This window comes from Streptomyces sp. NBC_01450 (assembly GCF_036227505.1).
In the GTDB taxonomy this organism is placed as follows: Bacteria; Actinomycetota; Actinomycetes; order Streptomycetales; family Streptomycetaceae; genus Streptomyces.
Genome location: NZ_CP109480.1, coordinates 3,147,354 through 3,262,696 on the forward strand (window position 1 = coordinate 3,147,354; position 115,343 = coordinate 3,262,696).

A 115,343-nucleotide genomic window follows, 5' to 3' on the forward strand; every position below is an offset into this window, starting at 1 on the left:
TCCAGCAGGCGGTGGGCGGCGGCCAGACCGGCGATCCCGCCCCCGATGACGACGACCTGTCCCGTACCCGTACGACTGTCCTGTGCGCGCATGACTCCACCTTCTCAGACCCCGCTGACAGGCCTGCCGGGCCCCAGTGCCGTCGTCGGGTACGGCGGTGTCCCGCGCGAGTCCCGACCGTGACCGCATCGGGACCGGATCCCGCCAACGTCGCGCCCGGTCCCGGCGTCGAAGGAGGGTCAGCAGTCACCAGCCACGGGGGTACGCCCACATGTACACACGACGTTCCGCTCGAACCGGCCCGGCCCTCGCCGGGATACTCCTCGCCGCCGCCCTCGCGGTGACCGGCTGTGGCGCCGCCGGCGGTGGCTCCGACTCCACCGCAGACAAGGCGGCCGCGCCGGGCGCCGGGAACGCCCGCTCGGGCGCCGCGGCCGACGCCGCCTCGGGCGCGGGCGGCGCCAGGTCCACCACCCCGTCCAAGGCCACCGGCACGTCCGTCCCGGCCGGCAGCCACATCATCCGCACCGCCTCGCTGACCCTGCGGGTCAAGGACGTGCCCAAGGCGCTGGACGAGGCCCGCACCGCGGCTGTCGACGCGGGCGGCTACGTCGGCAACGAGACGACCACCCGGGACGGCGGGGGCCGCGAGCGCACCCGAGCCGTACTGCGTGTGCCCACCGACCGGTACGACGCGGTGCTCTCCTCCCTGGAGGGCACCGGGAAGGTAGTCGAGCGGACGGCCAAGGCGCAGGACGTCACCGACCAGGTCGTCGACGTGGAGAGCCGCGTCAAGTCGCAGCGCGTCAGCGTGGCGCGGGTCCGTGAGCTGATGGACCGGGCCACCAAGCTCAGCGATGTGGTCGCCCTGGAAGGGGAGTTGAGCACCCGCGAGTCCGACTTGGACGCCCTGCTCGCCCAGCAGGCGTCCCTGAAGGACCGCACCGACCTGGCCACCATCACGCTCTCCCTCTCCGAGACGCCGCTCAAGGACGCCGGGAAGAAGTCCGACTCCACGGGCTTCGTGGACGCGCTGACGGGCGGCTGGGACGCGTTCGTCACGATGCTGCGCTGGATCGCGGTGGTGTTCGGCGCGGTGCTCCCGTTCCTGCTGAGCGCGGGGCTCCTCGTGGCGCTGTGGCTGCGCCTCGCCCGCACGGGGCGGCCGCGCCGGCCCGCGGCCGAGACGGCTCCCGCGAGCGCGGGTTCGCTGCCGGTGGCGCCGCCGGTGCGCGAAGAGGGTGGCGAAGAGGACTGAAATGCCGGGCCCCCGTAGCGTGTTCGCATGAGCATGAGCCGTACGGAGCGACTGGTCGTGATCGGGGGTGACGCGGCGGGCATGTCCGCCGCGTCACAGGCACGCCGGATGCGCGGGCCCGACGAGCTGGAGATCGTGGCGTTCGAACGCGGCCACTTCAGCTCCTACTCGGCCTGCGGCATCCCGTACTGGGTGGGCGGCGACGTCCCCGAGCGGGACCGGCTGATCGCGCGGAGCCCGGCGGAACACCGGGAGCGCGCGATCGACCTGCGGATGCGCACCGAGGTCACCGAAATCGACCTGGCGGGCAGTCGCGTCCGCTCGCTCGACCTCGAGACCGGGGCCGAGGAGTGGACCTCGTACGACAAACTCGTGATCGCGACCGGCGCCCGCCCGATCCGCCCCGACCTGCCGGGCGTCGACGCTCCGGGTGTGCACGGTGTGCAGACCCTGGACGACGGCCAGGCCCTCCTGGACACACTGGCCTCGACCGAGGGCCGGCGCGCGGTGGTCGTCGGCGCGGGCTACATCGGCGTGGAGATGGCCGAGGCGCTCATCAACCGCGGGTACGAGGTGACCGTCGTCAACCGCGGCAAGGAGCCGATGTCCACGCTCGATCCCGACATGGGCCGCCTGGTCCACACGGCCATGGAGAACCTGGGTATCACCATGGTCAACGACGCCGAGATCACCGAGCTTCGCACCGGGGAGGACGGGCGGGTGCGCGCGGTGGCCACTGAGGACGCCGAGTACCCGGCGGACGTGGTCGTGCTCGGCATCGGCGTACGCCCCGAGACCACGCTCGCACGGGCCGCGGGACTCCCCCTCGGCGACCACGGCGGGCTGCTCACGGACCTGGCGATGCGGGTGCGCGGGTACGAGAACGTCTGGGCCGGCGGCGACTGTGTCGAGGTGCTCGACCTGCTCTCGGGACGCGAACGGCACATCGCGCTGGGCACGCACGCCAACAAGCACGGGCAGGTCATCGGCACCAACGTGGGCGGCGGGTACGGGACCTTCCCCGGTGTCGTCGGCACGGCCGTGAGCAAGGTCTGCGACCTGGAGATCGCCCGCACCGGGCTGCGCGAGAAGGACGCGCACCGGGCGGGCCTGCGGTTCGAGACCGTCACCATCGAGTCGACCGCCCGTGCGGGCTACTACCCGGACGCGGACCTCATGACGGTGAAGATGCTCGCCGAACGCCGCACGGGGCGGCTGCTCGGCGTGCAGATCGTCGGCGGGGAAGGCGCGGCGAAGCGGGTCGACATCGCCGCGGTGGCGCTGACCGCGGGCATGACGGTGGAACAGATGACATCCCTGGACCTGGGATACGCGCCCCCGTTCTCACCGGTGTGGGACCCCATCCTGGTGGCGGCACGCAAGGCGGTGACGGCGGTACGCAAGAACTCCGGTTGAGTGAAGCGCCCCGTCAGGGGCGCGAGGCTGTGACATATGCGGCTCCGCCGCGTGGGCGCGACCAGCCACAACGCACCCGCAGTCGACCCTCAACCGCTACGCGCCTAGGCGGACTCGTGCCCCGTGTTCCCGTTGATGCGGTCTATCGCCTGCCGCGCCTGCTCGGCCGGCGGCCGCGCCGGCAACGAGGACACCGACGCCGAGGCGGTGACGGCCGCGGGCTGCGTGGTGGGCGGCTTGGCATGGGCGGCCGACCGCGCGGAGCGCAACCGGTGGCTGACGGCCTCGTCCAGGGTCACCGGCCGCTGCATCCGCGCCGCGAGCCGTCCGGCCTCCTGGCCGAGCGCGGCGACGTCCTCCCAGGGGAGGTGCAGCACCAGGGCGATTTCCGCCTCGCCGTCGGGCAGGGCATGCATCGGAGGAGTAACTCGGTCGTTCATCGCCTGTGTCCTCACGTCTTCCTCGCGTCGCGTCTTCGTCGCGGCGCGGGCGGTTGAGGAGACATACGGACACGGCGGCGGGGGCGTTCACGGATTCACCCGGCGTATCCCGGGCACTAGTTCCTCGTGGTCATCCCCGTCCATGACGTGAACCCGGTGCGCCGCACGCCCTATATGACGTATGCACTGATCGCCGTCAATGTCCTGGTGTTCCTCTACACGCCCGGCCTCGCCGGATCCGTGGCGGGTGACAGCGGGCTCTCCCAACTGTGCCATCTGCACGCGTTCCTGGAGCACTACGCCGCGGTACCACAGGAGTTGATCCACCACCATGTGACCCGCCTCGTACCGACCGGCGAGGTCGGCGTCGGGGCGGGGGGACCCGGGTGTCTGGTGGGCCCGCCGACGTACGACAAGTCGCCGCCGCTCTCGGTCCTCACCGCGATGTTCCTGCACGGCAGCTGGCTGCACCTGCTCGGCAACATGCTCTTCCTGCTGATCTTCGGCAACAACATCGAGGACCGCCTCGGACATGTGCGGTTCGCGGTGTTCTACGTGGCGTGCGGTTACGCGGCGGCGTACGGCTTCGCGTACCTCAACGCCGACTCGGCCGACCCGCTGATCGGCGCCTCCGGAGCGATCGCCGGAGTCCTCGGCGCCTATCTGGTGCTCTATCCGAGGGCCAGGGTCTGGGTGCTCGTCCCGTTCCTGGTCTTCCTGCCGCTGCGGCTGCCCGCGTGGCTGGTGCTGGGCTTCTGGTTCGCGCTGCAGGCGGTGTACTCCTCCGGCGGCGGCGTCTCCACCGCCGGAACCGTGGCGTACGAGGCCCACGTGGTCGGCTTCCTCGTGGGGATGCTGCTGGCCTGGCCGCTGCGCCCGGGCACCCCGCCACCGCCGGAACCGCGCAGCCTGCTGTTCGGCAGACAGGCGCGGCACAGCTGGTGAGGCGTGCGGTGAGGAGGCATGCGGTGCCGAGCCGTGCGGCGTCCCCCGTACGAGGTCAGCGCGCGGTCTGCTGGTGGACGTACGCCACGAGGCGGGTCAGCGCGTCCGGGTCGGTGCTCGGCGGGACGCCGTGGCCGAGGTTGAAGACATGGCCCTCGAGACCGGCGGCGGCGTCCAGCACCTCGCGGGTCTTGGCCTCGACGGCCTCGGTGGTGGAGAAGAGGACGGCGGGGTCGAGGTTGCCCTGAAGCGCCTTGCCGGGACCGACACGGCGCGCGGCCTCGTCGAGCGGGACGCGCCAGTCGACGCCGACGACGTCCGCGCCCGCCTCGCCCATGAGGCCGAGCAGTTCGCCGGTGCCGACGCCGAAGTGGATGCGCGGCACGCCGTACCCGGCCACGGACTCGAAGACCTTGGCGGACGCGGGCATCACCGAGCGCCGGTAGTCGGCGGGCGCCAGGGCGCCGACCCAGGAGTCGAAGAGCTGGACGGCGCTCGCGCCCGCCTCGATCTGCACCTTCAGGAAGGCGGAGGTGATCTCGGCGAGACGGTCGAGCAGGTCGGCCCACAGCTGCGGGTCGCCGTACATGAGCGCCTTGGTGTGCTCGTGGTTCTTGGACGGGCCGCCCTCCACGAGGTAACTCGCGAGGGTGAAAGGCGCGCCCGCGAAGCCGATGAGCGGGGTCTCGCCGAGCTCGGCCGTCAGGAGCTTGATCGCCTCGGTGACGTACCAGACGTCCTCGGGGGTCAGATCGCGCAGCTGGGCCAGGTCGGCGCGGGTGCGGATCGGGTTCGCGACGACCGGGCCGACGCCCGGCTTGATGTCGAGGTCGATGCCGATGGCCTTCAGCGGGACGACGATGTCGCTGAAGTAGATCGCCGCGTCCACGTTGTGCCGGCGTACGGGCTGGAGCGTGATCTCGGCGACCAGCTCGGGCCGCATGCAGGAGTCCAGCATGGCGATGCCCTCGCGCACCTTCAGGTACTCGGGCAGCGAGCGCCCGGCCTGCCGCATGAACCACACCGGCGTGTGCGGCACGGGCTCGCGCCTGCACGCCTTCAGGAAGGCGGACTCGTACGTGGCTGTCGGCGGCTGGCCCGTGGCGGGGCGGTCATTGGCACTCACGACGGAAAGTCTCGCACGCCCCACAGCCCCACAAACGCCGGGCTCCGGCGCCCGGACCGGGCCCCTCCCGTCTGCGCGTTTCGCGCACCGCGATCCGGACAGTGGTCCGGCGCACGGGTGTCTCTCCCTGCGCGCGGGCTCCGTTCCCCTTAATCTTCCCCGCATGGCTGCGGCTCAGGGACGACTGTCGGACGGCGCTGGCGAAATGGACGATGCCAAGGAGGGGGACGGTGATGCGAGGGAGACGGGTCCGCCGCCCTTCCGGGCTGCCGTCGACGCACTGAGGGCCGCGCGGCTGCGGCCCGAGATCGAGATCGACCCGACGCGGCCACCGCAGCGCCTGGCCCCGTACGCGTATGCGCTGGAGGCCGCGGTCGTCGCCGACGACGAGGACCTGGCGGACGGCCGGCTCATCCTGCTGCACGACCCGGCGGGGCACGACGCCTGGCAGGGCTCGTTCCGGCTGGTGACGCTGGTCCGTGCGGAGCTGGAGCCGGAGATGGCGGCCGACCCGCTGCTCCCGGACGTCTCCTGGTCGTGGCTGACCGGCGCGCTGCAGGCCCGCGGCCTGTCGTACGGCGAACCGAGCGGCACCGTCACCCGGGCGAGCTCGCACTACTTCGGGGGGCTGTCCGAGCGCCCCTCCGCGTCGCAGATCGAGATCCGTGCCTCCTGGACGCCTCGCGAGGGCCTGGGCGGCGTACCGGACACGGCCGCGCACCTCGCCGCCTGGTGCGATCTGCTCTGCCAGATCGCGGGCCTGCCCCCGGCGGGGCCGGGCGACGCCTCGGTGGTGACCCTCCCGCAGCGTCGGGGGCCGCAGTCCCGCTGAACACCCGGATTCCGTCTTCTCCGTCCTCCGGGGCGCCCGTGTCAGGTCGAACGGGCGCCCTTTCCGATCGCGTGGAACGCCGCGCCCTTTACCGAGTTCCTTGCCGAGGCTTTGTCGATACGGCCACTTTCAGCCGTGTCGCGACATGGAATGACTCGGTTCGATCTTCGGATGATCGATCGCGTGTCCGAATTGCACGGATTGTTACTCACCAAATCGTGATCATTCTCTAAAGGCGGACGGGTTTGATGCCGAAGACGTCTGTGACCTTGAAAGCACGGTTCGCCCCGGCACCATCCCCACAGCCGGTCCCGTCCCGCACCCCCAGGAGGCCTGGTGTCCGTTCTCCTCGAGCAGCCCGCAAGCCTGGTCGCCTACCGCCCGAACAAGCCGACCGCCATGGTGGTCGTGGCCGACCCACGGGTCCGATCCACCGTCACCCGCCACCTCTGGGCGCTCGGAGTACGCGACGTCATCGAGGCGTCGTCCGTCGCGGAGGCCCGTCCCCGAATCGGCAACCCGCGCGACATCTGTGTCGCCGACGTCCACCTGCCCGACGGCAGCGGGCTCACCCTGCTGTCCGAGACCCGAGCCGCGGGCTGGCCCAACGGCCTCGCCCTCTCCGCGGCCGACGACATCGGCGCCGTGCGCAACGCCCTCGCGGGCGGCGTCAAGGGCTATGTCGTCACCGGCACCCGTACGAACGTCGGGCTCCCCACCCGACCCGGTGTCGCGCCCATCGGCTCGGCCGCCGCCCGTATGCACCGCCGCCCCCCGGGTGCCCCGAGCCACCCGGGCGGCTACCGCGAGCTCTCCGGCCGCGAGGTCGAGGTGCTCCGGCTCGTCGCCGAGGGCCAGTCGAACAAGGCCATCGGCGTCTCGATGGGCCTGTCCGCGCTGACCGTCAAGAGCCACCTCGCCCGCATCGCCCGCAAGCTCGGCACGGGCGACCGCGCCGGGATGGTGGCGGTCGCCCTGCGGACGGGGATCATCCACTGAAACGGGGGCACACCCCTCCACCGGACCGGATCTTTCACCGACCTGACTGGTTTACGACCCCCCTGCACCCGTCGACGGAACGTTCCGTCGGCGGGTGTAGTCCATACACGGATACCCTTGACAGGTGACCGACGCCCAAGAGACCGCAGAAGACAGCTCACTGCGAACCACCGGAGGCGGCCCTCCGGACGACGTCGAATCGGCGCCGATCCCTTTGCTTGAGCCCCGAGAGGGCATTCCGCCCGTCGTCGCCGACGAGACCTCGCTCGCCGAGGTGATCGCGGCCTTCGCCGCCGGCTCCGGCCCCGTGGCCGTGGACGCCGAACGCGCGTCCGGATACCGATACGGCCAGCGCGCCTATCTGGTGCAACTGCGCCGCGAGGGCGCGGGTACGGCGCTGATCGACCCCATCGCCTGTCCCGACCTCTCCGGGCTCGGCGAGGCCATCTCCGGCGTCGAATGGGTGCTGCACGCCGCCACCCAGGACCTGCCGTGTCTGCGCGAGATAGGCATGGTGCCGACGCGGCTCTTCGACACCGAGCTGGCCGGCCGCCTGGCCGGGTTCCCCCGGGTGGGCCTGGGCGCGATGGTCGAGAGCGTGCTCGGCTTCGTACTGGAGAAGGGGCACTCCGCGGTCGACTGGTCCACGCGTCCGCTCCCGGAGCCGTGGCTGCGCTACGCCGCGCTCGACGTGGAACTGCTCGTCGACCTGCGCGACGCCCTGGAGAAGGAGCTCGACCGGCAGGGCAAGCTGGAGTGGGCCCGGCAGGAGTTCGACGCGATCGCGCAGGCCGAGCCCGCGCCGCCGCGCAAGGACCCCTGGCGTCGCACGTCCGGGATGCACAAGGTGCGCCGCCGTCGGCAGATGGCGGTCGTACAGGACCTGTGGGAGACCCGGGACCGGATCGCCCAGCGCCGTGACATCTCGCCGGGCAAGGTGCTGGGGGACGCGGCCATCGTGGAGGCCGCGCTCTCCCTTCCGGCCAACGTGCACGCGCTGGCCGCGCTGAACGGGTTCGGGCACCGGATGGGGCGGCGCCAGCTGGAGCAGTGGCAGGCCGCGGTGGATCGCGCGAGGGCGCTGCCGGAAGCCGAGCTGCCGCAGCCGGGGCAGCCCGTCACCGGACCTCCCCCGCCGCGCGCCTGGGCCGACAAGGACCCGGCCGCCGCAGCCCGGCTGTCCGCGGCGCGCGCGGCCGTGTCGGCGCTGGCCGAGCAGCTCAACATGCCGCAGGAGAATCTGATCACCCCGGACACGGTGCGGCGGGTGTGCTGGGAGCCGCCGGTCGGCGCCGACACCGAGTCGGTCTCGGCCGCGCTTGCCGGGTACGGGGCGCGGGCGTGGCAGGTGGAGTTGGTCACACCGGTATTGGTGGAGGCGCTGGCGGCGAAGGGGGCCTAGTGCCGCGGCAGGCAACGTTTGCCCGTCAAGGAGCGGCGTCCGGTGCGTGCTCTCGGCGTGCCGGCCGGAAGTCCTCGTACTGGACGTACTTGGGCTTTCGGCCGGTGCGGCGAGTGGGGGCACCGCCCACGCCCTTGAGGCAGTGGGGGAGCGTGCCGGGCGTCGTGACGGGGCGAACGTTGCCTGTCGCGGCACTAGTCGCCGTACGTGGTTCTGTCGTACGGCGACCGCGGGTTGTTCCGGGTTGCTCGCGCGGTTCCCCGCGCCCCTTTCGGGGCCCTTGAAGCGAAAGAGCGACGTCGAGATCACGCCAAGATCCTCGGACGGCTTTCGTGTGACGTTCGCCGCTCCCGCCGTCGGGGGTGGGCAGGGTGGTTACTCGCAAGTAGCATGAGGGGTGAGCGCGCGCTCAGGGCGTGTGCGTCGCGCAGCAGTGCCATCCCGCATCTGGAGGAGAGCCATCGTGCCTCGTACCGTCAGGGACGTCGTCTTCGTCGACGGCGTCCGCACCCCGTTCGGCAAGGCGGGCCCGAAGGGCATCTACCACGAGACCCGCGCCGACGACCTCGTCGTGAAGGCCATCCGGGAGCTGCTGCGCCGCAACCCGGGCCTCGACCCGAAGAAGATCGACGAGGTCGCCATCGCCGCGACCACGCAGATCGGTGACCAGGGTCTGACGCTGGGCCGCACGGCGGGCATCCTCGCCGGTCTCCCCCAGTCGGTCCCCGGCTACTCCATCGACCGCATGTGCGCGGGCGCGCTGACCGCCGTCACCACCACCGCGGGCTCCATCGCCTTCGGTGCGTACGACGCCGTCATCGCCGGTGGTGTCGAGCACATGGGCCGCCACCCGATGGGCGAGGGCGTGGACCCGAACCCGCGGTTCGTCAGCGAGAAGCTGGTCGACGAGTCCGCCCTGTTCATGGGCATGACCGCCGAGAACCTGCACGACCGCTACCCCACGATCACCAAGCAGCGCGCCGACGAGTACGCCGTGCGCTCGCAGGAGAAGGCCGCCAAGGCGTACGCCAACGGCAAGATCCAGCAGGACCTGGTGCCGATCTCGGTGCGCAACACCAACGCGGAGGTCGGTGAGACCGGCTGGGGCCTGGTCACCGCCGACGAGCCGATGCGCCCGGGCACCACGCTGGAGAACCTGGCCGGGCTCAAGACGCCGTTCCGCGTCCACGGCCGGGTCACCGCCGGTAACGCCGCCGGTCTGAACGACGGTGCGACCGCGTCGATCCTCGCCTCCGAGGACTTCGCCCGCGAGAACGGCCTGCCGGTCAAGATGCGCCTGGTCTCGTACGCCTTCGCGGGCGTCGAGCCGGAGGTCATGGGCTACGGCCCGATCCCGGCCACCGAGAAGGCCCTCGCCCAGGCCGGCCTGTCGATCGAGGACATCAACCTCTTCGAGATCAACGAGGCCTTCGCCGTCCAGGTGCTGGCCTTCCTGGAGCACTACGGCATCGCCGACGACGACGCGCGCGTCAACCAGTACGGCGGCGCGATCGCCTACGGCCACCCCCTCGCCTCCTCCGGCGTACGTCTGATGACGCAGCTGGCCCGCCAGTTCGAGGAGCAGCCGGAGGTCCGTTACGGCCTCACCACCATGTGCGTCGGCTTCGGCATGGGCGCCACGGTGATCTGGGAGAACCCGCACCACAAGGACGCCGGAGGCAACAAGTGAGCACCGCTGAACTCCTGAAGGGTGCGGCCGAGCTGTTCCCCGACGAGGTCGTGACGTCGGCCAACGTACGTCACCTCGACCTGCCGTTCGGCGCCGGGCGCTTCGCCCTCATCACGCTGGACAACGGCTTCGACCACACCAAGCCGACCACCTTCGGCCCGGCCTCGCTGGCGAACCTGGCCGCCGCGATCGACCAGGTCGAGAAGGAGGCCGCGGCCGGCGAGATCGTCGGTGTCGGCGTCACCGGCAAGCCGTTCATCTTCGCGGTCGGCGCGGACCTGAAGGGCGTCGAGCTCCTCAAGAACCACGACGACGCGCTCGCCATCGGCAAGGGCGGCCACGAGGTCTTCAAGCGCCTCGCGGGCATCGCGGTGCCGACCTTCGCGTACTACAACGGCGCGGCCATGGGCGGCGGCGTCGAGGTCGGTCTGCACTGCGCGTACCGGACCGTCTCGACGGCGATCGCCGCCTTCTCCCTCCCCGAGGTCTTCCTCGGCCTGGTTCCGGGCTGGGGCGGCTGCACGCTGCTCCCGAACCTGATCGGCGCCGACAAGGCCGTCTCGGTCATCATCGAGAACTCGCTCAACCAGAACAAGCAGCTCAAGGGCAAGCAGGTCTTCGACCTCGGCATCGCCGACGCCATCTTCGAGGGCGCCGACTTCCTGGAGCAGTCGCTGATCTGGACCGCGTCCGTCCTCAAGGGCGACATCACGGTCGAGCGTCCCGAGATCGACCGCGGGGAGGCCTGGGACCAGGCCGTCGCCAAGGGCCGGTTCATCGCCGACAGCAAGGTGCACGGGGCGGCTCCGGCCGCCTACCGCGCCCTCGACATCATCGAGGCGGCCAAGGACGGCGACCTCCAGAAGGGCTACGACGCCGAGGACATCGCCCTCGCCGACCTGATCATGGGCGGCGAACTGCGTTCCGGCATCTACGCCTTCAACCTGGTGCAGAAGCGCGGCAAGCGCCCGGCGGGCGCCCCGGACAAGAGCCTGGCCCGTCCGGTCACCAAGGTGGGCGTCGTGGGCGCGGGCCTGATGGCCTCGCAGCTCGCCCTCCTCTTCCTGCGCCGCCTCGAAGTGCCCGTCGTCCTGACGGACATCGACCAGGAGCGCGTCGACAAGGGTGTGGGCTACGTCCACGCCGAGATCGACAAGCTGCTGTCGAAGTCCCGCATCAACCAGGACAAGGCCAACCGCCTCAAGGCGCTGGTGACCGGTGTGCTGGACAAGGCCGAGGGCTTCTCCGACGCCGACTTCATCATCGAGGCCGTCTTCGAGGAGATCGGCGTCAAGCAGCAGGTGTTCGCGGAGGTCGAGGCGGTCGCCCCGGCGCACGCGATCCTCGCGACGAACACCTCTTCGCTCTCGGTGACGGAGATGGCGTCGAAGCTGAAGAACCCCGAGCGGGTCGTGGGCTTCCACTTCTTCAACCCGGTCGCGATCCTGCCGCTGCTTGAGATCGTGCGCGGTGAGCAGACGGACGACGCCTCGCTCGCCACGGCGTTCGCCGTCGCCAAGAAGCTGAAGAAGACCGCGGTCCTGGTGAAGGACGCCCCGGCGTTCGTCGTCAACCGCATCCTCACCCGCTTCATGGGCGAGATCCAGAACGTCATCGACGAGGGCACGCCGGTCGAGGTCGCGGAGAAGGCGGTCGAGCCCCTGGGCCTGCCGATGTCTCCCCTCGTCCTGCTGGAGCTGGTCGGCCCCGCGATCGGTCTGCATGTCTCGGAGACCCTCAACCGGGCCTTCCCGGACCGCTTCACGGTCTCCCCGAACCTCGCCGCCGTCGTCAAGGCGGGCAAGCGCGGCTTCTACGTGTACGACTCCGGGAAGCCGGAGCTGGACCCCGAGGTCGCGGCGCTGCTGAAGCAGGGCGACGTGGTCCTGACGGAGGAGCAGGTGCGCGCCCGTGTCCTGGACGCGGTCGCCCAGGAGATCGGTCTGATGCTCGACGAGGGTGTCGTCGCCGAGGCCCAGGACATCGACCTCTGCCTGATCACCGGTGCGGGCTGGCCCTTCCACCTGGGCGGGATCACTCCGTACCTGGACCGTGAGGGCGTCTCCGAGCGGGTGACCGGCAAGCGGTTCCTGGAGGTCGGGGTGGCTTCCGTCCCCGCGTAAGCGCTCCGCTGTGTCTGACGGGTGCCCTGTATGCCGACGTGGCGTACAGGGCACCCGGCGTTTCCTCGCCCCCGCCGCCCCTACCCGTCCCATCCCAGGGGCTCCGCCCCTTCGACCCCGAATCGCCTGAACGGCTCGTCCTCAAACGCCGGACGGGCTGAAAGATGCGCGCCAGCGCCCTTGAGGGGCGCGGGGAACTGCGCGACCAGCCCCCACCAGGCCCGCAGCCAAACGAACCGGACGGGCGGGGACGCGGGGCGAAGCCCCCGCCTCAGGGGCGCGGGGAACTGCGCGACCAGCCGCCACCCACCCGCAGCCGAAGAACACCCCCCGGTTTCTGTCACACCGGGTGCCAGGCCTCCAGGGCCAGGCCCGGTTCGTCCTTGCGTCGGGTGAGGAGGAGTTCCTCGCTGCCCGGGGCCAGGGTCGCCGCCACCACCCGCCCGTCCTCGTCCTCGGCGAGAGACACCTCGGCCCCGACGGGAAGCCCGGGACCCGACTCGGTCCACCACGCCCCCGCCGCCTCCTGCTCGGTGGGATACGCGGCGAAGACGATCCGACCGCTCGCCGAGCGCTGCGCGAGCAACGTGCAGTCGTAGCCGTCGAGTTCGCAGCGGATCGCCGAGACGGGGCCGGGACCGGCCGACGCGAGCACGGGGACGGACTTGGTGCCCGGGCGCCACGCGCACACGTCACCCGCCTCGTCGGTGAAGAAGAGAGTGGTGGCGGAGGGGGAGGTGGCGAGGGCACGGAGGGTGCCGGGGCGTACCGATGTCTCCAGGGACTCCTGGAGAACCGGCTGCTTGCCCGCCTCCTCCTGGCGCCAGTGGGCGATCCCGTCGGGCAGGGCCGCGTACAGCTCGACGAGCCCGGACCCCCCCGTCACGGCCGCCAGATCCTCCCGTACGTCACTGCCCTTGAGGTCGCGCCAGGGATCCCAGCCGCCCTTCTCCTTCTGGGCGACCATGCTGACCCCGCCGCCCTTGTTGCGCACGAAGACGTGGGCGCGCCCCTGGGCGTCGACCGCGACGGCCGGTGGACCGGTGCGGTCACCCGTCTTGTTGGGGTGCCCGATCGGGTGCCAGTCGAGCGCGGCGAGCCGCGGCCGGTAGTGCGTGGTGTGGACGAGCCCGGACTCACCGGGCACGGTGGGGCGCCAGGAGACGAGATGGGTGTAGCCGTCGGCGCCCTGGCCGACGGCGAGGACGGGGTGCAGGCGCTGCGCGCCGCCGATGGTGCGCGGTGGGTCCCAGGGGCCGCCGGGCCCGCGCTCCGCCCGGCAGTGGACGGCGGTGCCCGACAGCAGGTACGCACTGAGCCTGCCGTCACGACCGCGTCTGAGCCATTCGCCGTTCACCGGTTCACTTTAATCCGGAGCCCGGCCGTCATCGCCAGGGGCCCAGGGGGCTGCCCGCGGCCGGTGACAGCTGGCGGCGGACGTGCAGGTGCCCGTCGGTGCCGATGACCGCCAGGACGACGGCACCCGCGGCGTCGCGTGCCATCGCGGGGGCGTGGGTGAACATGTCGCCCGACTCACGCCAGTGGGTGCCGGAGATGTCCTTGTCACGGTCGGGCAGCGACACGACGGGGCGGCCGCGGCTGCCCCGGTGGGCCAGGAAGGCTTCCCGGGCGCCGCGTTCGGGTGCCCACAGCGCGGCGACGGCGCCCGTACCGCCGTGGCCGCCGAGCCCGGCACCGGATCCGGGCCACCGGCCGTCGGCGTGTTGACGGTAGGCCATGACCTGCTGGGTGCCGGCCTCCCGGTAGTACAGACAGGTGCGGCCCGCGCCCGAGTCGACGGCGGTGATGCCGCCGGTCGCGGGGCGGCCGGTCTTGAGGGTGTCGTCGAGGGTGAAAGGGCCGCCGGGTTCGGGCTGGTACCAGCGCCATACGGTGTTCTTGCCGGGGACGTAGAGCTCCACCGTGCCGTGCTGGGTGGTCAGTGCCGTGCCCGCGTCCTGGACGAAGGAGCCGCCGAGGTTCTCCCAGGGGGTCCAGGCGCCCGTGGTGTCGCGGCGGCGCAGGCTGATGCCCTGGGCGAAGTCGCGCACGAACACGTGGAGTCGGCCCATGCCGTCGACGGCGGCGGACGGCACGCCCACCTCGCGCTGGCGGCGGCCGTCGCCGTGGGACCAGTCCGGGTTCTCCAGGGTCCGCCAGCCGCTGAAGCCGTTGCCGTCGGGGTCCTGCACGGTGTGCACGACGTCGACGGTGACCCCGCTGCCGACCACCGACTGACGGCGCAGGCCGACGAGTTCGGCGGGGCCGCCGGGCACGCCGGTGACGGCGAGGGTGGGGGCGAGCCAGCCGTCGCCGAGGACGAAGGGGCCCTTCCACTCGCCGCTCGCGGGGGCGGTCTCCGTCCAGAAGGCGAGGCGTCCGGCGAGCACCCCGAAGGCGTTCAGCCGGCCGTCGGGGCCCAGGCGCAGCCAGTCGGTCGTGGGCGAGTAGCGGTAGGCGGCGCTTCTCATGTGTGTGCTGCGGAAGGGGTTCGGCCCCAGCTGGCGGTCCCCGCAGCGCTCGCAGGTGCCGTGGGGGCAGGACTGCGGGGCGTCGAGGCCCGCGTAGGTGGCGAGGTACTCGGCCTTCTCCGAGACCGCCGCCGAGTCGAGGTTGTAGCCCCAGAAGCGGTTGGCGTAGGCGCGGTAGTGCTCGACGACCGGGGTGTGGCCCGCCTCGCGGTGCCGGGTGAGGGCGGCGAGCGCGAAGTGCGCGGTGGCGGTGTGGTCGACGTGGTCGGAGCAGACGTACTCCTCCTTGCCGCCGTCGTGTTCGGGGTCGGGGTCCATGGTCCGTACGACGGTGGGGCGGACGTGGGCCAGCAGCGCGGTGAGCGCGCCGACGACCTGTTCCCGGGTGACGTGCTGGACCTCGCCGACCGTGCAGCCGCGCGCCGGCAGCGTGGCCTGGGTGCGCAGGGCGCCCTCCCACAGCTCGTGGACGCGGGTACGGCCGCGGTCGGTGGGCGCGCCCTGGTGGAGTTGGAGGAAGTACAGGTACACGCCGTCCCGGTCGGCGAGCGTGAACCGCTCCGCGGCGAACCCGGGTACGAGGTCGACGGGTTCGCGCCGCCAGGGGCTGTCACGGTCGCCGGTCGCCATCCGGGCGTACGCGGAACGCAGTCCGCAGCCGCGCTCGGTGCTGTAGCCGGTGAAGTCCGGCGGGAGCGCGGCGTGTTCGGGGTCGTTGGTGTCGGCGTTGATCCCGTCGCCCTCGCCGGCGGTGAGGACGACCGTGGTGACGAGGTCGCCGTCCTGCAGGGATCTGACGAGGTCGGGGTTCATGAAGTACAGGTCGTCGTCCTGGTGGGCGACGATGTGCAGGAGGGAGCGAGTCGTCTGGTTCATCGGTCCACCACATTCATGGCCATGGCTCCGGAGGCGGAGCAGTAGGGCCGTACCCACACCGGGCGTGCCGGGTGGGCGACGGCGTACGGGGAGGGCTCGTCGCCGACGAGCGGGACGGACGGATAGGCGTAGGCGCCCTTGACGTCGGGGAAGTCCTCGAGGAGGTGGCAGACGCGGACCTTGCGGCGGTCGGCGGGGTTCGGCTGGAGCCACCAGTCCCAGTCCTCCCAGCGCGCGAGGCGCAGGTCCACGATCCGGCGGACGGGGACCTCGGCGCGGAACCCCTGGCGGCCCAGGGTCTCGACGGGCACGGTGAGGTTCCTCTCGTACCGGCCCCGGCGGCTGACCACGAAGAGGGCGCCGGGCTCGACCCTGCGCTCGCCGCACAGGACGCCCGCCAGGGTGATGCCGGTGTCGGTCACCTCGACCGAGGTGCACTCGACGTGCTCCTCGCGCAGTACGGTGCGCAGCATCAGCCGGCCGTTGGGCTGGGCGTAGGGGAGGTTCCAGCCGACGGAGCGGGTGGTCGGGCGGGCCATGAGGCGGGCGCGGGCGTCGATGAGTGCCCGGGTGTCGCGCAGGCCCGCCTTCATATGCACGACGGGCGACTTCGGGCTGTGCATGGTCACCTGCCAGCGTCCGTCGCCGAGTTCGTCGAGGGCGGACGGGGTGAGCGCGGCCGTGTAGCGGGTGGCGCCGTTGTCGAGTGTCCTGCGGACGGTGCGCAGCGGCAGGTCGGGGCGGCGGTCGTCGTCGGAGGGCTTGTGGCGCAGGACGAACTGCCAGCGCTGCCGCCCCTCGCCGGGGCCGTCGGCGGCGAACCGCAGCCAGCCCGCGTCGTCCGCCGTGACGTCCACGGTGGCGGCGCCGAGGGAGACCGGTGGCACCGTGACCTGGGCGGTGGCGGCTTCCTTGGGGCCCGCCGGTGCGCGGTAGCCGCGGACGGCGGCGGCCCGGCGGCGGGCGGCGTCCTCGAAGAGGTCGACGTAGCGGGCGGCGACGGCGGCGGGGTCGTAGCGGGCGGCGTTGCGCAGTGCGGCGGCGCCCATGTCGCGGCGGAGTGCCTCGTCGGCCATGAGGCGGCGCAGGCCCTGGGCGATCGCCTCGGTGTCGCCGTTCGGGACGAGGAAGCCGTCCTCGCCGTCGCGGAGGATCTCCCTGGGGCCCACCGGGCAGTCGGTGGAGACGACGGGCAGGCCGCAGCGCATGGCCTCGACGAGGGTCATGCCGAAGGATTCCGCGCTGGAGGTGACCGCCGCGATCGAGCCCTTGGCCCACTCGGACTCGATCGGTGAGAAGCCGCCCATCAGCAGGGCGCGGCCCGCGAGGCCCAGTTCCCGTACGAGGGTGCGCAGTGTGCCGGCCTCGCCGCCGTCGCCGTAGATGCGCAGCTGCCAGTCGGGGAACTCGTCGGCGAGCATGCCGAAGGCGCGGATGAGGAGGTCGTAGCGCTTGATGTGGTGCATGCGGCCGGCGCTGACGACGACCTTGTGCGCGCAGTCGGAGGGCGGTACGGCGGGCTGGGGGACGCTGTTGGGGATGCCCACCACGGGGATGCCGGGGATGGGGGTGTTCTCCAGGAACGACTGGGCGTCGGCCTCGGTGACGGTGGTGACGGCGTCGAGGCGCGGGTAGACGCGGGACATCTCGGCGCGTACGGCGGGCGGGATGGCCAGGTGGGTCATGTGCTCCTGGGCCACGCGCAGCGCGCCGTCGCGGGTGTGGGCCGCGACGAAGAGGTTGAGGCTGGGGCGGGTGCCGACGACGACGTCCGCTTCCGTCTTCTGCAGGTCGCGGATGATGCGCCCGTCGGTGAACCTGCTGTACTGCGCGTAGAACTCCTCCTGGCGCGGCACCACGTCGCTCGGTTCGTCGCTGCCGGCGGCGCCGCGGTCGGCGGAGCCGGGGCGCAGGTCGACGAGGGCGCGCACGGTGATCCGCGGCGAGATCTCGAACTTGGTGGTGGTCGCCCGCCGGAAGACGGAGACGATCTCCACGTCGTGTCGGACGGCGAGCGCCTCGGCGAGGTTGATGACCGTGCGGTTGGTACCCCCGATGCCGTAGATGTTGTTGATGAGGAAGGAGATCTTCACCGGATCTCGGGTTCCTTCCGCTCGAAGGGGCTGGGCACGGGGTAGTACGCGTCGAGGAATCGTCTGAGCATCGCTGTCTGGCGTTCGGTGTCCTGGCCGTCGGAGAGCGTGTCGTTGATGCAGAACGCCTGCCGGTCGCGGCGGGCCAGCAGGATGCCCAGGCGCCGCTGGATCTCGGGTTTCGCCAGGTCGAGGTAGGCGAAGCCGATGGTCGAGGGCACGGCCCGGCCGGTGAAGTAGGCGTAGTAGTGGTAGAGCGAGGACGGGATGGAGATGTCGGTGGCGCTGCGGAAGCGGCTGAGCGAGGTCTGCCGGTGGGCCCCGGCGAACTCGCGCTCGATCTCCTGGAGGACGCTGCGCCGCAGCGCGTAGGGCGCGTGCCTCAGCTTCTGGACGATGGCCGAGCCGAAGTTGTCCAGGATGAGGCGTCGGTTGTTCTTGCCCGCGGCGTCGACCGGGCGGTCGCCCTGGGTGAGGTCCCAGCGGGGCACCTGGGACGGCGAGAAGAACGTACGGGTCATGCCGTTGGAGAGGAAGAAGTCCTGGGGGGTGACGGGGCAGCCCAGGAACATGTCGTCGTTGAAGTAGAGGAAGTGCTCGGACAGGCCCTCGATGTGGTGCAGCCGGCTCTCGATGGCGTGCGAGTTGAAGGTGGGCAGCGCGGTCGGGTCGTCGAAGATCTCGGAGTGGTCGACGACGGTGACGCGCGGGTGGCGGTCGTTGAGCCAGACCGGACGCTGACGGTCCGTCACCACGTAGACGTGGCGCACCCAGGGGGCGTTCTGCTCCAGCGCGCGCAGTGAGTAGCGCAGTTCGTCGCGGCTGATGTAGCGGGCCGCGTTCGCGGACTCGGTGTGGTAGCCGGCGTGTCCGAACGCGGCGCGCCGGTGCTGCCAGGCGGGGTCGTTGCCGTCCACCCAGGTGTAGACGACGTCGATCGGGAAGCGCACGTCCTCGGGGAGCGCGTCGGCGCACGGCCGGATGGTGCGCACCGAGCGGGTGCGGCGGGTGTGCAGGGCGGCGAAGCTCGTGAGCCGGCTGACCGGGATGGTGACCCGGGGCTCGTCGAGGGCGACGTCCTCGGTGACCCGGTTGGGGCGGGGGGCCACCAGGCGCCCTTCGCTCGGCTGCCAGAACTCGATGTCGCAGCCGTACTCCAGGCCGAGGACCAGGGAGCTCGCCGGGTCGCTCCACACCATGCCGACGCGCAGCACCCGCGACGCGTGGGTGACGTGCCGGCCGCGCCGGGAGCCGCACAGTGCGGTGCGGCCCGTCGCCTTGTCGCCGTGGCAGGCGCTCACATAGACGGGTCCGGTGCCGGCGGAGCGGTCCAGGGCCCGGCGGACCCGGTCGCGGTCGGCCTCGGCGACGGCGAGGCTGGAGCGGAAGTCGGAGTTCCCGCGGATCGCGAAGTAGTCGACGCCCGCCTCCTCCAGCAGGGTCGCCACCAGTTCGAGGTTCGCCTCGCGCAGCCCGAGCGGCGACACCGTGGGGCGTACGAGGGCGATCTGCGCGCCCTGGCCGGGGAGCACCGCGAGCCGCTCGCCCTCGCCGAACAGGTGCGGCCAGCGGCGGCGGGCCCGCAGGCCGCGGAAGAACCGGGCCCCCAGGGTGACGGACTGGAGCCGGCGCAGCAGCTGCTTGAGCGCCATGCGCAGCCGCATCGGCACGCGCCGCGCGATCCGGCGTCTGAGGCCCGTGGGGACCAGGGTGCGGTACACCCCGACCGCGGCGGATGCCTCGGGGTTGCCAATGCTCACGAATGCGTGTCCGGGTCTTCGGGTTCCCCGTGCTCGAAGGCGGAGGCGACGGGGAAGTAGCGGCGGAGGAAGTGGTGGACGGCCTCGGTGCCGCCCCTGCGGTGCGCTTCTTCGGAGCCCAGGCCGAAGAGGTGGACCTGCTGGGTGTCCCGGCGGACGAGGAGTCGCTCCAGACGGTTCTCGATCCCGGGCAGGGCCGCGTGCAGCAGCACGGATGCCTCGCCGGAGGGGTCGGCGAGCCCGGCGACGTACCCGAAGTGGTGGACGAGCCCGTCCATGGGGTGGGTGCCGGGGACGGCGGGCAGCCGCTGTCCGTCGGTGAGTTCCGGCAGGGTGGCGCCGGCCGCCGCGAGCCGGGCGAGGGTTTCCCGGCGGTAGGGCTGGGGGCCCGCGGTGTAGCCGTGCGCGGTGACGCGGCCGGTGGCCGTGTAGGCGGCGCGGGTCCAGGGGGCGAAGGACTCCTCGGCGTTCCAGGGGCCGCGCCGCGGGCGGGTCGCGCCGTGCGGGGTGAAGTAGTCGAAGGGGCGGACCGGGCGGCCGATCAGGGCGCCCGGGCGCAGCAGCAGGAAGTTGTCCGCGAGGTCGGGCAGTTGGTGCAGGCCCCGTTCGGCGCCAGGCGCCGCGCGGACGATGTCGAGCCGGTCGTCGGCGCGCAGCCAGTCCGGTACCGGTGCCTCGGCGAGCACGTGGACGACGTCGACCCAGGGCGCGTATTGGTGCAGCGAGCGCAGCGCGGCGCGCAGCAGTTCCTCGCCCCAGGGGGTGGGGTGCTGCCACAGGAGGACCGCGTCGACGGGGAAGGTGATCTCTTCCAGCCGGGGGATGTCGAAGTTCTCCAGCGTGATCGTCGGGTCCATGTCGCCGTCGATGTCGCAGTAGCCGGAGAGCCGGTCGAGTCCGATCTCGATGCCGAGCGCGTCGCTCGGGACGGTGCGCTGGACCCGGTTGGGGCGTGGTCCGACCAGCCGCTCCTGGGGCAGATCGGTGTTGACGCTCCAGAACTCGATCTCGATGCCCTGGTCCTCACCGACCCACAGGTTCTCGGTGGGCTCGGTGCGCAGCCAGGTGAGGCGGATCACCTTGGCCTTGCCGAAGTGTTTCCAGGCCTTCAGATGGCTGGCCGGGACGGTCTCGGTGTCGCTCTTCGCGGGGGACACCGAGACGACGTATCCGGTGTGCTCCTCCATCAGCGCGCGCAGGGCACGGCGTACGGCGCCCTTGTCCCGCTGCTCCACGGCCAGGCAGATCCGGCGGTCGTCGAGCGCGGGCACGGCGAACCACGGGATGTCGGCGGCGTCCAGCGCGAAGGTGACCAGGTCGTGGTCGAGGCGGCGGGCGAGGTCGATCGTCAGGCCGGTGTGGATGTGGCCCACCCGCCCGTCGGGGGCGGTGGTCCGGCGCTCGGAGTGCCCGAACTCCGCCTTGCGCACCTTGCGCAGGGCGCGTCGGTGCAGTCGTGCCTCGCGGCGGCTGAGGGTCCGGGCGAGCCCGCGCTTGACCTTGCGACGGACGCGCAGGGGGACGGTGCCCGCCGCGGCGGAGCGCAGTGGCTGGGGAACGAGTCGCTTGTAGACGTGGGCCGCGGAGCTCATCGACGTCGGGTCGGACACGTCATGAACTCCGTTTCATCGCTCGTGGGGACCGGAAGGGTCGGGGCTGATCTCGTGGGGACTGGGGGTGGGGAAGTAGGCGTTGAGGAATCCGTCCAGCAGTTCCTGCTGGGCCTCGATGTCCTCCGGTGTGGAGAAGGCGTCGTTGAGACAGAACGTGTCCTGGTCCCTGCCGTCGAGCAGTCGTTGCAGCCGGTCGGCCAGATCGGGCACGGCCAGCTGCAGATAGGTGAAGGGCATGGAGCCCGGCTGGCCCCGCCCGGTGAGCGCCGCGTAGTAGAGCGCGAAGGACGAGGTCGGTGAGAGGTCCGTCATCGCCCGGAAGCGGCTCGCGGAGGTCCGCGCCCAGGCCTCGGGGAAGTCCCGTTCGGCCTCTTCCATGGCGCTGCGGCGCAGGGCGTACGGGATGTGTTCCATGGGCTGGGTGATCACCCTGCCGAAACGTTTCTTCAGTAGCGCACGGTTGTTCTTGCAGGCCGCGTCGACCGGGGTGTCGGTCGCGGCGACCGGCCCCTGCGGGATGCGGTTGCGGGAGGGGAAGTAACGCGCGGTGCCGCTCGGGGTGAAGAAGGCGTGCGGCGCCACCGGGCGGCCCATGAACATGTCGTCGTTGAAGTACAGGAAGTGCTCGGCGAGCCCCTCGATGTGGTGGAGCTGGCTCTCGATCGAGTGCGAGTTGAAGGTCGGCAGGTCCGCGGGGTCACGGAAGATCTCGCGATGGCTGGCGATGCGCAGACCCGGCAGATCCTCGCGCAGCCAGTCCGGGACCTGGTCGTCGGTGACGATGTACACGTTGCGGATCCAGGGCGCGAACAGGTGCAGCGAGCGCACCGAGTAGCGCAGTTCGTCACGACTGATGAAGCGCGCGTCGCTCGCCGACTCCGCGTGGTAGACCTCGCCCTTGGCCTGCGCCTTGCGCTGCTTCCAGGCGGGATCGTTGCCGTCCACCCAGGTGTAGACGGCGTCGACGGGGAAGGCGATGTCGTCGGCGCAGTTCACCAGGAACTCGGGCCGGGTGGCGAGCGGCGGCGCGAGGCGGCGCTCGGTCCAGTCCGACACGAACCGGCTGAACAGCCGGGCGGCGCCCATGACGTTCACACCGTCGGCGGCGACGGCCCAGGTGACGCGGTTGGCGCGGGGCGCCACGAGATGGGCGCCCTGCCGCTGCCAGAACTCGATCGCACAGCCGTACTCGTGCCCGAGCAGCAGATGGCGGCCGGGATCGGTGCGCGACCAGCTGACCTGGAGGACGCGCGCGGTGGCGACCTCACGCCAGGCCTTCGGGTCGCGCGAGGAGACGGGGCCGGCCTGGCGGGGCTTGTCGGGATCGGTGACGCTCAGGTGTCCCGGGTACTGGCTCAGGCCGCGGAACAGCACACCGAGCACCCGCTCGCGGTCCTCCTCGGCGACGGCGACGACGGTGCCGTGGTCGGAGGTGCCGCGCACCGCGAAGCACCCGACGCCGGCCGAGGCGAGCAGCGCGGTGAGGGCGGAACGGTTCGCCTCGCGGGCGGACAGCGGGGTCAGGCCGGGCTCGACGTAGACGTCGCCCCGTTCGGGGTCGGCCGCGGTGTGCCCCGGCCGGGCGGAGGCCCGCTCGGCGGTACCGGTGCGAGCCCCCGAGGCACCGCCAAAGTCACCCACCGCCCGATGGACGGCGGGGTCGGAAACGGTCGTCACACCCGCTGCCCCTCATGGGCAGACGCATGCAGCGGCACAGCCACCCTCCTCATTCCTCGCCCTGGCCGAAAACCGACGGCGAGCACACTTACGGTCGCCCGCCCTCGTGCCCCCCGGCTCGAATCCGCGACCGCGTCCACACCGTCAACGCTGACGGTGTCGTTCACACCAAAGTTTTAACCTTCACAGGTCTGGCACATCATCACTAGGTGAATCATCAACTGTCAACAGTGATCACAAATGACAGAAAACACACAGCTGTCCATTGGTGGGGTGAACCTCCGGTAACGCCCTCATGAATCGACCGCCACCGAGCTTGTTCGAAAGTCGGTCTATAGTTCAGCCACATCGCGGCACGTGAGCCGCTTCGGGCCCGGCCTCTCCCCCCACTCGTGCCCTCCCCCGTTCGATTTTCGGCACCGAGCCGGCAGCGAGAGGACACCGCGGAATGACGCACGCCCAGACGGAGACGGAGTCGGGCCCCCGCAAATCGAGGCGCGCACCGTCGAAGCGCGACGGCAAGCCGCCGCGGCGCCGCCGGGTGTGGCGCTGGATCGCCCTGGGCCTCGCGGTCGTCCTGCTCGGGGCGGGCGGAACGGTCTGGTGGATGTACGAAAGCCTCAACTCGAACCTCTCCGACGTCGACATCGACAAGGCGCTCGGGGACGACCGCCCCGAGAAGCAGCCGACCAGTGGCCAGAATCTGCTGGTGCTCGGCTCGGACTCCCGGTCCGGCGCCAACGCCGCCCTCAACACCGGGAACGTGAGCGGCGCACGCTCCGACACCGCGCTGGTGGTGCACATACCCGAGGGCCGCACGCGCGCGACCGCGGTGAGCATCCCCCGCGACACGCTCGTCACCCGGCCCGCCTGCACCACCGCCTCCGGCAAGGAACTGCCCGCGGCGAAGCGCGTGATGTTCAACTCCGTCTACTCACTGGGCGGTCCGAGCTGTGTGGTGAAGACCGTCGAGTCCATCTCGGGCATCCGCATGGACCACTACATGGAGATCGACTTCGCCGGGTTCAAGGACCTCGTGGACGCCCTCGGCGGGGTGACGATCAAGCTCGACGAGGCGATCAAGGACTCCAAGACCGGCCTCGACCTGACCGCGGGCACCCACCACCTCGACGGGACCGACTCCCTCAGACTCGTCCGCACCCGCTACGGCTACGGCGACGGCAGCGACCTCGGCCGTATCGGTCTCCAGCAGAAGTTCATGCTCGCCGTGCTCGCCGAGGTCAAGCGCCAGGACGTGCTGGGCAGCCCGACGAAGCTGTACGACATCGCCAGCTCCGCCACCAAGGCGCTGACCACCGACTCCGCTCTGGGCTCTCTCACCAAGCTCGCCAAGTACGGCGGCAGCCTCAAGGCCATCGACCCCGGCAACATGGAAACGATCATGCTGCCCGTCCAGTACGACACCCAGGACCCCAACCGGGTCGTCGCCGCCCAGCCTCAGGCCGGCCGGCTCTGGAAGGCCCTGCGCGAGGACACGACCATCCCCGAGTCGGCGAAGAAGTCACCCGCGACGGGCGGCACCAAGTCCTGACGGACGTCATGGGGGCCCGCATCGGCCGGTGGCCGACGGGGCTCCCGCCGACCTGAACAGGGCGAACTCCGCGCCCCCGCACCGGTACAGCAGCCCGCCTTGCCGTTCCTCTGCGGGCTCGGTTCCGGGGCCTCCGCCGTCAGACGCGGACGGACGGGGCCATCGTCAGGCCCCCGTCGGCGTTCTGCCGCGCGACGTACAGCGCACCGTCCGCGCCGATCATCCCGAGCACGACACGTCCGTACACGTCGAGGGCCGCCGCCGGTGCGCCCACGCACCGCTCGCCGGTGGGTGACCACCACAGCCCGCCCTGCTCGTTCTCCGTGCCGCAGGCGGCGAGCATGACCTGGCCGTCGAGGTCGCGATGGGCCAGCACCGTGCAGTCGTAGCCGTCGAGGACCGCGCGGAGCGCCACGACGGGTTCCCCGGCCGGCGCGCCGCCCAGCGGGATCACCCAACTCCCCGGCCGGTGCGCGACGATCCCCCCGGTGGCCGGGTCGGTCCAGTAGTACGTCGCCCGGTCGGGCCCGGTCGCCAGCGCGACGGCGCTGCCGGGAGCCACCACGAGCGGGATGTTCGGGGCCTGCCGGAAGTCCCCGCCGGGCTCCTCCTGGACCCAGCGCATGACACAGCCGTCACCCCCGGCCATCGCCTCCACGCGACCGGAGGGATGGGCCACCGCGGCCACCGGCTCCTGTACCCGGCTGCCCTTGAGGTCGGTCCAGGGGCCCCATTTGCCGCCCGGCAGTTCCCGGCGCAGCATCACACCGCCCCCGGCGTTGCGCACGAAGACGTGCACGGTGCCGTCCGCGCTCACCGCCCCGGACGGGACGCCGAGCCGCGCCGCCTTGTCCCGGTCCTTGTGCGGGTTGCCGAGCGAACGCCACTCCGTGACGGGGCGGTCGGTCTGGTACTGGATGGCGTGGACGATGTCGACGGCGGGCGGTCCGTCTCCCTTGCGGACCTCGCGCCGGCCGAGGAAGTGGACGTAGCCGTCGGCCCCCTGGGCCACGGACACCCGTGTCAGATCGGCCGCCGGGAAGACGTCGGGGCCCGTCCACCGCGAGCCGCCCCGCCGCGCCTCGGTCCAGCGCAGCAGCCCCGCGCGGCCGTGGGCGTACGCGCTGAGTCTGCCGTCCTTGCCGAGGACCAGCCAGGGGCCGCCGACGGCGGTGTCCGCCATGTGCCGCCCGGATTCCCCGGGTGCGCCGACGTCGGCCTTCGCTCTGCCCCGGACGGCGGCGCGCCCGGATCTGGTCCGCATGACGTGACCTGCCCCTTCTCATGACGCTCGGCGCGGCTCCCCTGCCGCCTCCGCGTGCGGGCACGCGGGAGGCCGAGCGCGCCCCATCATAGGATGAACGTTTCTTCAAGCTCGCGTGACGGCCGTTCAAACGGATGTCCAAACAGATGTCCGGACCGCTGCTCATGCGACGCTGGCCGGATGACCGACCAGCCTCTGCTCGTGATCATCGACGCCGCCAACGTCGTCGGCTCCGTCCCCGACGGCTGGTGGCGCGACCGCCGGGGTGCCGCCGAGCGGCTGCGGGACCGGCTCGCCCGGGACAAACTGCCCGGGCACGAGGGTCCGGTGGAGCTGGTCCTCGTGGTGGAGGGCGCGGCCAAGGGTGTGGAGTCCGTCCCCGGTGTACGGGTCGTGGAGGCACCCGGCAGCGGCGACGACCGCATCGTCGAGGTGGTGGCCGAGGCGGGTGACCGGCCCGTACTGGTCGTCACGGCGGACCGTGAACTGCGGCGCAGGGTGACCGGGTCGGGCGCGGAGGTGGCGGGCCCGCGGACGGTTCGGGGACCGTCCTGAGCGGGCGCGCGACCGGTGGGCCGCGGTGGGTGAGCGAGCGCCGCGCGCGGCTCCGGGGTCAGTCCGGCGGCCCCGTGCGGGTGTACAGCACCGCCCCGTCCACCGTGCCCGCCTCCTCGTACCCCGCGTCCAGCAGCCGGCGCAGCGAGCGGACCCGGTCGGGGGCGTACGGCTTGCCGCGGGAGTCGTCGACGACGAGGGCCGGGGGATGGGCCGTCAGTTCCGCGCGGAACACCGGCCAGGTGCCCTCGACGGCGTACTTCTCGCCGACCTGGGGACCGTCGCGGCCGCCGCTGTAGTTGGTGAGGAGCCCGGCGGTCAGATAGCGGCTGGCAGGGGTCCGGTGCGCCAGCCAGTACGTCTCCGGGTGTATGCCCCAGACCAGGACGCGGTCCCCTGGATCCGTACGGTGGTCCAGGGCGGCGGCGAGGCGCTGGGCGTGCCCGAGTTCGGGGCGTGGCACGAGCAGACCCCAGGCCAGGAACAGCGTGCAGCAGCAGACCGAGGTGAGGACGGCGGTCACCAGGCGGTCGCGGGGCAGGATCTGCAGCGCGGCCGTCGCCAGCAGGGCGACGGCCGGGATGAGTTGCAGGTAGTAGTGACCGAAGAAGTGGAAGCCGACCAGCACCGCCACCGCCGACGAGCCGAGCCACAGCCAGAGTTCGGCCGCGCCGGTGCGGGCCACGCGCAGCGCCCGCAGGACCGGCGGGATCAGGCCCGCGCAGGCCGCCGCGAGGATCCCCGTGTTGGTCAACCCCCGTGACAGGACATGGAGTTCGGAACCCGTGAAGGAGGCGTAGGAGCCCGAACCGGTGACCGTCCAGAACAGGAACCCCGCCGGGGAGGTGAGCAGCGCCGCGCCGAGGACCGGGACGACCAGACCAACTGCCAGCCGCAGCAGGGCTCTTCGGGGTGCCATCGCCTGTCGCCACAGCATCCAGAGCACCGGCACGAGCACCGCTCCGCCGGTCTGCTTGGTCAGGAGGGAGCAGGCCACGGCGACCCCCGCGGCGACCCAACGACGCCGGTCGGCACACCACATCGCGGCCGTCGTGCAGGGCAGTATGAAGATCTCGAAGGTCGCCGCCTGCGCGTCCTCGGGGTTGAGCCCGATCGAGACCAGCACGTACAGCACCCCGGCCGTGCGCCCGGCCCGATCGCCCCAGCGGCGCCGGGCCAGCGAGGCCAGCAGCACGGCGGTCGACAGCTGGGCCACGATCGCGAGGACGCGTACCGACGTCAGCGAACCGGAGCCGAACACCGCGAACGCCGCCTCGTACAGCCACGGCACGAGCGGCGGCTTGCGGTCCACGACGGTCTCGTACAGCTTTCCCCCGTCCGCCAGTATCCGCGCCTGTACGGCGAGATAGCCCTCGTCGGGGTTCCACAGCGGCCCTACGAAGGAGGGAGCCCGGGTGAGACAGACCAGCGCCCCGAGGACGGGCAGCAGCCGTCTCCAGTAGCCGGGGCCCGACACCCGTGACGCGACTACGGAGCGTGGTGTTTCCAGGAGCCCGGCGAGCATACGGTGCACGCTATCCGGCCCCGCGGTCTCCACCGAAGCGGGACATACGGGGCCGGAGCATCAATACGGGACGATCACCGGGCGCTGGGGCGCGGCGGCGGCATCAGCGGGCGCCGGTCGCCTCCTCGTGCCGTTCGAGACGGCTGTGCGAGCGGCCGTACAGGAAGTAGACGACGAAGCCGATCACCATCCAGACCGCGAACCGCAGCCACGTCTCGGCGGGCAGGTTGAGCATCAGCCAGAGCGAGGCGAGGACGGAGAGGATCGGGACGAGCGGGACGAGCGGGGTGCGGAAGGAACGAGGCAGGTCGGGGCGGGTGTGGCGGAGGATGACGACGCCGATCGCGACGACGACGAAGGCGAAGAGCGTGCCGATGTTGACCAGTTCGGCCAGTTCGCTGAGGCTGGTGAAACCCGCCAGGATCGCGATGATCACGCCGAGCAGGATGGTCGGCCGGTGCGGGGTGCGGAACCTCGGGTGGACCCGGGAGAAGAACCGCGGCAGCAGCCCGTCGCGGCTCATCGCGAAGAAGACTCGGGTCTGGCCGAGCAGCAGGATCATGCAGACCGTGGTCAGACCGACGGCGGCGCCGAAGCTGATGACGCCCGCGTACCAGGGGTGCCCGGTCGCCTTGAAGGCGTCGGCGAGCGGCGCGTCGATGGACAGCCGGTCGTACCTCTGCATGCCCGTGACGACGATCGACACGGCCACGTAGAGCGCGGTGCAGATGAAGAGCGAGCCCAGGATGCCGCGCGGCATGTCCCGCTGCGGGTTCTTGGTCTCCTCGGCGGCCGTCGCCACCACGTCGAAGCCGATGAAGGCGAAGAAGACGACGGAGGCGGCGGTGAAGATGCCCATCACGCCGAAGTTGGTGGGCGTGTAGCCGAACATGAGCTGGACGAGGGGGGCTTGGAGGTTGCTGCCCGCCGTCTGCGCCTGTGCCTTGGGGATGAAGGGCTCGTAGTTGTCGCCCACGATGAAGAAGGCACCCGCGATGATCACGATCAGCACGACGGTGACCTTGATGGCGACGACTACCGAGGTGACACGGGCGGAGAGCTTCACACCGATGACCAGGATGGCGGTGAGCACCAGCACCAGCGCCGCGGCGAGGATGTCGAAGCCGAACCCGGCGGTCCCCTCCCGCCCGCTGAGATAGTCCGGCAGATGCCAGCCCGCGTTGTCCAGGAGCGAGCGCACGTACCCCGACCAGCCGACGGCCACCACCGCCGTACCGAGCGCGAACTCCAGCACCAGGTCCCAGCCGATGATCCAGGCGGGCAGCTCACCGAGCGAGGCGTACGCGAAGGTGTACGCGGATCCCGCCACCGGGACCGTGGACGCGAACTCCGCGTAGCACAGCGCCGCGAGGGCGCAGACGACACCCGCGGCGACGAACGCCAGCGAGACCGCGGGGCCCGCGTTCTCCTTGGCGACCTTGCCGGTGAGGACGAAGATGCCGGTACCGATGATGACACCGACGCCGAAGACGGTGAGATCCAGAGCCGACAGCGACTTCTTGAGTGCGTGCTCCGGCTCCTCAGTGTCCAAGATCGACTGCTCGACCTTCTTCGTCCTGAAGAGGGTGCTGCTCACGGGCCTACCTCCACGCTTGGTGTCCTCGACATGATCGAGGGGGCGTGTACCGCGCATGCCCCGAGGCGGTCGGGTTCACGCAAATGGGCCGGTTTCGCCACCCGTGCGGGGTGCCGGAACCGGCCCAATGGACCTGCGTTCGATCGAGGTACGTCAGTCGCGCGCGGGCTCCACCGAGTCCACCGCCTGCGCGGCGGCCCCCGGGAAGCGGCCGTCGAGCTTGGAGACGAGACCGGTGACCTGGCGGGCGATGTCCGGTGCGGTCAGGCCGATCTCCGCCATGACCTCGGCGCGGGAGGCGTGGTCGAGGAAGCGCGGCGGGATGCCGAAGTCACGCAGCGGGACGTCGACGCCCGCGTCACGCAGGGCCTGCGCGATCGCCGAGCCGACTCCGCCGACACGGGAGTTGTCCTCGACGGTGACGACCACGCGGTGCTGCTCGGCGAGCGGGGCCATGGCCTCGTCGACCGGCTTGACCCAGCGCGGGTCGACGACGGTCGTGGAGATGCCCTGCTGGTCGAGGAGGCCGGCGATCTCCAGGCACATCGGCGCGAGGGCGCCTACGGAGACGAGGAGTACGTCGGGCGCGTCGGTGCCCGGCTCGCGCAGCACGTCCATGCCGCCGATGCGGCCCACCGCGGGCACCGCCGGACCGACCGCGCCCTTGGAGAAGCGGACCACGGTCGGCGCGTCGGTCACGTCGACGGCCTCGCGCAGCTGGGCGCGGACCTGGTCGGCGTCACGCGGCGCGGCGAGCCTGAGACCCGGCACGACCTGAAGGATCGACATGTCCCACATGCCGTTGTGCGAGGCGCCGTCGGTCCCGGTGACGCCCGCACGGTCGAGCACGAAGGTCACACCGCACTTGTGCAGCGCCACGTCCATCAGGACCTGGTCGAAGGCGCGGTTGAGGAAGGTCGCGTAGACGGCGAAGACGGGGTGCAGTCCGCCGGTCGCCAGGCCCGCCGCCGACACGGCGCCGTGCTGCTCCGCGATGCCGACGTCGTACACCCGTTTGGGGAAGGCCTTGGCGAACTTCTCGAGGCCGACCGGCTGGAGCATCGCGGCCGTGATGGCCACGACGTCCTTGCGCTCCTGGCCGAGCCTGACCATCTCCTCGCCGAAGACGGAGGTCCAGTCGGCACCGGAGGAGGCGATCGACAGGCCCGTGTCCGGGTGGATCTTGCCTACGGAGTGGAAGCGGTCCGCCTCGTCCTGCAGGGCGGGCTGGTAGCCGCGGCCCTTCTCGGTGAGGCAGTGCACGATGACCGGGCCGCCGAAGCGCTTGGCGCGGGCGAGCGCCGACTCCAGGGCCTCGATGTCGTGGCCGTCGATCGGGCCGACGTACTTCAGGCCCAGGTCCTCGAACATGCCCTGTGGAGCGATGAAGTCCTTGAGGCCCTTCTTGGCGCCGTGCAGGGTCTCGTAGAGCGGCTTGCCGACGACCGGAGTGCGCTCCAGGAGGTCCTTCCCCCGGGCGAGGAAGCGCTCGTAGCCGTCCGTGGTACGCAGGGTCGCCAGGTGGTTCGCGAGGCCGCCGATGGTGGGGGCGTAGGAACGCTCGTTGTCGTTGACGACGATGACCAGCTGACGGTCCTTGGCCTCCGCGATGTTGTTGAGCGCCTCCCAGGCCATGCCGCCGGTGAGAGCGCCGTCACCGATGACGGCGACCACGTGGTCGCTCTTGCCCAGCACCTCGTTGGCCTTCGCCAGGCCGTCGGCCCAGCCGAGGACCGTGGAGGCGTGCGAGTTCTCGATCACGTCGTGCTCGGACTCGGCCCGCGAGGGGTAGCCGGACAGGCCGCCCTTCATCTTCAGCTTCGAGAAGTCCTGACGGCCGGTGAGCAGCTTGTGGACGTAGGACTGGTGGCCGGTGTCCCACAGCACCCTGTCCTTGGGCGACTCGAAGACACGGTGGAGCGCGATGGTGAGCTCCACGACACCGAGATTCGGGCCGAGGTGGCCGCCGGTCTTGGAGACCTCGTCGACGAGAAAGGTCCTGATCTCCTCGGCCAGCTGGTCCAGCTGCTCCAGGCTGAGCCGGTCCAGATCGCGCGGTCCCCTGATGCGGGTCAGCAGCGGCACCCGTGCCTCCTTGCAGTAGAGCTGTTCGAGCTTTGCCGGGCCTGTCGAGTCTAATGTTCCGCCCGGACATGACTGTGCCCGGCACCGCCATTGGCGCCGGGCACAGGATCAAAGGGGCCTGAGTAGCGCCCCGACGGCTCCGCTACGCGCGGCCGGCCGTCTTCTGCGTCTTGCGGGTGACGGCGTCGATGACGACCGTGGCGAGAAGCACACCACCGGTGATCATGTACTGGATCGGCGACGCGATGCCCTGCAGCGCCAGACCGTACTGGATGGACACGATCACCAGCACACCCAGCAGCGCGTTCCACGTACGCCCACGACCACCGAAGAGGCTGGTACCACCGATGACCGCGGCGGCGATCGCGTTCATCAGGAGGTCACCGGCGCCCGCGCCCTGGTTGGCGGAGGCGATCTTCGAGGCGATGAACAGACCACCGATGGCGGCGAACGTACCGGAGATCGCGAAGACCGAGATCCGGACCATCTCCACGTTGATACCGGCACGCCGGGAGGCCTCGACGCTGCCACCGAGCGCGAAGATCTTCCGGCCGTACGCGGTACGGCGCAGCACGAAGTCCGTGATCAGCAGCACCGCGATGAAGATCACCACGGCCAGCGGCAGGCCCTTGTACTGGTTGTAGGTGATCGCCACGGCGAAGGAGACGATCGCCAGCAGCGCGGTGCGCAGGATGGTCTCGCTCAGCGGCCGGGACGGCACACCCGCGGCCTCGCGGCGCTTGTTGCCGTAGAAGGAGGTGAGGAAGAACACGGCGGTGACGCCGATGGCGAGCGCGTAGGCGGCGGCGACATCGGTGAAGTAGTAGCTGGTCAGCTTGGCGACGAGGCCGTTGCTGTCCAGGTTGATGGTGCCGTTGTCGCCCAGGATCCGGAGCATGAAGCCGTTCCAGAAGAGCAGACCGGCCAGGGTGACGGCGAAGGCCGGCACACCGATGCGAGCGAACACGAAACCGTGGATCGCGCCCGCGACCGTGCCCGTGAGGATGGCCAGCACGAAGGCCAGCCACTCGTTCATGCCGTGCGTGACGTTCAGCACCGCGAACGCGGCGCCCGCCACACCGGAGACCGAACCCACCGACAGGTCGATCTCACCGAGCAGCAGCACGAAGACGATACCGACGGCGATCATGCCCGTGCCGACCATGGCGACGGAGATGTCGGACAGGTTGCCCGCGGTGAGGAAGTTGGAGTTCAGGCTCTGGAAGATGATCCAGATGATGACCAGACCGAGGACGACCGGAATCGAACCCAGGTCACCGGCCTTCATCTTGCGCTTGAACTCCGCGGCGTAGCCCGCGAAACCCTGCTCGCGGACGAGGAGCCGGGGGTCGACCGCGGTGACCGCCGCGGCGGCCGCCTCGGGGTTCTCCACGACGTGGTCCTCGGGGGTCTCAGAGGTCTTGTCGATGCTCACTTCTGAGCCTCCCCATTGCTGCGCGCCGCACGACGGGTCACGGCGTTCTCCGTGGCGCCCGTGATGGCGGAGATGATCTCTTCCTGCGAGGTCGACTTGACCTCGAAGATGCCGTTGTTGCGCCCCAGGCGCAGGACGGCGACCTTGTCGGCCACGGCCTTCACGTCCGCCATGTTGTGGCTGATGAGGATGACCGCGTGGCCGCGCTCGCGCAGTCGCTCGACCAGGTCGAGGACCTGGGCGGTCTGCTCGACACCGAGGGCCGCGGTGGGCTCGTCGAGGATGACGAGCTTGGGCTCGCCGAGCATCGAACGGGCGATCGCCACGGTCTGGCGCTGACCGCCGGAGAGCGAGGCGATCGGGATGCGGACGCTGGGGATCCGGATGGACAGCGTGTCCAGCAGCTCGCGGGAGCGGCGCTCCATCTCGACCTCGTCCAGGATGCCGTGCTTCATCAGCTCCCGGCCCAGGTAGAGGTTGCCGACGACGTCGATGTTGTCGCACAGCGACAGGTCCTGGTACACGGTCGCGATACCGAGGCCCTGGGCGTCTTGCGGCTTGTTGATGCGGACGGTCTTGCCGTCCCACTCGATGGCGCCCTCATCGATGGGGTGCACGCCGGCGATCGTCTTCACCAGCGTGGACTTTCCGGCGCCGTTGTCGCCCACCAGGGCGACCACTTCACCGGCGTGGACCTCAAGCTCTACATCGGTGAGCGCCTGGACGGCACCGAATCGCTTGGAGACCCCGCGCAACGCCAGAACAGGCGTAGCGGACACGTGAACCATCTCCTTCGCCGCCTGACCCGGCGGGAGGTTGTGCAGAAGTTTGTGGAGGGGGGTGTTCCGTCCGGCGCCCCGCCCTAGCTTTGCGGGGCTGATGGATGCGGGGCGCCGGAGGGGCTTCGATGACGCAAGTCCCGTACGGGAATTCAAGAACGAATTCCCGTACATGGATAGGGATTTGCGGCGGCTACTTCAGCTGCTCGGACTACTTGATGCCGAGCGCGTCGCACTTCGCCTTGTAGGCGCCGGTGCAGATGTCGCTGACCGTGTAGAAGCCGTCCTTGAGGACGGTGTCCTTGATGTTGTCCTTGGTCAGCGAGACGACCGGGACGATGACCGAGGGGATCGCCTTGTCGGTCGGGCTGTCGACCTTGTCCTTGGCGATGGTGTCGAGCGACTTGCCCTGGGCGATCGCGACGGCCATCTCGGCGACGGTGTTCGCTTCCTGCGGGTAGGACTTGTAGACGCTCATGAACTGCTCACCGGTGAGGATGCGCTGCACACCCGCGAGCTCGGCGTCCTGGCCGGTGACCGGGACGGAGATGCCGGCCGCCTTGAGGGCGGTGATGATACCGCCGGCCATGCCGTCGTTGGCGGAGTAGACGCCGATGACGTTCTTCTTGCCGAGGGCGGTGATGGCGCCCTCCATGTTGGCGTTGGCGTTCTCCGGCTTCCAGTCCTTGGTGTCGTACTCCTTGCCGATGTTCACCTTGCCGTCGAGGACGGAGTGGGCTCCGGCCTTGAACTGGGCGGCGTTCGGGTCGGTGGACGAACCGTTCATCATCACGATCTTGCCGGACTTGGCCTTGGAGCCGAGCGCGGTGAGGAGCGCCTGGCCCTGGGTCTTGCCGACGGTCGTGTTGTCGAACGAGGTGTAACCGCTGATCGGGCCCTGCGCGAGACGGTCGTAGGCGACGACGGGGATGCCGGCGTCCTTGGCCTTCTGGACCGAGTTCTTGATGGCCGCGGAGTCCACAGCGTCGATGATCAGGACGTCCACCTTGTCGGTGATCATCGTCTCGACCTGCTGCGCCTGCGTGGTGGCGTCCTGCTTGGCGTTGGCGTACTGGAGCGTGCCCTTGCCGTTCGTCAGCTCCTTGACCTTCTTCTCGATCAAGGGCCGGTCGAACTTCTCGTAACGCGCGGTCTGGTTCTCGGGAAGGAGCAGACCGACCTTGATCGCGTCGCCCTTCTTGGCGGAGCTCGAGCTGTCGCTCTTGTCGCCGGACTCCTTGGCACTGCCACAAGCGGCCAGCGAAACGGCCATCGCACCAGCGGCAACGGCAAACGCGGCACGACGCATACGCGTGTTCACTTCAGAAACCTCCCTGACGAGGCCGCGTCGTTGCGGCCGAGGTGGCTGGAAGTCAACTCGGCCACGCGTGCGACGTCAAGAAGTAAATACTTAACGAGATGGCAACGGTGCCATGCGTTCTCTAAGTGAAGGCAGGGGTGACCGCGGCCAGCGATCCGTCCAAAAGGGTCGAATCGCCCATCTCGCTGAGCGCGAGGGCGAGCGCCCCGAGCACCTCCGCACGACCGCCAAGTGCCCCTGGGAGCACCGAGAGTTGACGTGCGGCGCTGGGGATCGCATACCGGCTGACCGACTCCCTGATGGGCCCGAGAACGAGCTCCCCGGCCTCGGCGAGGTCGCCGCCGAGAACCACCCGGCTCGGGTTCAGCAGGTTGCACAGATTGGCGACCCCGCTGCCGATGTGACGGCCGACGTCGGCGATCACCCGACGGCAGCCCGGATCGCCGTCCCGAGCCAGTCTGACGACGCCTTCCATGGTCAGGTCCGTGCCGTGACTGGACTGCAGGAGCGGCAGCACATAGCGCGCCGCCGTAAAGGTCTCCAGGCAGCCCCGATTGCCACAGCGACAGACGGGACCGGATTCATCGAGAGTGATATGGCCGATTTCGCCCGCCGTGCCGCCGGGCCCGCGATAGATCTTGCCGTCGATCACCAGCCCGGCGCCGACACCACTCGCGACCTTGATGTACGCCAGGTCCTTGACCCCGCGCCCACTGCCCCAGACCAGCTCGCCGAGCGCGCCGAGGTTGGCGTCGTTGTCCACGTGCACGGGCACGCCGAGCCGCCCCCGCAGCTCCTCGGCGGGCTTCGCGCCGGTCCAGCCCGGCAGGATCGCGGTGGACCCCAGGGTCCCCGACTCCACGTCGATCGGGCCCGGCACGCCGAGACCCACGCCCGCGATCTTGGACCGGTCCACCCCGGTCGCCGCGATCAGGCGGCTGACCAGCTCTTCCGCCCGGTCGAAGCCCTGCGCGGCGCTCGCGTCCACGTCCAGCGGCTCGGATTCCTCGGCCAGCACCTGGTGGGCGAGGTTCCCTACCGCGACGCGCAAGTGCGTATGGCCGAAGTCGACACCGATGACGATGCCGGCGTCACCGCTCAGGGACACGCTGCGGGCCCTGCGGCCACCCGCCGAAGTGGGGGTGACCTCGACCGTTCCGCCGTCCTTGAGCTCCCGGACGATATTGGAAACGGTCGCGGCGGAGAGGCCCGTCGTCCTCGCGATCTCCGCCTGCGTGAGCGAACCGGCAAGGCGCACCGCACGTACGACGCGCTCCAGATTGGCTCGGTGCAGCGACGACTGCGACCCCGGAGTCTCCACGACGACCTCCCGCGTACGAGGCCGCCACAATGAGGCCCCGCCTATGTCCAACTAGTGAACTCTAAGCTGAGCTGTTTGGGTTACCTCCCGTCAAGAGGTTGAGCTGCATCCGACGCGGACGAGCACACGTGTGCGGTACAGACCGTGGTGTGGATCCTTCTATGACCCAGGTCACACCCGGACTGATTACAACTTGTCACCGTCTCCGCCGCACAAGATCAAGACCTCGCGGGCCGATGGGCCGGGCGTGGGCTCCCGCGGAATCCCCGCGGCCGGATGGAGCCGTTCAGGGGGAGCGGGCCGTACGGGACCGACCGGGCGGGACCGAATGGAGGGAGCCGAATGGCGGGACCGAGTACGCGTGATCCCCTCCGGGTATTCGGAGGGGATCACGTACTCAGGATTGCGTATTCCGGGGAGTTCCCGGTGTCCGGCGGATTGGGCCGTCACCTCACTCGGCCTACTTGAGAGCCCCCGCTGTCAGCCCCTGGACCACCTGTCGCTGGAAGATGATGTACGCGGCCAGCACGGGGAGCATGGCCATCACCAGGCCCGCGAAGAGGCCCGACCAGTCGCCCTTGTAGCCCTGGCTGGTCGCCAGCTCGACAAGGCCCTGGGAAAGGACCTTCTTGTCGGGGTCGGTGTTCAGCACCGTCGGGAGCATGTACTGGTTCCACTGGCCCAGGAAATTGAAGATCCCGACGCTGATCAGGCCCGGTTTGGCCATCGGCAGCATGATCTGGAAGAACGTCCGGGTGTGCGAGGCGCCGTCGACGAACGCCGCCTCGGCGATCGAGGTCGGCAGTGTCCTGAAGAACGAGGTCAGGAAGAAGACCGTGAACGGCAGCGAGTACGCGATGTAGACGAGGATCAGACCCGGCAGCGTGTTCAGCAGACGCATGTTGTTCAGGACGTAGAACAACGGCACCAGGGCCAGCATGATCGGGAAACTCATTCCTCCGACGAAGAGGAAGTAGATGAAGCGGTTGCCCGGAAACTCGAATCGGGCGAGGACGTACGCCGCCATCGAGCCGAGCACGAGCGTACCGGCCAGCGAGAAGCCCACCACGATGAGCGTATTGCCGAAGTAGTCGCTCATATGCGCCTGCGACCAGGCGCGCGACCAGTTGTCGAAGTGCAGTTTGTCCGGCAGCGACCAGGGCGAGCTGAAAATGGAGTCGTCGTCCTTGAAGGACGTCATCACCGCCCACAACAGGGGCAGCACGACCATGATCGCCCAGATGATGAGAATGCCGTGCGAGAAGGCGTTGAGAACGCCGCCCTCACTGCTCTTCGCCTTCTCCGGCGGCGCCTTCTCCTTCGTCACCTGCCGAGGACGGTCCTCGACCGGCTCCAGGGGCGGCGGGGTGTCAGTGGTCTTCATCTAGAACTCCAGCCGCTCGCGCCGGCCCAGCCGCATCACGATCGCCGCGAACAGCAGCGTGACGACGAGGAGCGCGACACCGATCGTGGTGGCGTAGGCGGCGTTCGCGTCACGGAACGCCGATTGGTACACGTACAGCGGAAGGACCGTGGTCGAGTAGTCGGGGCCGCCGGGACCCACGGTCATGATCTGCACGGCGGCGAACGCCTCGGCGCCGAGCGCCAGGATCCCCATGTACACCCAGCCCGACTGCACGGTGTCCCAGAGCAGCGGAAGGGTGATCTTGAAGAAGGTGGTGGCGCGGCTCGCGCCGTCGAGCAGCGCGGCCTCGTAGAAGTCCTTCGGAATCGACGCCATGCCCGCCGAGAAAAGCACGACGAAGAACCCCACCGTGCTCCACAGCAGCACCGCCATCACACACCACAGGGCGAGGTTCGGGTCGCCCAGCCAGTCCGGCTGGACACTGCCGAGGCCGATGGCCTTCAACGTCCCGTTGATGACGCCGTCGTTGGGGTTGTAGGCGAATTGGAAAAGCAGGGAGACGATCGCGATCGACAGCACCTGCGGGAAGAAGTAGGCGATTTTGTAGAAACCCGAACCGCGCACTCCGGTGATGGCGGCGCCTTTCCGGCGCCGCCCACCGACATTGAGCATGAACGCGAAGAACAGCGCGAGGCCCAGCGTCACCAGCGGCAGCAGCAACGCGAACAGCAGACTGTGTTGCAACGACTTCCAGAAGATGTCGTCGTCCAGCATTCTGCTGTAGTTGGCGAAACCGACCATCTTGAAGTCGGGGCTCAGACCGGTCCAGTCCGTGAACGAGTAGTAGATGGCCTGGACGAAGGGCCAGATCACGAAGATCGCGTACAACGCCAAGGGGGCCACCAAGAACCCCACAATGAACCGGTACTTGCCGTGTTGCATGGTTACCGACCCCGATCGTTTCGCGGATGCCGCCGCCGGCGACGCGTGGACACGCGCCGCTACTGGTGCTTGTAGTGCTTGATGGACTGGTCCTTGGCCGCCGCGTCCGCGTAGCCCTGGATCTTCTTGATGGCCTCGGCCGGGGTCAGCCGCCCTGCCATCATCTCGCCGAGACCGGCGACACCGATCTGCTCCTTCTGCAGCTTCACGTACCAGTCCTGCAGCCGCGGGTTGACCACGTTGGTCCCGGCCTTCTCCAGGGCCGCGACACCGGACTTGAGGCCCGGGGTCAGGGTGATCCCGTCGGTGCCTCCGTTGAAGGCGGTCAGCGACTTCACCTGGCTGGTGAAGTTCTTCGAGGAGGCCTCGCTGAGCATGATGCGCAGCTGCTCCATGCCGCCCTCGGCGTTGCTCGCCTTGGCCGGCACGATGAACGGCTCGCCGCCGGAGGCCCAGATGGTGCCGAACGGCATCTTGTCGGAGCTGTCCAGGCCGGTCGGGCCGCTGACGGCCAGGTTGAAGTCCTTCGGGATGACGTTCGCGGACTCGTTCTCCACCCAGGAACCGTTCGGGATGAAGAGCGCCTTGCCCTTGGCCCAGGCGGTCTGCGACTGGATGTGGTCGATGCCCGGCGTGCCCTTGAGGATGTAGCCCTTCTTGTAGAGCTCGTAGTACGCCTCGAAGGCGGACTTGACGGCCGGGTCCTTCCAGGCGTTGGGCTCCAGGTTGTCGATCTTGTCGAGAACCTCGCGGCCACCGATCTTGGCGATGAAGGGGTAGAGCGAGAACGGCAGGTAGTACGGGTACTTGCCCGCGTACGTCCAGCCGGCGATGCCCTTCTTCTTCGCCTTCTCGCACAGCGCGAGCATCGCGTCCCAGTCCTCGGGGTACGTCGCGTCAAGCTTGTCGAGGGCGGTCTGTGAGTACCACACACCGTAGACCGTGTACGCGTAGTACATGATCCACACCGGGTCGCCGTCGAACTGGCCCATCTCGACGATGCCGGGGCGCAGCGTGTCGCGGACCTTCTTCGACGGGTCGTCGATGGACGGCGCGTCGAGGAGCGGGGTCAGGTCGGTGAGCTGCTTCTTGCCGACGAGCACGCCCATGTCCATCTGCTGGGCGCCCGAGTTGTCGATCAGGTCCGGCGGGGTGCCGCCGTTGAACTTGGGCTGCAGTTCGGACTGGATCTTCTGGGTCGCATGGAAGTTGACCTTGACCTTGGGGTACGCCGCCTTGTACTGGGCGTTGGCGTCGGTCGCGTACTTCGTACCGAATCCGCCGTCGAAGATGACGACGGAGAGCGGGGCCGTCTCGTTGACGCCCAGCGGGTTCTTCGTGGTCTTCTTGCCGGCCTTGGCCTTGTCGCCCGAACCGCTGTCGCTGCTCGCACAAGCGGACAAGAAGCTCATCGTCGGTACGGAAATCAGGCCGAGCGCCGCGGACCGCTTGATCAGGTCACGGCGTCCGACACCCTCGGTGTTGCTGTGCTCGGCGGAAGTGGATCCCATGCTCAAGTCCTCGCCTTCTCCAGGACTCAGGCGGTGAACCGGATCCTCCCCGGCACCGCGGTTAGGTCAAGCTGGGGTCGTGCGTGAGGGATTCAGTTGGTCAACGCGGCGATCCCTGCCCGTCACACTGGCCGCCGACGTCCGATTTCCCCCGGGACGTGCCTGTCCGCGGCCGTCGAACGGCTGGGCGGACGCCGACAGGTATAGTCCATTTCCCGTCAGCGGAGCAAGATCGAAAGCGGGTTTACCCGCGGGTCTTTTCCGAGTTGAGACCTCACGGAAATATGGGACGTCCGCGACTTCCCAGGGGGAAGATCAACAGGGTGCCAATCTCCCACCATGGGAGTAATGCGCAGCTCGTCGCACGATATTCATCCCGGACGCCACATCCAACACCCTTGACACCACTGACAACTTGACTCCCTACTGGTCCTTGCGCAGCAAATCTGACAACGTTGTCCAGGGCTAGGTGAGTGAGCCTCAGGGGCGCGCCCGTGTCAGGAGTTGCGAGCGCGCGGAGGCCCGAAGGGTTGAGCGCGGTCGCCCTCCCGACACCGGCCGCAGCACCCCGGAGGTGAGCGAGCCGAAGAAATGGGAGGGTGCTCGCGCATGCAGCACAGAGCTCGGTACAGACGGAGTTCTTCGGCTCTGTTCAGTTGGAGTTCCTCAACGATAATGGGGGTGGTAGCGCTTTCTCTGGTCGTGGCCTCACAGGGCACCGCGATTGCCCTTCCGGCCCAAGCGGCGTCCGCCGACCGCGAGTTCGCCTCCTCGTTCGAATCGGGTGATCCGGCGCCCACCTGGATCAATGCCGTCGACACGGGAGCAGACGGGGCAAAGCGCTCGTCCGGTGTCGACGGTGGTTACAGCACCGGCATCCCCGGCAATGTCACCGACCACGTCACGGACGTCCGCGCGAGCGGCGAGAACACCGGCGCGGGGGAGGTGAAGGAGAACCTCGTCGACGGCGAGTCGAGCACCAAGTGGCTGACCTTCGAGCCCACCGGCTGGGCGGAGTTCGACTTCGACGCCCCGGTCAAGGTGGTCACGTACGCGCTGACGTCGGCCAACGACCATGACGAGCGCGACCCCCAGGACTGGACCCTCCAGGGCTCCACGGACGGCAAGGACTGGAAGACCCTGGACACCCGCTCCGGCGAGTCCTTCGGCGAGCGGTTCCAGACGAAGTCGTACGACATCGCGAGCCCCGTCGAGTACCAGCACTTCCGGCTCGACGTCACCAAGAACAACGGCGGTGACATCCTCCAGCTCGCCGACGCGCAGTTCTCGACGGGCCAGAGCGACGACCCGACCCCCAAGGACATGCTCTCGCTGGTGGACCGGGGCCCGAGCGGCTCCCCCACCGCGAAGGCGGGCGCGGGCTTCACGGGCAAGCGGGCCCTGCGCTACGCCGGTACGCACAAGGGGGACGGCCGGGCGTACTCGTACAACAAGGTCTTCGACGTGAACGTGGGCGTCGGGCGCGACACCGAGTTGTCGTACCGGATCTTCCCCTCGATGGCGGACGGCGACCGGGACTACGACGCCACGAACGTGTCGGTGGACCTGGCGTTCACGGACGGCACCTATCTGAGTGACCTGAACGCGGTCGACCAGCACGGGTTCGCGCTGACCCCGCAGGGCCAGGGCGCGGCCAAGGTGCTCTACGTCAACCAGTGGAACAACGTCGCCGCGCGGATCGGTTCGGTCGCGGCCGGCAAGACCGTCGACCGGATACTCCTCGCCTACGACTCCCCCAAGGGCCCGGCGAAGTTCCGCGGCTGGCTGGACGACGTGGCGCTGAAGACCATGGCGCCCGAGAAGCCCAAGGCGCATCTGGCCGACTACGCGCTGACGACCCGCGGCACCAACTCCAGCGGCGGCTTCTCGCGCGGCAACAACTTCCCGGCGACGGCCCTCCCCCACGGCTTCAACTTCTGGACGCCGGTGACCAACGCGGGCTCGCTGAGCTGGCTGTACGACTACGCGCGCGCGAACAACGCGGACAATCTGCCGACGATCCAGGCGTTCAGCGCGAGCCACGAGCCGAGCCCCTGGATGGGTGACCGGCAGACCTTCCAGGTGATGCCCTCGGCCGCCTCCGGTACCCCCGACACCGACCGCAACGCCCGCGAGCTCGCCTTCCGGCACGAGAACGAGACCGCGCGCCCGTACTACTACGGGGTGACCTTCGAGAACGGTCTCAAGGCGGAGATGGCGCCCACCGACCACGCGGCGGCCCTGCGCTTCACCTATCCGGGTGAGGACGCGAGCGTGCTCTTCGACAACGTGACCGAGCAGGCGGGGCTCACGCTGGACAAGGACAACGGGATCGTCACCGGGTACTCGGACGTCAAGTCCGGGCTGTCGACGGGTGCGACCCGGCTCTTCGTGTACGGGGTGTTCGACGCGCCGGTGACGGACGGCGGCTCGTCCGGCGTCAAGGGGTACCTGAAGTTCAAGCCCGGCGCCGACCACACGGTCACCCTGCGCCTGGCGACCTCCCTCATCAGCGTCGACCAGGCCAAGGACAACCTGCGCCAGGAGATCCCCGACGGCACGTCGTTCGGCACGGTCAAGGAGCGGGCGCGCAAGACGTGGGACAAGCTGTTCGGCAAGGTCGAGGTCGAGGGCGCGACACCGGACCAGCTGACCACGCTGTACTCCAGCATGTACCGGCTGTACCTGTACCCCAACTCCGGATTCGAGAAGGTCGGTTCGAAGTACCAGTACGCCTCGCCGTTCTCCGCGATGCCCGGTCCTGACACCCCCACGCACACGGGGGCGAAGATCGTCGACGGCAAGGTGTACGTCAACAACGGCTTCTGGGACACCTATCGGACGACCTGGCCGGCGTACTCCTTCCTGACGCCCTCTCAGGCGGGTGAGATGGTCGACGGGTTCGTGCAGCAGTACAAGGACGGCGGCTGGACCTCGCGCTGGTCCTCCCCCGGCTACGCGGACCTGATGACCGGCACCTCCTCGGACGTGGCGTTCGCCGACGCGTACGTCAAGGGCGTGGACTTCGACGCGGAGGCGGCCTACGACGCTGCCCTCAAGAACGCGACCGTCGTCCCGCCGGCCTCCGGCGTGGGCCGCAAGGGCATGTCGACCTCCCCCTTCCTCGGCTACACCAGCACCGCCACCGGTGAGGGCCTGTCGTGGGCGATGGAGGGATACGTCAACGACTACGGCATCGCCGAGATGGGCCAGGCGCTCTACAAGAAGACCGGCAAGAAGCGCTACAAGGAGGAGTCCGCGTACTTCCTCAACCGGGCCCAGGACTATGTGAACCTCTTCGACTCCAAGGCCGGGTTCTTCCAGGGCCGCGACGCGCAAGGCAACTGGCGGCTCGACTCCTCCAAGTACGACCCGCGCGTGTGGGGCTACGACTACACCGAGACGAACGGCTGGGGGTACGCCTTCACCGCGCCGCAGGACTCGCGGGGCCTGGCCAACCTGTACGGCGGCCAGAGCGGGCTGGCCCAGAAGCTCGACGCGTACTTCGCCACTCCCGAGACGGCCTCGCCGGACTTCGTGGGCTCCTACGGCGGGGTCATCCATGAGATGACCGAGGCCCGTGACGTTCGGATGGGCATGTACGGGCACTCCAACCAGGTCGCCCACCACGTGAACTACATGTACGACGCGGCGGGCCAGCCCTGGAAGACGCAGAAGAACGTCCGCGAGGTCCTCTCCCGCCTCTACACCGGCAGCGAGATCGGGCAGGGCTACCACGGCGACGAGGACAACGGCGAGCAGTCCGCCTGGTACCTCTTCTCCTCGCTCGGCTTCTACCCGCTGGTGATGGGCAGCGGCGAATACGCCATCGGCTCGCCGCTGTTCACCAAGGCGACCGTGCACCTGGAGAACGGCAAGGACCTGGTCGTCAAGGCCCCGAAGAACAGCGCGAAGAACGTGTACGTGCAGGGCGTGAAGTTCAACGGCCAGCGCTGGACGTCGACTTCGCTCCCCCACTCGCTCCTCTCTCGTGGCGGCGTGCTGGAGTTCGACATGGGCTCCAAGCCGTCGTCGTGGGGTACGGGCAAGAACGCGGCGCCCGTGTCGATCACCCAGGACGACAAGGTGCCCACGCCCCGCGCGGACGTCCTCAAGGGTGACGGCGCGCTCTTCGACAACACCTCGGCGACGGACGCCACGGTCACCTCGGTCGACCTGCCGACGTCCGCCGCGGCCAAGGGAGTTCAGTACACCCTGACCTCGTCCTCGGACCACACCAAGGCGCCGGGCGGCTGGGTCCTGCAGGGCTCCTCCGACGGCACCACGTGGACCGACCTCGACAAGCGCTCCGGGGAGTCCTTCACCTGGGACAAGCAGACCCGGGTGTTCTCGGTCGCGCATCCGGGCTCGTACACGCACTACCGCCTGGTCCTCGACAGCGAGGCGACCCTCGCGGAGGTGGAACTGCTGGGCTGACGCCCTCACATGGACGGGGCGGGCGCGGAGGTCACTCTCCGCGCCCGCCCTGCTGTGTGGCCGTTGTCTCAGTTCACCGCGAGGGTGAACACGTGCAGGTCGGCGTTGTCCGGCAGCTTGACGCTCTTGACGGTCTTGCCGGACGGGGCCTGGAAGGGCTTCGTCGCGAAGACGTACGTGGCCACCGGGTCCTTGTCGGCGCCCGCGACATTCCGGTACGCGGCCTCGGCGACGACCTCGTTGCCGTACTGGACGGTGCCGCCTCCGCCGCCGACGGTCCAGTCGGTGAAGGAGAGATCGACGGAGTCCGTGCTGCCGTCGGTGTACGTGACGGTCGCGCGGGTCTGCTGATTACCGTTGACGGCACTGCCGATGAAGGACAACTCGGCTGCCGGATGGGCCAGTTCGATCGCCTGGGTGGTCGCCGAGGCGTTGTCGGGGCGGCCGGTGGGTGAGTCGGGCCAGGTGTACGTGAGGCCGTCCACGGTGCCCTGGGTGCCGGGAGCCAGGCCGGCGGCGGCGAGGGCCTGACGGGAGTAGCTCCAGCCGCCCCCGTCGTAGTCGGCCTCGTCGTGGTCGCCGGTGTCGTCGGAGACGCCGGTGTTGTTGTAGGCGGCCAGGAGGGAGCCGGGCGCCGCGACGGTCAGGGCCACCGGCTGCTCGTACGAGGTGGCGCCGGACGTCACGGTGACCTTGACGTCGTAGAAGCCCTGCCGGGCGGTGTCACCGGCGGACAGGGTGATCTCCTGGGAGCCGTCGGTCACGGTGCCCTCGGCGGGGGTCGCGGTCACTCCGGCCGGGGCGTCCACCTTGAAGCGGACCTCGGGACCCGTGCCACCGCTCAGCGCGAGAGCCCGGATGTCGAGCTTCGTGCTGCCGCCGGGGGCGAGCGTCGCCGCGGTCGGGCCGACCCCGATCTGATACGGCTGCTCACCCTCCCGGAAGGACGGCGGGGCGTCCGCCGGGTCACTGCCCCAGGTGCGGTTCGGGGTACCGGAGAGGGTGTAGTCGAGCGTGCCGCCGTCGCGGACGAAGGAGGCGGGAAGCCACGGGCGGTCGCTGGTACGGCCGTTGACCTTCAGCGACTGCACGTACGGGGCGTCGGCGGCGGCGCCGTTCGCGCGGATCTCGATGTCGTTGCCGCCTGGCCGGTTGATCTCCACCCGGGTGAACAACGGTGAGGCGAGGACGAGTTCGGCGCGGGAGGGGACCTGCGGATACATGCCGAGCGCCGAGAAGACGAACCAGGACGACATCTCCCCGAGGTCGTCGTTCCCGGGGATGCCACCCGGCTGGGTCGACCACAACCCCGTCATCGCGGCGCGGACGGTCTCCTGCGTCTTGTAGGGCGCGCCCGCGTAGGCGTACAGGTAGGGCACGTTGATCGACGGCTCGTTGTCCAGCTCGGACTTGTCGCCGCCGCTGCCCGTGAAGGCCCAGCTGCCGTCGGAGTTGTGGAAGAAGGTGTCGAGACGGTCGAGCGCCTTGTCCCGGCCGCCCATCGCGGCGAAGAGCCCGGCCGGGTTGTGCTGCACCATCCAGGTGTACTGGGCGGCCGTACCCTCCACGAATCCGTTGCCGGTCGCCGGGGTGAAGCCGGTGACCCAGCTGCCGTCCGCCTTGCGGTTCGCGATGTAGCCGCCGCTCGGGTCGGCCGCGATGTTGAAGTTGTTCTGCCACCACTGGGAGCGCCGGGCGAAGTCGGCGGCCGTCTGCTTCTTCCCCGCCGCCGTGGCGAGTTGGGAGAGCGCGAAGTCCGCGCCGGACATCTCGAGGGTCTCGGCGGCACCGCCCCAGGCGTTGGACACGGACGGCATGTAGTGCTGCTCGAGGTACTTGTCGAGCGAGGGCCGCTGTCCGACGGACAGGACCGGCTTGCCCGAGGAGGAGAGGTCGCCCTCGGTGGGCACGGTCGCCGCCTTGACCAGTGAGTCCAGCGCGCCGCGCAGGTCGAAGTCGGTGCCGCCGAAGGCCCGGATGCCGGCGAGCGCGGTCGGGGACGGGTCGCCGTTCATGACGTGGGTGCCGCTCGCCCCGTGCAGCCAGCGGTCCCAGACGCCGCTGTTCTGCCGGGCGAGTTCGAGCAGCGACTGAGCGATGTCGGATCCGGTGTCCGGGCTGAGCAGGGTCAGCAGCTGGACCTGGGAACGGTAGACGTCCCAGCCGGAGAAGGTGCCGTACTGGGCCCGGTGGCCGCGGCCGACGACATGGACCTTGTCGTCGGGGCCCCGGTATCTGCGGTCGGCGTCACTGATGACGTTCGGGTGCAGGAGGGCGTGGTAGAGCGCGGAGTAGAAGGTGGTGCGGTCGCTGTCGCTGCCGCCGCCGACCCTGATCGCGCCGAGCTGGTCGCGCCAGGCCCGGTGGGCGGCGTCCTGGACCGAGGCGAAGGAGCGGGACGGCGGGTTCTCGGCCGCGAGGTTGGCGGCGGCGCCCGCCTGGCTGACGTACGAGACGCCGACCTTGACGTTCACGGGGTCGGCGCCGGGTTCGAACTCCACATAGCCGCCGGCGCCCTTGCCCGCGGCGGGACGACCGCCGTTCGCGAAGCCGCCGGTGCCGCCGCTCGCCTCCGTGGACCCCGGGCTCAGCTTCTCGTCCTGCCAGGTGCCGGTCGACTTGAAGTCGCGGTCGAAGCGGGCGGTGAAGTAGAGGGTGTAGTAGGCGCGTTGACCCTCCGGGTCGAGGTAGCCGCAGAAGTTACCGGAGGTGACGGACCCGGAGACCGTACGGGTCGCCGGGTCGATCTTCACGGTCGAATCGGTCGACCCGACCTCGGAGCCCGCGCTGCGGATCAGCAGCGAGGCGGGCTTGTCGGCGGGGAAGGTGAAGCGGCCCGAGCCGGTGCGCGCGGTCGCGGCGAGGTCGGCGGTGACACCCGAGGAGAGACCGACCTTGTAGTGGCCCGGTTCGGCCTTCTCGTCGGAGTGCGCGAAGTCGGCCGCGTACACCGCGTCCTTGGTGTCGCTCGCCGGGGAGGACGTGACCTCACCGGCGTACGGGAAGAAGGGGATGTCGCCGCTGCCGCCCGCGCAGCCCGTGCCGGACATGTGGGTGAGGCTGAAGCCCCTGATACGGGTGGCGTCGTACTGGTAACCGCCGGGCGCGGCCGTGCGGGTGGCGTCGCCGCGGGTGTTCTCCGGGCTCCAGGAGAGCATGCCGAAGGGCACGACGGCGCCCGGGAAGACGTTGCCGCCGTTCTTGGTGCCGATGAGCGGGTCGACGTAGGTGGTGGGGTCCCGGACGAGATCCGGTGGTGCGGCGGTGGCGGCCACCGCGGGGGTGACGGCGGGGGTGATCCCGGCGGCCGCCAGGACGACGGCGAGCAGGACGGATGACGGACGGAAACGCATGACGCGGCCCCTCCTCCTTCGGACGGGTCGCGCACCACAGGTCGCACAAGCCGCAGGGACAGTAACGTGCGCCACGGGTACCACGGAAGACCGCATACGGCCCCCCAGACACGCTCGGCGCATACCCCTATGGCGCAACAACCCCCTCAGTGACGCCTCAACGGCCCCCAACTCCCTTGACATCGTTGTCGGTTGAGGCGGTAAAGTCATGCGCACACCAATCGACAACGTTGTCGCACGCCTCGGTTGTCACAAGCCACGCACCATCCCGGGCAACACCCCCTGAACCCGGGCTCGCGGACCGGGTGAGTTCCACCCCACCCACCCGGTCCGCCCAGAGCCGGTCAGCCGACCTGACAGGGAAGCGCGGTGGCGGGATCACCGCCGGATCCCGAGACGACGTACCCGAAGGTCGCGCTCTTCCCGGGATCCAACGCGCCGTTCCAGTCGGCGTTGTGCACCATCACGTCCTGGCCGCTGTAGGTCGCGTTGCCGTTCCAGAGGCTGACGACCGACTGCCCTGCCGGCAGGGTCCAGTCGACCATCCAGCCGAGCATCGGCACGTCTCCGGTGTTGGTGACGGTCACCTCGGACTGGTAGCCGCCACTCCAGCTGTTGGTCGTACGACGGGTGGCGGAGCAGACGCCGGGCGGGGGCTCGGCGGGGTTGCCGGGGTCGTGAATGCCCGTCACTTCGCCGTTGCCGCCGTCGAAGACGACGTCCGAACAGGAGTAGAAGGTCTCCCTCCTTGTCCTGTCCCGAGCCGGGCCGAGTGGGCCGAGCGCTGCCAGACCATTTGAAGTGGTCTCCTGGCTGAAGCCGGGAGAGTCCCACCTACCTTGCGGTGGCGGGCTTGACGCGACGAGCGCGCCTGACGGCTGCCCTCCCGGCAGCCGGGATCGCCACGTGGCCGATCCGATACAGATGCAAGACGTTGCGGGCTGCGTTCCAGTCCGCGTTTGCCCGGAACCCGCAGTCGGGGTTCTTGCACATGAACGTGGCCTGATCCTCCCGGCTGCCGGGCGTGGTGAAGCCGCACGCCGAGCAGCGCAGGGAGGTGCCGGGGGCGGGGACCTTGTGCAGGGTGCCGCCGCGCCGGGCCAGCTTGTAGGTGAGCATCGTGACTGTCCTGCCCCATGCCTCCTGGCTGATGGAGCGGTTCAGGCCGGCCTTTTGCGCGACGTTCTTCCCCGGCTCCTCGACGGTGCCCCGGGCGGACTTGACCATGTTCGTGATAGTGAGCTGTTCAACCACCACGGTGCCGTACTGGTTGGCGATGGCGGTGGTGGTCTTGTGTTGCCAGTCAACGGCTCGGCGCGTGGCTATTGCCCGGAGCTGCTTGATCTGGTCGTAGGTGCTGCGCAGACGGTTGGAGCTGCGCTCGCCCGGTTTGCGGAAACTCCTGCGGTGCGCCGCCCGCTTTTCCAGGCGCAGGAGTTTGGCCTTCTCCTTGGTGTTCAGCCACTTGTCGCGGTCGGCGGTTTTGTCCGGGAGGCGGGCGGGCCGGCCGTGGTCGAAGTGGTTGCCGTCGGAGAGGGCCAGGGGCAGGTTCACCCCGGCGTCGATGCCGACCCGGGGCCCCTGATGGGCCTCGGGCGCGGCTTCGAAGGTCTGGACGCGGAAGGCAATGTGCCAGCCCAGCGCATCCTTCACCAGCCGTGCGCCGGTGATTCGGTTGTCCTTGTCAGCCCGTTTGCCCACCGGCAGGTCCCTGGTCCAGCGGAAGCGGACCCGGCCCACCTTGGGGATGTTGACCACGCCCCAGCGACGGTGCACGCGGATGACGCTCAAGTCCCGGCCCTGCGGGATGTCCACACTCATGACAGAGCGGATGCGAGACTTGAAGTTGGGTGCTTCGGCGCGTCCGTCCCAGTAGTTCCTCCACGCCTGGAAGTACGTCTTGAGTACTGCCTGAGCGGCCTGAGCGGGAAGGACGGCGAGCCAGTCGAGATCCTTGCGGGCCTGGCGGATCGCGGCATCGGCGGCGGCCAGGGAACGCTTGTCCTTCGGCAGCATCGTCCACCAGTCGTGCAGCAGGTTCCACATGGTGCGGGCCGCGTGCGCCTGGTCGTCGATGGCCCGGACCTGCGCAAGGGTCAGTGCAAGCCGGGCGCGATGCGCGAACTGCCGCTTCCCCCATGCACGTTCCGTGGTCACGCCATCACAATATCATTTGTCCCATATCGCCGTGCCATAGGCCAAACCCCGACATGCACACCGGCCGCCACGTCGTCTACAACCTGCATGTCCACTTGGTTTTCGCCGCCAAGTACCGGTGCGGCGTCTTCACCGCCACCATGCTCACCAGGTGCGAGGAGGACGAGGAGGAGGGAACGGCGGCGGGCAGGTCGCGATAATCGGGATCTTGTCACGTTCATGACAGCATCGCGCATGACGAAGAGACCCTTCGCTCGATGTCGCGGGAATGTGAGGTGAGGCGGGAGCGACTCCCGGCGGGTTCCGGTCCGCCACATGGGAGCGCTCCCACCTCGTTCGGAAGTTAGCGCGCACAACCACCTCTGTAAACGCTTCACGTGTAAGCGCTTCACGCACGAGGGCCGCACCCCCTGACAACGGGTGCGGCCCTCGCCATGACGGAGAAACCACTCAGGTACGGATATTCCTATGACTGAGAAACCACCCGAGTCGGTCACGTCACCGATGGTGGGGTGACGTCAGATAGTGCTGTCGAAGAAGCTCCCTCCCGTAGTCGTTGCCGTTGGGCGTGCGGATGATGGAGTGGACGTGCTTCTGGGTCGCGCCGCTGCCCTGCGTGGCCCCGTACGCGCCCGCGAGCGGGCCCGGGGCCTGGCAGTCGACCTCGACCCAGACGACCGGGCTGTGCACCCGGACGTAGAAGGCGGAGTCGTCGGCCGTGCCGCCCGCCCAGGTCACATACGTGTCGTCGAGGTGCCTGCGGACCTCGGCCATCCGCACCTTCGCGACATCGGCCTTCCCACGGCCGACGAAGGCCCCCACGATGCCGAGAAGCTTCTTCCTCTGCGCGCCGTTCAGGACGTCGGCGCGCAGACCGGTGTACGTCTGCACGGCGTTGTCGGAGAAGGCGCCCGCCTTCATCGACTCGTTCGACTTGGTCGAGGACTCGATGGCGACCGCCTGCTGCGCCGGAGTGAGGGAGTTGACGAACGCGAGGCTCGCCACGACCTCCTCGTGACAGACCGTCACGGTCTCGCCGTCGATCTCCATCGAGGTCGGCTCGGAGCCCCAGAAGCAGGGGCTCATGACGACCTGGTCGCCCAGCACGAAGTAGTTGACGACCAGGTGGTGGCCGTCGAACTGGAAGCCCCAGGGCTCGGTGGCCGACGGGGTGCCCATCAGGGTCCAGTGGTACGCGTCCTCGTTGAAGGAGTTGGTGTTGCCGATCGCCTCGCCGGCCGCCTGGTTGATCCTGCGGATCCTCTCGGTGGTCTCCAGGCCGTCCGCGCTGAGCGCCGACTTCAACAGGCCGGTCCCCAGCGCTTTCTGGGCGTCCGACATGTCGGCGAGAGTGACGCCCTGACGCGTGTACGAGTCGATGTTGCTCCACAGGCGCCACTCGGTGGAGCGGACGGTGAACTGCGTCGCGGCCTTCTGGGTGTCGGTGAGCCCGGCGAGGAAGGCGTTCGCCGCGGTGATCACGGGAGCGGTGTCGACTTCGGTGGAGTGGATCGTGTAGAGGTCGTCGATCCGCCTGCCGTCGGTCGTGAGGCCGAAGAAGTCCTCCGTGATGGTCTGGTTGCCGGGGCCGCCCGCACCGCCACCGGGGCCGCCGCTGGGCGCGCCGCTCGGTGCGGCGGTGGGGGTGGCGGAGGCGTCGGCGGTGGGGGTGGCGGTGTCGTCGGCGAGCGCGGTCCAGGCGCCGGCGCCGCCCATGGTGGCGACGGCCGTGGCGCCGCTCGCGAAGAAGACCTTGCGCATGAAGTTGCGCCGGTTCGCGCGGGCGGGGGACTCCGTCCCGGACTGCGGACGCGTCCGCGACCGCGGCTCTGTCGCCGCGTGCTCCCCGGTGTCGAGCTCGGTCATCGTCGCTGGATCCCTTCGTCGCGGGCACGTCCGAGGTGGACGGCCGGGCGCGTACGACTCTGGGCGAGCAACCTGAGGCAAACCTGAAGTGCGGCGGGTGAAGGTCCGGCCAGCGCGGCGGCGGAAGGTCGGGCTCGAGGACAACGAACCGCTCCCTTCCGGGCACCGGGGCGGGCCGCTGTCGCGTCGCCCGCGCTTGGCGCGCACCTCGATCTGACGCCTGCGAACGTATGTCGCCGCCGAAGAAAGTGTCAACAATTCCGTTGACTTTCATGGCGGGTCCACAGGACGCCAGGAAGAGGGCGCTGCGGGTCAGGCCGACGCGGGGGCCGGAGAGGGCGCCGGGGTGGACGCCGGGTCCGGGGTCCTGGCGCCTTCGGCCGGGGGCAGCTCGAGCGTGAACTCCGTACGGCCCGGGGCGCTCTCCACGCGGATGCGACCGCCGTGGGCGACGGTGACCGCCTCGACGATGGCGAGTCCGAGGCCGGAGCCGCCCTCCGTGGGGCCGCCGCGGGCGCGCGAGACATCCCCCCGTGTGAAGCGTTCGAAGACCGACGGGAGCACGTGCTGGGGGATACCGGGGCCGTCGTCGCGGACACGGATCACGCACGCCGCTTCCGTGGCCTCCACCGAGGCGACCACGGTCGTGCCCACGGGTGTGTGCACACGGGCGTTGGCCAACAGGTTGGCCACCACCTGGTGCAGCCGTGCCTCGTCGCCGACGACCAGAGCCGGGGAGTCCAGCAGCAGCGCCAGCTGCCAGTTGTGGGTGTCCCCGGCGGCCCGCGCGTCCCACACCGCCTCGGCGACCAGTGCCGCGAGGTCCACCTCGGCCGCGTGAAGTGGCCGGCCCTCGTCCAGCCGGGCGAGCAGCAGCAGGTCCTCGACCAGGCCGGTCATCCGGGCCGACTCGGCGGAGACCCGGCGCCAGGCGAGGGTCGGTTCGATCCTCTCGGTGCCGCGGTTCATCAGTTCCGCGTATCCGGCGATGGAGGCGAGAGGCGTACGGAGTTCATGGCTGGCGTCGGCGAGGAAGCGGCGCATGCGTTCCTCGCTGCGGCGCATCTCCTCCTCGCCACGCTGGCGTTCGGCGAGCGAGGACTCCACGTGGTCGATCATGCGGTTGAGGGCGGCGCCGACCTGGCCGGCCTCGCTGCCGGGGTCGGTGTCGCGTTCGGGGACGCGGGTCAGGGCGGTGACCTCGCCGTGCCCCAGCGGGGAGCGGGAGACCTCGACGGCGGTGGCGGCGACCCGTCCGAGGGGGCGCAGCTGACGCCGTATGACGACCGCGCAGACGCAACCCGCCGCGGTGAGGCCGACGGCGGCCACCACGCCCTCGACCGCGACCAGACGGCCGATCATGTCCTGTACGTCGCCCATGGGGAGCCCGGTGAGCACGGGGACGCCGTCGCCGCCGAGGGCGGTCACGCGGTAGCTGCCGAGGCCCGGGACGGTGCGGGTGTGCAGGGAGCCGTCGGTGGTGATGCCGTCGAGGGCGGCGCGCTGGGTGGCGCTGAGGGTCTGCTGCCCGCCGTCGTGGGTGACGACCTCGGCGGCGAGGATGTGCCCGTCCTCGCCGAACCGGGCGGCGAGCGTGCCGACGGCCTGTCCCCGCTCGTTGAGGAACCCCAGGTCCGTGTCGTCGCCGCTGCGTCGCTGGAGCCCGCCCTGGCTGCGCTCGGCGGCGTCGGTGACGCGCTGGTCCAAGTTGCCGAGCAGGTAGGAGCGTTGGGCGAAGACGGTGGTGAGGGCCATCGCGGCGCAGACGGCGACGAGGATGGCGCCGATGAAGAGGAGGAGGCGGGTGCGCAGGGACCGGCCCCGCGGGGAACGCGGGCGCGCGGAACCGGCGCGCGGGGTGGTGCGGAGGCTCATCTCCCGTCCTCCACCGGCCGGATCGCGTACCCCACCCCACGCACGGTGTGGATCATCGGCGCCCGCCCTTTGTCGATCTTCCGGCGCAGACTGGAGATGTAGACCTCGACGAGGTTGCCGCCGCCGTCGAAGGAACTGCTCCACACGTGGTCGAGGATCTGGGCCTTGCTCAGCACCTGTCGCGGGTGGCTCAGCAGCAGGCCGAGCAGGTCGAACTCCTTGGCGGTGAGCTGGACCAATGTGCCGTCGCGGCGCACTTCGCGGGTCTCCTCGGTCAGAACGAGATCGCCGAGCACCAGGACGGAGCCGTCGGTCCGGATCGGCTCGGCTCCGGCCCTGCGCAGCAGTCCGCGCAGCCGCAGGACGACCTCCTCCAGGGAGAAGGGCTTGGTCACGTAGTCGTCGGCGCCCGAGGACAGGCCGTCGATGCGGTGCTCCAACGCGTCGCGCGCGGTCAGCATGAGAACGGGCAGTCTCGGATTCTCGTAGCGCAGCCTGCGCAGTACCTGGAGTCCGTCGAGGTCGGGCAGCATCCCGTCGAGGACGACCGCGTGCGGGGCGCAGCCGCGGGCGGCGCGCAGCGCGCTGTGCCCGTCGGCGACCGGGTAGGGCCGCCAGCCCGCCTCGGTGACGGCCACGGACAGCAGCTCGGTGAGTGCGGGTTCGTCGTCGACGATCAGCACGCGAACGCGGTCGCCGGAGACACGTTCGCTTGAGGCACGTGTGCCGCGGACACGTTCGCTTCGGGTGCCAGACATATGACGATCCTGTCCCGGTTCGCTGGGAGAACCCTGTGTTCCGACTTTGCCGCAGCCGTGCGAAAGGTCGAACGCGAGCCGTTGATCGGGGCGAACGCATCGGCGCGGCTCGCCGGGCCACCCGCGAAAACCATCAACTCCCTTGACCGAAGGGGGCATTGGCACGGCCCGGCCACAGGAATCCCTTGAGCCCCTTCGTGCTCGGCCCGCACGCTGGTCCAGACCTCACCAGGTCTCTCAAGGGGAGGAAAGCCCACAGATGCGAAGACTCCACGCCCTCTGGGCCATGGCAGGCGCCGCCGCTCTGCTCGCGGGTGCGGTCGCACCCTCGACAGCGGCCCCGACCCCCGCGCCGGACGCCCCATCGGGCACGGCGCAGGGCAGCACCCGGACCGTCACCCTCATCACCGGAGACACCGTCTCCATCACCCCCGGACCGGACGGAAAGTACGCCGCCGACGTCCGGCCCGGCAAGGGCCGCGAAGGCGTCAACTTCGTGACCACCGAGCAGAAGGGCGAGGTCAGCGTCGTCCCCGAGGACGCGATCCCGCTCGTCCAGGCGGGCCGCCTCGACCCGGCCCTCTTCAACATCAGCCAACTCGTCGAGCAGGGATACGCCGACGAGAAGACCGGCGCCATCCCGCTGATCGCCACCTACGAGAAGGGTGCCGAGACCCCCGAGGGCGCGCGCCGGACGCGCGCCCTGCCCGGTATCGGCGGCGCCGCGCTGAGCGCGCGGAAGTCGACCGCGTCGACCACGTTCTGGGCGGACATCGCCCCGGCCCCCGGCACCTCCCCCACCGCGAAGGCCGCCCGGCAGCTCGGCGACGGCCTCGACAAGCTGTGGCTGGACGCCAAGGTCTCGGCATCCCTCGACGTCAGCGTCCCGCAGATCGGCGCCCCCGACGTGTGGAAGGCCGGTTTCGACGGCAAGGGCGTCAAGATCGCCGTCCTGGACACCGGCGTGGACACCGGACACCCGGACCTGGCGGGCAGGATCGCGGAGTCCGAGAGCTTCGTGCCCGACGAAGGGATACAGGACGGATTCGGCCATGGAACGCACGTGGCCTCCACCCTCGTCGGCTCGGGCGCGGCCTCCGGCGGCCGGTACAAGGGCGTGGCGCCGGGCGCGGAACTGGCGGTGGGCAAGGTCCTCGACGACACCGGACACGGCCAGGAGTCGTGGATCATCGCGGGCATGGAGTGGGCCGCCCACTCCGGCGCGAAGGTCGTCTCCATGTCCCTGGGCGGTACGGCGTCGGGTCCCTCGGATCCGCTGAGCGAGACGGTGGACCGGCTCTCGGCGTCCACCGGAACCCTGTTCGTCATCGCGGCGGGCAACGCGGGCCCCTCCGCCGAGACCGTCGGCACGCCGGGCATCGCCGACTCGGCGCTGACCGTGGGCGCGGTGGACAAGTCGGACCACCTGGCGTCCTTCTCCAGCCGTGGCCCGCGCCTGGGTGATTCCGCGGTCAAGCCGGAGATCACCGCGCCGGGCGTGAACATCACGGCGGCCCGCGCCTCCGGCACCTCCATGGGCACGCCGGTCGACGACTACTACACGACCGCGAGCGGTACGTCGATGGCGACCCCGCATGTGGCGGGCACGGCGGCGCTGGTGGCACAGGCACATCCGGACTGGACGGGCGAGCAGATCAAGGAGTCCCTGGCCAGCACCGCCAGGACGCAGTCGGACGCGGACGTCTACCAGCAGGGCGACGGCCGGGTGGACGCGGTCCGGGCGGTCGAGCAGGGCGTCTTCGGGACCTCGACGCTGAGCTTCGGCACGTACGACGACGACGCCACCGGCATCGACAGCAAGGACATCACGTACACCAACACCACCGACAAGGCGGTGGAGTTGAAGCTCGCCTCGACCCTGGCCGAGGCCGCGCCCGGCGCCGGTTCGGTGACCGTGCCCGCGCACGGCACCGCCACCGTCCCGGTCTCCGTCGACCCCACGAAGGAGGACCAGGGCCGGTACTCGGGTCACGTCACGGCGAGCGGCGACGGCGTTGTGGTCACCACAGGGGTCGGCTTCGAGAAGGCTCCGAAGGCGTTCGAGCTGAAGGTGAGCCTGATCGGCCGCGACGGACAGCCGATCACCGGATCCGCGCTGTACACCATGCAGGAGCTGAACGGCGCGATCTCCAACCAGTACGGATTCATGACCGCCGCCAACACCTGGCGGGTCCCGGCCGGCACGTACTCCATCGGCACCTGGATCTACGACCGCGACGGGGGCGGCGTGGCCGTCGGCACCTCGGTCGTCGGCGATCCCGAGATCAAGGTCGACGGGAACACCACGATCACCCTCGACGCCCGCAAGGCGGTGGAGATCGAGCCGAAGACGAAGGAGGACTCCGAGTCCAAGGGCTTCACCACCTCCTGGCACCGCGAAGGGCCGGGCAGCTCCTTCGGGATGTCCTACGGCCAGGGCTGGTGGACCAAGCACATCTACGTGGCGCCGACCAAGCCGGTCACTCAGGGAAGCTTCGAGTTCTACTCCAAGTTCCGCCTGTACGCGCAGGAGTTGACGGCGAGCGTCGTCGGCCCGGAGAAGCTTCCGCTGTCGATGTACTACTCGCAGACGTACAACGACTTCCCGACGAAGATCAGCGGTAGCCACACCGTGCGGGCGGTCGACGCGGGCGGCGGCACCGCGGCCGACTTCGCGGGGCTCGACGTCAAGGGCAAGGTGGCGGTGGTCGGGCTCGGCGCGACCGAGCGGTCGGATGCCGCCCTGGCCAACGCGACCGCGGCCGGGGCCGGTTATCTCATCACCTACCGCAAGAAACCCGGCTTCTGGCTCGAAGCCGTGGACCACGCGACCACCGTGCCCCTGATGATCGCCACCGGCGAGGAGGGCGCCAAGCTCACCAGCCTGCTGCGGACCGGCAAGAAGGTCACGCTGAAGCTGGGCGGAACGCCGGTCAGTCCGTACGTCTACAACGTGCTGTTCGCGCAGAAGGGTGCCATCTCCGCGAACCAGACGTACAAGGTCGACAGCTCCAACACGGTGAAGCAGACGGCCCGTTACTACGGCTCCCAGGCCGGCGGGATGGGCCTCGACACCGCGTACACGTTCCGTCCCTATCAGCTCTTCGGCGTCGACAGCGGCCAGTACATGCAACTCGGCACCTCGCGCACCGAGTACTACAACGTCGACCCCGACACCCGCACCTGGCATGTCGTCTACCCCGACTGGCGGGCGAGCAAGGGCCAGTGGAGTCCGCTGCGGACCTTCGACAAGGCGGGCACGGCACCCACCGAGGACTGGCTGCGCCAGGTCGTCCGCCCGGTGAGCAGCGAAGAGTACGGCCCCTCGCAGCGCACCGGTGACCAACTCACCATATCCGTGCCCGAGTTCGGCGATTCCACGATCGGCCACTACGGATACGTGGACGGCACGCAGGACACCGCGAAGGGCAAGCTGTACGCGGACGGACAGCTGGTCGGCGACTCGCTCATCGGCGGGTACGGCGTCTTCACCGTCCCTGCGGCGCAGACCTCGTACCGCTTCGTGCTCGACGCCCAGCGCAGGGCCGACTGGGCGCGGTACTCGACCAGCACGCACACCGAGTGGTCCTTCGCCTCGGCGCACACGACCACGCAGACGGCGCTGCCGGTGCTCTCCGTCGACTACGACCTGCACGGGCTCGATCTGCTCAACCGCGCCGAGGCCAAGAAGAAGACGAAGCTCGGACTCTCCCTCCGGGACCAGGCGGGGAGCGTCAAGGCCGGTTCGCTCAAGGCCTGGGTGTCGTACGACGACGGCGCGTCCTGGAAGGAGGTGAAGGTCCGCCACGGCCGGGCTGAGATCAAGCACCCGAAGGGAGCGGAGTTCGTGTCGCTGCGGGTGCTGGCCTCCGACAGTGCCGGAAACCAGATCGACCAGACCGTGCTACGGGCCTACGGCCTGAAGTAGACCACCGCTCAACACCCGTGCAACAGGCCTGACGAGAGGGACCCCTGCCGCGAGCCCCTGGTTCGCGGTGGGGGTCTTCGCCTTCGACGGACGCCTCCGCCGGACCCGCGACTGCTGGTGCCGCAGCCGTCCGAGCGGCGTCGCGGTCGCCAACTCCCTTGGCCGAAGAAGGCATTGGCACGGCCCGGCCACAGGAATCCCTTGAGCCCCTTCTCCCCCGGCCCGCACAGTGGTCCAGACCTCACCAGGTCTCTCAAGGGAAGGAAAAGCCCACAGATGCGAAGACTCCACGCCCTCTGGGCCATGACAGGCGCCGCCGCTCTGCTCGCGGGTGCGGTCGCGCCCTCGGCAGCGGCCCCGACCCCCTCGCCGGACGCCCCATCGGGCACGGCGCAGGGCACCACCCAGACCGTCACCCTCATCACGGGCGACACGGTTTCGGTCACCACCGGGCCGGACGGCAAGTCCGCCGTCGAGATCGAGCGCGGCAAGGGCCGAGAGGCCGCCACCTTCCTGTCGACCGAGCGCGACGGCGAGGTCAGTGTCCTGCCAGCGGACGCGATCCCGCTGGTGAAGGCGGGCCGTCTCGACCCGGCCCTGTTCAACGTCACCCAGCTGGTGAAGCAGGGATACACGGACGCGAAGACCGGCACCACCCCGGTGATCGCGACATACAAGAGCGGCAGCGCGACCCCCGACGGCGCACGCCGGACGCTCAAGCTGCCCGCGATCGACGGGGCCGCGCTGAGCGCGAAGAAGTCGACCTCCTTCTGGGCCGACATCGCCCCCGCTCTCGGCACCGAACCGACCACCAAGGCCGCCAAGCAACTCGGCGAGGGCATCGACAAGATCTGGCTCGACGGCAAGGTACAGGCGTCCCTCGACGTCAGCGTGCCGCAGATCGGCGCACCCGAGGTGTGGAAGTCGGGCTACGACGGCAAGGGCGTCGACGTCGCGGTCCTGGACACCGGCGTGGACACCGGGCACCCGGATCTGGCGGGGAAGATCGCCGAGACGCAGAGCTTCGTACCGGGCGAGACGGTGCAGGACGGTTTCGGTCACGGCACCCATGTGGCGTCCACGATCGTCGGCTCGGGCGCGGCCTCCGGCGGCCGGTACAAGGGCGTGGCGCCGGGCGCGGAACTGCGCGTCGGCAAGGTGCTCGACAACACCGGCCACGGCCAGGACTCCTGGATCATCGCGGGCATGGAGTGGGCGGCCAAATCCGGCGCGAAGATCGTGTCGATGTCGCTGGGCGGTGACGCCACCGGCCCCTCCGACATCCTGAGCGAGACCGTCGACGAGCTGTCCGCGTCCACCGGCACCCTCTTCGTGATCGCGGCGGGCAACTCCGGCCCGTCCGAGCAGACCGTCGGCACCCCGGGCATCGCCGACTCGGCGCTGACGGTGGGCGCCGTGGACAAGTCCGACAAGCTCGCGTCGTTCTCCAGCCGCGGTCCGCGCGCCGGCGACTACGCGGTCAAGCCGGAGATCACCGCACCCGGCGTGGCCATCACCGCGGCCCGCGCCGCGGGCACCAGCATGCCTGGCGGTACGCCGGTCGACGACTACTACACGACGGCGAGCGGTACGTCGATGGCCACCCCGCATGTCGCGGGCGCCGCGGCGCTGGTCACCCAGGCCCACCCCGACTGGACGGGCCAGCAGATCAAGCAGGCGCTGGCGACCACGGCGAAGACCATGCCGGACGCCGACGTCTTCGAGCAGGGCGACGGCCGGGTGGACGCCGTACGGGCCGTCAACCAGGGCGTCTTCGCGACCCCGACGCTGAGTTTCGGCAAGTACGAGGAGACCGACACCGCGGCCGCCGGCAAGGACATCACGTACACCAACACCATCGACAAAGCGGTGGAGTTGAAGGTGTCCTCGTCACTTCACGACGCCACACCGAACGCGGACACGGTCACCGTCCCGGCGAAGGGCACGGCCACCGTCGCGGTCACGGTCGACCCGGCGAAGGAGGCGACGGGCCGGTACACGGGCCACATCACCGCGAGCGCCGACGGTGTCCTCGTCACCACCGCCATCGGCTTCGAGAAGCTGCCGAAGACCTACGACCTGAAGGTGTCGCTGCTGGGCCGTGACGGCAAGCCGACCACCTCGTCGTCGATCTTCATGCTGCAGGAGCTGAACGGCGCCTACCCGGACACGTACGGGTACATCGGCAAGAGCTACACCTTCAAGGTGCCGGCCGGTACGTACTCCACGGCGTCCTGGATCTCGCAGCGGGACGCGGCCGGACTGGAGGTCAACACCTCGGTCGTCGGCGATCCGGAGATCAAGGTCGACCGTGACACCGAGGTCGTCCTCGACGCCCGCAAGGCGGTCGAGATCAAGCCGAAGACCAAGGAGGACTCCGAGTTCCAGGGCTTCAGCACGAACTGGCACCGGGAAGGCCCGGGCACCGGCTTCGGGGTGACCTACAGCCAGGGCTGGTGGACCGACCACATCTACGTGGCGCCCACCGAGAAGGTCACCCAGGGCATGTTCGAGTTCTCCTCGAAGTTCCGGCTGTACGCCAAGGAGCTGACGGCGAGCGTCACCGGCCCGGAGAAGTACGCGCTGCCCCTCGACTACGCGCAGACCGACATCGGTCTCCCCGTGAAGGTCAGCGGTGACCACACGGTGCGCGCGGTGGACGCGGGCACCGGAACCGCGGCCGACTTCGCGGGACTCGACGTCAAGGGCAAGGTGGCGGTCGTCCGGGTGGGCGCCAATGGGACACCGGACGAGGCACTGGCCAACGCGACCGCGGCCGGGGCCGGTTACGTCCTCGCCTATCGCGAGACGCCGGGGTACTGGATCGCCTGGGCGAAGAGCACGACCATCCCGCTGATGATCGCCACCGGCGAGGACGGCGCGAAGCTCGGGACGCTGCTCAAGAGCGGGAAGAAGGTCAAGCTGAAGCTGGCCGGCACTCCGGTCAGTCCGTATGTGTACAACGTGATGTTCCCGCAGGTGGGAGCCGTCTCGGCCAACCAGACGTACAACCTGAACAGCTCCAACACGGTGAAGCAGACGGTCCGTTACCACGGGTCCCGGGCCGGTGATGTCGGCAAGGACGCCGTGTACCGGTACCGCCCCTGGCAGAGTGCCGACATCGCGACCACCACCAACGTGCAACTCGGCACGGAGCGCACCGAGTACTACAACGTCTCCGACAACCGGATCTGGCACGCCGTCTATCCCAACTGGGGGGCGAACCAGCCTCAGTGGGGTACCGTGCGGACCTTCGACAAGGCGGGCAGGCAGCCCGCCGAGGACTGGCTGGGCCAGGTCGTCCGCCCGGCGACCGCTCAGCAGGCCGGCCTCTCCCAGCGCACCGGTGACAAACTCACCCTCCGTGTACTGGAGTTGAGCGATGCCACACCGGGTCACTACGGATACGCGAACAACGTCCAGGACATCGCGAAGGGCAAGCTGTACGCGGACGGGCAGTTGGTCGGCGACACCGCACTCGGCGGCTACGGCACCTTCACCGTCCCGGCGGCGAAGTCCTCGTACCGCCTCGTGCTCGACACGCAGCGCACGGCCGACTGGACGCCGTACTCCACCGGCACCCACACCGAATGGTCCTTCGCCTCGGCGCACACGGACCAGCAGACGGCGCTCGGGCTGCTCTCGGTCGACTACGACGTGGCCGGGATCGACCTTCTCAACAGTGCTGAGGCCGGACACACGTCGAAGCTCGGCCTCTCCGTCCGGAACCAGTCGGGCGGTGTCACCGCCAGTTCCCTGAAGGCCTGGGTCTCCTACGACGACGGCACCTCGTGGAAGGAAGTGGAGGTCAAGCACGGCAAGGCGGAGCTGAAGCACCCGAAGAAGGACGCCCGGTTCGTGTCGCTGCGCGTACGGGCCGGCGACCGGGACGGCAACATCGTCGACCAGACGGTCGTACGGGCGTTCGGCCTGAAGTAGACGACCACAGCCGAACGTTGCGAAAATCCTTAACAAAGATCGTCTACCGTGCCGGGCCATGGTGAACACGGCATACGACACGGCAAGGGAGACCCCTGCCGCGAGCCCCTGGGCCGCGGTGGGGGTCTCCGCGTTCGACGAGCTGTTGTACCAGGCCATCCTCAACCAGCCCGACGCCGGCGCGGCCGGCTGGGCGCTGCTGACCGGTGCCTCCCCGGCCCGGGTCCGCGAGGCCTGCAACCGGCTGCTCACGCTCGGGCTGCTGCAACCACCGGACTCCATGGGCGGGTTACGGGCGGTCGACCCCCGGGTGGCGGTCCGCGCGCTGATCCGGCGGCGCGAGACGGAGTCCGAACTGCTGGCCTCCACCGCCGAGGAGATGGCGACCGCGTACGAGGCGGGGCTGCTTCGCGAGGAGCCGACCCGGCTGATCGAGGTGGCCTCCGGCGAGGGCGCCATCGCGGCACGCCTGGAGGAGATGTACGCGCGCGCGGAGCACGAGGTGTGCCTTTTCGACACACCGCCGTATCTCGCCCCGCCCGCTCCGCAGGTGGATCTCCAGGCCGATCTGCTCAGCCGCGGAATCGTCTCTCGGGGGATCTACGCGGCGACCGGCCTGGAGGATCCGAAGGTCCTGTCCCGCGCCCTGAGTATGGTCGAACTCGGCGAGCAGGCCCGGGTGTTGCCGACCGTGCCGCTCAAGCTGCTGGTGGTCGACGGATGCCGGGCGCTGCTGCCGCTGACCGCCTCCGCGGCCGGCGGCTACTGTGCCGTCGTGGTGTGGCACTCGGCGGTCACCGAGGCCCTGCAGAAGCTCTTCGAGCTGGCCTGGCAGCAGGCGACCCCGCTCGGCCAGCCGGTCTCCGACGGTGAACTCACCGAGGACGAACGGACGTTGACCCGGCTGCTGGCCGCCGGGATGAAGGACGAAGCGGTCTCCCGTCACCTGGGGGTGAGCCTGCGGACTCTGCGCCGCCGGGTGAGCGATCTGCAGGAGCGGCTGGGCACGGCGAGCCGCTTCCAGCTGGGGATGCGGGCGGCGCAGCGCGGCTGGGTGTAGGCGCGCGGACGTGCCCTCGCATGCGAAGGGCCGCGCCCCTCCGAAGAGGAGCGCGGCCCGGCCGCCGTACCGGATCCCTACTTGCGGATCAGGTTGCGCAGCACGTACTGCATGATGCCGCCGTTGCGGTAGTAGTCCGCCTCACCGGGGGTGTCGATGCGGACGACCGCGTCGAACTCGACGCCCGTGTCGGTGGTGACCTTCACCGTGCGCGGGGTGGTGCCGTTGTTGAGCTCCTCGACGCCGGTGAAGGAGAAGGTCTCCTCGCCGGTGAGGCCGAGGGTCTCGGCGGTGGCGCCCTCCGGGAACTGGAGCGGCAGGACGCCCATGCCGATGAGGTTGGAGCGGTGGATGCGCTCGTACGACTCGGCGATGACGGCCTTGACGCCGAGGAGCGCGGTGCCCTTGGCGGCCCAGTCGCGGGACGAGCCGGAGCCGTACTCCTTGCCGGCCAGGATGACCAGCGGGGTGCCCTGCTCGATGTAGTTGCGCGAGGCGTCGTAGATGAACGCGACGGGCGCGCCCTCGACGGTGAAGTCGCGGGTGTAGCCGCCCTCCGTGCCCGGCGCGATCTGGTTGCGCAGGCGGATGTTGGCGAACGTGCCGCGGATCATGACCTCGTGGTTGCCTCGGCGCGAGCCGTAGGAGTTGAAGTCACGACGCTCCACACCGTGCTCGGTGAGGTACTTGCCGGCCGGGGTGTCGGCCTTGATGGCACCGGCCGGGGAGATGTGGTCGGTGGTGACCGAGTCGCCCAGCTTGGCGAGCACCCGGGCACCGGCGATGTCGGTGACCGGGGACGGCTCGTGCGCCATGCCCTCGAAGTACGGGGGCTTGCGGACGTAGGTGGACTGCGGGTCCCACTCGAAGGTGTTGCCGGTCGGGATCGGCAGCGCCTGCCACTGGGCGTCGCCCGCGAAGACGTCCTGGTAGGACTTGTTGAACATGTCCTCGCCGATGGCATTCGCCACGACGTCGTTGACCTCGGCCTCGGAGGGCCAGATGTCGGCCAGGTAGACCGGCTTGCCGTCCTGGTCGGTGCCCAGCGCGTCCTTGGTGATGTCCACCTTCATGGAACCCGCGAGGGCGTACGCGACGACCAGCGGCGGGGAGGCCAGGTAGTTCATCTTGACGTCGGGGTTGATCCGGCCCTCGAAGTTCCGGTTGCCGGAGAGGACCGAGGTGACGGCGAGGTCGTGGTCGTTGACGGCCTTGGAGACCTCCTCCGGCAGCGGGCCGGAGTTGCCGATGCAGGTGGTGCAGCCGTAGCCGACGAGGTTGAAGCCGACCTTGTCGAGGTAGGGGGTGAGCCCCGCCTTGTCGAAGTAGTCGGTGACGACCTTGGAGCCCGGCGCGAGGGTGGTCTTGACCCACGGCTTGCGGGTCAGGCCCTTCTCCACGGCCTTCTTCGCGACGAGCGCGGCGGCGACCATGACGTACGGGTTCGAGGTGTTGGTGCAGGAGGTGATGGCCGCGACCGTCACCGCGCCGTGGTCGATCTCGTAGGTCGAGCCGTCGGGGGCGGTGACCATGGTCGGACGGGTCGGTACGCCGTTGGTGGTGGCCGGGGAGTCGGAGGCCGGGAAGGACTCCTTGCCCGCCTCGTCGTCCTCGTCCACGTAGTTGCGCACGTCCCGCGCGAACTGCTGCGCGGCGTTCGCGAGGACGATGCGGTCCTGCGGGCGCTTCGGGCCGGCGATCGAGGGGACGACCGTGGAGAGGTCGAGCTCCAGCTTCTCGGAGAAGTCGGGCTCGGCGGCCGGGTCGAGCCAGAGGCCCTGCTCCTTGGCGTACGCCTCGACGAGCGCGAGCTGCTGCTCGCTGCGGCCGGTCAGCTTGAGGTACTTGATCGTTTCTACGTCGATCGGGAAGATCGCGGCGGTCGAGCCGAACTCCGGCGACATGTTGCCGATGGTGGCGCGGTTCGCGAGGGAGGTGGCGGCGACGCCCTCACCGTAGAACTCGACGAACTTGCCGACGACACCGTGCTTGCGGAGCATCTCGGTGATCGTGAGCACGAGGTCGGTGGCGGTGGTGCCCGGGGTGAGCTCACCGGTCAGCTTGAAGCCGACGACGCGCGGGATGAGCATGGAGACCGGCTGGCCGAGCATCGCGGCCTCGGCCTCGATGCCGCCGACGCCCCAGCCGAGCACACCGAGGCCGTTGACCATGGTGGTGTGCGAGTCGGTGCCGACGAGGGTGTCGGGGTACGCCTGGCCGTTACGGACCATGACCGTGCGCGCCAGGTGCTCGATGTTCACCTGGTGGACGATGCCGGTGCCCGGCGGGACGACCTTGAACTCGTCGAAGGCGGTCTGGCCCCAGCGCAGGAACTGGTAGCGCTCCTTGTTGCGGCCGTACTCCAGCTCGACGTTCTGCGCGAACGCGTCGTTCGTGCCGAACTTGTCGGCGATGACGGAGTGGTCGATGACCAGCTCGGCCGGGGCCAGCGGGTTGATCTTCGCCGGGTCGCCGCCGAGCTCCTTGACGGCCTCGCGCATGGTGGCGAGGTCGACGACACAGGGCACGCCGGTGAAGTCCTGCATGATCACGCGGGCGGGCGTGAACTGGATCTCCTGGCTGGGCTGCGCCTGGGAGTCCCAGTTGCCGATGGACCGGATGTGGTCGGCGGTGATGTTCGCGCCGTCCTCGGTACGGAGCAGGTTCTCCAGCAGCACCTTCAGGCTGTACGGAAGGCGAGCCGAGCCTTCCACCTTGTCCAGCCGGAAGATCTCGTACGACTCGTCGCCCACCTGCAGCGTGCTGCGGGCGTCGAAGCTGTTCGCCGACACGACAGTCTCCTTCATTGATGTGCGCGTTCCCACCGCATCCTGCCGCCACGACGTCTTGGCCGATCCGCTAAGGTAAGGCTAAGTTAGGTAACCCTTACCGCCGGACCCGATGACGGCGTGCGACTGCGGTGCGCCTCGGCAGATATCTCGATGTCGAGATAACTCTAGTACATGGGCGCCCACCGGTCATGCCCGGCATGCTGTGGCACCGTCTTGGTGGACCTGGGGCAGTCCCAGTCTTCCCGAGGCACCGCTCCCGCGCCCTCCCTGCGGTCGCGCGGCACCGCGTCGGCGGTCGCCCATGGGACCGGGGTGCGGTTCGGGGCCGGCCGGGCTCAGACCTGCGGTGATCCGGTGCGCTCAAGGCGCAGCCTGACGTAGTTCGCGCCGCCCGGACCGGATCGATGGCGCCCATCGGGCCTCCAGCCGTGTCGGGCGTAGAAGGCCTGGGCTCGGCTGTTGCGCTCCCACGCTTCGAGCACCCCCGTGACGAGTGACGCATCGCGAAGGAACTGCACGAATGCCGCGTGCAGTCGGCCGCCGATCCCCTGCCCCCAACGACTCGGTTCGACGTGAATTTGGTACAGCTGGCCGACGACCGCGGCGTCCACGTCAGCATCCAGCGGAGGGCCCATCGCCAGGATGCCTACCATCTCACCGTCCCGCTCGACGCACAGCACCGTCCGGACGTCGTCCTGGACCGCGCCCATCCACGCCTCCCGCCTACGAGAACGCGCCTCGGGAGAGGTGAGCTCCGCCTCCGACCATCCGCCCGCCCGGTAGTACGCGGTGCGCGCCCGAGTATGCAGGTCGGTGATCGCGTCGAGGTCGTCGAGGTTCGCGGTTCGCAGCGAGCTCCGGGAAGTCGTCATGACCGTCTGACGCGATCGCCACGATCAGCAGTTCCCACCAGAGCTGTTCGCCGGCTTCGCGAGCCCTGGTGGGACAGCGCGTCTTCCTGGCATCGCCAGTACCAGGCACGGGCGGGCGAACCGGTGCACAGTGGTGGCATGGCGAGTACGGAGTTCGGGCGGACGGTTCGACGTTGGCGGGACCGGGTCTCCCCCGAGGCGGCCGGGCTCCCCGTCGGCGGACACCGGCGCGCGGCCGGGCTGCGCCGCGAGGAGCTGGCGCTGCTGGCCGGGATCTCGGTCGACTATGTCACCCGTCTCGAACAGGGCCGGGCGAGCAATCCGTCGGAGCAGATCGTCGAGGCTCTCGGCCGGGCGTTGCGGCTGTCCGGCGCCGAGCGCGAACACCTCTTCCATCTCGCCGGACTGGTCCCGCCGGGACGCGGCACCGTGCCCGCCCACATCACCCCCGGCGTGCACCGGATGCTGGACCGCCTGACCGGAACGCCCGTCGCGGTCTTCGACGCGGCGTGGAACCTGCTGCTGGCCAACCCGCTGTACGCGGCCCTGATGGGTGACCCGTCCGGGTGGCGCGGCAACGAGCGCAACGCGGTGTGGCGCAACCTCGTGGGCCCGGGCACCCACGTCCGCCACACCCCCGAGGCCCGGCGCGAGTTCGAGACCACCATCGTCGCCGACCTGCGCGCGACCGCGCGCCGGTATCCGGCGGACCAGCGGCTGCGGCGCCTGGTCGAGGAGTTGCGCGCGAACAGCGACCGGTTCGCCGAGCTGTGGGAGTCCGAGGCCGTGGGCCACCACGAGACCTCGCACAAGACCATCGACCATCCGCAGCTGGGTCCCGTCACGCTCGACTGCGACGTACTCAGCGTCGTGGGCAGCGACCTGCGCATCATGGTCTACACGGCCGAGCCGGGAACGCGGGACGCCGAACAGGTCGCCCTCCTCGGGGTCATCGGCACCCAGACGCTCATGGAGCGCGGAACGGCCGAACGAGGCTGAACTCGCCGGGGGTTCACAGGCAACCATCGCCCACTTCGGGGTACTGGGAACCGGACGCGCCACAGTCGGCGTAGTAAACCGACACAAACAGCCGTGAACTGCCGTAAGGGGGAGCACTCATGCCTCTCACGTTCCGCAAGAGCTTCCGCATCCTTCCCGGGGTGCGGCTGAACATCAACCGGCGCTCGTGGTCCATCACCACGGGCGGCCACCACGGCCCGCACCACACCCGCAGCAGCACCGGCCGGCGTACGACCTCGATAGACCTGCCGGGCCCGTTCGACTGGCGGCGCACGACGCGTCGGCGGGAACGCTGACCGAAGTCGCCGTGCCGCGGTGGCGCCGGGCCCGAACTCCCCTGTGTGCGAGGTGTGCTGAAGCCCACTACTCGGACGGATGCGCTCCGTTTCTCTTTATCTCACAACAGATATACGGTCGCGCCATGGCAGACGACTACCTCGTACGCATCGGCAAGCTCATCCGTGACGCCCGGCAGCACCGGGGCTGGACTCAGTCGCAGCTCGCGGAGGCACTCGGCACAAGTCAGAGCGCCGTCAATCGCATCGAGCGCGGCAATCAAAACATCAGCCTTGAGATGATCGCTCGAATCGGTGAAGCCCTGGACAGCGAAATCGTCTCGCTGGGCTACGCGGGTCCGATGCATCTGCGCGTGGTCGGCGGACGTCGTCTGTCCGGCTCGATCGATGTCAAGACCAGCAAGAACGCGTGTGTCGCGCTGCTGTGCGCGACGCTCCTGAACAAGGGGCGCACGGTGCTGCGCCGGGTGGCCCGGATCGAAGAGGTCTACCGCCTTCTGGAGGTACTCGGTTCGATCGGTGTCCGCACCCGCTGGATCAACGACGGGGTCGACCTCGAGATCGTGCCCCCGAGCGAGCTGGACATGGAGGCGATCGACGCCGAGGCCGCCCGCCGGACCCGGTCCATCATCATGTTCCTCGGCCCGTTGCTGCACCGTATGGACACCTTCAAGCTGCCGTACGCGGGCGGTTGTGACCTCGGTACCAGGACCATCGAACCGCACATGATCGCGCTGCGGCGGTTCGGGCTCGACATCGCCGCGACTGAGGGGCTCTACCACGCCCAGATCGACCGGTCCGTCTCCCCCAGCCGGCCCATCGTGCTGACCGAGCGCGGGGACACCGTCACCGAGAACGCGCTGCTCGCCGCCGCCCGCCACGACGGCGTGACCGTCATCCGCAACGCCTCCTCCAACTACATGGTCCAGGACCTGTGCTTCTTCCTGGAGGCGCTCGGTGTACGGGTGGAGGGCATCGGCACGACCACGCTCACCGTGCACGGTGTGCCGAACATCGACGTGGACGTGGACTACTCCCCCTCCGAGGACCCGGTCGAGGCGATGAGCCTGCTGGCCGCCGCGGTGGTCACCGAGTCGGAGCTGACGGTGCGCCGAGTGCCGATCGAGTTCCTGGAGATCGAGCTCGCGGTACTGGAGGAGATGGGTCTCGACCACGACCGCACGCCGGAGTACTTCGCCGACAACGGCCGCACACGGCTGGTGGACCTGACCGTACGGCCCTCCAAGCTGGAGGCGCCGATCGACAAGGTCCACCCGATGCCGTTCCCGGGCCTGAACATCGACAACGTGCCCTTCTTCGCGGCCATCGCGGCCTCCGCGCAGGGCAAGACCCTCATCCACGACTGGGTCTACGACAACCGGGCCATCTACCTGACCGACCTGAACCGCCTCGGCGGCCGGCTGCAACTCCTCGATCCGCACCGGGTACTGGTCGAGGGCCCGACACGCTGGCGCGCCGCCGAGATGATGTGCCCGCCCGCGCTGCGGCCCGCCGTGGTCGTGCTGCTGGCGATGATGGCGGCGGACGGTACGTCCGTGCTGCGCAATGTGTACGTCATCAACCGCGGCTACGAGGACCTGGCCGAGCGGCTCAACTCCATCGGAGCGCAGATCGATACGTTCCGGGACATCTGAACGGCGCGGTGTCGTGCCCCTCGGAGGCAAGGGGCACGACACCTCAACATGCCAGCTGACCTGCGGATACCCACCTTCACGACCCTCCACTGATCACTGTTGTCTTTCAGCACCTTGCGCAACGCACGTGCAAGATGATCTTGCGCGGTTGGCGATACGTCTGAGATGCCTGAGTATTCGTCAGCCCTCACGGAGGGTTGTCGCCGAAGTGGCCTCGCACCGTCCGATGTCGGTCGTGTCACGCCGACCGCGTCTGGTCGACCATCGGCACCCACGTCGAAGACCCGGCAAGCCACCCCGGTAACCATCACGATGCCGAGGCGGCGACCCTTGCCGATTTGGCAATGCCGCCCTTCGGCCGTCGGCCTGGGGTCACCGACTGGGTGGGTGCTGCTTGTGCTGGCTCTCGCACCGCCGCGAGTACCGTAAATCGACTCACGCAGCAGCCCTCCGCCCCCGGTCTGAGACGGCCGTACCGGGGGAACGGATCCGGGAAGCTTCTTGCCGGCTCGTCAATGACTACGACGCTTCCAGCTATCCGACCGACCAGCCCCGGCCCGTACCGGCCGTACGATCGGACGCACGGATGCAAGGCCCTGCACGGTGCAGCAGACGTCCCCTGTTGAGCGCCACCGGAAGCCGGCGCACGGTGGTCGGGCTCTCGACGGTGCTGGCGATCAGGGTCGTCTCGACGCCCTCCTGCGACTGGACCGCAACAAGACCGGGCGGGGAACCTTCAAGCTTCCCGACGGGCCCCCAGTGCCCCCAGACGCGCCGTCCGCCGCGAGGACGTCCTCGCCGTCATGCAGACCGACCCCGCCCGTGACTGGCGCCCCGCGACATCGCGGCCGCGCTGCCGACCGCCACCGAGAACACCTTTGCCTTGCACATGAGCACCTGGGCCCGCAAGAACCTGCTGGTCAAGGTCCAGGGACCTACAGGCGACCCTACCTTTCACGGCACTGCATGCCCGACGACCGGAGCGTCGGTCACGCCCCGCTCACAATCGGCAACCGACAGCTTCTAACAGCCCGGCGGGTTCTGGGGGCCCGCGCAGTCCGCGCTCAGCGATTCCGCTGCGGCCTTCGTCGTCTGAGGCATTGCCTCAGCACTCGTCACGCCCACCGCTCCGGCGAGCAGCGCAGCAACGCAAAACGCACCAACGAGGTGTCGGATGCGCTTCCCGACGCTCGTCACCATGACGATCTCCCTTGACTGGGGTGATGGATTACTCCTGATTTGTCAGTTTAAGTACTACAGCTTGGTACTACAGCCGGACCACTGTCAACGGCCTGGAGGTGGGGAGTGCAGTGGGGCGGGCGCGGTAGTGGGACGGTCGCCTGCGACCCGAGGATCCCTGGAGAACCCGACCCGAGCGTCGGGCCGCGGCCATGCCCGCCAGGCGACGAACAGCCGAAATCCACCGGCCCACCGCGACCAACCCGACTCCGCCGCCCCAAGCGAAAAGGGGAGGCTAGAACTCGATCACCGACACCGAGGCCGAGCCGGAGTTGGCCGTGTAGGCCCGGCCTCCGTCGCGGGAGACCGCCACCCCGACCGGGTACCTGTCGACACCGATGGGGTTGCCCACGGTGCGGTTGGTGACGGTGTCGATCACCGACACCGAATCCGAGCCGGCATTGGCCGTGTAGGCCCGGCCTCCGTCCTGGGAGACCGCCACCCCGACCGGCTTGTTGTCGACACCGATGGGGTTGCCCACCGTGCGGTTGGTGACGGTGTCGATCACCGACACCGAATCCGAGCCGGCATTGGCCGTATAGGCCCGGCCTCCGTCCTGGGAGACCGCCACCCCGACCGGGTTCTTGCCGACACCGATGGGGTTGCCCACCGTGCGGTTGGTGACGGTGTCGATCACCGACACCGAATCCGAGCCGGCATTGGCCGTATAGGCCCGACCTCCGTCCTCGGAGACCGCCACCCCGTACGGCTTCTTGCCGACACCGATGGGGTTGCCCACCGTGCGGTTGGTGGCAGTGTCGATCACCGACACCGAAGCCGAGCCCGAGTTGGCCACGTAGACCCAGCGTCCATCCGGGGACACCACTACCCCGACCGGGTCCTTGCCGACACCGATGGGGCTGCCCACGGTGCGGTTGGTGACGGTGTCGATCACCGACACCGAATCCGAGCCGTAGTTGGCCGTGTAGGCCCGGCGTCCGTCCGGGGACACCGCCACCCCCTGCGGCTTGTCGCCGACGGGAATGGGGTTGCCCACGGTGCGGTCGGTGTCGGTGTCGATCACCGACACCGAAGCCGGGCCGAAGTAGTTGGTCGCGTAGGCCCGGCGCCCGTTCGGCGACACCGCCACCCCGCCCGGAAGGTTGCCGACCTGGATCGAGGACACGGACGGTACGGTGGGACCCGAGGAACGAGACTGCGCCAGGTAGATGCCGCCGCCCGCCGCGGCAAGCGCCGCCAGCGCCACCCCCGCAATGAGCCTGGCCCGTCGGTTTCCGGGCCGCGGCGGGCGGGGCCGCGGCCGGGCCTCGTCCACTTTGCGCGGCAGCGGTTCCAGGGGCGGGCCGGTCGGTTCCTCCGGCTTGGCCGGCGACAGGATCTCGGTCGGCAGGGCCGATTCCTGGGGGCGCGGCGGCTTCGAGGCGGGGGGCCGCTCGGACGGCGGCACCTCCGTCGAGGGAGCCGGTTGCTGCAAAGGGGACGGGTAGGGCTGGTCGGCGATGGAGGCGAGCCGCCGGGCGGCCTCCTCACCGTCCATCCTGTCCGCGGGGGTCTTGGCCAGCAGCCCGACGAGGACCGGGGTCAGCTCCGCCGCCCGGCGCGGCGGGGTGCAAGGCTCGAACAGCAGGGCGCTCAGCGTGGTGAGGGCGGTGTCGCGGTCGAAGGGACCGGCTCCCTCGAGGGCGTAGTACAGGGTGGCCCCGAGCGAGAACAGGTCGGCGGCAGGGGTGGGCGGCTGACTGTTGGCCCGCTCCGGGGCCATGAAGCGCGGCGTCCCGAGGAGCTCCAGGGTGGCGGTCAGGCGGTCCTCGCCGGAGCTCGGCTCCAGCGCGATGCCGTAGTCGGTGAGCATCACCCGGCCGCCGCCCTCCGTCGGATAGAGGGGCTGGGGCCCCGGATGGGTCAGCAGGATGTTGGCCGGTTTGACGTCCCGGTGCAGGACGCCGAGCCGGTGTCCCTCCAGCAGGGCGTCGATGACCGCCAGACCGATCCGGGCGACGTCGCGGGGCGGCAGCGGCCCCCGCTCGCGCACCACCGCCTCCAGGTCCATGGCGCCGCTGACGTATTCCATGACGATCCACGGCAGGCCGTCCTCTTCCACGATGTCGTGCACGGTGACGACATGCGGATGGTTGCGCAGCCGGGCGGCGTGCCGGGCCTCGCCGCGAGCCCTCGCGATCCGGCAGCTCACCTCGCATTCGGGGACGTCCGGCAGCAGAATGATCTCCTTGAGCGCGACCTCGCACGCCAGTTCCTGGTCGTACGCCAGCCACACACGTCCCATGCCGCCGGTGCCGAGCCGACGCAGGAGCCGATAACGTCCGGTAACCACGCGTCCGGCGGCCTCTTGCGCTCCTGTCATGGCACTCCCCTTCCAGGACGGCCAGCAGGGGTTCCTCGGCGAGCGCTGAAGGGGTCCTCTCCACGTATCGCATATCGTTCGAAGAACGGCAAGTCGCCCAGAACGGGTGCAGCCCGCATATGTTCCGCGCGGCGGTGTCGGGACCGGGGTTCCGGCTACCGGCTCGCGGCACAGTTCTGGGACATCACGGACCCGCGCACCGCCGCCCTCACGCACGCCGTCGTCGTCGGCACCCCGGCCTACCGTCGGGAGTTCACCCAGGGCGACACGCCCTCCGGCCCCGAGGACTTCGACGACTGGGTGGTGCGTGCCGTCCTCAACCCGGGCCGCCCTCTGTTCCGCGAGGCCCGGTACCTCCTCGCGGAGGAACCCGAACTCCACGACAGCGCCCTCTACCACTCCGTCCTGGCCGCCGGCAACGCGTCCCGCGACGGCATCGCCGACTACCTGGGCCGCAAGTCGACGGTTCTCGCCCATCCGCTCCACGTACTCGAGGACGTCGGCCTGATCCGCCACGAACCCGACGCGTTCCGCCGCAACCGCTCCTCCTACCACCGGATCGCCGAACCGCTCATCGCCATCTGACACGCCGTCATGCGACCGCACCGGGGCGACCTCGAACACCCCGGCCGCGCCACCGCCGTCCGGCGGCGCGCCCAGTCCACCTTCCGCAGCAAGGTCCTCGGGCCTTATTTCGAGACCCTGTGCCGCGAGTGGGCCCGCCGGCACGCCGCACCCGAGACGTACGGCGGCCATCCCTCACGTGTCGCCTCCGGAACCGTCAACGACCCGCTCGCCATCGGCGAGGCCAAGTGGAACGACACGATGGGCCTCGCCCACCTGGAACGCCTCCGGCGCATCCGGCACCTGCCGGCCGCCCGCGACAGCGGCACCGGAGCCTCCGAGCAGACCCGCCCGCTCTGCTTCAGCGGCGCCGGCTTCACCGACGACCTGCGCGGCATCGCGGACCGCGACCCGACCGTCCAACTGGTCGACCTGCACCGTCTCTACGACAGCGGGTGACGGCACCGCACCCGGCCGTGACGTGATCCGCGACTCGCCGACCCACTCCCGGAGGGTGTCCAGTGCGGCGGGCTCGAACTTCGTGGTGAAGAGAACGGCCAGGTGCTCTCTGGCTCGTGAGCACGCGACGTAGAACAGATTGCGCGCCCTGACGAACGCCTCCCGTTCCTTGCCCACCAGTTCGTCGCGCCGGGAGACGTTGGCCGGCATCTCGGGGATCTGGAAGCGGGTGTGGCCCATGCTGACTACGGCGAGGACCAGGGTGAACTCCAGTCTCTTGACGCCCTGTTGCCTGGCGAACGGCGTGCCACCGCCAAGGTGCTCGTTCAACGCCAGCAACTCCGCGTACGGCACCTCGCGCAGCTGCTGCTACTCCTTCGCCCAGGCCGCCACCCGGGCCTCGGCATTGTCGACGCTCGCGTACCTTCCCCAGGCCGTCGAAGAGCTACTGCTCAGGCAGAGGAAGAGCTACTGCTCAGGCAGAGGTCGAGGACGTCGCCGACCCTGCCCGTCTTGCGGGCCTCCCCCAGCTTCTCCAGGAACGTCATCCATTCCTGCTTGCCGGCGGGCGAGTTGACGGGAGGACGGCCACGTGGGTCGAGCGCGTCGAACATCGCGCCATAGCGCTTGTTCCGGCGGTGGAGCAGGGCCGGTTCCAGCGCGTCAGGGCAGTTCGGGACGCATCGCGTTCAGGAGGTTCACGACGGCGCGCTGCGAGCGTCGGTCGCGCCGTCGGACGACCGGTGTCAGGCGCGCATCCTCGAGTGCCCCGCACGCCTTCTCGTAGACCTGCTGCCAGTGGTCCCCGAAGAAGCCGCAGAGGGGACCGCGCGGTGGCCTCATCGCCCGGAGCACCCAGCATGGCCTCCGCGAGACCGGCGGGGGTGTCCTGGTACTCGTCCATGAAGGCGATCTTTACGGAGAGTGGCGGGGCCTCGACGTATCCACACCGCTGAGAAGCGCGTCCTGCATACAAAGCGGACAGCACACGGTCTCGTCGAGGAGCGGCTTCAGCTCACCACTCGGACGGTTCCACCGTGCGGTCAGGAACTTGTCGATGTCGGCGAGCCCTTCTCGCCACCGGACCGGGTCAACGGCGTCGAGAGCGTCAGCACCCGCGTCCGCGAGGGCGTCCGCTCCCACAGCCGCTTCCTCGCAGAGCACGTGTGCGTGGCGGCGAGGTGTCGTGATCAGCGGGTGCCCGCCTCGGCACGGGCGTAGAACTCGGCGAGCTCGTGGGGGTTCTTGGTGTAGACGTCGATCTTGCGCACGGTGCCGTCCTCGACCTGGTGGATCTCGACCATGGTCAGCGGGAACTCCTCGCCGGTGGTGTGGGCGGTGAGCGTTCCGGTGAGTGTGCCGATGACGCCGGCCGGACCCTCGAACACCTCGGCGGCGGTGATGGCGACGTCGGCGTAGCCCATCATCGCGCCCAGGACCGACCGCACGAACACCTCGCGGCCCTGGTGCACGCCCCCGTAGGGAAGTTGGTTCGGCTCGTCGACGATCACTTCGGGGGCGAGCCTGGCCAGGACACCCGGCACGTCGCCCCTGCCCAGCGCGTCGTACAGCCCTCGCACGACATCCGCCGGACGCCGCGCCGTCACCGTCTCGCTCTGCTCGCTCATCTTGTGTGCCCCTTCTGTGTTGTTCAGGTACTCGAGCCCTCGTCCGGCGACTCGGTACTGAAGTCGGGCCCCGCGGGACCGGGGCACGCACCATGCAACGGCAGACGGCCGTGCCGGGGGAGCCTTTGCTGTGAGGGGTACCGCCAGGACCCCCCAGCCCGTCGCGCGGCCTGCCTACCCTGTCCTCATGGACAACCGGGACGCAGTCAGCGCTTTCCTCCGCTCCCGACGCGACAAGATCACCCCCGAGCGGGCGGGGCTGCCGACGTACGGCCAGCGGCGGGTGCCCGGACTGCGCAGGGGCGAGGTCGCCATGCTCGCCGGGATGAGCGTCGAGTACTACACGCGCCTGGAACGCGGCAGCCTCAAAGGTGTCTCCGACAGCGTGCTGGACGCCCTCGCCCAGGCCCTGCGGCTCGACGACAACGAGCGCATGTACCTCTACGACCTCGCCCGCGCCGCCGGTCCGCCACCCGAGACGCGGGCCCGTCAGCGTGGGGCCCGGCCGACAGTGCGGCCGACGGTGCGGCCGAGCGTGGCGCGGATCATCGAGGGAATGCCCGAACTGCCGGCGGCCGTGATGAACAACCGCCTCGACACGCTGGCCGCCAACCCGCTGTGCCGGGCCCTGTACTCGGAGATGTACGCCGACCCGACCTGCCGGGCCAACGTCGCCCGCTTCGCGTTCCTCAACCCCGCGGGTCGGCGCTTCTACGCCGACTGGGAGCCCATGGCCCGCTTCGCCGTGGGCGCGCTGCGCATCGAGGCGGGGAGAAACCCCGACGACCGGGAACTGACGAACCTGATCGGTGAACTCTCCACCCGCAGCGACGCCTTCCGCGTGATGTGGGGATCCCACGACGTGCATGTCTTCCGTGAGAGCACCAAACGCCTCAACCATCCGCTCGTCGGCGACCTCGAGCTCGACCAGGAGACCATGAGCCTGCCGGACGAAGGCGGCCTGAGCGTGGTCGTCTACAGCGCGCCCCCCAACACCCCCGCCGAGGACGGTTTGAAGCTGCTCGCCGGCTGGTCCGCCACGGCCGCGCAGGACCAGGACCAGGACCAGGACCAGGACCAAGACACGGACACGCACACGGAATCCACGAGCAGACCGTCGACCCGTCGGCCCTGACGGGCGGCCGGCCTCCTCCTCGACTTTCGTCAGAGGTGGTCCGCGTCGACGACCGCCCGGGCGAACGCCGTGGGCGCCTCCTGCGGCAGGTTGTGGCCGATGCCCTTCAGGGTCCGGTGCACGTACTTGCCGGTGAACCTGTCCCGATACGAGGATCCGTCGCCCGGGGCCGTGAAGGGGTCGACCTCGGGGTCGAGGGTGATGGTGGGCACCTCGATGACCGGTCGTGCGGCGAGCCGGTTCTCGTAGCGGTCGTAGCGGCGTTCACCGTCGGCGAGGCCGAGGCGCCAGCGGTAGTTGTGGATGACGATGGCGGCGTAGTCGGGGTTCTCGAAGGCCGTGGCCGTGCGCTCGAAGGTGGCGTCGTCGAAGTTCCAGGTCGGGGAGACGGTGTCCCAGACGAGCCGGCACAGGTCGTGCCGGTCCGTCTTGTTCTCCATGGCGAGGCGGCCTCGCTCGGTGGAGAAGTAGTACTGGTACCACCAGGTGTGCTCGGCCTTCGGGGGCAGTGGCTGCTTCTGCGCCTCGAGGTTGGTGATCAGGTATCCGCTCACGGACACCAGGGCCTTGACGCGCTCGGGCCAGAGGGCGGCGATGATGTCGGCGGTGCGCGAGCCCCAGTCGAAGCCGGCGAGGACGGCCTTGTGGATCTTGAGGGCGTCCATGAGGGCGATGATGTCGAGGGCGACCGCCGACTGCTGGGCGTTGCGGACCGTCCGGGAGGACAGGAATCGCGTCGTGCCGTGACCGCGGAGGTAGGGCACGATCACGCGGTAGCCCTGCGCCGCGAGCAGCGGGGCGACGTCCACGTAGCTGTGGATGTCGTAGGGCCAGCCGTGCAGGCAGATCACCACAGGACCGTGGGACGGGCCGAGCTCGGCGTAACCGACGTTCAGCACGCCCGCCTTGACCTGCTTCAGCGAGCTGAAGCCGGTGTGCGTGCCGGGAGTGACCGTCGGCACGACCGGCGTCGGCGCCCCGGCGCCCCTCCGCGGAGCGGCGGAGGCGGTCGGAACACCCTGCAGACCGGCCAGTGAGACGGCGGCCGCGCCCGTGCCCAGACCGATGGCCTTGCTGAAGGTGCGCCTGTTGATCATGTGAAACCCTCCGTGCCCTTGATGCGCCGGCCTGCATGTCGCAGGGGGATGCAGCTCGAACATTCGTTCGCTATGGCGTTGCGGTCCGTGTTCCCGATGACATTCACACAAGCCGCGTCACCAGTCAAGGCGGTTACGAACTTCCTCGGTGAGCCCGGGTAACCCACCGAGCAGGTGATGAATCATCGCGCGGGGGACGTTGCACATTGGGAGGTCACCGGTCAATATGGTGACGTGAATCATGCTTTTCCCTGCGGGACACTCCCCCTCGACTTCGTCGGCACCCTGCGCGCGCGACGCAATGCGGTGCCGATGGAGAAGCTCGCCTCGCCCGAGCTCCTCGACGCCTGGTTCGTCGAGTCCGAGATGCTCGACACGGCACCCGGCGCCGACGAGGCCGACCTCGAAGTCGCCCTGGAACTCCGCGAGTCGCTCTACGCACTGATCGCGGCGCGCCTCACGGGCGAACAGTTGCCCGCCGCGGCGGTCGACGTGGTGAACCGGCAGGCCGCGGGCCTGGCGGTGCAGCTCCAGCTCGGCCCCGACGGCACGAGACGTACCGGTTCCGCCTCCCAGGGACTCGCGTCCCTCGCGCGCGAGGCCGTCGAGATCCTCGGGGGCGATGAGGAAGCGCTGCTGCGCGAGTGCGGTCGTCCCGAGTGCACCCAGGTCTATCTCGACCGCTCCCGCGGCCACCGACGCGAGTGGTGCGCGATGAGGACCTGCGGGAACCGGGTCAAGGCAGCCGCCTACCGGGCACGCCAGCACGTCTCGAAGAGCTGACCGCCCCCGAAGGAGACCGGGGCTCCTTCGTCACGCGCCGCAGCGCAGGTCACGCGTCGGGGGCGGTGTTCACCCGACGCGTTCCCGCAGGCGGTGGGGGTGTGCCGGGTAGACGCCGAGGACGCGCACCTCGGAGGAGAAGAAGCGCAGTTCCTGCAGGGCGAGCGCGACGCGGGGTTCGTCGGGGTGGCCCTCGATCTCGACGTAGAAGCAGCTCGCGTTCAGACCGGCGCCCATCTGGTAGCTCTCGATCTTGGTGAGGTTCACGGCGCTGCTCGCGAAGCCGCCGAGTGCCTTGTAGAGGGCGCTGGGGATGTTCCGTACGGCGAAGAACAGACTCGTCATCGTCGGCTCGTCGGTGACCGGCGGGACAGCGGCCTCACGGGAGAGGACGACGAACCGCGTGGTGTTGTCCGGGTCGTCCTCGACGCCCGCCCGCAGCACCTCCAGGCCGTAGCGCAGCGCCGCGGCGGGCGGGGCGAGTGCCGCGTGCCGGAGGTCGCCGAGCTCCGCCACCTCGCGGGCGGCCCCCGCCGTGTCGTCCGTGACGAGCGTGCGCCAGCCGCCCTCGCGCAGCACCTTCCGGCACTGGCTCAGTGCGTGGACATGACTGCGCACGCACTCCACCTCGGCCGGCGACGCTCCGGGGACCCCCATGAGGTCGAAGCGGATGGCGAGGAAATACTCCGCGATGACGAACAGGCCCGACTCCGGGAGCAGGTGGTGGACGTCCGCGACGCGTCCGGCCGCGGAGTTGTCCACCGGGATCACCGCCAGGTCGGCGGTGCCGAGCGTCACGGCGTCCAGAGCCTGGTCGAAGCTCGTGCAGGGCAGCTCGGAGCTTCCGGGGTACAGGATCTGGGTGGCCGTCGCTGAATTGGAGCCGGGTTCGCCCTGATATGCGACGGTCGTCACCGTGTGTCACCTTCCAGCCGGAGAGCCTGCGTCGTCGGTCAGCAGAAGAACCGCAGAAGGGTCACCGTAAGCCGCCGGTACGGCAAGACCGAAGTGCTGTCCACAGGGAGAGACTCCGGAGGACGCCGACCGCCCCTCAGACTCCGGCAACGCATCACCTTCTTGACGGGTGACTCTCACCGATGCCAGTATCGTGGCCTCAACCGTCACCGCTTCAACAGGTGACTCTTGATCGTGCCGGCCATCGTGCCAGGCAGGCAACACGAACGCGACCGTGAACGGCATCGCCGAGCGGGCCCGCGCGCTCCTCACCACGACAGGACGGGAACGGACATGAGCGACCGGCGGAAAGACCCGGTGGAGGGAGCGCCCATAGGGCGGCGGGCCATGCTGGCCACGCTCGCGGCAGGCGCCGCCGGACTCGCCACCGCGCCCTCCTTGCAGCGAGGTTGGGAGAGGTTTCTCGGCGCCGCCTCACAGGTGGACTCGACCGGCCTCACCGGACTGCTGCCCAACCCGGGCGGCTTCCGCTACTACAGCGTCGTCGGCTCGGTGCCGCGCAAGGACGACACCGATTACGAGCTGCGCGTCGACGGCCTGGTCGACCGTCCGAAGACCTACACCCTGCCCGAGCTGCGCGCGATGCGGCAGACCCGCGTCGTCCACGACGTGCTGTGCACCGACGGCTGGCGCGTGGAGAACACGCCGTTCGAGGGCGTGCGGCTCGCGGACATCCTCGACGCCGCCGGGGTGCGCGGCGAGGGCAGGGCCGTACGTTTCACCTGCTTCGACGGCGCCTACAGCGAGAACCTCACGCTGGAGCAGGCACGCCGCTCCGACGTCATGGTGGCCCTGAACATGCAGGACAAGCCGATCACGCACGAGCACGGCGGACCCGTCCGGCTGTACGCGGCCCCGATGTACTTCTACAAATCGGCCAAGTGGCTGTCCGGCATCTCGGTCACCGACAAGGTCATTCCCGGCTACTGGGAGGAGCGCGGCTATGACATCGACGGCTGGCTCGACGGAGAGGACAGGCACGGCAATGGCTCCGCCGCCTGACCGCTCGGAAAGGATCCGCCGGTTCACCCGGGCCGAGCGGCTGGTCCACCGTGCCACCGGTTGTCTGATGCTGCTGTGCGTGGCGACCGCGGCCTGCCTGTATCTGGGACCGCTCGCCCAACTGGTCGGCCGGCGCCATCTGATGGTCACCGTTCACGAGTGGTCGGGCATCCTGCTGCCGCTGCCCTTCTTCCTCGGCCTCTTCTCTCCCGCGTTCCGGGCGGACCTGCGGAAGCTGAACCGCTTCGCGCCATACGACCGGCAATGGCTGCACGCGGTTCGCAGGCGCCTGACCTCACCGTCCGCCCGCCCGGCCGGCAAGTTCAACGCGGGCCAGAAGCTGTACGCGGGCTGGATCGCCGGGGCCGTGGTGCTGATGCTGTTCACCGGGCTGCTGATGTGGTTCACCGGCCTGCTGCCCGCGATCTCCCGCACCAGTGCGATCTTCGTGCACGACTGCCTGGCCTGGGGGATCAGCTTCGTCCTCATCGGTCACCTGCGGAAGGCGTACCAGGACCCGGAAGCACGGCTCGGGATGCGCACCGGGTTCGTCACGCCCGAGTGGGCGAGGAAACACCATTCCATGTGGCTGAAGAAGGATTCCCCGGACACCTGAGACGGCCGGAACGGTGGCGGGCCCGCCGGAGGGAACGTCCGCGCGTCGTCCGGCGGGCCCCGCCAGGTCCTTCTCTGCCGTGTGCCGCCTCCGTCCTCCACGGAGGCGGTTCAGCCCTCCATGAGGGTGATGTCCTGCTGCTGCACCGCGTGGAACAGCGGCAGCGGCAGACCGCCCAGGGCGGGGCTCAGTTCCATCAGGGTGGCCTCCACATGGGCGGCGCCCGGTTCGAGCGTGTCGGACGTGCGCTTCTCCGAGTTGGTCCAGCGGTGCTCCGCACCGTCGCAGACCGCCGCGGTGCCGCCGATGCCGTAACGGATCCGGGGGTCGTCCTGCGAGAGCGACGAGGAGACGAGCACCGGCCCCGTACCGCTCAGACAGCGGTAGGTGCCGGAGAGAGTGACGGTTCCGTCGGCCGCGAGGTGACCGGTCGAGTCGACGGTCACCGTCTCGGACGGCGCCGACAGGGCGCCGACGGACACGGCGACGGCGGACGGGGCGGCCAGCAGCAGGAACGCGGCGCCGGTGGCCGCGCCGATGACCTGGCGCAAGGACATGAGGTACCTCCTGGAACGTGGGGGGCTCCACAGGTACCGGGCGCGCGGGCCCAAGGCAGTGATCGTCACCCCTTTGGTGGCGAGTCCGGTCCGTCGCGGATCCGGTCCGTGGCCGGTCCCGTCAGTGGCGGGTCCGGTCCCCGCGTCATGGGAACGTTCGAGAGTTGTCCGCGTGTTGTCACGCTTCTCGACCGGCGGTTCCGATGAGTTCGCCACGGGAGCATGGTCTTACCTATGCGAGACGGCGACGGCGCCGTCGACACTCATCGCATCCGACGTGGAGGTGCGCCATGTGTTCCCACCAAGCTCTGTGCCCGTCCGCGGACTCCAACGCTCCGCACACCGTGTCGGCCCACCCCGAGCAGGGCTGGAGCCTGCTGTGCAACGGCGCGATCGTCTTCGACGACAGCGGTGAACTGCTCCCCGACGGCAGCGTGGTCGCTCCGCACCGGGTGTTCACCGAGCGGCTGGCCGTCGCCGCCTGACCGTCGTTCCCTACGGCAGCACCGCGAAGCCGTCCAGTTCGACCAGGGCCCGTTCGTCCCAGAGGCGGGCGGCCCCGACCACGGCCATCGCGGGATAGTCGCGGCCCGCCAACCGCCGCCAGACGCGGCCGAGTTCGGGAGCCTGAGCGCGATAGTCGGCGACGTCCGTGGCGTAGACCGTGACCCGCGCGAGGTCGGCCGGGGTTCCCCCCGCGGCCCGCAGCGCGGTCAGCAGATTGGCCAGCGCCTTCTCGAACTGCTCCGGGAGGGTCGAGCCGACCACCTTCCCGTCCGTGTCCAGCGCGGTCTGGCCCGCCAGGAAGACGACGCGGGTGCCGGTGGCGACGACGGCGTGCGAGAAGCCGGTGGGCGGGGAGAGCTCGGGCGGGTTGACGCGCTCGGTGCTCACACGACCTCCAGGCTCTCGGCGCTCACAGGGCCTCCACCGACGCGTACAGCTCCTTGGCGATGACCGCCCGCTGGACCTCGCTCGCGCCCTCGTAGATACGGGGCGCGCGGACCTCCCGGTAGAGGTGTTCGAGGAGATGGCCCCGGCACAGGGCTCGGGCGCCGTGCAGTTGGACCGCGGCGTCGACCACGTACTGGGCCGTCTCGGTCGCCAGCAGCTTCGCCATCGCCGCGCGCCGGGGCACGTCCGGGGCCCCTTCGTCGTACGCGGCCGCCGCCGCGTAGACCATCAGACGGGCCGCCTCCGTACGCAGCGCCATCTCGGCGACCTGGTGGGCCACCGTCTGCAGGTCCTTCAGCCTGCCGCCGAACGCCTCCCGCCCGGCCGTGTGGGTGAGCGTCGCCGCGAGGGCCGCCCCCGCCATACCGACCGCGAAGGCGCCCACGCTCGGGCGGAAGAGGTTGAGGGTGTGCATCGCGACCCTAAAACCGCGGTCGGGCTCGCCGAGCACGTCGTCCGCCGTCACCGGTACGGCGTCGAAGGCGAGGGCGCCGATGGGGTGCGGGGAGAGCATGTCGAGCGGGGTGCCGGTGAGGCCCGGCCGGTCGGCGGGCACCAGGAAGGCGGTGACGCCCCGGGCTCCGGCGCCCGGGGTGGTCCGTGCGAAGACGGTGTAGAAGTCGGCCTCGGGGGCGTTGGAGATCCAGCACTTCTCCCCGCTGAGCCGCCAGCGAGCAGAGCCGTCGCGTTCGGCGACGGGCGAGTCCGGCGCCTCGGCGACGGACGGAGTCCGGGACCCGGTGTCGGGCGAGGCTCCGGGGGCCGACGGTGAGGAACCGGCCGCCCGGGGGGCGTCCCGGTCCGCGCGGAGCGCCAGCGCCGCCGCGTCCGAGCCCGCGCCCGGCTCGCTGAGCGCGAACGCGGCCACCGCGCTGCCGTCCGAGACCCGGGGCAGCCAGCGCTCGCGCTGCGCCCGGTCGCCGTACGCGTGCACCGGATGCGCGCCGAGGCCCTGCAGGGCGAGCGCCGTCTCGGCCTCGGTGCAACCGTGCGCCAAAGACTCCCGCATCAGGCACAGATCGAGCGCGCCCGAGGTGAACAGGCGGGCGAGCAGCCCCAGCCGACCCAACTCGGCCACGAGGGGACGGTTGACGCGGCCCGGCTCGCCCTTCTCCGCCAGCGGGCGCAACCGCTCCGCGGCCAGCGCGCGCAGCTCGGCACACCAGGCGATCTGTGCCGGATCGAGTGAGAATGCGGTCATTGCCGGTTCCCTCTCCGCCGTCGGACTGCGGGACCCCAGGCTATCGCGAGACGTTGACTGTCGTCACCAACACGATACGCTCCTTGTGCGAGATGCGAGCCCACCACGACAAGGGGGCGAACCTTCATGGACGGCGACATCCTCGAGCCGACGACCTCGGCCCACGTCGACACCTTCGCCCGCGACCATCTCCCGCCCCCCGAGCACTGGCCCGAACTCCCCTTCGACCTGCCCGAGCTGCGCTACCCCGATCGGCTGAACTGCGCCGCCGAACTCCTCGGGGACAAGCGTCCGCACCGCCCCGCCTTCCGCACGCCGTCCGGCGACCTGTGGACGTACGGGCAGCTGCTCGCCCGGACGGACCGGATCGCGCACGTCCTGACCGCCGAGCTGGGCGTCGTGCCCGGAAACCGGGTGCTGCTGCGCGGGCCCACCACGCCCTGGCTCGCCGCGTGCTGGCTGGCGGTCCTGAAGGCGGGCGCGGTCGCCGTCACCGTGCTCGCGCAGCAGCGCCCGCACGAGCTGACCACCATGTGCCAGATCGCCCACGTCACGCACGCGCTGTGCGACGTACGGTCGGTCGACGATCTGGCGAAGGCGGAGATCCCGGGGCTGCGGATCACGACGTACGGCGGGGACGCGCCCGACGACCTGCTGCTGCGCATCACGGGCGCTCCGGACGAGCCGTTCACCGCGGTCGACACGGCCGCCGACGACGTCGCGCTGATCGCGTTCACCTCCGGCACCACCGGCCGTCCCAAGGGCTGTGTGCACTTCCACCGCGATGTGCTGGCCATAGCGGACACCTTCTCGAAGCATGTGCTGCGGCCGCACGAGGACGACGTCTTCACCGGCAGTCCCCCGCTGGGCTTCACGTTCGGGCTCGGCGGCCTCGTCGTCTTCCCGATGCGCGCCGGCGCCTGCTCCCTGCTGCTCGAACAGGCGGGCCCCACGCAGTTGTTGCCCGCGATCACCGAGCACCGCGTCTCGGTGCTGTTCACCGCCCCGACCGCCTACCGGGCCATGCTGGCGGAGCTGGACGGATACGACACGACCTCACTGCGGCGCTGTGTGTCCGCGGGCGAGAACCTGCCCGCCGCGACCTGGCGGGCCTGGCACACCCGCACCGGGCTGCGCATCATCAACGGCATCGGCGCCACCGAGCTGCTGCACATCTTCATCTCCGCCGCCGACGAGCACATCCGCCCCGGGACGACGGGCGTCCCGGTACCGGGGTGGCAGGCGCGCGTGGTCGACGCCCAGGGGGCGCCGGTGCCGGACGGCGAGCCCGGGCTGCTCGCGGTGCGCGGCCCGGTCGGCTGCCGCTATCTCGCCGACCCCCGGCAGCGGGAGTACGTGCGCGGTGGCTGGAACATCACCGGCGACACCTATGTGCGCGACCCCGACGGCTACTTCCGCTATGTCGCCCGCGCCGACGACATGATCGTCTCGGCGGGGTACAACATCGCCGGGCCCGAGGTCGAGGACGCCCTGCTGCGCCACCCGGACGTGGTCGAGACGGCCGTCGTGGGGCGGCCCGACGAGGCACGCGGGCAGGTGGCGGTCGCGTACGCGGTCCTCAGGGAGGGCGCGCACAAGGACGCCGAGGCGCTGCGCGCCTTCCTCAAGTCCGAGCTGGCGCCGTACAAGTGCCCCCGCGAGTTCGTCTTCCTGGACGCGCTGCCCCGCACGGCGACGGGAAAACTGCAGCGCTTCCGGCTGCGTGCCGATGCCCCGCCGTCGGGCGGGGACACCCCGTCGTCATCGCCCACGCCGAAGGGTGAGTTGTCCACGGGCGGCGGCCCTAAGTGATCTTCGCGCACTAGAGTGATCAACGTGTCAGAGCAGCACGCCCCCCGGTCCCTCATCGTCACGTTCTACGGCGCGTACGGCCGTTTCATGCCCGGTCCCGTGCCGGTGGCCGAGTTGATCCGGCTCCTCGCCGCGGTCGGCGTCGACGCGCCCTCCGTACGCTCGTCGGTGTCCCGGCTCAAGCGCCGCGGACTGCTCGAACCGGCCCGTACGGCGGCGGGTGGCGCCGGTTACGCGCTGTCGCCGGACGCCCGCCAGCTGCTGGAGGACGGCGACCGGCGGGTGTACGCGACGGCGCCTCCCGAGGACGAGGGCTGGGTGCTCGCCGTCTTCTCCGTGCCGGAGTCCGAGCGGCAGAAGCGGCACGTACTGCGCTCACGCCTCGCCGGTCTCGGCTTCGGGACGGCGGCCCCTGGCGTGTGGCTCGCCCCAGCACGGCTCTACGAGGAGACCCGGCACACCCTGGCGCGGCTGCGGCTCGACCCTTATGTGGAGCTGTTCCGCGGGGAGCACCTGGGCTTCGCGGCGACGGCGGACGCGGTTGCGCGCTGGTGGGACCTGGCGGCGATCGCCAAACAGCACGAGGCCTTCCTCGACCAGCACGCGACCGTGCTGCACGACTGGCGGCGGCGCGCGGACACCCCGCCCGAGGAGGCGTACCGCGACTATCTGCTCGCCCTGGACACGTGGCGCCACCTCCCGTACGCCGACCCGGGACTGCCCGCCGCGCTACTGCCCGAGGACTGGCCGGGCGCCCGCTCGGCCGCCGTGTTCCGGGCGCTGCACGAGCGGCTGCGGGACACGGGGGCGAGCTTCACCGAACCCGCCGCTGTGTGACCTCAGACACATCATGAGGCGCTTAGGGAACCCTCAGCCTCTTCCGTCCCTCTTCTCATGTTTCTTACCTAGCGTCGTGAGCCGCACGCCAGGACAGGAAGAGGGCCGCACGTATGACCACCACGGCAAGGGCTCAGGGAGCCACCGTCTGGCTCACGGGCCTGCCGAGCGCGGGCAAGACGACCATCGCCCGGATACTGGGGACCCGTCTGAAGGCGGAGGGGCACCGGGTGGAGATCCTCGACGGCGACGAGGTCCGCCGGTTCCTCTCCGCGGGTCTCGGCTTCTCGCGCGAGGACCGCAACACCAACGTGCAGCGCATCGGCCTGGTCGCCGAGGTGCTCGCGCGCAACGGCGTCCTCGCCGTGGTGCCCGTCATCGCGCCGTACGCCGACAGCCGCGACGCCGTACGGGAGCGGCACGAGGCGAGCGGGACGCCCTACATCGAGGTGCATGTCGCCGCCCCGGTCGAGGTGTGCAGCGAGCGCGACGTGAAGGGGCTGTACGCCCGGCAGGCCGCGGGCCGGCTGACCGGACTCACCGGCATCGACGACCCCTACGAGCCGCCGCTGGACCCGGCGCTCACGCTGGAGACGCATCTGCAGACCCCGGAGGAGTCCGCGGACTCGGTGCACGCGGTGCTCGCGGCGAGGGGGCTCGTATGACCTCCGCGACCGTCGAACAGGCCTTCACGCTGTCGCACTTGGACGCGTTGGAGTCCGAGGCCGTCCACATCTTCCGTGAGGTCGCGGGCGAGTTCGAACGGCCGGTGATCCTCTTCTCCGGCGGCAAGGACTCCATCGTCATGCTGCACCTCGCCCTGAAGGCCTTCGCCCCCGCAGCCATCCCCTTCACCCTGCTGCACGTCGACACCGGACACAACTTCCCCGAAGTCCTCGCCTACCGCGACCAGACCGTCGACAAACACGGACTGCGACTGCACATCGCCTCCGTACAGGACTACATCGACCGCGGAGTCCTGCGCGAACGCCCCGACGGCACCCGCAACCCCCTGCAGACCCTGCCCCTCACCGAAAAGATCCAGTCCGAACGCTTCGACGCCGTCTTCGGCGGCGGACGCCGCGACGAGGAGAAGGCCCGCGCCAAAGAACGCGTCTTCTCCCTGCGCGACGAGTTCTCCCAGTGGGACCCCCGCCGACAGCGCCCCGAACTCTGGCAGCTCTACAACGGCCGCCACGCACCCGGCGAACACGTCCGCGTCTTCCCCCTCTCCAACTGGACCGAACTGGACGTCTGGCAGTACATCGCCCGCGAAGGCATCGAACTGCCCGACATCTACTTCGCGCACGAGCGTGAGGTCTTCCGACGCGGCGGGATGTGGCTGACGGGCGGCGAGTGGGGCGGGCCGCGCGAGAACGAGGCCGTGGAGAAGCGGCTCGTCCGCTACCGGACCGTCGGCGACATGTCCTGCACGGGCGCCGTCGACTCCGACGCGGTGACCCTCGATCAGGTCATCGCCGAGATCGCCGCCTCCCGGCTCACCGAGCGGGGCGCCACCCGCGCCGACGACAAGATGTCCGAGGCCGCGATGGAAGACCGCAAGCGCGAGGGGTACTTCTAGACATGACCAGCACCACCGAACCCACCGAGCCGCTGTCGGTCGAGCAGTTGTCGGCGACCACGCTCCTGCGCTTCGCGACCGCCGGCTCCGTCGACGACGGCAAGTCCACACTGGTCGGCCGTCTGCTGCACGACTCCAAGTCGGTCCTGGCCGACCAGTTGGAGGCCGTGGAGCGGGTCTCGGCGAGCCGTGGCCAGGACGCCCCCGACCTCGCCCTCCTCACCGACGGCCTGCGCGCCGAGCGCGAACAGGGCATCACCATCGACGTCGCCTACCGCTACTTCGCCACGCCCCGGCGCCGGTTCATCCTCGCCGACACCCCCGGCCATGTGCAGTACACCCGGAACATGGTCACCGGCGCCTCCACCGCCGACCTCGCCGTCGTCCTGGTCGACGCGCGGCACGGGGTGGTCGAGCAGACCCACCGTCACGCCGCCGTCGCCGCGCTGCTGCGCGTCCCGCACGTGGTCCTCGCCGTCAACAAGATGGACCTCGTCGGGTACGAGCAGAAGGACTTCGAGCGGATCGTCGAGGACTTCGCGGGCCACGCCGCCGAGCTGGACCTGCCCGGCTTCACACCGATCCCGGTCTCGGCGCTGTGCGGGGACAACGTGGTGGAGCGCTCGGCGCACATGGACTGGTACGAGGGGCCGGCGCTCCTGGAGTTCCTGGAGACCGTGCCGGTGGGCTCCGAGCCCGCCTCCGCACCGGCGCGCTTCCCGGTCCAGTACGTGATCCGGCACGACGAAGTGCGCCACTACGCGGGCCAGTTGGTGTCCGGGACGCTGCGGGTCGGGGACCGGGTCACCGTCCACCCCTCCGGCGAGACCTCCGAGATCGTCGGCATCGACGTGCTCGGCAGGGACGCCGGCCTCGCGTACGCGCCGCAGTCGCTGACGCTGCGCTTGGCCGACCAGCGCGATGTCTCACGCGGGGACATGATCACCGCAGGAGCGGACGCGCCCGCGCTCACGCAGGACGTCCGGGCGGCCGTCTGTCATCTGGCCGACCGCGCGCTGCGGGTCGGCGACCGGGTGCTGGTCAGGCACACGACGCGGACCGTGAAGGCGATCGTCAAGGATCTCGGCGGGGCGGGCGAGTTGACCGCGAACGATCTCGGCCGGATCACCCTGCGCACCGCCGAGCCGCTCGCGCTCGACGACTACGCGGACGTACGCCGCACCGGCGCGTTCCTCCTCGTCGACCCGGCGGACGGCTCGACGCTGACGGCGGGCATGGCCGACCTCTCCGCCCCGCACGCGTAGGACGCCCCGAACGCCAGGACGCCCAGGACCACCCTCCGCCCGCCCTCCGCACGCCCTCAAGTCCCCAGTGACCGGCGGGGCTTGGGGGCGTCGACGCGTCCGGTCTGCGGGCGGCGGCTGCCCGCACGGTAGGGCCTCGGCCAGGCGACGCCCGGACCCTCGTACCCCTGCTCGGCCGCCGCGTGCAGCGTCCAGTGCGGGTCGTAGAGATGCGGCCGGGCAAGGGCGCACAGGTCCGTTCGCCCGGCCAGGATCAGGGAGTTGACGTCGTCCCAGGAGGAGATCGCGCCGACGGCGATCACGGGGAGGCCGGTCTCGTGGCGGATCCGGTCGGCGAACGGGGTCTGGTACGAGCGGCCGTACTCGGGCTCTTCGTCGGCGACCACCTGCCCCGCCGACACATCGACCGCGTCGGCGCCGTGGGCCGCGAAGGCCCGGGCGATCGCCACGCCCTCGTCCCCGGTGTTGCCGCCCTCGGCCCAGTCGGTCGCGGAGATACGGACGGTCATGGGCCGCTCCTCCGGCCACACGGTCCGTACGGCGTCGAAGACCTCCAGCGGGAAGCGCAGCCTGCGTTCCAGCGAGCCGCCGTAGGCGTCGGTACGCCGGTTGGTGAGCGGCGAGAGGAAGCCGGAGAGCAGATAACCGTGGGCGCAGTGCAGTTCGAGGAGGTCGAAGCCGCAGCGGGCGGCACGCAAGGCGGCGGCCGCGAACTGCTCACGGATGTCCGTGAGTTGGGCGCGGAACAGCTGCCGGGGTGTCTGACTGCGCGGTCCGTACGGGATCGGGGAGGCGGCCACGAGTGGCCAGTTGCCCTCCTCCAGGGGCTCGTCGATGCCCTCCCACATCAGCTTCGTGGAGCCCTTGCGGCCACAGTGGCCGAGCTGGACGCCGATCGCGGCGCCGGGTGCCTGGGCGTGCACGAAGCCGATGATCCGCCGCCAGGACTCGGCCTGCCGATGTGAGTAGAGGCCCGCGCAGCCGGGTGTGATGCGGCCCTCGGCACTCACGCACACCATCTCGGTCATCACCAGGCCCGCGCCGCCGAGCGCCCGTGCGCCCAGGTGGACGAGGTGGAAGTCACCGGGGACGCCGTCCACGGCCGAGTACATGTCCATCGGTGAGACCACGACCCGGTTGCGCAGGGTCAGACCGCGCAGCCGGAACGGGGTGAACATCGGGGGTGTGCCGGGCGGGCAGCCGAACTCGCGCTCGACCGCCGCCGTGAAGTGCGCGTCACGCAGCCGCAGGTTGTCGTGCGTGACGCGGCGGCTGCGGGTGAGGAGGTTGAAGGCGAACTGGCGGGCGGGCTGGTGGAGATACAGCCCCAGGCTCTCGAACCACTCCAGGCTGGCCCGCGCCGCCCGCTGGGTGGACGCGACGACCGGGCGCCGCTCCTCCTCGTAGGCGGCGAGGGCCTCGGCGAGGGTGGGCCGCTCCTCCAGACAGGCGGCCAGCGCGAGCGCGTCCTCGACGGCGAGCTTGGTGCCGGAGCCGATGGAGAAGTGGGCGGTGTGCGCGGCGTCGCCGAGGAGGACCAGATTGCCGTGGGACCAGCGGTCGTTGACCACCGTACGGAAGGTGGTCCACGTCGACTTGTTGGACCGCAGCTGCCGCCCGCCGAGCGCGTCCGTGAAGATCTTGCCGCAGAGCTCGACGGACTCCTGTTCGTCGAGGTCCGCGAAACCGGCCGCCCGCCACACCTCTTCGCGCATCTCTACGATGACGGTGGAGGCGTCGGCCGCGAAGGGGTAGCCGTGCAGCTGCATCACGCCGTGCTCGGTCTCGGCGATCTCGAAGCGGAAGGAGTCGAAGGCGAAGTCGGCGGCGAGCCAGATGTAACGGCACCGGTGCTCCTCGACCGACGGTCCGAACACCTCCGCGTACGCCGCCCGGGTCGAGCTGTGCACCCCGTCCGCGGCGACGACCAGGTCGTACGCCGTCATCAGCTCGGCGACCGGCGGGGCCTCGGCCCGGAAGCGCAGCTCTATGCCGAGCGAGCGGCAGCGCTCGTGCAGGATCTCCAGGAGCCGGCGCCGCCCGAGCGCCGCGAAGCCGTGGCCCCCGGAGGTGTGGCGCACGCCCCGGTGCACGATGTCGATGTCGTCCCAGCGCACGAACTCGTCCTGGAGCGCCGCGTACACGACCGGGTCGGCGTGCTCGATCCCGCCCAGCGTCTCGTCGGAGAGCACGACACCGAAGCCGAAGATGTCGTCGGGGGCGTTGCGCTCCCAGACGGTGACCTCGCGGTCCGGGTCGAGGCGCTTGAGGAGCGCGGCGGCGTAGAGCCCGCCGGGACCGCCGCCGATGACGGCGACGCGCGCGGACGCGCACGGCCGCGCCGGCACGGCTATCGCCCCCGCCACTTCGGCGCGCGCTTCTCCGTGAAGGCCGCGTGGAACTCGGCGTAGTCCTCGCCGGTCATCAGGAGGGCCTGGGTCGAGGCGTCGAGTTCGACGGAGGCGGCGAGGGGCATGTCCAGTTCGGCGGTGAGCAGGGCCTTGGTCTGGGCGTACGCGAGGGCCGGGCCCTCGGCCAGGCGGCGGGCCAGCGACTGGGCGGCCGTGTCGACACCGCCCTCGTCGGTCAGCTCGCTGATCAGGCCGATCCGCTCGGCCTCGGGCGCGCGCACCGGTTCGCCGAGCATCAGCAGCCGGGTCGCGTGGCCGAGCCCCACCACGCGGGGCAGCAGATAGGCGGCGCCCATGTCGCCGCCGGACAGTCCGACGCGGGTGAAGAGGAAGGCGAACCGGGCGCTCGGGTCGGCCACCCGGAAGTCGGCCGCCAGGGCGAGAACGGCTCCGGCGCCCGCCGCGATCCCGTGCACCGCCGCGATCACCGGGAACGGGCACTCCCGTACGGCCCGCACGACCTGCCCGGTCATCCGGTTGAAGTCCAGGAGCTGGGCGGTGTCCATGGACAGGGTCGCGCCGATGATCTCGTCGACGTCGCCGCCGGAGCAGAAGCCGCGCCCCTCCCCCGCCAGCACCAGAGCCCGTACCGACCGCTCGCGGGAGAGCTCGGCGAGCAGGTCACGCAGGTCGGCGTAGGCGCCGAAGGTGAGGGCGTTGAGTTTCTCGGGACGGGCCAGGGTGACCGTGGCGACCCCGTCGGCGACCTCGCACCTCAGGTGCTGCCAGTCGGGGGTGCGGGCGGCGGAGCCGGTGAAGGGACTCATGACGGGCGGCCTCCTCGGACGGGGGCGGCGGTCCGCGCCATGGGGCGCCGGACAGCGGTCGTCGCTACTCCACGAAGTTATCACCAGTCTGTGACTGTCGTCACGACCGCGCAATAACTCGGTCGTGAAGTGACCGTGTCCCGTCACCGAGTCACGGGTTCTCGATAGCCCCGTAACGGTGGGAGCACCTCGCGGGAGACGGGGTGTTGAGCTGGGTACGGGGCCTCATGCCGAGCCGAACGTCCTGGGAGGGCGCCCACCGAATGTCCTGGAAAGCGCCCGCCGGACGTCTCTGTCCGGTCGCGCCGTACCATTCCTAGAGCTGAAAGCAGGACAGCCTGCTCCATGAACGGACCCGCCTTGCACGACACCCCCGCCTCCTGGCGCATCGCGCTGCCGCACACCGCCGCGGCCGTGCCGGTCGCCCGCGCCCTGGTCCGCACCGCGCTGGCCGAGGTGAAGCACGCGGCCGACAGCGACACCGCGGAACTGCTCACCGCGGAACTGGTCGCCAACGCCGTGGAGCACACCGCGGGAGACGGCCCCATAGAGCTGGTCGTGGAGGTGATGCCGACCGGCTGTCAGGTCGAGGTGCACGATCCGGACCCGGAGCCGCCCGGCAACCTCACGGTCCCGGAGCCGCCCGGCGAGCCCGACCCCTGGCAGGAGCACGGGCGCGGCCTCCTCCTGATCCGCGCCCTCAGCTCCTCCTGCGGCCACCGCCCCACCGGCTCAGGCAAGGCGGTCTGGTTCAGACTGCCTGTGGTGCCCGCTCAGCGGCGTCCGGTGTAGCCGCCGTCGGCGTGGCCGATCGGGCCAGCCGCGAATTGCGGCGCCCGTAGAGCACGTACACGAGGAATCCGGCCGCCAGGAAGCACACGAACTGGATCCAGGTCGTCCAGCCCGTCTCGTACATCAGATACAGACAGAAGCCGACGCCGAGCAGCGGCACTACGGGATAGAGCGGCACCCGGAACGTCCTGGCGAGACCCGGCTCCCGGCGCCGCAGCGCGATCACCGCGACATTGACGGCGGCCATGGTGGCGAGCGTGCCGATCGTCGTCAGGTTGACGACGGCGTCGAGCGGGGCGAAGGCCGCCGGGACGGCGAAGACGATCGCGACGATCAGGGTTCCCGCGACCGGTGTCGAGGTCCTCGGCGAGATCTTCTCGAAGACGCGCGGCACGAGCCCGTCGCGGGACATGGACATGAGGATGCGGGTCTGCCCGTACATCACCGCGAGCACCACCGAGGCGATGGCGACGACCGCCCCGAACGCGACGACCTCGGCGCCGACCGTGGACCCGGTGACCACGTTGACGACATACGACAGCGCAGCGGGCCGCCCGCCGACCGCGTCGCCACCGACGGCGCCGATCGCCGCGAGGGCCACCGCGCAGTACAGCAGGGTGACCAGACCGAGGCAGACCAGGATGGCGATCGGGACGTCACGGCGGGGATTCTTGGCCTCCTCGCCGGCGGTGGTGATCGCGTCGAAGCCGATGTACGAGAAGAAGGCGGCTGTGGTGCCCGCGCCGATGCCGCCGAGCCCGGCCGGGGAGAACGGCGTGAGGTTGCCGTGCTTGAAGGCACTGAACCCGATCGCGCAGAACGCGACGAGCACGACGAGCTTCAGCACGGCCATGGCCGCGGTCGCCCGGGCGCTCTCGCGCACCCCGCGGATCAGCAGGACCGAGGCCAGCGCGATCACGATGACCGCGGGGAGGTTGACGATCCCGCCGTCGGTCGGGCCGGCCGAGAGCGCCGCGGGCAGCCGCACGCCCATGAGGCTGTCCAGCAGTTCGTTGACGTACTGGCTCCAGCCGACCGCCACGGCCGACACGGAGACGCCGTACTCCAGGAGCAGACACCAGCCGACGAGGAAGGCCGTGCCCTCGCCCAGCCCCGCGTAGGCGAAGGAGTACGAGGATCCGGAGACGGGGATCGCACCGCCGAGCTCGGCGAAGGAGAACGCGGTGAAGACGCAGGTGATCGCCGCGAGGATGAACGACACGACCACGGCGGGTCCGGCCTGCGCGACCGAGTCGGAGAGGCCGACGAAGATTCCGGTGCCGACGATGGCACCCACGCCGAAGCAGACGAGTTGGAAGAGGCCCATGGTGCGCTTGAGGCCATGGCCTTCGTGGTCGGCGCCTGATTCGGCCATCAGCAGCTGGGGGGACTTGACGCGTGGAGCGGACATGCGGGTGGTGCTCATTTCCGGTGGTGCGGGGTGCGACTGGGTCGGTCGCGCGGCGGTCGCGGAAGGGGTGGCTCCGGACCGCCGGTCAGGATAAGGCCCGCGGGGGCGTCCGTCAGGCCAGGACCTGGGGGATTCCCGCTCGGCCCAGGGTGGCGACCATGATCGCCTTGATGGTGTGCAGCCGGTTCTCGGCCTCGTCGAAGACGACCGAGTGCGCCGACTCGAACACCTCGTCGGTGACCTCCAGCGAGTCGCGGCCGTGGGTCTCGTGGATCTCGCGGCCGACCTTGGTGCCCAGGTCGTGGAAGGCCGGCAGGCAGTGCAGGAACTTCACGTCCGGGTTGCCGGTGGCGCGCAGCACGTCCATGGTCACGGCGTACGGGGACAGCGCGTCGATGCGCTCGTCCCACACCTCCTTGGGCTCGCCCATCGAGACCCAGACGTCGGTGGCGACGAAGTCGGCGCCGTGGACGCCCTCGCCGAGGTGCTCGGTGAGGGTGACGCGGCCGCCGCTGTTCTCGGCGAGCTTGCGGGCCTGCGCGACGATCTCGTCGGCGGGCCAGTAGGCCTTCGGGGCGACGATCCGGACGTCCATGCCGAGGAGCGCGCCGGTGACCAGGTAGGAGTTGCCCATGTTGAAACGGGCGTCACCCAGGTAGGCGAAGGCGATCTCACCGAGCGGCTTGTCGCAGTGCTCGGTCATGGTGAGCACGTCGGCGAGCATCTGGGTGGGGTGCCAGTCGTCGGTCAGACCGTTGTAGACGGGCACTCCGGCGTACGCGGCCAGCTCCTCGACGGAGGCCTGGCTGTCACCCCGGTACTCGATCGCGTCGAACATCCGGCCGAGCACACGCGCGGTGTCCTTCACGGACTCCTTGTGACCTATCTGCGAACCGGACGGGTCCAGATACGTCGTCGACGCGCCCTGGTCCGCGGCGGCGACCTCGAACGCGCAGCGCGTACGGGTCGAGGTCTTCTCGAAGATCAGCGCGATGTTCCTGCCCCGCAGGTACTGCGTTTCGACCCCGGCCTTCTTGACCGCCTTGAGCTCGGCGGCCAGCTCGATCAGACCGCGGAACTCCTCCCCGGTGAAGTCCAGCTCCTTGAGGAAGTGGCGTCCGGAGAGGGCGGTCGGGACTGTCGCCATGGGGGCGCTCCAGGGATACGAGAACGGGGACGAACAAAGGGGCGAGTGGAAGTCTATACGATACTCCACATTTCTATACGGGACCTCTTCGTGGCCCTCGGGGACAGCGCGCCTTCAGGGGCGCGGGGCCGTCACATCGTGCGGCTCCGCCGCGTGGGCGCGACCAGCCCCCACCCGCACCCGAGATCACACCCCCACCGCCGCCCTTTCCACCGGACAGCTCATACACCGAGGCCCACCCCGCCCCCTCCCCAGCTCACTCCCCGGAATCTCGATGACCTCGATCCCCTGCTTCCGCAGATGCGTATTGGTGGTCACGTTCCGCTCATAGGCGACGACGACCCCGGGCTCCACCGCGAGGACGTTGCACCCGTCGTCCCACTGCTCCCGCTCCGCCGCGTGCACATCCTGCGTGGCGGTCAGCACCCGGATCTCGCTCAACCCCAGCGCCGCCGCGATCGCCCGGTGCATGTGCTCCGGCGGATGGTCGGTGACCTTCAGCTCCTTGTCCCCCGAGCCCGGTTCGATCGTGTACGAGCGGAGCATGCCGAGCCCCGCGTACTGGGTGAAGGTGTCTCCGTCGACCATCGTCATCACCGTGTCGAGGTGCATGAGGGCCCGCCGCTTGGGCATGTCGAGCGCCACGATCGTACGGGCCGACCCGGCGGCGAACAGCTTGTGCGCGAGCATCTCGACGGCCTGCGGCGTCGTCCGCTCGCTCATGCCGATGAGCACCGCGCCGTTGCCGATGACGAGCACGTCACCGCCCTCGATGGTGGACGGATAGTCCGCCTGCCCCTCCGACCAGAGGTTGAAGCCCTCGTCACGGAAGAGCGGATGGTGCCGGTAGATCGCCTCGAAGTGCACGGTCTCCCGCTGCCGCGCGGGCCAGCGCATGGCGTTGATGGAGACCCCGTCATAGATCCACGCGGAGGTGTCCCGGGTGAAGAGGTGATTGGGGAGCGGGCCGAGGAGGAAGTCGTCGAGGTCCATGACATGGAAGCGCACGGAGGTCGGCTCCGGGTGTGCGTCCAGGAACTCCCGCTTGGTCATCCCGCCGATCAGCGTGGCGGCCAGTTCCGGGGCCGGCAGGGTCTCGAAGGCGGCCCGGAGGTGGTCGGTGGCGAGCGGACCGTACTCCTTCTCGTCGAAGACGCGGTCCAGGACGAGCGATCTGGCCGCCGGGATCTCCAGGGCCTCGGCGAGCAGGTCACCGAAGAGATGGACGGTGACCCCGCGATCCCGCAGCACGTCCGCGAATCCGTCGTGCTCCGCCCGGGCCCGGCGCACCCACAGCACGTCGTCGAAGAGCAGGGCGTCCTTGTTGCTGGGGGTGAGCCTCTTGAGCTCGAGGTCGGGTCTGTGCAGGATGACGCGGCGCAGCCGCCCGGCCTCGGAGTCGACGTGGAATCCCATGCCTCCATCCTGACCATCCGGACGCCTGTTCACCCGTGGATCGACGGGAGACCGGCGAGTTGATTTCGTCCTCTTGACGATAAGGGCGCCCCTTCGTTATCGTCACTACGACGACAAAAGCGCATCACAGCGGTCGCCGGGCTCGCCCGGCGGCGAGGGGGTACCCATGGCCGACATCACCCGGCGTCTCGGCTGGCGCCATCTGCGCGGGGCGCCGACCGCCCATGTCCGCCACCACCGGTCGGGCCGGCTGGTGCACGACGGCCCCGGCCTCAGCTTCTGGTACCGCTCCCTGACCGCCGCGCTCTCCGAAGTCCCGGTCGACGACCGCGAGCTGGCGATGACCTTCCATGCCCGTACGTCCGACTTCCAGGACGTCGCGGTGCAGGCGACCGTCACCTACCGGATCGTCGATCCGGGCATCGCGGCCGCGCGGCTCGACTTCTCCATCGACCCCGACACCGGCGCCTGGCGCGGCGCGCCCCTCGAACAGCTGGGTTCGCTGCTGACCGAGACGGCCCAGCAGCACGCGCTGGACGTGCTGGCCCGTACGTCGCTGGCGGCAGCCCTGGTGGACGGCGTCGCGTCGGTACGGGAGCGGATCGCGGGCGGGCTCGCCGCCGAACCCCGGCTGCCCGCGACGGGCATCGAGGTGGTGGCCGTACGGGTCGTCGCGCTGCGCCCGGAACCCGAGGTGGAGCGGGCCCTGCGCACTCCCGCCCGCGAGCAGATCCAGCAGGAGGCGGACAAGGCGACGTACGAACGCCGGGCCGTCGCCGTCGAGCGGGAGCGGGCGATCGCCGAGAACGAGCTCGCCAGCCAGATCGAACTCGCCCGGCGCGAGGAGCAGTTGGTCGACCAGCGCGGCACCAACGCGCGGCGCGAGGCGGAGGAGCACGCGGCGGCGGACGCGGTGCGGGCCGGGGCGGAGGCGGCGCGGACCGTGCGGCTCGCGGAGGCGGAGAGCACCCGGACGGTACAGCTCGCCAAGGCCGAGGCCACCGCCGCACGGGAGATCGGCGAGGCGCGGGCCGTGGCGCAGGCCGCCTGGCTGCGGGTCCACGAAGACGTGGACGTCGCCACGCTGCACGCCCTGACGGGCACGCGGCTCGCGGAGAACCTGCCGCGCATCGACAGCGTCACGGTGTCGCCGGACGTCCTGACGGGCCTGCTCGCGCGGCTGGGCAACGGGGCCTCCCGGGGGCCGGAGCAGTGAGTCTCGCGCCCCGTGTCGTCCTCGTCCACCGCACCACGGAGTACGAGGAGTTGGTGGCCCGGCACGGCACGCACGGGCAGGCGGCGTTCTTCCTCTCCTCCCGGGGGCGGGACATCGAGGAGGTGGCACAGCGGCACCGGCGGGCGCGCGAGGCGCTGGCGGAGGTGGTGTCGGCGGTTCCGCTGACATGGCGTCAAGCGCGCATCGAACGCGGCGACCTGGACCGCTTCCTCTTCGCCCCGGAGGACGTGGTGGTCGTGGTCGGGCAGGACGGGCTGGTGGCGAACGTGGCCAAGTACCTGACCGGACAGCCGGTGGTGGGGATCGACACCGACCCCGGACGGAACCCGGGCGTGCTCGTGCGGCACCGGCCGCGCGACGCGGGCGCGCTGCTCGCCTCCGCGCACGGGGGCCGGACCGACGAGCTGACCATGGTCGAGGCCGTCGCGGACGACACGCAACGGCTCGTCGCGCTCAACGAGATCTATCTCGGAACCGCGAGCCATCAGACGGCCCGCTATCGGCTGGGACTCGACGAGTACGGGGGTGCCGTCGAGTCCCAGGCCTCCTCCGGGGTCCTGGTCGGCACCGGGACGGGCGCCAGCGGGTGGCTCCGCTCGGTGTGGCAGGAGCGGGGCGCGGAGCTCCCGCTGCCCGGGCCCGCCGAGGAACGCCTCCTCTGGTTCGTCCGCGAGGCCTGGCCGTCACCGGCCACCGGTACCTCCCTCGTGGCCGGCTCCCTCACCGCCTCCGCCCGCCTCTCCCTCACGGTCGAGTCCGACCGCCTCATCGCGTTCGGGGACGGGATGGAGGGGGACGCGGTGGAGCTGGTGTGGGGCCAGACGGTACGGGTGGGGGTGGCGGGGGTGAGGTTGCGCCTCGTGGGCTGACAAACGCCGGACGGGCTGAGGCTTTTAGGGGCGCGGGGAACTGCGCGCCCAGCCCCCACCCACCCGCAGCCGAAGAAGGCACCCCGGGGGCCTGGGGGCGGAGCCCCCAGGTTCGGGATGGGACGGGTAGGGGCGCCGGGGGCGAGGAACCCCTACAGCCGTGGGTCCACCGGCTCAGACTCCAACGCCAGCACCCCGAACACCGCCTCATGCACCCGCCACAGCGGCTCCCCCTCCGCCAGCCGGTCCAACGCCTCCAGCCCGAGCGCGTACTCCCGAAGCGCGAGCGACCGCTTGTGGTTCAGGAAACGCCCCCGCAGCCGGGCGAGGTTCTCAGGACGCGTGTACTCCGGACCGTAGATGATCCGCAGATACTCACGGCCCCGGCACTTGATGCCGGGCTGGACCAGGCGCCCCTGCCCGCTGCGCACCACCGCCCCGACCGGCTTGACGACCATGCCCTCGCCCCCACGCCCGGTCATCTCCAGCCACCAGTCCACCCCGCCCCGCACGGACTCCGCGTCCCCGGTGTCCACGAACAGCCGCCGAGTGGTCTGCAGCAGCCCGCTCCCGTCGTGCTCGACCAGCCGGTCGATGAGCGCGAGCTGCTCGTCGTGCGGCACCGCGGCAAGGCTGCGGCCCTGGACGGCGAGGATCTGGAAGGGAGCGAGCCGCACCCCCTCCAGCCCGTCCGTCGTCCAGCAGTACCGCCGGTACGCCTCGGTGAACGCCGCCGCGTCGGCGGCCCGCTCCCGCTGCCTGCCGAGCAGTTCCCCGACGTCGACCCCACGCTCCGCGGCGCCTTCGAGCGCGGCCAGCGCCCCCGGGAACGCGGCCCCGGACGCGGCCCCGACCGCCGCGTACTGGCTGCGCAGCAACCCGGACGCCTTGAGCGACCACGGCATCAGCTCGGCGTCGAGCAGCAGCCAGTCCGTGCCCAGTTCCTCCCACAGACCGGCCGCCGTCACGGCTTCCCGCAGTCGCCCGAGGATCTCCTCCGTGACGGCGGAGTCGTCGAAGAAGGGCCGGCCGGTACGGGTGTACAGCGCTCCCGTGGGCCCCTCCGCCACACCGAAGCGCTCGCGCGCCACCCCCGCGTCCCGGCAGACCAGCGCCACCGCCCGCGACCCCATGTGCTTCTCCTCGCACACGACGCGGGCGACGCCGTCCTCCTTGTACTGGGCGAAGGCCTCGGCCGGGTGCTCCAGATAGCCCTCCACCTGGGAGGTGGCCGTGGGCGCCATCGTCGGCGGGAGGTAGGGCAGCAGGCGCGGGTCGACCGCGAACCGGCTCATGACCTCGAGGGCCGCCGCCGCGTTCTCCTCGCGCACCGCCACCCGCCCGGCGTACCGCGTCTCGACGGCCCGCCGTCCGTGCACGTCGGCGAGGTCCAGCGGACGGCCCTCGTGGCCGCCGGGCGCCTCGGAGGCCAGCGGCTTCGCCGGCTCGTACCAGACCCGTTCGGCCGGTACGTCGACGAGCTCGCGCTCCGGCCAGCGCAGCGCGGTGAGCTTGCCGCCGAACACGGCACCGGTGTCGAGGCAGATCGTGTTGTTCAGCCAGGTGGCCGTGGGGACCGGGGTGTGCCCGTAGACAACGGCCGCCCGGCCCCGGTAGTCCTCCGCCCACGGGTAGCGCACCGGCAGGCCGAACTCGTCCGTCTCCCCGGTCGTGTCGCCGTACAGCGCGTGCGAGCGCACCCGGCCCGACGTGCGGCCGTGGTACTTCTCGGGCAGTCCGGCGTGGCAGACGACGAGCCGCCCACCGTCCAGGACGTAGTGACTGACCAGTCCGTCGACGAACTCCCGCACCCGCGCGCTGAATTCCTCGCTCTCGCCGTCCAGCTGCTCGATGGTCTCGGCCAGTCCGTGGGAGTGCTGGACCTTACGGCCCTTGAGGTAACGGCCGAGCTTGTTCTCGTGGTTGCCCGGCACGCACAGCGCGTCGCCGGACGCGACCATGGACATCACACGGCGCAGCACGCCCGGGGTGTCCGGGCCGCGGTCGACGAGGTCGCCGACGAAGACGGCCGTACGTCCCTCCGGGTGCGCGCCGTCGGCGTAACCGAGCTTGCCGAGCAGGGTCTCCAGCTCCGAGGCGCAGCCGTGGATGTCACCGATGATGTCGAAGGGTCCGGTCAGGTGGGTCAGGTCGTTGAACCGCTTCTCCGTCCTCACCACGGCGCTCTCGATCTCCGCCACGCCCCTCAGGACGTGCACCTTGCGGAATCCCTCGCGCTCCAAGTGCCGCAGGGAACGGCGGAGTTCGCGGATGTGGCGCTGGATGACGCGGCGCGGCATGTCGGCGCGGTCGGTGCGTGCGGCATTGCGTTCGGCGCACACCTCCTCGGGCACGTCCAGCACGATCGCGATGGGCAGCACGTCGTGCTTCTTGGCGAGTTCGATCAGCTGGCGGCGGCTGTCCTGCTGGACGTTCGTGGCGTCCACGACGGTGCGGCGGCCGGCCGCGAGCCGCTTGCCCGCGATGTAGTGCAGGACGTCGAAGGCGTCGCCGCTGGCGCTCTGGTCGTTCTCGTCGTCGGCGACCAGGCCGCGGCAGAAGTCGCTGGAGATGATCTCGGTCGGCTTGAAGTGCCGGCGGGCGAAGGTGGACTTGCCGGAGCCGGACGCGCCGATCAGGACGACCAGGGAGAGGTCGGTGACGGGCAGGGTGCGCCCCTGGGTGCTGTCGTTGCCGGTCATGCGGCCTTCTCCTCCTTCGTGGTGGTCGGGGTGCCGGTGGTGGTCGGGGTGCCGGTGGTGCCGGTGGTGGCGGCGAGGGTGAAGACGGCCATCTGGGTCGGCGGACCGACCTCCGGGTCGTCGGGGCCGACGGGCGTGAACTCCACGTCGTATCCGTGCCGCCCGGCCACCTGGTGGGCCCAGGTCCGGAACTCCTCCCGGGTCCATTCGAACCGGTGGTCGCCGTGGCGGGAGTGTCCGGCCGGGAGGGTCTCCCAGCGGACGTTGTACTCGACGTTCGGTGTCGTCACCAGGACCGTACGGGGGCGGGCGGAGCCGAAGACGGCGTACTCCAGGGCGGGCAGCCGGGGCAGGTCGAGGTGCTCGACGACCTCGCTGAGCACGGCGGCGTCGTACCCCTTGAGGCGCTTGTCGGTGTACGCGAGCGAGCCCTGCATGAGCCGCACGCGCGCGGCCTGCCGCTCACCCATCCGGTCCAGCTTGAGCCGCCGCGAGGCGATGGTGAGCGCGCGTATCGACACATCGACACCGACGATCTCGGTGAACCGTACGTCCTTGAGCAGCGCCTGCACCAGCTGCCCCTGCCCGCAGCCGAGGTCGAGGACGCGGGCCGCGCCGGAGGTGTGCAGCGCGGCGAGGATCGCGTCCCGGCGCCGCACGGCGAGCGGGACCGGCTTCTCCTCCGTGTCCGCCTCCTCGTCGACCGCGTTGTCGATCTCCTCGACCTGGGTGTCGTCGGCCTCGGCGAGCCGTACGAGCTCCAGCCGCTCCATCGCCTCCCGCGTCAGCGACCAGCGGCGCGAGAGGTACCGGTCGGCGATCAGCTTCTGCTCGGGGTGGTCCGGCAGCCAGCCCTCGCCCGCCCGCAGCAGCTTGTCGACCTCGTCGGACGACACCCAGTAGTGCTTGGCGTCGTCGAGCACCGGGAGCAGCACGTAGAGGTGGCGCAGGGCCTCGGCGAGCGTCAGACCGGTCGCCTCCAGTTCCAGGCGTACGTAGCGGGAGTCGCCCCACTCGGGGAACTCCGCGTCCAGCGCCACGGCCTCGACCGTCACCGTCCACCCGAGCGGCTCGAACAGCTTGCGTACGAGGTCGGCGCCGCCCCTGGCGGGAAGCGCGGGTACCTCGATCCGCAGGGGCAGCGACCGCGCGGGCAGGTCCGGCTTCGCCGCGCACTGGCCCTTCATCGCGCTGGAGAACACCGCGCTCAGCGCCACGGCGAGCAGGGACGAGGCGGCGTACGGGCGGTCGTTGACGTACTGCGCGAGCGCGGCGTCGGGTGCGCCGCCGCGGCCCTTGCCCTTGCCGCGCCGGACCAGCGCCACCGCGTCGACCTCGAGCAACAGCGCGGCCGTGCACCGCTCGACGGACGCCTCGGGGTAGAGGACGTGCGCCGTGCCGTAGGAGGTCGAGAACGCCTGCGCCTTCTCGGGATGCTTGTGCAGCAGGAAGCCGAGGTCGGTGGCGGGGCGCTCTGGGGTACCGGTGGTACTGATCGTCAGGAACACTGTGAGTCTGCCTCGAAACGTCTTCTGAGCTGCGGTTGCCTCACCTGCGCCGAGCGCCGGTGAACCACAGCGATGGGGAGCGCGCCGGGGGATCACTGCTCCCGGCCTGTCGTCGGCGCGCCCGTCCCAACGTATAGCGAACGCCCCTGGGCGACCTGGGAATTTTCCCTCTCCGGTCCTGGCGAGGGCGGCCAGGGCCTGCCCGGGCGGGAGAGTGGCCTGTTTCGGGTGGGGCAGCGGTTCCAGCCGGGTCGGCTGATGTGACCGGTGCATGATGGATGCATGGATCTTCGAGTCTTCACAGAACCGCAGCAAGGAGCGACCTACGAGACGCTGCTCCGCGTCGCCAAGGCCGCCGAAGACCTCAACTACGGAGCCTTCTTCCGTTCTGACCACTACCTGCACATGGGATCCGTCGACGGGCTCCCCGGGCCCACCGACGCCTGGATCACGCTGGCCGGTCTCGCCCGCGAGACGAACCGGATCCGCCTCGGCACGCTCATGACGGCCGGTACCTTCCGCCTCCCCGGCGTCCTGGCCATCCAGGTCGCGCAGGTCGACCAGATGTCGGGCGGGCGGGTGGAACTCGGTCTGGGCTCCGGCTGGTACGAGGCCGAGCACGAGGCGTACGGGATTCCGTTCCCCAAGGAGAAGTTCGGGCGGCTGGAGGAACAACTCGCCATCGTCACGGGCCTGTGGGAGACACCCGTCGGTGAACGGTTCACCTACGAGGGGAAGTTCTACCAACTCAAGGACTCCCCCGCGCTTCCCAAGCCCGCGCAGCCGAAGGTGCCGGTCCTGATCGGCGGGCACGGTTCCAAGCGGACGCCCGAGCTGACGGCGCGGTACGCCGACGAGTTCAACATTCCCTTCGCCTCCCTCGCGGACACGGAGCAGCAGTTCCAGCGGGTGCGGGCGGCGGCCGAGCGGGCCGGGCGCAAGGGGGACGACCTTGTGTACTCGAACGCGCTCGTCGCCTGCGTCGGCAGGAACGACAGCGAGGTGAAGCGGCGCGCGGACGCCATCGGGCGGGACGTCGACGAGCTCAAGGCGAACGGGCTCGCGGGCTCCCCGGCGGAGGTCGTCGAGAGGATCGCCCAGTATCAGGCCGTCGGATCGCAGCGCATGTACCTGCAGATGCTGGACCTCGATGACCTGGATCACCTGGAGTTGATCGCCGCGGAGGTCATGCCGCAGCTCGGCTGAGGTCGCGTTCCCCGGACCCTTGGGGGGGGTGGGCGGGGGGTGAGCGCGCAGTCCCCCGCGCCCCTGAGGCAGGGCCTCGCCCCGCATCCCCGTCACCCCATCGCCCGCCCCCGCTCCACCACCCCCTGATCCCGTGCCGCCAACCGTCTCAGCATCTCCAGAACCCGGTCCCGGGACTCGTCCGCCGCGTCGATCGCCTCCATGCACTGCCAGTAGGTCCCCTGATCGTCCGCCGCGCAGGCGATACCGACGAGAGCGATACCGACCTCACCGAGAAGACCCCCGAGGCTCAGCAGGGACTCTCGCGCATCACCCAGCTCGGTGAGCTGAGCGGCGCGCAGGTCGGCCACGTCGAGCGGGGGCGCGTTCAGCACGCCGCAGCCCCGGCCCGCGAGCTCGGTCAGTCCGAGCGCCTCGCCCCGGAGCTCCGGCGGTCCCGAGACGGCGAAGCGACTCCCTATGGCCTGGGCCAGAGCCTGCGCCTGCCACGCCTCCGCGATCACCTCGACCGTCTCCCCGCTCCCCGAGAGGGCACGCCTGCTCGCCCCGATGAGCCGCACCGCGTCCATGCGCTGCCCCCGTCTGTCCCGACGCGCTCATCGCACGTCCGCCCGAACTCCCCTGTCCACTACCCAGAGTGAGAGTCCGCGAGACGAAAAGCCAGAGGAAGACCGAAATCTGTGGACACAGAATTGAATGTGGACAACTCAACGACTCCGGAGAGTGACAGTCGAAGCAATCGGACTCGCCGCTTCCCCGGCGCCCTCACCGCGACGCCTCCACGACACCTCCACGACGCCACCGCGCGGCCGCCCGCCTCCCGCTATGCCCCCTCCCCCACCGGAAACCTCCGCTCGTTCCGGTCGATCTTCGCGTCGAGCGCCGCCAGCGCGTCGATGCCGAGCACCTCGCACAGTTGCAGCAGATACGCCAGCACGTCCGCCACCTCGTCCGTGACACGGTGCGCGGTGTCCGCGTCGTCCATGACACGCGCCGACTCCTCGGGCGTCAGCCACTGGAAGATCTCGACCAGTTCGGACGCCTCCACGCTCAGCGCGGCGACCAGGTTCTTCGGCGTGTGGTACTGCTGCCAGTTCCGCGCGGCCGCGAACTCGGCCAGCCTGCGCTGCAACTTCGCCACGTCCAGTTCGCTTTCACTCACGGCGTCAGGTCTACCACCGCGACCCCCGGCACCTCGCACACCCGGACGGCATCGCTCACCGCACCCACCAGCCGGATGTGCCCCCGCGCGCACATCCGCGCCGCCAGCCGCACCAACTCCCCGGCCTGCCGCACGTCCAGCCCCTGGTCGAGGCCGTCGGCCAGCACAGTCAGCGTCTGCAGCGCGGCCGGGACCTCACCCGCCGGGTCGACCTCGAGCACCCCGGGCCCGGTGAGCAGCACCAGGGCCAGCGCCAGATACCTCAACTCGCCGTCCCCGAGCAGCCCCAGATGCGTACGGACGCCGTCCCCGCGGTCGAGGAGCGCGCGGACGGTGCCGTCGCCGAGCGGCTCGGCCAGTACGTCCGCGACGGGGCCCGCGCAGCCGGCCCGCACCGCCGTGACCAGGTGCGCGTAGCGGTGGCCGCACTCCGAGCGGGTGCGCCACAGCACCTCGGCGAGGTTGTCGCAGCCCCGGAGCAGCCGCCCCGCGCCGAGCGGGGCGGCTGCGCGCATCCGCCGGGGGCTCGGGTCGCAGGCGTACACGGCCCGCAGGGCGACCACCATCTGCTCGGCCGCCGCGAGGACCCGGCGCTCGCCGTCCGTCCGGCCGGAGACGCGCAGCGGCAGCAGCGCGGTGCCGAGGCGGTCGTCGGGGAGCGGGCCCCGGGTCACCGCGGACGAGCCCGCCGTGTACCAGGCCGCCTGGACCACACGGCGCCCCGGGTCCCGTAGCGCGGTCTCCAGGAGGGTCAGCCCGCCCGCGGTCAACCGCTCGCCGACGATGCGCAGTTCGGGCTCGGCCTGGACGGCGACATCGAGCCGTACGGGTCCTTCGGGGCCGTCGGCCGTGCAGCCGATGCGGAACCCGCGCCGTCGCTGGGCGTCGGGCAGGGCCCGCTCGGGCACACAGGCGACCGGGTCCGGGAACACCTCACCCAGCGAGGCGCCGCCGCCGAGCCGCGCCAGCGCCTCGTACGCCCGCAGGGCAGTGGTCTTGCCGCTGCCGCTGGGCCCGGTGAAGAGGGTGAGCGGTCCGAGCGGGAAACGGGCGCGCCGGTGCGCGGCGAAGGCGGCGAGCCTGAGCTCGGTGGCGCCGGGCCGGTCGGGGCGCGCCTCGGCCCGGGCGGGGGCCGCCAGAGATGACACGGTCATATGTGGACGGTAAGGGTCCCCCGCCGGGCGAACCGCAGGTGAACCGTTACGCCCTGTTGACCTTCCTACGATCGGGCGACCGGCGCGCGCCCGCGCGCGGGGCCCGGTCCTGGCCGCCCCCGGTCAGATCCCCGGCACCCCCGCTCCCTCCATCAGCCCTTGCACCTGGGTGCCACGCGGTGTCAGCAGGAACACGTTCCGGTCGACCCGGTGCATGCCGCTCGCCAGACCGAAGACGACCCCCGTGCTGAAGTCCAGCACCCGCTTGGCGACCTCGGTCTCCGCGCTGGTCAGGTCGAGCAGGACCGGGATGCCCGACATCAGCGTCTCCGCGACGTCGCGGGCGTCGGCGAACACATTGACCCGCAGCACCACGAAGCGTCGCCGCGCCTCGGTCACGGCCTCGGGTATCGACCGGTGGTTCACCGCCGAGGGCCAGGCGTCCCGGCCCCGCAGCGGAACGACCTGGGCGAGCCCTTCCCACTGCTCGTCGGTGACGTCGTGGCTGTTCACTGGCCCACCCCGTCCTGGCTCGCACTCATTGTCTGCACCGGCCAATTCTTACGCATGGTCACCCGTTCGGCCCAACAGCGACACGGTCCGCGACACCCTCACATCGCCCGCCGGCCGGTTGTGCAGCGGGCGTAACCCTCCAAGATCAGACCATGTGACATCCGCGTAACGGGCAATTCGTACTGTCTTCGGCATGACCACGACCCCCCGCCCGGAGCAGGTCCGGACCGTCTGCTCGTACTGCGGTGTGGGCTGCGGCATGGTCCTCGACATCGGCCGGGGACCGGACGGACGGCGTACGGTCCTGAAGGCGTCCGGCGACAAGGAACACCCCGCCAACTCCGGCCGGCTGTGCACCAAGGGCGCGACCACGGCCGACATGCTCGCCGCGCCCGGCCGGCTGACCACCGCGCTCGTGCGGGAGGACCGCGGCGAGGAGCCGCGGCCCGTCCCCGTCGACGCGGCCCTCGCCGAGACCGCCCGGCGCCTGCGCGCGATCATCGACGAGCACGGCCCGGACGCCGTCGCCTTCTATGTCTCCGGGCAGATGACCCTCGAGGCGCAGTACCTCGCCAACAAGCTGGCCAAGGGCTTCGTGGGGACGAACCAGATCGAGTCGAACTCACGGCTGTGCATGGCGAGCGCGGGCACCGGCTACAAGCTGTCGCTCGGCGCCGACGGACCGCCGGGGTCCTACGACGATCTCGACCGCGCGGACGTGTTCCTCGTCATCGGGTCCAATATGGCCGACTGCCATCCGATCCTCTTCCTGCGGCTCATGGAGCGGGTGAAGGCGGGGGCCAAGCTGATCGTCGTGGATCCGCGGCGCACCGCGACGGCGGCGAAGGCCGATCTGTTCCTGCAGATCAGGCCCGGGACCGATCTCGCGCTGCTCAACGGACTGCTGCACCTGTTGCACGAAGGCGGGTACACGGACCCGGACTTCATGGCCCGAAACACCGAGGGCTGGGAGGCGATGCCCGCGTTCCTCGCCGACTATCCGCCCGCGGCCGTCGCCGGGATCACCGGCATCCCGGAGGACGACATCCGGGCGGCGGCGCGGCTGATCGGCGAGGCCGGGGAGTGGACGAGCTGCTGGACCATGGGCCTCAACCAGTCCACGCACGGCACCTGGAACACCAACGCGCTCGTCAATCTGCATCTCGCCACGGGCGCCATCTGCCGACCGGGCAGCGGGCCCTTCTCCCTCACCGGGCAGCCCAACGCCATGGGCGGGCGCGAGATGGGGTACATGGGGCCCGGGCTGCCCGGGCAGCGGTCGGTGCTGGTGGACGAGGAGCGTTCGTTCATCGAGGAGCTGTGGGGGCTGCCGGTCGGGAGCATCCGGAAGGACGGCGTGGGGCAGGGCACCGTCGAGATGTTCCGGAAGATGGCCGAGGGGGACATCAAGGCCTGCTGGATCATCTGCACCAACCCTGTCGCCTCGGTCGCCAATCGCCGGACCGTCATCGAGGGGCTGGAAGCCGCCGAGTTCGTCGTCACCCAGGACGTCTTCGCCGAGACCGAGACCAACGCGTACGCCGATGTCGTGCTCCCCGGCGCGCTGTGGACGGAGGCCGAGGGCGTCCTGGTCAACAGCGAGCGGACGCTGACCCTGGCACGGCCCGTCGTCGACCCGCCAGGGGAGGCACGGGCGGACTGGCGGATCATCGCGGACGTCGCCCGCGCCATGGGGTACGAGAAGGGGTTCTCGTACGACAGTGCCGAGCAGATCTTCGAGGAGATCAAGGGGGCGTGGAATCCGAAGACCGGGTGGGATCTGCGGGGCGCCTCCTACGAGCGGCTGCGCGGCGGGCCCGTGCAGTGGCCGGTCGCACGGGAGGACGGACCCGCGCGCAATCCGATCCGGTATGTGGACGGGCAGGGGGACGGCGAGCTGTCGTTTCCCACCGCGAGCGGGCGGGCCGTCTTCCACGCGCGGCCCCATCTGCCGCCCGCGGAGATGCCCGACGACGACTTTCCGTTCGTCCTCAACACCGGGCGCCTGCAGCACCAGTGGCACACGCTGACCAAGACGGGGAAGGTCGCGAAGCTCAACAAGCTCAATCCCGGACCGTTCGTGGAGCTGCATCCGCAGGACGCGGCCGCCCTCGGAGTGGCGGAAGGCGACTCGGTGGAGGTCGCCTCCCGGCGGGGGCGTGCCGTGTTGCCGGCGGTGGTGACGGATCGGGTGCGGGTGGGGTGCGTGTTCGCGCCGTTCCACTGGAACGACCTGTTCGGGGAGTACCTGAGCATCAACGCGGTGACCAGTGACGCGGTGGATCCGGTGTCGTTCCAGCCGGAGTTCAAGGTGTGCGCGGTGTCGCTCGCGCGCGTCGCCGCCCGAAGGGCTCTTCCGGAGACACCGGACGGACCGAGGATGCCCGACCGAGTCGAAACAACGCCCGGAGGCTTCGACACGACGCCCGCGGGCTTCGGCACGGCATCCGGAGGCTTCGGCCTGGAGCCCGCTCCCCCGCCCGTTCTCTCCTCCGTCGAACGGCTGTACCTCAGCGGCTTTCTCGCCGGGCTCCCCTCCGGGCTCCCGGGCGTACCCGTCCTGCCCCCGGACGCCCCCTTCGACCCCGAGCACGCCCTGTGGGTGAACGGCGTGCTCGCCGGGATGTACTCGCGCTCCGCGCCCCCGGTGGCCCTGGCGCCGGAGTCCGCGGGCCGTGAGGTGGTGGTGCTGTGGGCCTCGCAGACCGGGAACGCGGAGGAGTTCGCGACGGCCACCGCCGACCGGCTCGCCGCCACCGGGCACCGGGCGCGGCTGGTCGGCATGGACGAGGCGGACGTCGGCGCGCTCGCCCGCAGCGCCGATCTGCTCTTCATCACCAGCACCTTCGGGGACGGCGACGCGCCCGACAACGGGTCCGGCCTGTGGGACACCCTGTCCGCGCGGGAGGCCCCGCGGCTGGACGGCGTGCGCTACGCCGTGCTGGCCTTCGGCGACTCCTCGTACGACGACTTCTGCGGGCACGGACGTCGGCTGGACGCGCGCCTTGACGAGTTGGGCGCCGTACGCCTGGCTCCCCGTACGGACTGCGAGCCGGACTACGAACCGTCCGCGGATGCCTGGCTGGATCAGATCCTCACCGCGCTCGGCGGACGGACCGAGACACCCAGGACGCCGGAGACCACCACGACGCCCGAGGTGCCCCGGGCCGCCAAGTCCGCCAGGCCCGCGCCGGCCGCCGCCACCGCCCGGCTGACCGGCAACCGGCTGCTCAGCCTGCCCGGCGCCGGCAAGGAGGTGCGCCGGTTCACCTTCGACACCCGCGACAGCGAGAGCCCGCTGCCGTACGAGGCGGGGGACGCGCTGGGCGTACGGCCCGTCAACTCGCCTGAGCTGGTTGCCGAATGGCTGGAGACCGTCGGGGTCGACGGGTCAACAGCCGTCGATACGGTAGGAGTCGGCGAGACCTCCTTCCGTGAGGCCCTGCTCCGGCATGCCGACATCACCCGCATCACTCCGGACCTGTTGCGCTTCGTCAGCGAACGGACTCGCGACGGGCGGGAGTTGAGGAAGCTGCTGCGTCCGGACAACAAGGGCGAGCTGGCGCGCTGGTCGTGGGGTCGGCAGGCCGTGGACGTGGTGGCCGAGCATCCGGTGCGGGCGTCGGCGCAGGAGTGGACCGAGGTGTTCAAGCGGTTGCAGCCCCGGCTGTACTCGATCTCGTCGAGTCCGCTCGTCGACCCGCACCTCGTCTCGCTGACCGTCTCCGTCGTGCGGTACGAGAATCCGGGCGGCCGGGCGCGGGGCGGGGTGTGTTCGCCCTTCCTCGCCGACGCCGCGCCGGACGCGGAGGTGCCGGTCTTCGTGCAGCGGTCGCCGCACTTCAGGCCCCCGGCGGACGCGACGACGCCCATGGTGATGGTGGGCCCCGGTACCGGAGTCGCGCCGTTCGTGGGATTCCTGGAGGAGCGCAGGGCACTCGGCCACCGGGCTCCGAACTGGCTGTTCTTCGGCGAGCAGCACCGCGCCACCGACTTCTACTACGAGGACGAGCTGACCGGGCTGCTCGACGACGGCACGCTCACCCGGCTCGACACGGCGTTCTCGCGCGACCAGCGTGCCAAGGTCTACGTCCAGGACCGGATGCGTGAGCACGGGCCCGAGCTGTGGCACTGGCTCCAGGACGGCGCCCGCTTCTATGTGTGCGGGGACGCCTCGCGGATGGCCAAGGACGTCGACCGGGCGCTGCGGGACATCGCCGTCGCGCACGGCGGTCTGGGTGAGGCGGAGGCCGCCGCGTACGTCAAACAGCTGGCGGCGGAGAAGCGGTACGTGCGGGACGTGTACTGAGACACGGGGTGTGGTGCGCCCGATGAGAGCCAAGAGTTGCTCATAATTGGTGAAACTCAACTATTCGCACCGCACCGCACCGGACCGCACATTGAGGCGTACCCATGAGCCTGAGCATCCGCAACCAGCTCCCCGGAACCGTCACCTCCGTCACCCCTGGCGAGGTGATGGCGACGGTCAAGGTCCGTCTCGACGGTGGCCAGGACCTCACCGCGGCCATCACCGCGGAGGCGGTCGAGGACCTGGGCCTCACCACGGGCTCCACGGTCCGCGCCCTGGTCAAGTCGACGGAGGTGTCCCTGGCCACCGGCCCGGTCGACGGCGTGAGCATCCGCAACCAGTTCCCCGGCACGGTGACCGAGGTCTCCACGGGCGAGGCCATGGCCCGTGTCAAGGTCGAGGTCCCGGGCGCCGAGCTGACCTCCGCGATCACCAAGGACGCGGTCACCGAACTGGGCCTGGCGGCCGGATCGGCGGTCGTGGCACTCATCAAGTCCACCGAGGTGTCCCTCTCCAACGCCTGAGACACCCTCGTATGCCCCGTCAAAGCACGAGACACCCATATATGAGACACTCCCGCACGACACGCCCCCACATCGACCATAAGCACACTTCTTACCGCCCTCATACCGGACTCTTCACGTCCGGCATCACGCCCTTCATCTATGGGAATTACCGTCCAATCCCGTGTACTTGGCAGAAATGAGGCCGTCGACCACCGGCCAGAAGGCCCTCACGAAGGCGTCGCCCGACGAGACGCCCGCGCAGTGGCACCGCGTCCTGACCCTGCTCGCCGACATCAGCCTCTTCATCGGTACACGCCCGATGTGGACGGCGGCCGCGAGCCACCGGCTCGCCGTCGCGGCGGTGATCTCGGTCTGCTACGCCTCGATCCTGGTGACGGGCGTCCTCACGCTGACCGTGCGCCGCGGCCGCTCGCTGGCCCGCCTCGACCTCGTGGTCCTGGTGACGGCCGTGACGCTCGCGGTGTGCGGGTTCGCCATCTACCACGGCGGCGGTGACGAGTCGGTCCTCACCGCGCAGGCCGCCCGCGAGTTCGTCGCCGGGCACCAGGTCTACGACCAGCCGTGGCCCTGGCTCTTCGGGCAGCACGGGGTCGCCCTCACCCCGACGATGACCGGCGGCTACGACTACACGTACGGCTATCCGCCGCTGCCCCTGCTGCTCACCGCACCGCTGCTGTGGGTGGGGCACGGGGCGGCCCCCGCGGTCCTGACCGCCACGGGCGCCCTGATCGTGGCCACGATCGTGATGTGGCGGATGCTGCCGACGCAGTGGCGGTCCGCGGCCACGCTGGTCTGCCTCGGCCTCGGCCTGCTGCCCGCGTACGCCCGGCTCGGCTATCCGGCGATCGTCGCCTGCGCCTTCCTCATCCCGGTGGTGGTGGGCTGGCCCCGGATGGGCTACGGCGGATGGAGCGACTGGGCGCGCGCCGCCTGCCTGGGCGCGGCCTGCGCCTCCCAGCAGCTGCCGTGGTTCCTCACGCCGTTCCTGCTGGCCGGGGTCTACGCCCTGCGCCGCGGCGACCTCGGAGCGCGCGCGGCGGCGGCCGCCGTGGGCCGGATCGTGGGAGTGGCCTCCCTGACCTGGCTGCTGATCAACGCGTACTTCATCGTGAGCGAGCCGCGCAGCTGGCTCTCCGGGATCGCGCTCCCGCTCACCCAGAAGGCGAACCTGCACGGCCAGGGCCTGGTCGGCATCTCGCTGTACTTCACCGACGGCAGCGGCCGGCTGTCCTGGTACTCGCACGCGAGCATGCTGCTGGCAGCGGGGCTGCTCGGGCTCTTCGTGCTCTTCGTGCGGCGGCTGGGGCCGGCCGCGGTGGTCCTGCCCTGGTGCGCGTTCTTCCTGGCGACGCGTTCACAGGACGGCTACTACCTGATGATGACGCCGCTCTGGCTGGCCGCCGCCGTGACCGCGCCGCCGTCGGCCTTCACCACGGCGTGGCAGCCCCGGCCCGCCTTCCTGCGCGGCCCGCACCGGCAGCGGGCGCGCATCGCGACGGGTGTGCTGCTGATCACCCCCGCCCTGGTCGCGTCGGCCCTGGCGGTGACGGGCTCACCGCCCCTGAAGATGCAACTGGTCAGCGAGAGCCGGACCACCACCGCCAAAGCCGTGACCGCGCTCACCGTCCGCGTCACCAACCTGGGCGACGCGGCCCTCACCCCGCACTTCACCCTGACCACGGGGCAGGGCATGGGCCGCTACTGGTCCATCAAGTCCGGCCCCGCCACACTCGCCCGGCACGCCTCGGCCAGCTACGAACTCCTGCCACCCACCGGCAAGTTCCCCCTCCCCCACGCCGGCGTACGCATCCGTCTGCGCGCCGTCTCGGCCACGCCGATGACGCTGTCCAGCACGGATCTGCACCTGAAGGCCCCGGCAAGCACCCGCTAGAGGGCGGCGCAGCTCACACCAGACGTCTGATCTCTCCGCGCACTCGGTAGAAACCACCTGATGAGGAGTGCAGCGCGTCCACCACATAGCGGGCGCCGGGCTGGCGTATCGCACGCGGGAACTGGACGTTCCAACTCGGCTCATAGCCCTCGGAGACCACGTGCACACGCACTCGGCCTCCTTCCTGAGTGCACTCCACGACGACCCCGCTCCCCGGTGCGGGGACGGCGCTGATCGTGGCGACGGAGGCGGCGGTGGTCAGCGGTGCGTACGTCGGCAGGGCGGCCGCCAGTTTGATGTCCGCGGCGAC

At 70.3% G+C, this 115,343-nt stretch carries 84 protein-coding genes and 3 pseudogenes (2 of these 87 cut by a window edge); 37 read left to right on the top strand and 50 right to left on the bottom strand.

Features of this window, described 5'->3' with window-relative positions:
• A protein-coding gene (gene hemG / locus OG568_RS14220) for a protoporphyrinogen oxidase (protein ID WP_329531803.1) crosses the window boundary here: on the bottom strand, window positions 1-92 show its 5' portion. It extends 1,369 nt beyond the left edge of the window; only the first 92 of its 1,461 coding nucleotides appear in the window; it begins with the start codon at window positions 90-92; its stop codon lies off the left edge, out of view.
• Window positions 93-271: 179 nt separating this feature from the next.
• Between hemG and OG568_RS14225 the strand changes: the two genes are divergently transcribed.
• Window positions 272-1,258 (top strand): DUF4349 domain-containing protein, encoded by a 987-nt coding sequence (locus OG568_RS14225; protein WP_329531804.1) that lies wholly within the window; start codon window positions 272-274, stop codon window positions 1,256-1,258.
• A 27-nt stretch (window positions 1,259-1,285) separates the two neighbouring features.
• A complete protein-coding gene (locus tag OG568_RS14230; RefSeq protein ID WP_329531805.1) occupies window positions 1,286-2,674 on the top strand; it encodes an FAD-dependent oxidoreductase in 1,389 nt (462 codons plus the stop codon).
• Window positions 2,675-2,778: 104 nt separating this feature from the next.
• On the opposite strand, the gene OG568_RS14235 is transcribed toward OG568_RS14230, so the two are convergent.
• On the bottom strand, window positions 2,779-3,114 hold the full coding sequence (locus OG568_RS14235) for a hypothetical protein (protein WP_329531806.1): 336 nt from the start codon (window positions 3,112-3,114) through the stop codon (window positions 2,779-2,781).
• A 126-nt stretch (window positions 3,115-3,240) separates the two neighbouring features.
• On the opposite strand from OG568_RS14235, the gene OG568_RS14240 reads away from it, so the two are divergent.
• Window positions 3,241-4,059 carry a rhomboid family intramembrane serine protease gene (locus tag OG568_RS14240; protein WP_329531807.1) on the top strand — a complete coding sequence of 273 codons (819 nt, stop codon included), beginning with the start codon at window positions 3,241-3,243 and terminating at the stop codon, window positions 4,057-4,059.
• A gap of 55 nt (window positions 4,060-4,114) precedes the next feature.
• On the opposite strand, the gene hemE is transcribed toward OG568_RS14240, so the two are convergent.
• Window positions 4,115-5,185 carry a uroporphyrinogen decarboxylase gene (gene hemE, locus OG568_RS14245; protein WP_329531808.1) on the bottom strand — a complete coding sequence of 357 codons (1,071 nt, stop codon included), beginning with the start codon at window positions 5,183-5,185 and terminating at the stop codon, window positions 4,115-4,117.
• Window positions 5,186-5,390: 205 nt separating this feature from the next.
• On the opposite strand from hemE, the gene OG568_RS14250 reads away from it, so the two are divergent.
• From OG568_RS14250 to OG568_RS14270, 5 genes are all read left to right on the top strand, one after another.
• On the top strand, window positions 5,391-6,017 hold the full coding sequence (locus OG568_RS14250) for a DUF3000 domain-containing protein (protein WP_266429810.1): 627 nt from the start codon (window positions 5,391-5,393) through the stop codon (window positions 6,015-6,017).
• 336 nt (window positions 6,018-6,353) lie between these two features.
• The gene (locus OG568_RS14255; protein ID WP_054234007.1) at window positions 6,354-7,016 is read left to right on the top strand and encodes a response regulator transcription factor; all 663 of its coding nucleotides are present in this window, start codon (window positions 6,354-6,356) and stop codon (window positions 7,014-7,016) included.
• A 124-nt stretch (window positions 7,017-7,140) separates the two neighbouring features.
• Complete coding sequence (locus OG568_RS14260) at window positions 7,141-8,418, top strand: ribonuclease D (protein ID WP_266429828.1); 1,278 nt, start codon at window positions 7,141-7,143, stop codon at window positions 8,416-8,418.
• A gap of 463 nt (window positions 8,419-8,881) precedes the next feature.
• Window positions 8,882-10,108 carry a thiolase family protein gene (locus OG568_RS14265; protein WP_099920196.1) on the top strand — a complete coding sequence of 409 codons (1,227 nt, stop codon included), beginning with the start codon at window positions 8,882-8,884 and terminating at the stop codon, window positions 10,106-10,108.
• Window positions 10,105-12,231: a 3-hydroxyacyl-CoA dehydrogenase NAD-binding domain-containing protein gene (locus tag OG568_RS14270; RefSeq protein WP_329531809.1), complete on the top strand. Its 2,127-nt coding sequence runs from the start codon at window positions 10,105-10,107 to the stop codon at window positions 12,229-12,231. Before OG568_RS14265 ends, OG568_RS14270 begins: the two co-directional genes overlap by 4 nt.
• 340 nt (window positions 12,232-12,571) lie before the next feature.
• Here the strand turns inward: OG568_RS14270 and OG568_RS14275 are convergent, their stop codons facing one another.
• The 6 genes from OG568_RS14275 to OG568_RS14300 are packed head-to-tail and all read right to left on the bottom strand — an operon-like array spanning window position 12,572 to window position 22,721.
• Entirely contained in the window at window positions 12,572-13,588 is a 1,017-nt protein-coding gene (locus OG568_RS14275) for a hypothetical protein (protein ID WP_329531810.1), read from the bottom strand.
• A gap of 28 nt (window positions 13,589-13,616) precedes the next feature.
• Window positions 13,617-15,578, bottom strand: coding sequence for a hypothetical protein (locus OG568_RS14280; RefSeq protein ID WP_329531811.1), 1,962 nt, complete (start codon window positions 15,576-15,578; stop codon window positions 13,617-13,619).
• Window positions 15,575-17,671, bottom strand: coding sequence for a glycosyltransferase family 4 protein (locus OG568_RS14285; RefSeq protein WP_329531812.1), 2,097 nt, complete (start codon window positions 17,669-17,671; stop codon window positions 15,575-15,577). The genes OG568_RS14280 and OG568_RS14285 overlap by 4 nt, the downstream gene beginning before the upstream one ends.
• On the bottom strand, window positions 17,668-19,431 hold the full coding sequence (locus OG568_RS14290) for a stealth family protein (RefSeq protein ID WP_329531813.1): 1,764 nt from the start codon (window positions 19,429-19,431) through the stop codon (window positions 17,668-17,670). The genes OG568_RS14285 and OG568_RS14290 overlap by 4 nt, the downstream gene beginning before the upstream one ends.
• Complete coding sequence (locus tag OG568_RS14295; RefSeq protein ID WP_329531814.1) at window positions 19,428-21,041, bottom strand: sugar phosphotransferase; 1,614 nt, start codon at window positions 21,039-21,041, stop codon at window positions 19,428-19,430. The genes OG568_RS14290 and OG568_RS14295 overlap by 4 nt, the downstream gene beginning before the upstream one ends.
• A 15-nt stretch (window positions 21,042-21,056) precedes the next feature.
• On the bottom strand, window positions 21,057-22,721 hold the full coding sequence (locus OG568_RS14300; RefSeq protein WP_329531815.1) for a stealth family protein: 1,665 nt from the start codon (window positions 22,719-22,721) through the stop codon (window positions 21,057-21,059).
• A gap of 448 nt (window positions 22,722-23,169) precedes the next feature.
• Between OG568_RS14300 and OG568_RS14305 the strand changes: the two genes are divergently transcribed.
• On the top strand, window positions 23,170-24,273 hold the full coding sequence (locus OG568_RS14305; protein WP_329531816.1) for an LCP family protein: 1,104 nt from the start codon (window positions 23,170-23,172) through the stop codon (window positions 24,271-24,273).
• A 27-nt stretch (window positions 24,274-24,300) separates the two neighbouring features.
• On the opposite strand, the pseudogene OG568_RS14310 reads toward OG568_RS14305, so the two are convergent.
• Window positions 24,301-24,399 (bottom strand): annotated as a pseudogene (locus tag OG568_RS14310) (VOC family protein); the annotation flags it as partial.
• A gap of 13 nt (window positions 24,400-24,412) precedes the next feature.
• Window positions 24,413-25,537: a hypothetical protein gene (locus tag OG568_RS14315; RefSeq protein ID WP_329531818.1), complete on the bottom strand. Its 1,125-nt coding sequence runs from the start codon at window positions 25,535-25,537 to the stop codon at window positions 24,413-24,415.
• A gap of 180 nt (window positions 25,538-25,717) precedes the next feature.
• Between OG568_RS14315 and OG568_RS14320 the strand changes: the two genes are divergently transcribed.
• Window positions 25,718-26,092: an NTP pyrophosphohydrolase gene (locus tag OG568_RS14320; protein ID WP_329531819.1), complete on the top strand. Its 375-nt coding sequence runs from the start codon at window positions 25,718-25,720 to the stop codon at window positions 26,090-26,092.
• Window positions 26,093-26,150: 58 nt separating this feature from the next.
• On the opposite strand, the gene OG568_RS14325 is transcribed toward OG568_RS14320, so the two are convergent.
• The 10 genes from OG568_RS14325 to ngcE form a co-directional block, all read right to left on the bottom strand.
• Window positions 26,151-27,617: an ArnT family glycosyltransferase gene (locus OG568_RS14325; protein WP_329531820.1), complete on the bottom strand. Its 1,467-nt coding sequence runs from the start codon at window positions 27,615-27,617 to the stop codon at window positions 26,151-26,153.
• A gap of 103 nt (window positions 27,618-27,720) precedes the next feature.
• Window positions 27,721-29,214, bottom strand: a complete 1,494-nt coding sequence (locus OG568_RS14330) for an amino acid permease (RefSeq protein WP_329531821.1) — start codon at window positions 29,212-29,214, stop codon at window positions 27,721-27,723.
• A 153-nt stretch (window positions 29,215-29,367) separates the two neighbouring features.
• Entirely contained in the window at window positions 29,368-31,299 is a 1,932-nt protein-coding gene (dxs, locus tag OG568_RS14335) for a 1-deoxy-D-xylulose-5-phosphate synthase (protein WP_266586701.1), read from the bottom strand.
• Between the two features lie 142 nt (window positions 31,300-31,441).
• Window positions 31,442-32,734, bottom strand: a complete 1,293-nt coding sequence (locus OG568_RS14340; RefSeq protein WP_266429870.1) for a sugar ABC transporter permease — start codon at window positions 32,732-32,734, stop codon at window positions 31,442-31,444.
• Window positions 32,731-33,522: an ATP-binding cassette domain-containing protein gene (locus tag OG568_RS14345; RefSeq protein WP_329531822.1), complete on the bottom strand. Its 792-nt coding sequence runs from the start codon at window positions 33,520-33,522 to the stop codon at window positions 32,731-32,733. The genes OG568_RS14340 and OG568_RS14345 overlap by 4 nt, the downstream gene beginning before the upstream one ends.
• A 202-nt stretch (window positions 33,523-33,724) precedes the next feature.
• On the bottom strand, window positions 33,725-34,822 hold the full coding sequence (locus OG568_RS14350) for a sugar ABC transporter substrate-binding protein (RefSeq protein ID WP_329373532.1): 1,098 nt from the start codon (window positions 34,820-34,822) through the stop codon (window positions 33,725-33,727).
• Window positions 34,823-34,955: 133 nt separating this feature from the next.
• Entirely contained in the window at window positions 34,956-36,155 is a 1,200-nt protein-coding gene (locus OG568_RS14355) for an ROK family transcriptional regulator (protein WP_329363263.1), read from the bottom strand.
• Between the two features lie 460 nt (window positions 36,156-36,615).
• Entirely contained in the window at window positions 36,616-37,539 is a 924-nt protein-coding gene (locus OG568_RS14360) for a carbohydrate ABC transporter permease (RefSeq protein ID WP_266429876.1), read from the bottom strand.
• Window positions 37,540-38,463 carry a carbohydrate ABC transporter permease gene (locus tag OG568_RS14365; protein ID WP_266586693.1) on the bottom strand — a complete coding sequence of 308 codons (924 nt, stop codon included), beginning with the start codon at window positions 38,461-38,463 and terminating at the stop codon, window positions 37,540-37,542.
• 59 nt (window positions 38,464-38,522) lie between these two features.
• The gene (gene ngcE / locus OG568_RS14370; protein ID WP_329531823.1) at window positions 38,523-39,974 is read right to left on the bottom strand and encodes an N-acetylglucosamine/diacetylchitobiose ABC transporter substrate-binding protein; all 1,452 of its coding nucleotides are present in this window, start codon (window positions 39,972-39,974) and stop codon (window positions 38,523-38,525) included.
• Window positions 39,975-40,649: 675 nt separating this feature from the next.
• Between ngcE and OG568_RS14375 the strand changes: the two genes are divergently transcribed.
• Entirely contained in the window at window positions 40,650-44,411 is a 3,762-nt protein-coding gene (locus OG568_RS14375) for a GH92 family glycosyl hydrolase (protein WP_329531824.1), read from the top strand.
• 68 nt (window positions 44,412-44,479) lie between these two features.
• Here the strand turns inward: OG568_RS14375 and OG568_RS14380 are convergent, their stop codons facing one another.
• From OG568_RS14380 to OG568_RS14390, 3 genes and pseudogenes are all read right to left on the bottom strand, one after another.
• The gene (locus OG568_RS14380) at window positions 44,480-47,764 is read right to left on the bottom strand and encodes a GH92 family glycosyl hydrolase (protein ID WP_329531825.1); all 3,285 of its coding nucleotides are present in this window, start codon (window positions 47,762-47,764) and stop codon (window positions 44,480-44,482) included.
• A gap of 344 nt (window positions 47,765-48,108) precedes the next feature.
• Window positions 48,109-48,596 (bottom strand): annotated as a pseudogene (locus OG568_RS14385) (cellulose binding domain-containing protein); the annotation flags it as partial.
• Window positions 48,597-48,598: 2 nt separating this feature from the next.
• On the bottom strand, window positions 48,599-49,921 hold the full coding sequence (locus OG568_RS14390; RefSeq protein WP_329531826.1) for an RNA-guided endonuclease InsQ/TnpB family protein: 1,323 nt from the start codon (window positions 49,919-49,921) through the stop codon (window positions 48,599-48,601).
• Between the two features lie 23 nt (window positions 49,922-49,944).
• Between OG568_RS14390 and OG568_RS14395 the strand changes: the two are divergent.
• Window positions 49,945-50,082, top strand: a pseudogene (locus OG568_RS14395) (IS200/IS605 family transposase); the annotation flags it as partial.
• Window positions 50,083-50,419: 337 nt separating this feature from the next.
• Here OG568_RS14395 and OG568_RS14400 read toward each other — a convergent pair.
• The 3 genes from OG568_RS14400 to OG568_RS14410 form a co-directional block, all read right to left on the bottom strand.
• The gene (locus tag OG568_RS14400; RefSeq protein ID WP_329531827.1) at window positions 50,420-51,787 is read right to left on the bottom strand and encodes a DUF3500 domain-containing protein; all 1,368 of its coding nucleotides are present in this window, start codon (window positions 51,785-51,787) and stop codon (window positions 50,420-50,422) included.
• Between the two features lie 312 nt (window positions 51,788-52,099).
• Window positions 52,100-53,662 carry a sensor histidine kinase gene (locus OG568_RS14405; RefSeq protein WP_329531828.1) on the bottom strand — a complete coding sequence of 521 codons (1,563 nt, stop codon included), beginning with the start codon at window positions 53,660-53,662 and terminating at the stop codon, window positions 52,100-52,102.
• A complete protein-coding gene (locus OG568_RS14410; protein WP_329531829.1) occupies window positions 53,659-54,345 on the bottom strand; it encodes a response regulator transcription factor in 687 nt (228 codons plus the stop codon). Before OG568_RS14410 ends, OG568_RS14405 begins: the two co-directional genes overlap by 4 nt.
• A gap of 334 nt (window positions 54,346-54,679) precedes the next feature.
• Here OG568_RS14410 and OG568_RS14415 point away from each other — a divergent pair, with 334 nt between their 5' ends.
• The 3 genes from OG568_RS14415 to OG568_RS14425 all read left to right on the top strand — a co-directional run bounded on the left by OG568_RS14415 (window position 54,680) and on the right by OG568_RS14425 (window position 63,347).
• The gene (locus tag OG568_RS14415) at window positions 54,680-58,348 is read left to right on the top strand and encodes a S8 family peptidase (protein ID WP_329531830.1); all 3,669 of its coding nucleotides are present in this window, start codon (window positions 54,680-54,682) and stop codon (window positions 58,346-58,348) included.
• A 276-nt stretch (window positions 58,349-58,624) separates the two neighbouring features.
• Window positions 58,625-62,287 carry a S8 family peptidase gene (locus tag OG568_RS14420; RefSeq protein ID WP_329531831.1) on the top strand — a complete coding sequence of 1,221 codons (3,663 nt, stop codon included), beginning with the start codon at window positions 58,625-58,627 and terminating at the stop codon, window positions 62,285-62,287.
• 58 nt (window positions 62,288-62,345) lie between these two features.
• Window positions 62,346-63,347: a response regulator transcription factor gene (locus OG568_RS14425; RefSeq protein ID WP_329531832.1), complete on the top strand. Its 1,002-nt coding sequence runs from the start codon at window positions 62,346-62,348 to the stop codon at window positions 63,345-63,347.
• A 77-nt stretch (window positions 63,348-63,424) separates the two neighbouring features.
• Here the strand turns inward: OG568_RS14425 and acnA are convergent, their stop codons facing one another.
• Window positions 63,425-66,139 (bottom strand): aconitate hydratase AcnA, encoded by a 2,715-nt coding sequence (gene acnA / locus OG568_RS14430; RefSeq protein ID WP_329531833.1) that lies wholly within the window; start codon window positions 66,137-66,139, stop codon window positions 63,425-63,427.
• A gap of 335 nt (window positions 66,140-66,474) precedes the next feature.
• Window positions 66,475-67,011 carry a GNAT family N-acetyltransferase gene (locus OG568_RS14435; RefSeq protein WP_329531834.1) on the bottom strand — a complete coding sequence of 179 codons (537 nt, stop codon included), beginning with the start codon at window positions 67,009-67,011 and terminating at the stop codon, window positions 66,475-66,477.
• A gap of 138 nt (window positions 67,012-67,149) precedes the next feature.
• On the opposite strand from OG568_RS14435, the gene OG568_RS14440 reads away from it, so the two are divergent.
• The 3 genes from OG568_RS14440 (at window position 67,150) to OG568_RS14450 (ending at window position 69,982) form a co-directional block, all read left to right on the top strand.
• A complete protein-coding gene (locus OG568_RS14440; RefSeq protein WP_329531835.1) occupies window positions 67,150-68,010 on the top strand; it encodes a helix-turn-helix transcriptional regulator in 861 nt (286 codons plus the stop codon).
• Between the two features lie 119 nt (window positions 68,011-68,129).
• Window positions 68,130-68,327, top strand: a complete 198-nt coding sequence (locus tag OG568_RS14445; RefSeq protein ID WP_329531836.1) for a DUF4236 domain-containing protein — start codon at window positions 68,130-68,132, stop codon at window positions 68,325-68,327.
• Window positions 68,328-68,452: 125 nt separating this feature from the next.
• Window positions 68,453-69,982 (top strand): helix-turn-helix domain-containing protein, encoded by a 1,530-nt coding sequence (locus tag OG568_RS14450; protein ID WP_329531837.1) that lies wholly within the window; start codon window positions 68,453-68,455, stop codon window positions 69,980-69,982.
• A gap of 1,474 nt (window positions 69,983-71,456) precedes the next feature.
• Here the strand turns inward: OG568_RS14450 and OG568_RS14455 are convergent.
• Window positions 71,457-73,544, bottom strand: coding sequence for a serine/threonine-protein kinase (locus tag OG568_RS14455; protein ID WP_329531838.1), 2,088 nt, complete (start codon window positions 73,542-73,544; stop codon window positions 71,457-71,459).
• Window positions 73,545-73,844: 300 nt separating this feature from the next.
• Here OG568_RS14455 and OG568_RS14460 point away from each other — a divergent pair, with 300 nt between their 5' ends.
• Entirely contained in the window at window positions 73,845-74,129 is a 285-nt protein-coding gene (locus OG568_RS14460; RefSeq protein WP_329531839.1) for a hypothetical protein, read from the top strand.
• Between the two features lie 9 nt (window positions 74,130-74,138).
• Complete coding sequence (locus OG568_RS14465; RefSeq protein ID WP_329531840.1) at window positions 74,139-74,567, top strand: hypothetical protein; 429 nt, start codon at window positions 74,139-74,141, stop codon at window positions 74,565-74,567.
• Between the two features lie 452 nt (window positions 74,568-75,019).
• Here OG568_RS14465 and OG568_RS14470 read toward each other — a convergent pair whose 3' ends face one another.
• From OG568_RS14470 to OG568_RS14480, 3 genes are all read right to left on the bottom strand, one after another.
• Entirely contained in the window at window positions 75,020-75,181 is a 162-nt protein-coding gene (locus tag OG568_RS14470) for a hypothetical protein (RefSeq protein ID WP_329531841.1), read from the bottom strand.
• Between the two features lie 49 nt (window positions 75,182-75,230).
• Complete coding sequence (locus OG568_RS14475; RefSeq protein ID WP_329531842.1) at window positions 75,231-75,410, bottom strand: hypothetical protein; 180 nt, start codon at window positions 75,408-75,410, stop codon at window positions 75,231-75,233.
• Between the two features lie 347 nt (window positions 75,411-75,757).
• Entirely contained in the window at window positions 75,758-76,195 is a 438-nt protein-coding gene (locus OG568_RS14480; RefSeq protein WP_329531843.1) for a nuclear transport factor 2 family protein, read from the bottom strand.
• A 187-nt stretch (window positions 76,196-76,382) separates the two neighbouring features.
• Between OG568_RS14480 and OG568_RS14485 the strand changes: the two genes are divergently transcribed.
• A complete protein-coding gene (locus tag OG568_RS14485; protein ID WP_329531844.1) occupies window positions 76,383-77,330 on the top strand; it encodes a helix-turn-helix transcriptional regulator in 948 nt (315 codons plus the stop codon).
• Window positions 77,331-77,359: 29 nt separating this feature from the next.
• On the opposite strand, the gene OG568_RS14490 is transcribed toward OG568_RS14485, so the two are convergent.
• Window positions 77,360-78,427: an alpha/beta fold hydrolase gene (locus OG568_RS14490; RefSeq protein WP_329531845.1), complete on the bottom strand. Its 1,068-nt coding sequence runs from the start codon at window positions 78,425-78,427 to the stop codon at window positions 77,360-77,362.
• Between the two features lie 234 nt (window positions 78,428-78,661).
• On the opposite strand from OG568_RS14490, the gene OG568_RS14495 reads away from it, so the two are divergent.
• A complete protein-coding gene (locus tag OG568_RS14495) occupies window positions 78,662-79,210 on the top strand; it encodes a CGNR zinc finger domain-containing protein (protein WP_329531846.1) in 549 nt (182 codons plus the stop codon).
• A 69-nt stretch (window positions 79,211-79,279) separates the two neighbouring features.
• Here the strand turns inward: OG568_RS14495 and OG568_RS14500 are convergent, their stop codons facing one another.
• Window positions 79,280-80,125, bottom strand: coding sequence for a prephenate dehydratase (locus tag OG568_RS14500; RefSeq protein ID WP_329531847.1), 846 nt, complete (start codon window positions 80,123-80,125; stop codon window positions 79,280-79,282).
• A 333-nt stretch (window positions 80,126-80,458) separates the two neighbouring features.
• On the opposite strand from OG568_RS14500, the gene OG568_RS14505 reads away from it, so the two are divergent.
• Window positions 80,459-81,187, top strand: coding sequence for a molybdopterin-dependent oxidoreductase (locus OG568_RS14505; protein ID WP_329531848.1), 729 nt, complete (start codon window positions 80,459-80,461; stop codon window positions 81,185-81,187).
• Entirely contained in the window at window positions 81,129-81,803 is a 675-nt protein-coding gene (locus OG568_RS14510; protein WP_329531849.1) for a cytochrome b/b6 domain-containing protein, read from the top strand. Before OG568_RS14505 ends, OG568_RS14510 begins: the two co-directional genes overlap by 59 nt.
• A gap of 110 nt (window positions 81,804-81,913) precedes the next feature.
• Here OG568_RS14510 and OG568_RS14515 read toward each other — a convergent pair whose 3' ends face one another.
• Window positions 81,914-82,360, bottom strand: a complete 447-nt coding sequence (locus tag OG568_RS14515) for a DUF6299 family protein (protein WP_266586653.1) — start codon at window positions 82,358-82,360, stop codon at window positions 81,914-81,916.
• Window positions 82,361-82,650: 290 nt separating this feature from the next.
• Here OG568_RS14515 and OG568_RS14520 point away from each other — a divergent pair, with 290 nt between their 5' ends.
• Window positions 82,651-82,845 (top strand): DUF5999 family protein, encoded by a 195-nt coding sequence (locus OG568_RS14520; protein WP_329531850.1) that lies wholly within the window; start codon window positions 82,651-82,653, stop codon window positions 82,843-82,845.
• Between the two features lie 10 nt (window positions 82,846-82,855).
• Here OG568_RS14520 and OG568_RS14525 read toward each other — a convergent pair whose 3' ends face one another.
• Both OG568_RS14525 and OG568_RS14530 read right to left on the bottom strand, forming a co-directional pair.
• Entirely contained in the window at window positions 82,856-83,254 is a 399-nt protein-coding gene (locus tag OG568_RS14525; RefSeq protein WP_266586649.1) for a RidA family protein, read from the bottom strand.
• Between the two features lie 22 nt (window positions 83,255-83,276).
• Window positions 83,277-84,515, bottom strand: coding sequence for an acyl-CoA dehydrogenase family protein (locus tag OG568_RS14530; protein ID WP_329531851.1), 1,239 nt, complete (start codon window positions 84,513-84,515; stop codon window positions 83,277-83,279).
• Window positions 84,516-84,641: 126 nt separating this feature from the next.
• Here OG568_RS14530 and OG568_RS14535 point away from each other — a divergent pair, with 126 nt between their 5' ends.
• The 5 genes from OG568_RS14535 (at window position 84,642) to OG568_RS14555 (ending at window position 90,011) form a co-directional block, all read left to right on the top strand.
• Window positions 84,642-86,327 (top strand): AMP-binding protein, encoded by a 1,686-nt coding sequence (locus tag OG568_RS14535; RefSeq protein ID WP_329531852.1) that lies wholly within the window; start codon window positions 84,642-84,644, stop codon window positions 86,325-86,327.
• A 15-nt stretch (window positions 86,328-86,342) separates the two neighbouring features.
• On the top strand, window positions 86,343-87,164 hold the full coding sequence (locus OG568_RS14540) for a PaaX family transcriptional regulator (RefSeq protein ID WP_266647723.1): 822 nt from the start codon (window positions 86,343-86,345) through the stop codon (window positions 87,162-87,164).
• Between the two features lie 113 nt (window positions 87,165-87,277).
• Window positions 87,278-87,829, top strand: coding sequence for an adenylyl-sulfate kinase (gene cysC / locus OG568_RS14545; protein WP_329531853.1), 552 nt, complete (start codon window positions 87,278-87,280; stop codon window positions 87,827-87,829).
• Window positions 87,826-88,746 (top strand): sulfate adenylyltransferase subunit CysD, encoded by a 921-nt coding sequence (gene cysD, locus OG568_RS14550; RefSeq protein ID WP_329531854.1) that lies wholly within the window; start codon window positions 87,826-87,828, stop codon window positions 88,744-88,746. The genes cysC and cysD overlap by 4 nt, the downstream gene beginning before the upstream one ends.
• A 2-nt stretch (window positions 88,747-88,748) precedes the next feature.
• Window positions 88,749-90,011, top strand: a complete 1,263-nt coding sequence (locus OG568_RS14555) for a sulfate adenylyltransferase subunit 1 (protein WP_329531855.1) — start codon at window positions 88,749-88,751, stop codon at window positions 90,009-90,011.
• Between the two features lie 56 nt (window positions 90,012-90,067).
• Here OG568_RS14555 and OG568_RS14560 read toward each other — a convergent pair whose 3' ends face one another.
• Together OG568_RS14560 and OG568_RS14565 are read right to left on the bottom strand one after the other, a co-directional pair.
• The gene (locus OG568_RS14560; protein WP_443077648.1) at window positions 90,068-92,377 is read right to left on the bottom strand and encodes a bifunctional salicylyl-CoA 5-hydroxylase/oxidoreductase; all 2,310 of its coding nucleotides are present in this window, start codon (window positions 92,375-92,377) and stop codon (window positions 90,068-90,070) included.
• Complete coding sequence (locus tag OG568_RS14565; RefSeq protein ID WP_266586642.1) at window positions 92,362-93,189, bottom strand: enoyl-CoA hydratase family protein; 828 nt, start codon at window positions 93,187-93,189, stop codon at window positions 92,362-92,364. The genes OG568_RS14560 and OG568_RS14565 overlap by 16 nt, the downstream gene beginning before the upstream one ends.
• A 345-nt stretch (window positions 93,190-93,534) precedes the next feature.
• Between OG568_RS14565 and OG568_RS14570 the strand changes: the two genes are divergently transcribed.
• Window positions 93,535-93,981, top strand: coding sequence for an ATP-binding protein (locus OG568_RS14570; RefSeq protein ID WP_329531857.1), 447 nt, complete (start codon window positions 93,535-93,537; stop codon window positions 93,979-93,981).
• On the opposite strand, the gene OG568_RS14575 is transcribed toward OG568_RS14570, so the two are convergent.
• The 3 genes from OG568_RS14575 to OG568_RS14585 form a co-directional block, all read right to left on the bottom strand.
• A complete protein-coding gene (locus OG568_RS14575; RefSeq protein WP_329531858.1) occupies window positions 93,941-95,392 on the bottom strand; it encodes an amino acid permease in 1,452 nt (483 codons plus the stop codon). The two genes, OG568_RS14570 and OG568_RS14575, sit on opposite strands and share 41 nt — an antisense overlap.
• Before the next feature lie 112 nt (window positions 95,393-95,504).
• A complete protein-coding gene (argF, locus tag OG568_RS14580; protein WP_329531859.1) occupies window positions 95,505-96,539 on the bottom strand; it encodes an ornithine carbamoyltransferase in 1,035 nt (344 codons plus the stop codon).
• 186 nt (window positions 96,540-96,725) lie between these two features.
• The gene (locus OG568_RS14585) at window positions 96,726-97,955 is read right to left on the bottom strand and encodes an arginine deiminase (protein WP_266429996.1); all 1,230 of its coding nucleotides are present in this window, start codon (window positions 97,953-97,955) and stop codon (window positions 96,726-96,728) included.
• A gap of 166 nt (window positions 97,956-98,121) precedes the next feature.
• Between OG568_RS14585 and OG568_RS14590 the strand changes: the two genes are divergently transcribed.
• Window positions 98,122-99,171: an SPFH domain-containing protein gene (locus tag OG568_RS14590; protein ID WP_329531860.1), complete on the top strand. Its 1,050-nt coding sequence runs from the start codon at window positions 98,122-98,124 to the stop codon at window positions 99,169-99,171.
• Window positions 99,168-100,061, top strand: a complete 894-nt coding sequence (locus OG568_RS14595) for a hypothetical protein (protein ID WP_329531861.1) — start codon at window positions 99,168-99,170, stop codon at window positions 100,059-100,061. Before OG568_RS14590 ends, OG568_RS14595 begins: the two co-directional genes overlap by 4 nt.
• 152 nt (window positions 100,062-100,213) lie before the next feature.
• Here the strand turns inward: OG568_RS14595 and OG568_RS14600 are convergent, their stop codons facing one another.
• The gene (locus OG568_RS14600; RefSeq protein ID WP_329531862.1) at window positions 100,214-102,763 is read right to left on the bottom strand and encodes a polynucleotide kinase-phosphatase; all 2,550 of its coding nucleotides are present in this window, start codon (window positions 102,761-102,763) and stop codon (window positions 100,214-100,216) included.
• A complete protein-coding gene (locus OG568_RS14605) occupies window positions 102,760-104,271 on the bottom strand; it encodes a 3' terminal RNA ribose 2'-O-methyltransferase Hen1 (RefSeq protein WP_329531863.1) in 1,512 nt (503 codons plus the stop codon). Before OG568_RS14605 ends, OG568_RS14600 begins: the two co-directional genes overlap by 4 nt.
• Before the next feature lie 282 nt (window positions 104,272-104,553).
• Here OG568_RS14605 and OG568_RS14610 point away from each other — a divergent pair, with 282 nt between their 5' ends.
• On the top strand, window positions 104,554-105,477 hold the full coding sequence (locus tag OG568_RS14610; protein WP_329531864.1) for an LLM class F420-dependent oxidoreductase: 924 nt from the start codon (window positions 104,554-104,556) through the stop codon (window positions 105,475-105,477).
• A 92-nt stretch (window positions 105,478-105,569) separates the two neighbouring features.
• Here the strand turns inward: OG568_RS14610 and OG568_RS14615 are convergent, their stop codons facing one another.
• The 4 genes from OG568_RS14615 to OG568_RS14630 all read right to left on the bottom strand — a co-directional run bounded on the left by OG568_RS14615 (window position 105,570) and on the right by OG568_RS14630 (window position 108,306).
• Window positions 105,570-106,046, bottom strand: coding sequence for a DUF6099 family protein (locus OG568_RS14615; protein WP_266430013.1), 477 nt, complete (start codon window positions 106,044-106,046; stop codon window positions 105,570-105,572).
• 254 nt (window positions 106,047-106,300) lie between these two features.
• Window positions 106,301-106,639 (bottom strand): nucleotide pyrophosphohydrolase, encoded by a 339-nt coding sequence (locus OG568_RS14620; protein ID WP_075030563.1) that lies wholly within the window; start codon window positions 106,637-106,639, stop codon window positions 106,301-106,303.
• The gene (locus OG568_RS14625) at window positions 106,636-107,793 is read right to left on the bottom strand and encodes an ATP-binding protein (protein ID WP_329531865.1); all 1,158 of its coding nucleotides are present in this window, start codon (window positions 107,791-107,793) and stop codon (window positions 106,636-106,638) included. Before OG568_RS14625 ends, OG568_RS14620 begins: the two co-directional genes overlap by 4 nt.
• A gap of 123 nt (window positions 107,794-107,916) precedes the next feature.
• Complete coding sequence (locus OG568_RS14630) at window positions 107,917-108,306, bottom strand: cell division protein SepF (protein WP_095852150.1); 390 nt, start codon at window positions 108,304-108,306, stop codon at window positions 107,917-107,919.
• Window positions 108,307-108,499: 193 nt separating this feature from the next.
• Here OG568_RS14630 and OG568_RS14635 point away from each other — a divergent pair, with 193 nt between their 5' ends.
• From OG568_RS14635 to OG568_RS14645, 3 genes are all read left to right on the top strand, one after another.
• Entirely contained in the window at window positions 108,500-112,615 is a 4,116-nt protein-coding gene (locus OG568_RS14635; protein ID WP_329531866.1) for a bifunctional nitrate reductase/sulfite reductase flavoprotein subunit alpha, read from the top strand.
• Window positions 112,616-112,719: 104 nt separating this feature from the next.
• The gene (locus OG568_RS14640) at window positions 112,720-113,139 is read left to right on the top strand and encodes a TOBE domain-containing protein (RefSeq protein WP_329531867.1); all 420 of its coding nucleotides are present in this window, start codon (window positions 112,720-112,722) and stop codon (window positions 113,137-113,139) included.
• A 178-nt stretch (window positions 113,140-113,317) separates the two neighbouring features.
• Window positions 113,318-115,033: a hypothetical protein gene (locus OG568_RS14645; RefSeq protein WP_329536359.1), complete on the top strand. Its 1,716-nt coding sequence runs from the start codon at window positions 113,318-113,320 to the stop codon at window positions 115,031-115,033.
• Window positions 115,034-115,046: 13 nt separating this feature from the next.
• Here OG568_RS14645 and OG568_RS14650 read toward each other — a convergent pair whose 3' ends face one another.
• On the bottom strand, window positions 115,047-115,343 hold the final stretch of the coding sequence (locus tag OG568_RS14650; RefSeq protein ID WP_329531868.1) for a WGR domain-containing protein. 1,170 nt of this gene lie beyond the right edge of the window; only the last 297 of its 1,467 coding nucleotides appear in the window; its start codon lies beyond the right edge, outside the window; it ends in the stop codon at window positions 115,047-115,049.

Bases quoted from the DNA above. Each gene is read 5' to 3' on its own strand.
- OG568_RS14225 (WP_329531804.1), top strand. From the start codon at position 272: ATGTACACACGACGTTCCGCTCGAACCGGCCCGGCCCTCGCCGGGATA.
- OG568_RS14230 (WP_329531805.1), top strand. From the start codon at position 1,286: ATGAGCATGAGCCGTACGGAGCGACTGGTCGTGATCGGGGGTGACGCG.
- OG568_RS14235 (WP_329531806.1), bottom strand. From the start codon at position 3,114: ATGAACGACCGAGTTACTCCTCCGATGCATGCCCTGCCCGACGGCGAG.
- OG568_RS14250 (WP_266429810.1), top strand. From the start codon at position 5,391: ATGGACGATGCCAAGGAGGGGGACGGTGATGCGAGGGAGACGGGTCCG.
- OG568_RS14280 (WP_329531811.1), bottom strand. From the start codon at position 15,578: ATGAACCAGACGACTCGCTCCCTCCTGCACATCGTCGCCCACCAGGAC.
- OG568_RS14305 (WP_329531816.1), top strand. From the start codon at position 23,170: ATGACGCACGCCCAGACGGAGACGGAGTCGGGCCCCCGCAAATCGAGG.
- OG568_RS14315 (WP_329531818.1), bottom strand. From the start codon at position 25,537: ATGCGGACCAGATCCGGGCGCGCCGCCGTCCGGGGCAGAGCGAAGGCC.
- OG568_RS14320 (WP_329531819.1), top strand. From the start codon at position 25,718: ATGACCGACCAGCCTCTGCTCGTGATCATCGACGCCGCCAACGTCGTC.
- OG568_RS14325 (WP_329531820.1), bottom strand. From the start codon at position 27,617: ATGCTCGCCGGGCTCCTGGAAACACCACGCTCCGTAGTCGCGTCACGG.
- OG568_RS14345 (WP_329531822.1), bottom strand. From the start codon at position 33,522: ATGGTTCACGTGTCCGCTACGCCTGTTCTGGCGTTGCGCGGGGTCTCC.
- OG568_RS14350 (WP_329373532.1), bottom strand. From the start codon at position 34,822: ATGCGTCGTGCCGCGTTTGCCGTTGCCGCTGGTGCGATGGCCGTTTCG.
- OG568_RS14360 (WP_266429876.1), bottom strand. From the start codon at position 37,539: ATGAAGACCACTGACACCCCGCCGCCCCTGGAGCCGGTCGAGGACCGT.
- OG568_RS14365 (WP_266586693.1), bottom strand. From the start codon at position 38,463: ATGCAACACGGCAAGTACCGGTTCATTGTGGGGTTCTTGGTGGCCCCC.
- ngcE (WP_329531823.1), bottom strand. From the start codon at position 39,974: ATGGGATCCACTTCCGCCGAGCACAGCAACACCGAGGGTGTCGGACGC.
- OG568_RS14375 (WP_329531824.1), top strand. From the start codon at position 40,650: ATGGGGGTGGTAGCGCTTTCTCTGGTCGTGGCCTCACAGGGCACCGCG.
- OG568_RS14380 (WP_329531825.1), bottom strand. From the start codon at position 47,764: ATGCGTTTCCGTCCGTCATCCGTCCTGCTCGCCGTCGTCCTGGCGGCC.
- OG568_RS14400 (WP_329531827.1), bottom strand. From the start codon at position 51,787: ATGACCGAGCTCGACACCGGGGAGCACGCGGCGACAGAGCCGCGGTCG.
- OG568_RS14405 (WP_329531828.1), bottom strand. From the start codon at position 53,662: ATGAGCCTCCGCACCACCCCGCGCGCCGGTTCCGCGCGCCCGCGTTCC.
- OG568_RS14415 (WP_329531830.1), top strand. From the start codon at position 54,680: ATGCGAAGACTCCACGCCCTCTGGGCCATGGCAGGCGCCGCCGCTCTG.
- OG568_RS14420 (WP_329531831.1), top strand. From the start codon at position 58,625: ATGCGAAGACTCCACGCCCTCTGGGCCATGACAGGCGCCGCCGCTCTG.
- OG568_RS14425 (WP_329531832.1), top strand. From the start codon at position 62,346: ATGGTGAACACGGCATACGACACGGCAAGGGAGACCCCTGCCGCGAGC.
- OG568_RS14435 (WP_329531834.1), bottom strand. From the start codon at position 67,011: ATGACGACTTCCCGGAGCTCGCTGCGAACCGCGAACCTCGACGACCTC.
- OG568_RS14440 (WP_329531835.1), top strand. From the start codon at position 67,150: ATGGCGAGTACGGAGTTCGGGCGGACGGTTCGACGTTGGCGGGACCGG.
- OG568_RS14445 (WP_329531836.1), top strand. From the start codon at position 68,130: ATGCCTCTCACGTTCCGCAAGAGCTTCCGCATCCTTCCCGGGGTGCGG.
- OG568_RS14450 (WP_329531837.1), top strand. From the start codon at position 68,453: ATGGCAGACGACTACCTCGTACGCATCGGCAAGCTCATCCGTGACGCC.
- OG568_RS14455 (WP_329531838.1), bottom strand. From the start codon at position 73,544: ATGACAGGAGCGCAAGAGGCCGCCGGACGCGTGGTTACCGGACGTTAT.
- OG568_RS14465 (WP_329531840.1), top strand. From the start codon at position 74,139: ATGCGACCGCACCGGGGCGACCTCGAACACCCCGGCCGCGCCACCGCC.
- OG568_RS14470 (WP_329531841.1), bottom strand. From the start codon at position 75,181: ATGTTCGACGCGCTCGACCCACGTGGCCGTCCTCCCGTCAACTCGCCC.
- OG568_RS14475 (WP_329531842.1), bottom strand. From the start codon at position 75,410: ATGAGGCCACCGCGCGGTCCCCTCTGCGGCTTCTTCGGGGACCACTGG.
- OG568_RS14480 (WP_329531843.1), bottom strand. From the start codon at position 76,195: ATGAGCGAGCAGAGCGAGACGGTGACGGCGCGGCGTCCGGCGGATGTC.
- OG568_RS14485 (WP_329531844.1), top strand. From the start codon at position 76,383: ATGGACAACCGGGACGCAGTCAGCGCTTTCCTCCGCTCCCGACGCGAC.
- OG568_RS14490 (WP_329531845.1), bottom strand. From the start codon at position 78,427: ATGATCAACAGGCGCACCTTCAGCAAGGCCATCGGTCTGGGCACGGGC.
- OG568_RS14505 (WP_329531848.1), top strand. From the start codon at position 80,459: ATGAGCGACCGGCGGAAAGACCCGGTGGAGGGAGCGCCCATAGGGCGG.
- OG568_RS14510 (WP_329531849.1), top strand. From the start codon at position 81,129: ATGACATCGACGGCTGGCTCGACGGAGAGGACAGGCACGGCAATGGCT.
- OG568_RS14515 (WP_266586653.1), bottom strand. From the start codon at position 82,360: ATGTCCTTGCGCCAGGTCATCGGCGCGGCCACCGGCGCCGCGTTCCTG.
- OG568_RS14520 (WP_329531850.1), top strand. From the start codon at position 82,651: ATGTGTTCCCACCAAGCTCTGTGCCCGTCCGCGGACTCCAACGCTCCG.
- OG568_RS14530 (WP_329531851.1), bottom strand. From the start codon at position 84,515: ATGACCGCATTCTCACTCGATCCGGCACAGATCGCCTGGTGTGCCGAG.
- OG568_RS14535 (WP_329531852.1), top strand. From the start codon at position 84,642: ATGGACGGCGACATCCTCGAGCCGACGACCTCGGCCCACGTCGACACC.
- cysC (WP_329531853.1), top strand. From the start codon at position 87,278: ATGACCACCACGGCAAGGGCTCAGGGAGCCACCGTCTGGCTCACGGGC.
- cysD (WP_329531854.1), top strand. From the start codon at position 87,826: ATGACCTCCGCGACCGTCGAACAGGCCTTCACGCTGTCGCACTTGGAC.
- OG568_RS14555 (WP_329531855.1), top strand. From the start codon at position 88,749: ATGACCAGCACCACCGAACCCACCGAGCCGCTGTCGGTCGAGCAGTTG.
- OG568_RS14565 (WP_266586642.1), bottom strand. From the start codon at position 93,189: ATGAGTCCCTTCACCGGCTCCGCCGCCCGCACCCCCGACTGGCAGCAC.
- OG568_RS14570 (WP_329531857.1), top strand. From the start codon at position 93,535: ATGAACGGACCCGCCTTGCACGACACCCCCGCCTCCTGGCGCATCGCG.
- OG568_RS14575 (WP_329531858.1), bottom strand. From the start codon at position 95,392: ATGTCCGCTCCACGCGTCAAGTCCCCCCAGCTGCTGATGGCCGAATCA.
- argF (WP_329531859.1), bottom strand. From the start codon at position 96,539: ATGGCGACAGTCCCGACCGCCCTCTCCGGACGCCACTTCCTCAAGGAG.
- OG568_RS14585 (WP_266429996.1), bottom strand. From the start codon at position 97,955: ATGGGATTCCACGTCGACTCCGAGGCCGGGCGGCTGCGCCGCGTCATC.
- OG568_RS14590 (WP_329531860.1), top strand. From the start codon at position 98,122: ATGGCCGACATCACCCGGCGTCTCGGCTGGCGCCATCTGCGCGGGGCG.
- OG568_RS14600 (WP_329531862.1), bottom strand. From the start codon at position 102,763: ATGACCGGCAACGACAGCACCCAGGGGCGCACCCTGCCCGTCACCGAC.
- OG568_RS14610 (WP_329531864.1), top strand. From the start codon at position 104,554: ATGGATCTTCGAGTCTTCACAGAACCGCAGCAAGGAGCGACCTACGAG.
- OG568_RS14615 (WP_266430013.1), bottom strand. From the start codon at position 106,046: ATGGACGCGGTGCGGCTCATCGGGGCGAGCAGGCGTGCCCTCTCGGGG.
- OG568_RS14625 (WP_329531865.1), bottom strand. From the start codon at position 107,793: ATGACCGTGTCATCTCTGGCGGCCCCCGCCCGGGCCGAGGCGCGCCCC.
- OG568_RS14635 (WP_329531866.1), top strand. From the start codon at position 108,500: ATGACCACGACCCCCCGCCCGGAGCAGGTCCGGACCGTCTGCTCGTAC.
- OG568_RS14640 (WP_329531867.1), top strand. From the start codon at position 112,720: ATGAGCCTGAGCATCCGCAACCAGCTCCCCGGAACCGTCACCTCCGTC.
- OG568_RS14645 (WP_329536359.1), top strand. From the start codon at position 113,318: ATGAGGCCGTCGACCACCGGCCAGAAGGCCCTCACGAAGGCGTCGCCC.